Below are 112,621 nucleotides of genomic sequence, written 5' to 3' on the forward strand. Positions count from 1 at the left end.
GGCGTTGAGCTAACCGGTACTAATGGCCCGTGAGGCTTGACCATATAACACCCAAGGGGTCTGTGATGACCCACGACGCCGGATACGCAAGAGACGTGTCGTGTCAGCATGAATCACCGTTTTTCGCCTGACGACCATAGCGAGCGTGAACCACCTGATCCCATGCCGAACTCAGCAGTGAAACCGCTCAGCGCCGATGGTAGTGTGGGGTCTCCCCATGTGAGAGTAGGTCATCGTCAGGCACTTATTCAGAAACCCCAGCCCATGGCTGGGGTTTCGTCGTTCCAGGGGTCTCCCCATGGAGAGTAGCGGAGCGCCGCCCGGATCATCGTCAGGCACTTATTGAGAAAAGCCCCGAGCATCGTGAGATGGTCGGGGCTTTTTGCGTTCGGGGTGTCATGCGGCGGCCTGGTGGGGCTGGTAGAATCAGCGCTCGTTTCACGTCGCAGCAGGTCGTCATGCAAGCCACTTCTCGCCGCATCGTCACCAACCAGGCGGGTCCGCACCAGGGGCTCGAGGCGCGCGTGGCGCGGGCCCTGCAGCACCCGTGGCGCAAGCCGGTCGCCGAGCACACCCATGAGGCCTTCGCCTCCGCTGCGCGCTGGCGAGAGGCGCGCAGCGACATGCCGCTGATCCTGGATGCCGGCTGCGGAGTGGGCATTTCCACTCGCCGGCTGGCGGAGGCCTTTCCCGACCATGCGGTGATCGGCGTCGATCGCAGCGACAGTCGGCTGACTCGGGAGCACGGTCCACTGCCCGACAATGCGCTGCTGGTACGCGCCGATCTGGTGGATTTCTGGCGACTCGCCTTCCGGGCAGGCTGGCGGCCGGCTCGTCACTACCTGCTCTATCCGAATCCCTATCCCAAGGCGTCGCTTCTCAAGCTGCGCTGGCATGGCCACCCGGTGTTGCCCTTCATCCTGGCTCTGGGCGGTCGCCTGGAGCTGCGCTCGAACTGGCGGCTCTATCTGGAGGAGTTCTGCCTGGCGCTGCAGCAGGCCACCGGGGTGGAGGCGGCCGTGGAGCCTCACATTCCCGGCGAGACTTACCTGACGCCCTTCGAGAGGAAGTACCACGTCAGCGGTCAGCCGCTGTGGCGGCTGGTGGCCGAGCTTTCGCCCGATCCCGCACTGGTTCCCGCAGAGCAAGGAGAGCATTGATGGCATTCGTCTACCTGGCCCTGGCGATCGTCGCCGAGGTGGTGGGTACCACCGCCCTGAAGGCCTCGGAGGGCTTCACCAAGCTGTGGCCGAGCGTGACCGTGGTGGTGGGTTATGCTCTGGCCTTCTATCTGTTGGCTCTGGTGTTACGCACCATCCCGGTGGGCATCGCCTATGCGATCTGGGCGGGCCTCGGCATCGTGCTGGTGACCGTGGCGGGCGTCGTGCTCTATGGCGAGAAGCCGGACCTGCCGGCACTCCTGGGGATCGCCATGATCATCGGTGGCGTTGCAGTGATTCAGCTGTTCTCTTCCGTCTCGGCCCACTGACGCCCACGACACAACACAACCTCCTTGAACGAGCCCTGCCATGCGCCGCCTTTTTCGCCTTGCTGCCCTCATCCTGCCGCTGACTCTCGCCATGCCCGTACAGGCAGCCGGCTTCGATAGCGTCTCTAGTCTGACCGACAAGGGGTTTCATCTCAGTGCCGAGGCGCGGCTGCTGGATGATGATAGCGTCCTGGCGGCCATCGAGCCGGAGCGACAGCTATCCCCCGCCTCGGTGAGCAAGAGCTACCTGGCCGCGGCGGCTCTTGATCGCTGGGGCCCGCAGCACCGTTTCACCACGCGGCTGGTCAGCGAGGCGCGTCCGGATGCCGAGGGTGTCCTGCATGGCGACCTGATCCTCGATGGCGGTGGCGAACCGGCGTTGACCACCGAAGATCTGTGGCGCCTGGTGCAGCGGCTGTACCAGGCGGGGGTGCGTGAGGTGAGCGGCAGGCTGCTGGTCAGCCAGTGGCGCTTCGGGCCGGTGGAGTGCATCACCACCGACCGCTGCGAGGCCCGCGAGCGTACCCGTCACGCCTATAGTGCGCTGCTCTCCTCGGCCGGGGTCAATTATGGCAACTGGTGCGTCAACGTGGCTCCGGCGGAGGCGCCCGGCGAACCGGCGAATGTCATCGGCTGCGATAGCCAGGCGGCCATCCTGGCCATCGACAACCGCGTGGTGACTCGCCCGGACAACAGCGGCACCCAGATCAGCGCCGAGCGCGTGACCCGCGACGGGCGTGACGTGATGCTGCTCAGCGGCCAGATCTCTACCAATGCCCACCCGCGTGATATCTACCGGGCCAGCTCCGATCCTGCCGACCAGATGGCGTTGACGCTGCTGGCGATGCTCGACCAGTCGGGGATCACTGTCACCGACGGGGCGGATACCACCCAGGCGTCTCCGCCACCCGCTGCGGCAACACTGGCCGCCGTGGATGGCAAGCCGCTGCAGGAGCTGCTGCTGCGCGCCATGCACTACTCCAACAACTACATGGCCGACATGCTGACCCTGAACCTGGTGGAGACGCCCCGCGCCGACCTGCGCTCAGGCGGAGCCGCCATCGAGGCCTTCGTGGCCGGCATCCCGGACCACGGGCCGGTGACCCTGCTCAGCGGCAGTGGACTGACACCGGAGAACCGCACCTCGGCCCGCGGTGCCAATGCGCTGCTGGATAGCCTCTACCACCGTCCCTCCCTGTTCCCCAGTTTCGCGGCGACCCTGCAGTCCCCGGCCAATGGCGTCATGCGCTTCATCCGGCGAGGCTCCGATACCTTCCAGCGCCATGTGATGCTCAAGACCGGCACCCTCAACCAGCCGGTGACGGTGCGTGCCGTGAGCGGCTACTTCCGCACCGCCAGCGGGCGCTGGGGGGCCTTCAGCGTGCTGGTCAACGGCACGGGCAGCACCCCCTACCTGAGCTGGCCGGAGGTGCTGGATCCCCTGGCGCTGGACCTCGAGCAGATGATCGACAACCATTGAGCGGCCTGGCCAATACTCCAAGGAATCGACGATGAAACCCGGACATACCGGCTGGCGTCACCTCGTGCACTCCACCCGTTACTCGCTGAAGGGGCTGAAGGCCGCCTGGCGCCACGAGTCGGCGTTTCGACAGGAGCTGACCCTCTGCCTGCTGCTGCTGCCGCTGGTCTGGTGGGTCGGCGATGGGCCGGTGGAGTGGATCCTGCTGCTCGGCAGCTGCGCGATCGTGCTGATCGTGGAGCTGCTCAACAGCGCCATCGAGAGTGTCGTGGACCGTATCGGTCCCGAACGTCACGAGCTCTCCGGGCGCGCCAAGGACCTCGGCTCCGCCGCCGTCATGTTGTCGCTGTTGCTGGCCGGCCTGACCTGGCTGTTGCTGCTGGGACAGAAATTCTTCGGCTGATACGCCGTCATGGCGGATGCCAGCAGGGGCCCCGCTTCGCTATGCTGGGGGTATTCGCCAATTCGGATGCGAGACGCCCATGCCCCTGCCCGATGACTTTCTGCCGCTGATCGATATTCCAGAGCCCCTCAAGGCGCCGCTGGAGCGAACCCGGGTGCGGTTGGCCGAGGCGCTGGGCCAGGCCGAGAACCTGGCGGAGATGACCGACCGTGACTCTCCGCTGGAAGACTGGCTGGGCCTCGCCGAGCCGCGTCGTGAGCAGCTGGCCCGGGTCCTGGCGGTATCGGACTTCGTGACCGAGACGCTGGTGCGCTATCCCGACTGGCTCCTGCACCTGGACGCCAATGGTGAGCTGGATGCCGTGCCGGATGCCGAGGTCATGCGCGGCTGGCTCGATGAACGCCTCGAGGAGGCCGAGGACGAGGCGGCCATGCACGCCGCCATCCGTCGCTTCCGACGGGCGCGCATGGTCGGCATCGTGTGGCGTGATCTGACTCGCCCGGAAGGCATCGACATGTGGGCCACCTCGGCGGCGGTATCGCGGCTGGCCGAGACCTGCCTGGAGGCGGCACTGGCCTGGCTGGAACGCTTCCTCGAGCCGCGCTGGGGGCGCCCCGCGCCGCGTCGCGATGGCAGCGAGCAGCGCCTGGTGGTGCTGGGCATGGGCAAGCTCGGCGCCGGTGAGCTCAACCTCTCCTCGGATATCGATCTGATCTTCGCCTTCCCCGAGAACGGCGAGACCGAGGGTGGCCGCAAGTCCCTCGAGCACCAGGAGTACTTCACCAAGCTGGGGCAGCGGTTGATCGGTGCCCTGGATGCGGTCACCGCCGACGGCTTCGCGTTCCGCGTCGACATGCGCCTGCGCCCGCTTGGCGACGGCGGCCCGCTGGTCGGCAGCTTCAACTCGCTCTCGGGCTACTATCAGGATCAGGGGCGCGAGTGGGAGCGCTACGCCATGCTCAAGGCGCGCCCGGTGGCCGGCGACCTGGATGCCGGCGCCGAGCTGCTCGCCGGGCTGCGCCCCTTCGTCTATCGCAAGTACCTCGACTTCGGTGCCATCGAGTCGCTGCGCGAGCTCAAGGGCATGATCAACCGCGAGGTGCGTCGCAAGGGCATGGAGGGCAATATCAAGCTCGGTCCCGGTGGTATCCGCGAGGTGGAGTTCGTGGTCCAGGCCTTCCAGCTGATCCGCGGGGGGCGCGATACCGAGCTGCAGGTGACTTCCCTGAAGAGCGCCCTGGAGCGCCTGCCCGAACTCGGCCTGCTGCCCGCCGAAGTGGTCGATGAGCTGCTCCCCGACTACGTCTTCCTGCGCGACCTGGAGCACGCCCTGCAGGCCCTGGAGGACCGCCAGACCCAGAGCCTGCCCGCTGACGAGCTTGACCGTGAACGGGTCGCCCTGGCACTGGACATGGAGGACTGGCCGGCCCTGATGGCCTGCCTCGACGAGGCCCGCACCCGCGTACGCCGCCACTTCGACGCGGTGATCGCCGAGCCCGAGGAGGAGGTGGAGGAGGTCGCCGAGGCAACCGCCGGGGGTATTCCCCTGGAGCAGTGGCGGGCGCTGTGGCGCGGCGAGCTCGACGAGGAGGAGGGGACGGCGCTGCTGGAGGAGGCCGGCTTCGCCGATCCCGCCGCCGCGGCGCGTCGGTTGGCTACGCTCTATCACTCCCGGCAGGTACAGGGCATGCAGCGCATCGGCTTCGAGCGGCTGGAGGCCCTGCTGCCGCTGCTGCTGGATGCCGTCGCGGCCAGCGACACCCCGGATACCGCCCTGGAGCGAGTGCTGCCGCTGATCGAGTCGGTACTGCGGCGTACCGCCTACCTGGCCTTGCTGCGCGAGAATCCCGACGCCCTTGGCCACCTGATGACGCTTTGTGCGGCGAGCCCATGGATCGCCGAACACATCGCGCGCTACCCGATCCTGCTCGATGAACTGCTCACCCCCGAGACCCTCTACACTCCCGCCGACAAGTCGCGACTCGCCGATGAGCTGCGCCAGGCCCTGGCGCGGATCCCCGAGGAGGACGAGGAGGCCCAGCTCGAGGCCCTGCGGGTCTTCAAGCACGCCCAGACGCTGCACGTGGCCGCCTCGGATATCGCCGGCACCCGCCACCTGATGAAGGTGAGCGACTATCTCACCTATATCGCCGAGGTGATCCTCGAGGCTGTGCTGGCCATGGCCTGGAAGCACCTGACCCGCAAGCACGGCTTCCCCGAACTGGCCGACGGCGGACGCGCCGACCGTGAACCCGCCTTCCTGATCGTCGGCTACGGCAAGCTGGGGGGCATCGAGCTGGGCTACGGCTCCGACCTGGACCTGGTGTTCATCCACGATGGCGCCACCCAGGGCGAGACCGATGGCAAGCGGGTGCTGGACAACGGCGTCTTCTATACCCGCCTGGGGCAGCGCATCATCCACCTGCTCACCGCGGTGACGCCGGCCGGCACCCTCTATGACGTGGACATGCGACTGCGTCCCTCGGGCAACTCCGGGCTGCTGGTCACCTCGCTCAGTGCCTATGCCGACTATCAGCGCCGCGAGGCCTGGACCTGGGAGCACCAGGCGCTGGTGAGGGCCCGGGTGGTGGCGGGGCATCCGCGGCTGGCCCAGGGCTTCGCTGACGTGCGTCGCGAGATCCTCGGCCGTGAGCGCGATGTCGAGGCACTGCGCGAGGAGGTGGTGAAGATGCGCCAAAAGATGCGCGACCACCTGGCTGGCAAGAGCGGGGAGGGGGAGTTCGATCTCAAGCACGACCCCGGCGGCATGGTGGACCTCGAGTTCCTCTGCCAGTATGCCGTGCTGGCCATGGGCCACGAGACCCCGGAGCTGCTGGCCTTCAGCGACAACATGCGCATCCTCGAGACCCTGGAAACCACCGAGCGGCTGCCGGCCCGGGAGTGCCAGCGCCTGCGCGAGGCCTACCTGGCCCTGCGCAGCGCCGCCCACCGCGCCTCGCTCACCCGCGAGCCGGCCCTCGGCCGCAACGAGGCCTTCCAGGAGCATCGCCGGGTGGTCATCGAGGCCTGGCAGCGGCTGCTGGAACCGGCGGAACAGGACGTAAATCCCAAGGATTGATCAAAAAGGAATCTTGCATCGCATGAACAAGGTACTGGTACTCCACGGCCCCAACCTCAACCTGCTGGGTACCCGCCAGCCGGAGATCTACGGCCACGAGACCCTGGAAGACGTCAACAACAGCCTGTACGAGCAGGCAGCGCTGGGGGGCTGGGAGATCACCTGCCGCCAGAGCAACCATGAGGGCGAGCTGATCGACCTTATCCAGGCGGCGCGCCTCGACGGTACCGCGGCGATAATCATCAATCCGGCGGCCTTCACCCACACCTCGGTGGCGATCCTCGATGCCCTCAACGCCTTCGAGGGCCGCGTCATCGAGGTACACCTCTCCAACGTGCACAAGCGCGAGAGCTTCCGCCACCACTCCTACGTCTCGCTGCGTGCCGACGGGGTGATCGCCGGCCTCGGCAGCCAGGGCTATCGTGCCGCCCTGGAGGCGGTGATGCAGGCGGCCGCCTAGAGAGGCAGCAGGCCGAACAGGGTCAGCAGCCAGATCATCAGGCTGATGGTGAGGAAGGAGGCCAGGGTGCCGACCATCAGTGCCGCGGCGCTGGTGTCGCCCTGGCCGAACTGCTTGCCGAACAGCGGGTAGACGCTGATCATCGGCGCGCAGGCGAACAGCAGGCCGGCGGCGATCATGAGTGGATCCGCATCGGGCAGCAGCAGGAAGAAGGCCAGTACCGCCAGGGGGTGAAGCAGCAGCTTGCCGATCACGACCTGCCCCATGTCGGCCGCCATGCCGCGTACCTTGAGGCCATGCAGCATGCCGCCGATGGTGAACAGTGCGGCCGGCCCGGCGGCCTCGGCAAGCATGTCGACGGACTGGCTCACTGGGCCAGGCAGTTGCCAGCCGGTCAGGGCCAGGGTCACGCCGATCAGCAGGCCGATCAGCACCGGGTTGCGCGAGAGCCTGGCGAGTGTCTTGCGGACGACCCGGGAAAACCCACCGCCATTGTGACGACTGGCCTCGGCCAGGGTGAGCGCCACGGGGATGATCAGCATGGTCTCCACCACCATGTTCAGCGCCATGAAGATCGCCGCCGGTGCGCCGATGACCATCACCGCCACCGGATAGCCGATAAAGCCGCTGTTGGCCGCCGACATGCCCAGGGCATGGATGGCCGCGGCATCCAGTGAATGACCGCGCCAGCGCGACAGGGTCAGTCCCACGGCGAATACCAGAACCGAGCCCAGCCCATAGGCCAGCAGGTAGCCGACATTCAGGGCTTCCTCGAGCGGGGTGGCGGTCAGGGCGCGGATCAGCAGCGAGGGCAGGGCGAAGTACATCACGAAGGTCGCGATGCCTTGCATGTTGTCGCGACTCACCAACCCGGAAAACGCCGCCAGGAAGCCGGCACCGATCAGCAGGAAGATCGGCAGCGTGATCGTCAGTATCTCCAGCACGAGGCTTTCCTTGGCATATCAGCTGATGGTGGTGCGAATGTCGCGTGCCTTCTGCTGCAGCAGCGGCAGGTACTCCTGCATCAGGGTATCGTGATCGATCCGGGCGGCATTGGTGCTGATATTGATGGCACCCAGCAGGTGACCGTTGGCATCGAAGGCGGGTACCGCGATGGAACGCAGGCCGGAGTCGAGCTCCTGGTCGGCGATGGCATAGCCCTGGCGACGAACCTCGAGGATGCAGGCCTTCAGCTCGTCCTTGTCGGTGATGGTCTTGTCGGTATGTCTCTGCAGCACCGCATGCTCCAGCCAGGCGTCCAGCTTTTCATCCGGCAGCTGGGCCAGCAGTACCCGGCCCATGGAAGTATGCGCCGCGGGCAGGCGGGTACCCACCGACAGGGTGATGGCCATCAGCCGGTGGCGTGAGGAGGAGCGGGCCACGTAGGTCACCTCCTCGCCGTCGAGCACGCCCAGCGAGGAGGACTCGCCGCACTGCCGGGTGATATCTTCCAGAACCTGCTGGATCACGCTGCGGTAGTTGTTGCTGGACAGGAAGGCATAGCCGAGCTGCAGCACCTTGGGGGCCAGCTCGAAGACGCGCTGCTGCTTGCGCACATAGCCCAGGGCATGGAGGGTCAGCAGGAAGCGCCGGGCGCGGGCCCGGTTCATGCCGGTGCGTGCGGCGACCTCGCTGAGCGTCATCCGCGGATGCGCCTCGTCGAAGGCCAGGATCACCTCCAGCCCGCTGGCCAGGGCGGTGACGAAGTCACGATCATCGGGACTGAGAACCTCTTCCTCGGGTGTCATCGGCGTTCCATCAAGGGCTTGCTGAGTTGCTCATGGTGTGTCTCCAATCTAGCATAGCGTTCGAATCGCGAACACTTGTACGGTATTGGGCTTTCGTCGGTTGGCCCAGCTCTCAGCCCCCTGAAACCGGGAGATCACCATGCCTGCCTCCTTGCTGCAGCACCCCTTCATGAGCCAGTCGGCACTCGCCGAGACCGATTCAGAGAGTATGGTCCAGGCCATGCTGACCTTCGAGCTGGGCCTGGCGGAGGTTCAGGAGGCGCGCGGTGCCGTGCCCGCCGGGGCCAGTCGTCAGATGCGCGATATCCTCGCCGCGCACGCCTTCGATGTGGAGGCCATCGCCGCGGGCATCGCCAGCGGCGGTAACGCGGCGATCCCCTTCGTCAAGCAGGGGCGGGCGGCATTGCCCGATGAGCTCAAGCGCTACTTCCACCAGGGTGCCACCAGCCAGGACGTGGTGGACTCGGCGCTGATGCTGCTTTTGAAACCGCGCCTGGCGGCACTGGATCTCCTGCTGGTGCGTTGCCGCATCGCCGCCATCACGCTGATGGAGGCCCATGCCGGCACGGCGATGGTGGGGCGCACGCTGATGCAGCAGGCGCTGCCCATCACCTTCGGTGTCAAGGTGGCCCACTGGGCCATCGGCCTGGAGCAGGCCCGGCGGCGCCTGGCCGGCGTCGAGTTGCCTGTGCAGTTCGGCGGTGCCGTGGGGGTGCACTCCGGCTGGGAAGTCCACGGGGTCGATCCCATGACACCCCTGGTTGTCGGCAATGGTGTGAAGCGTGATCTCGAGCGGGTTTGCAGTCTATGCCCCCACAAGACGCGCTGCGCCCGGGTGCTCGCGGATGGGCCGGAGCCCGAGGCCTGCGACTTCTGTCCCAATGCCGGTACTTTGGAGGCGTTGGGCAGCCATTGAGTTTGCAAGGTTTCATCTACCCTGAAGGCCCGCCGTGTTGGCGGGCCTTTTCGTTCAGGTGCGGTCGGGATCCTTGTGCTCTCCTTCCCGGGACTCACCGCTCTTGACTTCATAATCCCCCTCCAGTACCTGCTGCTCGCGATGGCTGCCGCTGGAGGTGTGCGTCTCCCGATAACGGGTTTCCTGATAGTGGAAGCTGCCGCCGTCCACGTCCTCGGCCTGTTCGGCGCGCATCTGTTCCATGCGCTTCTTCAGCCGGTGGCGCAGCAGCGGCATCAGTGCCCAGCCCAGTAGCAGGAAGATCAGGCCGAACACCATGGCCACGATCATCAGGGTGCTGAACAGCAGCCAGGCGAGCAGCATCTTGAGGCTGTCGAGCAGGCCGCCACCCTGACTCTGGCGGGCGCGCTGCTGCCATGCCTGGGCGGCGCGCCAGGCGGGATTCTGGCGGGGGTCGCGGTGGGGACCTTGGGAATCGGGCATCTGACTCTCCTGAGGGGCGGCGTCGGTGCGCCGCGAAATGTGCTGCCTCTTGGAAGGCCAGAAGGCAGGTTCGTTCCTTTCAGGCTAGCCCTTCCACACCTCGGCCACGATCTCGTAGCTTCTCAGGCGGTCCTCCAGGGCATAGACGTCGGTATTGAGCATCAGCTCGTCGGCGCCGGTCTGCTCGAGGAAGCTCTCCAACCCCTGGCGCACGGTCTCGGGGCCGCCGACGATGGCGGCACCGAGGAACTGCTGCAGCTGCGCCTCCTCCATGGGCGTCATCTCCAGGTGCTCCACCGGCGGTCTGGCGCAGGTGCGCCGGCCGCGGATCATGCCCAGGAACTTCTGCTGAGAGGTGGTGGCCAGGTACTCGGCGTGGGCGTCGGTCTCGGCGGCGACCACCGGCAGGCCGACCATGGCATGGGGGCGCTCGAGTACCTCGGAGGGGCGGAAGTTGTCGCGGTAGAGGCGCAGCGCCTCGAACAGGTAGCCAGGCGCGAACTGGGCGGCGAAGGCGAAGGGCAGGCCGAGGCGCGCCGCCAGCTGGGCGCTGTAGCCGCTGGAGCCGAGCAGCCAGATCGGCACCTGGGTGCCCTGGCCGGGCACCGCCCGCACCCGCTGGCCGGGCTGTTCGTCGCCGAGGAAGCCCTGCAACTCCTCAAGGCGTTGGGGGAAGTCTTCCACTCCCGCATAGGGGTCGCGGCGCAGCGCCGCCATGGTGGCGCCATCGGAGCCCGGGGCACGGCCCAGGCCCAGGTCGATGCGCCCGGGATAGAGCGTCTCCAGGGTGCCGAACTGTTCGGCGATCACCAGCGGCGGGTGGTTGGGCAGCATGATGCCGCCGCTGCCCACGCGGATGCGCTGGGTGGCCCCGGCCACATGGCCGATAAGCACCGCGGTGGCGGCACTGGCGATGCCCTCGATGCCGTGATGCTCGGCGAGCCAGAAGCGGGTAAAGCCGAGCCGCTCGGTCTGCTGGGCCAGGGCCACGCTCTCCCGGAAGCTGTCGGCGGCGCTGCCACCCTCGCGGATCGGGGCCAGGTCGAGAACGGAAAGGGGAGTATCGGCGAGACGAGACATGACGGCTCCGATTGGGACGGGTGAATAGTTAGCCTGCTGAGAGATGTTGATGGGGGCGTTCCCCGCCGGATGCAATGCCCCTTGCACCGTCTGGCACTATCTCTCGTCTTGCATCTCTCTGTCTCGCCCTCTGCAGTGGTGTGTCAACGTGCGTACAAGTGTGCTGCAGCGCCAATGCCACCTGTCTGGCTTGCTTCAGGCTGGTATCATTCTTGTACAAATTCTGGACAGCAGGAACCATTAGATGGCAGATCATGGAGGCAAGACGGTCTTTACCGTCTCGACGATCATCATACTCGCCCTGGTGGCGGTGGGCGCCGCCTTCCCGGAGGGGTTCGGCAACATTGCCACCACCGCTCTCGGCAGCGTGACCCGAATGTTCGGCTGGTTCTACCTTTTCTCGGTGTTCGGCTTCGTCATCTTCCTGCTGGTGCTGGCCTTCAGCAAGTACGGCAAGATTCGCCTCGGGCCTCAGGACAGCACGCCGAGCTTCAGTTTCTTCTCCTGGATCAGCATGCTGCTGGCCGCGGGCTTCGGCGTGGGGCTGGTGTTCTACGGCATGGCCGAGCCGATGTTTCACTACATCGAGCCACCCTACGGCGACGTGCCTGCGCAGACGGAGGCCTCGGCTCGCTACGCCATCCAGTACAGCTACTTCAACTGGGGCATCCATCAGTGGGCAGCCTTCTCGGTGGTGGGCCTGATCATCGCCTACTTCCAGTTCCGCAAGGGGCAGGCCGGCCTGGTCTCCTCGGTGCTCTCCTCGGTCACCGCCAAGCATCCCGGGGCGCGCCGCTACGCGCCGGCACTGGACATCTTCGCCGTGGTCGCCACGGTGATGGGGGTGGCCACCTCGCTGGGGCTCGGCGTGCTGCAGATGAACGGCGGCCTCAACGCCGTGTTCGGCCTGCCCGAGTCGGTACTGTGGCAGTTCATCATCCTCTTCGTGATGTTCCTGGCCTACATGGCCTCCACCTGGTCGGGCCTGGACAAGGGCATCAAGCGGCTCTCCAACCTCAACATGATCCTCTGCATCGGCCTGATGCTGTGGGTGCTGTTCACCGGTCCGACGCTGGCGATACTGGAGACCATCACCCTGGGGATCGGCGATTACCTGCAGAACTTCATCGGCATGAGCCTGCGCATCTCGCCCTACAGCGACAACACCTGGGCGAGCAGCTGGACGATCTTCTACTGGGCCTGGGTCATCGCCTGGTCGCCCTTCGTGGGCACCTTCGTGGCGCGTGTCTCCCGTGGTCGTACCATCAAGGAGTACGTGTTCGGCGTGCTGGTCGTGCCGCCGCTGCTGGCCTGCCTGTGGATCGGCGTGTTCGGCGGTGCGGCGCTCAACATGGAGCTGGGCGGTGACGTGGGCCTTGCCGCGGCCACCCAGGCCAATATCACCGTGGCGCTGTTCGAGATGTTCGACCTGATGCCCTTCTCGGGGGTGCTCTCGGTGGTGGCGATGATGCTGATCTTCGTCTTCCTGGTGACCTCGGCGGACTCCGCCTCCTATATCGTCGCCCAGATGACCGACAACGGCTCCATCAACCCGCCGCTCTACAAGCGAGTTACCTGGGGCGTGCTGATCGCGGCGATCTGTCTGACGCTGATCGCCGCCGGGGGCCTCTCCGGGCTGCAGGCGGCCTCGGTACTCTCGGCGCTGCCCTTTACCTTCATCCTCTACGGCATGGTGATCGTGCTGGTGCGCGAGCTGCGCGCCGATCGCCGCGCGATGCTCACCCAGCTCTATCGCCGCCATGGCGAGACCCCGGTGGGTGCCGATGCCTTCGAGGCGGATCAGCTGGCCGAGGAGGAGCGGCTGCGCCGGGCTCCCAGCGTGGTCAATCGGCGTATCAATCGTCGCGACGGCATCTAGGCGCTGGCCCGACGGCGGCGGAGGTCGTAAGCTTTGGGGATAAATGGTGAAATCGGACTTCCGCCATGTCTCTCTTTCCCATCGCAGGTGACCGTCGCCGTCGGGGGGCTACCCGACGGCGCGTGCCCGCTGCCCGCGGCGCCCGCTTCGATCGCTGGCTCGATCGCCTGGTGGATGCCGCCGTGATCATCGCCTTGCTGGTGGGAGGCATCGCCCTGGTGCTCACGCTGCTGCGCTAGCGTCATCTCGCTCGATCGGGGGCGGGCTGCTATGGTGAGGGGCCGCTATCCACAGGGACGTTGCGATGAGCTCGACCGACAGCCTGCTGCCCGCCAGGAGCCGTGCCTCGCGCCGCGAGATCGTCGGCTGGGCGATGTTCGATTTCGCCAACCAGGCCTATACCCTGCTGATCATCACCGTAGTGTTCGGCGAGCTGTTCACCACGGTGATCGTCGGCGAGCGCGGCGGCGACTACCGGCTGGCCAACTTCCTGTGGAGCCTGGCGCTGGCGGTGAGCTACCTGCTGGTGGTTGTCACCGGCCCGCTGTGCGGGGCGGTGATGGACTATCGGGCGGAGAAGAAGCGCTTCCTGTTCGCCAGCTACCTGGCCACCGTGGCCGCCACCGCCATGCTCTATTTTGTGGCGCCGGGCTATGTGGTGCTCGGCCTGCTGCTGATCGTGGTCTCCAACTACGCCTACTCCATGGGCGAGTCCTTCATCGCCGCCTTCCTGCCCGACCTCGGGCCGCCGGAGGACCTGGGCAAGATCTCCGGCTTCGGCTGGGCTCTGGGTTACGTCGGCGGGCTCTTCGCCGCGGGCTTCACCCTGGTGGTGCTGGGCGAGGCCACGGCGGAGAACTTCGAACGAATCCGCTGGGTGGGGCCCTTCGCCGCCGGCTTCTTCCTGATCACCGCCATCCCCACCTTCCTGTGGGTGAAGGAACGCGGCACGCCCCAGCCGGCCGGCAAGCCCTATCGCGAGATCGCCATCGAGCGTGTCTCGACGACCCTCCATGAGCTCAAGCGCTTCCGTGACCTGGCCACCTTCCTGGTGTCGCTGCTGTTCTCCATGGCCGGGGTCTACATCATCATCGCCTTCGCCTTCATCTACGGCGCCCAGGTGATCGGCTGGGACGAGCCGATCCGCAACCTGATGTTCATCATCGTGCAGATCACCGCGGCGGCAGGGGCGCTGGGCTTCGGCTTCATCCAGGACCGCATCGGCACCAAGCTTACCTACCAGTTCACCCTGGTGCTGTGGGTGGCGGCGATCCTTGCTATCTGGGCCACCCCGGAGGTCACCACGCTGCTCAATGCACGCTTCGGCCTCGACTGGGAGGCCCAGCACCTGTTCCTCTTCGTCGGCTGCCTGGCGGGGCTCTCGCTGGGCTCCAGCCAGTCTGCCAGCCGTGCCCTGGTCGGGCTCTTCTCGCCGACACGCAAGGCCGCCGAATTCTTCGGCTTCTGGGGACTGGCCAACAAGCTTGCCGGGGTGTTCGGCATCATTGCCCTGGGGCTGCTGCAGACGGTGGTGGGGCTGCAGGCCTCGATCCTGCTCTGTGCGGCGCTGTTCATCGTCGCCATGCTGATCTGCCTGTTCGTCGACCAGGCCCGCGGCCAGCGCGCCGCCGCGGCCTGGGAGGCGCGCAACGGCCGCGTCATCTGAGCTCGCCAAGTCCTCACGGTTGGGCGATGCTCACTACATGGATGATGCCGCCGAGTGCGGCGAGGATGACGCAGATGCCTGACGCCTACCCACCCGGCCGTCATGTGAGCCAGATGCCGCTGCGGCTGCGCACCATCGAGCCAGTCGCCACCGGTCGTACCGCCTTCCTCGGTCGTTGGGAGGGTGACGTCGAGCGTCCTCCGCAGACGCTGCGGGGTTACTCGGCTCTCGCTGCATGGCTTGCGGATGTGCCCCCGTCGGTGGCGGCCGCTGAGCTGTGCGCCTCGCTACGCCTGTTCTTCGACAATGGCGGTCAGGAGGCGTGCGCCCTGCCGCTGGGCAGCGCCTCCCGCCCGCCCACCCATGCCGACTACCTGGCGGCCCTGGCCTCCATCGAGGCGCCGGGCAGTGTCTCGACCCTCTGTCTGCCCGGACAGACCTGGGTGGCCCCCGGCAACCCGGTGGTCCAGGCGGCCATCGACCAGGCGGAGCGCCTCGGCGATCGCATGGTACTGGTCGATCCCCCCGTCAGTCTGGCGCTCACCGATGCCGCGGGCGTGGCGGCGCTGGAGCTGCCGGCTTCGCCATATGCGGCCTGCTACTATCCCTGGGTGGAGGTGGCCGATCCTCGGGCGACCGCAGGGGCCTCGGCCCCACGCCTGTCACTGCCGCCCAGCGGCGCCATGGCCGGCCTCTGGGCGCGCAGCGATGCCAGCCGCGGTGTCTGGAAGGCGCCCGCCGGCCTGGAGGCCCGGGTCAGGGGGATCACGGGCCTGGTGCATCCGGTCACCCGCGTCAATCTCCAGGTGCTCAACCCCCGCGGAGTGAATGCCATCGTCGACTTCCCGGGACGCGCCTGCCTGGCCTGGGGAGCGCGCACCCTGGCTCCGCCCGACGACCACGAGCGGCGCTACCTGCCGGTGCAGCGCCTGGCGCTGTTCCTGCGCGAGAGCCTGCGCCAGGGGCTCGCCTGGGTCGCGGGGTCCGCCAACGACGCCGCCCTGTGGGCCTCGCTGCGCCTCTCGGTGGCGACCTTCCTGGATGGCCTCCACCGGGCTGGTGCCCTCCAGGGTGCCTCGCCCCGCCAGGCTTACTTCGTGCGCTGCGGTCTCGGCGATACCATGACGCCCGACGACCTGGCGCGGCATCGGGTCGTGATCCAGCTAGGGGTGGCCGTGATGAAGCCGGAGGAGTTCATGGTGCTGCGCCTGGTGCTGGCGGCCGGACCGGGCTGAGCCGAGAGGAGAGGAGGACGCGATGAGCGATGAGGGCAGGGCGGTGCGACGCACCGGGATCGGCATGATGCTGCTGTTCTGGATGCTGTTCATCGCCGCGGGGACCTGGTGGTTCCACGGCTATGTGGAACGCCAGCGCAATCCCAACAGCCACCTGGTCAGCGCCGTGGCGGAGGGAGCGCCGGTGGTGCTCGAGCGCAATCGCGGCGGCCACTTCGTGGCCACGGGGCGCATCAACGGCGAGCCGGTGGAGTTCCTGGTGGATACCGGCGCCACCTACGTGGCGCTGCCACGGGAGATGGCCGAGCGGCTGGGTCTCGAGCCCTCCGGCAGCGCCTGGTTCAACACCGCCAATGGCCGGGTGCGCGGAGAGCTCACCACCCTCGACGAGGTCAGCCTGGGTGGCCATGTGGCCCGCGATGTGCGCGGCTCCATCAGCGCCGGGCTGGAGGGTGATACCGCCCTGCTGGGCATGAGCTTTCTGGGCCATTTCGATATCCGCATCCGCGACGCACAGATGGTGCTGGAGCCTGCCGACGGCTGAGACACCCGTTTCCTGGAGCAGCCCCGCTGTGCTGGAAGCCCGGCGCTCGCGCCGCACTCCCCCAATGTCGACTTGTCGTGGACGGGGAGGGCAGGCAGGCTCCAGGATCCCTCCGGAGTCCGTCATGAGCCAGTCGCCAGCCCTCCATCAGCGTCTCGGTATCGCGCTGCCCATCCTCCAGGCACCCATGGCCGGTGCCCAGGGCAGTGCCCTGGCCATCGCCGTGGCGCGTGCCGGTGGGCTGGGGGCACTGCCCTGCGCCATGCTCTCCCCGGAAGCCATGGCCGAGGAGTTTGCGGCGTTCCGCGCCGCCACGCCGGCACCCCTCAATGTCAACTTCTTCTGTCACGTCCCGCCCGAGCCGGACCCTGCGGCCCAGGCACGCTGGCACGCGGCCCTCGCCCCCTTCTTCGCCGAGTTCGGCCTGGATATCGATGCCGTGCCGGAGGGCCCGGGGCGACGCCCCTTCGATCGCGAGACGTGTGACGCCCTGGAGCCTTTGCGTCCCGAGGTGGTGAGCTTCCATTTCGGCCTGCCCGAGGCCGCGCTGCTCGAGCGGGTCAAGGCCTGGGGGGCCACGGTGCTGGCCTCGGCGACTACCGTGGCCGAGGCAGAGTGGCTCGAGGCCCGGGGGGCCGATGCGGTGATCGTGCAGGGGCTGGAGGCGGGCGGACACCGCGGCATGTTCCTCGACGGGGAGGTCACCACCCAGGTCGGCACCTTCGCCCTGTTGCCCCAGGTGCGCGAGGCGATCGGTCTGCCGCTGATCGCCGCGGGCGGCATCGCCGATGCCCGCGGTGTGGCGGCCGCCCGGGCGCTGGGTGCCGATGGCGTCCAGGTAGGTACGGCGCTGCTGTGCTGTCCGGAGGCGACGATCTCGGCGATCCATCGCCGAGCGCTGCAGTCCGAGGCGGCACGCCATACCGCGCTGACCAACCTCTACAGCGGTCGGCCGGCCCGGGGTATCGTCACCCGGCTGATGCGCGAGCTGGGCCCCATGGCCGAGGTGGCGCCGGCCTTCCCCCTGGCCACCGCGGCCATCGCCCCGCTGCGCACCGCCGCCGAGGCCAGCGGCAGCGGCGACTTCTCTCCGCTGTGGGCCGGGCAGAACGCCAGCCGCTGTCGCGAGGTGTCCGCCGCCGAGGTGATCGAGTCACTCGCCGCGGGGCTGTGAGTCCGGTGGGCAGGGCTGATATCATGGATGCATGAACAGTGCCGCGGCGGTCGCCGCCCCCCTCGATGATCCCTTCTACTACCTGACGAACTTCGAGTTCGTGCTGGCCTGGGTAACCGAACGCCACGGCGACCTGCTGGGCGAGGCGGAGTGGGGCTTCCATGTCGCCTTCGCGGCCCTGCCCCGGGCCTCCCGTGCGCTGCTGGTGCGCATGGTGATGCGCAAGGGCGAGCATTTCCGCCCCTCGCGGCTCGCCTACCCCGAGATCGACGCCGAGGCCGGTGACACCGAGGCGGCACTGGCGCCGCTGGTGGCGGCTGGCCTGGTGGAGGCGGCCCCCGCGCTGGAACTCGCGACCCTCTTCGCCCAGCTGCGCCTCCCCGAGCTGCGCCAGGCCCTGGCCGAGGAGATCCGCGCCGCCGGCCTGCCCCCCGCTGCCGGCAAGTCGGTGCTGCGCGAGGCGCTGCTGGCCCGGGACGCGTCGCCGCGGCCGCTGGCCGCCTGGTGGCCCGATGCCCCGGAGGAGGTGGTGCGCCTGACAGTGATGGCCACTTGCGACCGCCTGCGCCTGATGTTCTTCGGCAACCTGCGCCAGGACTGGTCGGAGTTCGTGCTCGCCGAGCTGGGCCACCAGCGCTTCGAGGCGGTGCCCTTCGGCGTCGACGCCCGCGCCTTCTGCCATCGCGAGGAGGTGGATGCCTACCTGGCGCTGCACGCGCTGCGTGGCCGCCTGGAGGAGGGCGAGGCGCCTGTCGAGCTGGCCGCGGCAGTCCCGGCCCGGCCCGCCAACCCCTGGCTGGCGTCGCGTCACGCGCGGCTCTGCCTGGCCCTGGGGCGTCAGGCGGAGCGCCAGGGCGAGGGGGGCCTGGCACTGTCGCTCTACGGCCGCGCCGGCTGGCCGGCCCCCGCGGCGAGCGGCGAGGGGCGTATCCGCCTGCTGCGCCTGGCCGAGCGGCGTGGCGAGACGCGCAAGGCGCTGGCCCTGGCGGAGCCGCTGGCCCGGCTCTCCCACGACGAGGCCGAGGCCCAGGCGCTCGAGCGGTTGCTGCCGCGGCTGCGCCGTCGGCTGGGCCTGTCGCCCCGGGCGATCTCCACCGAGCCGGTCCCCGAACGCTTCACCCTGCGCCTGCCCGGTCCCGCCTGGGTCGAGGGCGCGGTGCGCGACCACCTGCACCATGAGGCGGCGCCGGTCCACTACGTCGAGAACACCCTGATCACCGGGCTCTTCGGCCTGCTCTGCTGGGAGGCGCTCTTCGCTGCGCTGCCCGGGGCCTTCTTTCACCCCTTCCAGTCCGGCCCCGCGGATCTCTATCGCGAGGACTTCTTGGCACGCCGCCGTGAGTATTTCGATGACTGCCTGGCGCGCCTGGAAGATGGCCGGTATCGCCAGACGATCCGTGACAACTGGCGGATGAAGGTCGGTATTGCCAACCCCTTCGTCCACTGGGGTGCACTCTCCGAGGAGCTGCTCGAGCAGGCCCTGGAGTGTATTCCCCCCGAGCACCTTCGCGCCTGCTTCGAGCGCCTGCTGGGCGACCTGCGCACCAATCGTGCCGGCCTGCCGGACCTGGTCCAGTTCCTCCCCGAGGCACCGGCGGGGGAGCCCCGCTACCGGCTGATTGAGGTCAAGGGGCCGGGCGATCGCCTGCAGGACAACCAGCGCCGCTGGCTGGCCTTCTTCCGACGCCATGGCATTCCTGCGGCGGTATGCCAGCTGAACTGGGAGGAGACCGCGTGAGCGATGCCCCCAGGCTGCGGGTGGCGGTGCGCACCCTGTGCGACGTCACCGCCCGGGAGGGCGACCTGGACCACCGATTCACCCCCTCGCCCAGCGCCCGGGAGGGCCTCGAGGGGCATCGCGAGGTGGCACGCCGCCGCGGCGCCGGCTACCTGGCCGAGCTGCCGCTCACCGGCGAGGTGGCGGGGCTTCTGGTGAGCGGGCGCGCCGACGGCTACGATCCGGCGGCCAACTGCCTGGAGGAGGTCAAGACCCATCGCGGCGAGCTTTCGCGGCTGGCGGCCAACCAGCGCGCCCTGCATCGTGCCCAGCTGCGCAGCTACGGCGCCCTGCTGTGCGCCGAGCGCGGGCTCGACGCGGTGGAGCTGGTGCTGGTCTACCTGGAGGTGGGCAGCGGCCGCGAGACGCGGGTGAGCGAGCAGGCCACGGCGTCGGCGCTGATGGCAGAGCTCACCGAGCGCTGTGTGCGCTATCGCGACTGGGCCGAGCGTGAGGCGCATCACCGCGCCGCCCGCGACGCGGCCCTCGAGGCCCTCGCCTTCCCCTTCGATGACTTCCGCCCCGGCCAGCGCCCCCTGGCGGAGGCGTGCTACCAGGCCGCGGCCACCGGCCGGGTGCTGCTGGCCCAGGCGCCCACCGGCATCGGCAAGACCCTGGGCACCCTCTTCCCGCTGCTCAAGGCGATGCCGCGCCACGGCCTGGACCGCCTCGCCTTCCTGACCATGAAGACCCCCGGGCGGCGCCTGGCGCTGGAGGCCCTGGCGCGGCTCGGCGCCGTCTCCCCTTCCCGGCAGGGCGACTTGCCGCTGCGGGTGCTGGAGCTGACCGCCCGCGACAAGGCCTGCGAGTACCCCGGGCGCGCCTGCCACGGCGAGGCCTGCGCCCTGGCCGCGGGCTTCTACGACCGGCTGCCGGCGGCGCGCGAGGAAGCCGCCGAGCGGCGCTGGCTCGACCGCGAGGGGCTGCGGGCGCTGGCCGCCGAGCATGGCGTCTGCCCCTACTACCTGGGCCAGGAGATGGCACGCTGGAGCGACGTGACGGTGGGCGACGTCAACCACTGGTTCGACGACCACGCCCTGCTGCATGGCCTGGCCCGGGAGAACGGCTGGCGGGTTGGTCTGCTGGTGGATGAGGCCCACAACCTGGTGGGCCGAGCGCGCGGCATGTACAGCGTTACCCTGCGCCAGCGCGATCTGGTGCGGCTGCGCCGCGCTGCACCGGCCGCGCTCAAGGCACCGCTGGGGCGCTTGCAGCGCCACTGGCAGGCGCTGGTGCGCGAGGAGGGGCTGGCGGATGCCGGCGAGCCGGGGCGGCCCGCCTGGCGGCAACTGGAGGAGCTGCCAGGCGGCCTTCTCGGCGTGCTGCAGGGGCTCGCCGGAGCGCTCACCGAGGCGCTGGGCGAGCATCCCGAGCTGGGGGTCGAGTGGCAGGAGTTGCTGTTCGAGACGCTGGCCTTCACGCGCCTGGCGGAGCGCTTCGGCGACCACACCCTGTGCGAGCTGACCCGCGAAGGACGGGGCAGGGCGCGGCTGGCGCTGCGCAACCTGATCCCGGCGGACTTCCTCGCCCCGCGCTTCGCCGCGGCAAGGAGCGCGGTGCTGTTCTCCGCCACCCTGGGGCCGCCGGACTACCAGCGCGACCTGCTGGGCCTGCCTGCCGACAGCGTCTGGCGCGAGGTGCCATCCCCCTTCGCCGCCGACCAGCTCGAGCTGCGCATCCGCGCCGACCTCTCCACCCGGTTGCGCGATCGCGAGGCCTCGCTTGGTCCCATCGCCGAGGAGATCGCGGCCCAGTACACGCGCCGTCCGGGCCACTACCTGGCCTTCTTCAGCAGCTTTGCCTACCTGGAGGCGGCGTTGACGCGCTTCGGCGCAACGCACCCGGAAATTCCCGTCTGGGCCCAGCACCGCGGCATGGCCGAGGCCGAGCGCGACGCCTTCCTGGCGCGCTTCACGGCGGATGGCCGTGGCATCGGCTTCGCCGTGCTGGGTGGGGCCTTTGCCGAGGGCATCGACCTGCCCGGCGAGCGCCTGGTGGGTGCCTTCATCGCCACCCTGGGGCTGCCGCCGGTGGACCCCTTCAACGAGGTGCTGAGGGAGCGCCTCCAGGCCCGCTTCGGTCGCGGCGACGAGTACGCCTATCGGGTGCCGGGGCTGGTCAAGGTGGTGCAGGCCGCTGGGCGGGTCATACGTGGTCCCGAGGACCGCGGCGTGGTGGTGTTGCTGGACGATCGCTTCGCCCGGCCCGAGGTGCGCCGGCGGCTGCCGGGGTGGTGGGGCGAGCCGGTGATGCCTGGTTGCCGCTGAGAGTGGGGAGGGCAGAGCGAGTCGCCCCAGGTTGTACCCTTGGTCAGGGCTATGCTACCCATAGAGGAGTGGCAATTCGCCCGAGGAAAAGTGACAAGGAGGTACTGGATGGGTATCGAAGTGACCGGCCTGCTGAGCCTGATCTGGCTGATCATCGTGATCTGGGCCATCGTCAAGGTAGCCAAGAGTTCGGCCAGCGGCCTGGCCAAGCTGATCTGGATCGTCGTTTTGCTGATCTTCCCGCTGGTGGGACTGATCGTCTGGTTCCTGTTCGGCCCCAAGGGATAGCCGAACCTGGGGGAGGGGAGTGCCATCGGGCCGCCTGCGGGCGGCCCGATGTGTCAGGCGTGATGGATCAGGCGTCGAGGGTATTGTCGCGGGGCTCGCCACGGTCGCATTTGACGCACTCGAGGGCGAGGCCCAGGCGTGAGCGTCGCCCCGCTTCGCTGGTGACCCACGGGCGCTCCACCCAGGGCGGCTGATGGCGCACATGCTGGTTGTGGCCACAGGCCAGCTCGGCGACCCAGTGCCCCTCCTCGTCGCGGTGGTAGCCGACGATGGGCTGTCGCATGGCGCTAGCGGCGTTCCGGTGGGGCCTTGTAGTGGCCGGGCACCGTGATCCGCTCGCCGTTGGGCAGGGTGCGTACATGGGTGGGGACGTAGATTCGCTTGATGACACTCTTGTCCATGATGGGTCTCCGGAAGCATGGCCTCGCACCGGCGAGGCCTGACCAGTGTGGGCCGCGTTGGCCGGGACTGGCAATACCTCGACCGGGCTATCCCTCGCGGCCGACCTGCGCCAGTCCTCCTCGCCGCCATGCCTTGCCCATGCCGGTAGCGCAGGCGCATGCCTTGCCCATGCCGGTAGCGCAGGCGGATGTCCTGTTTTCAGGTACACTTTAGTGAAAGGCGGCAGGCCCCTTCACGGCAGCCGTCATCCAATGACCCATGGAGTTGACACGAGGATGGACGATAGCCTGCAGCCCCGTGAGCAGGACCACGTACTGATCGTCGAGGATGACGAGCGCCTGGCCGGCCTGACCCGCGACTACCTCGAGGCCAACGGCTTCCGCGTCACCCTGGAGGCCGACGGTGCCCGCGGCGTCGACAGGATCCTCTCCCTGCAGCCGGACTTGGTGATCCTCGACCTGATGCTGCCCGGTGAGGACGGGCTGTCCATTTGCCGCCGGGTGCGCAGCGACTACCCCGGGCCGATCCTGATGCTCACCGCGCGCACCGATGACATGGACCAGGTGCTGGGCCTTGAGATGGGCGCCGACGACTATGTAGCCAAGCCGGTACAGCCGCGGGTGCTGCTGGCGCGCATGCGCGCCCTGCTGCGCCGTTCCGAGGTCGTCGAGGCCAGCGGCGAGACGCGACTCGCCTTCGGCGACCTGGAAATCGACAACGCGACCCGCGAGGCGTGGCTTTCGGGCGAGCGTATCGAACTCACCAGCGCCGAGTTCGACCTGCTCTGGCTGCTGGCCAGCAACGCCGGTAGGGTGCTGACCCGCGAAGAGATCTTCTCCCAGCTGCGCGGCATCAAGTACGACGGCCAGGACCGCTCCATCGACGTGCGCGTCTCGCGCATCCGCCCCAAGGTCGGTGACGACCCCAATCAGCCGCACCGCATCAAGACGGTGCGCAGCAAGGGCTACCTGTTCGTCAAGGACGCCTGAACCATGCGTCGGGTCCTGGCCGACAGCACCTTCCTGCGCGTCTACCTCCTGTTGGCGCTGGCCCTGTTGCTGACCTTCGGGCTCGGTCTGTTGGGCGTGGCGCTGGTCGACCAGGTGCGTCGCGAGGCGCATCGCGAGCAGCTGGCCGAGGCGCCGATGCGGCTGCTGGCCGAGCGGCTCTCGGCGCTGCCGCCCGCGGCTCATGGCACCTGGCTCGATGCCCAGGCACAGCGCCTGGACATGCGGGCCAGCGTGGGGCTGCTGGAGGAGGCCTCGCTGGGCTACTTCTCCCGGCAGCGCCTGGCCCGTGGCAAGGTGTTGGTGGAACCTCGTGACGACCAGGGCTGGCGGCTGCTGTCGCTGCTGCCAGACAGCAAACGTCTGCTGCGGGTCGAGCTCACCAATCTCAGCGAGCACCAGCTGCGGGGCCTGACCGTGCTGCTCGGTGAGTGGCTGGCTGCGGTGCCGCCTCCTGCGCGTCACGCCAGGCTCGAGCGCATGGCGGGCGGGCACCTGCCGGTCACCCTGGAGGAAGCCCCGCCCAGCGGCCTGGATGACTACCAGCTGCGCCGGCTTACCGCCGGTGAGGTGGTCATCCAGCTGCTTCCCGGGCGCTGGTCGGTGGCGATCTACCTCGCGCTTCAGGAGCGCAGTGGCGACGCCAGCTGGCTGGTAATCGGTCCGGTTCAGGCCTTCGAACCGATGCCCGGGTCGTTGCAGCTGTTGCTGGTGCTGATCATGCTGGTCGTGCTGGGGGTGACGATCTATCTGATCGTGCGCGGCGTGGAGGCACGCATGATACGCCTGGAACTGGCGGCATCGCGCATCGCCGCCGGACGGCTCGATACCCGGGTCAAGGTGGAGAGCGCCGACTTCGTCGGCCGCCTGGGCATGGCGCTCAACGGCATGGCCGCCCAGGTGCAGTCGCTGCTGCGTGCCCAGCAGGACATGATCCGCGCCGTCTCTCATGAGTTGCGTACGCCGGTGGCGCGAATCCGTTTTGCCGTGCAGATGGTCGAGGACATGACCGACGAACCGGCGGTCCGCCGGCAGCTCCAGGGGGTCGATGGTGACATCCAGGAACTCGACGGCCTGATCGACGAAATCCTCACCTATGCCCGACTGGGCAGCGATGCCATCAACGGGCGCGAGATGGATGCCGTGCTGGTGGACTGCCGAGCCATGGCGGAGCGGGTGATCGAGGCGTTGAGCCCGCTGCATGAGCGGCTGGCCCTGGAGCTTGCCGAGGGAGCCGAGGTGGAGGTGCTGGCCGAGCCTCGCTACCTGCAGCGTGCCGTGCAGAACCTGGTGGCCAATGCCTGTCGGCATGCCAGTTCCCGGGTGCTGATCCGTGTGCGCCGCGAGCATGCCCTGGTCCGCATCGACGTGGAGGACGATGGCCCCGGTGTGCCACTGGCCGAACGCCAGGCGATCTTCAAGCCCTTCGCGCGGCTGGATGACAGTCGCACGCGAAGTGCCGGGGGCTACGGGCTGGGGCTCTCCATCGTGCACAAGGTGATGAGCTGGCATGGCGGCAGCGTGAGCGTGGACGACAGCGCCGAGCTCGGCGGGGCACGCTTCACCCTGCTGCTGCCGCAGCGCAACGAGCTCGGCTAGCCTCAGGCCGGCTTGATGCCGTCGAGGACCGCGAAGGAGGTCTCCCGGGCGGTGCGCAGGAAATCCTCCATCCACGGCGCGCTGCGGGTCTCCTCGCGAATCGCCGCGAACAGCGTGCTCCACACCCCCTTCTCGCCGAGTGCCACGGCCTTCACGTAGTCGCGCTCCAGGTATTCGGTGAGCGCCCAGTTGGGCAGCGCGCAGACCCCGCGGCCGCTGGCCACCAGCTGCATCATCATGATGGTCAGCTCGGCGGTACGCACCTCCCTTGGCTGTACCCCCGCCGGGTCGAGGAACTGGGTGAAGACGTCCAGCCGCGAGTGCTCCACCGGGTAGGTGATCAGGGTCTCCTCGGCCAGCGCCTCCGGGGTGACGAAGCCCTTGCCGGCCAGGTGGTGCTGGCGGGCCACCGCCAGTAACCCCTCATAGCGGAACAGCGGCTCATAGTGCACCCCAGGAAGCGGCTGGGGGTCGGCGGTGATCACCAGGTCGAGCTGTTCCCGGGCCAGCGCCGGCAGCGGGTCGAAGTGGTGGCCGCCGGGAATGTCGATCTCCACCTCCGGCCAGTGGTCACGGAAATGGTCGATGGTGGGCATCAGCCACTGGAAGCAGCTGTGGCACTCGATGGCCATATGCAGTCGTCCCTGCTCGTTGCCGGCCAGCCGTGCCAGGTCGCGCTCGGCCATGCGTACCTGAGGCAGCACCTGCTCGGCCAGGGTCAGCAGTCGCTGGCCGGCCCGGGTGAACTCCACCGGCCGGGTCTTGCGCACGAACAGCGGGCTGCCCAGGCGTTCCTCCAGGTCCTTGATCTGGTGGGAGAGGGCCGATTGGGTCAGGTGGACCCGTTCGGCCGCCTCAACCAGGGAGCCGGCGTCGCGCAGGGCGATCAGGGTACGGAGGTGTCGCAGCTCGAGCATGAGTGAGTCACTTTCATTTTAAAGATTAGGAAGTTTAGTTTGATTCACATCCCATGGCCAGCCAGAATCCGCCGTATCCTTCATGCAAACAGGTGGAAACATGACCAGGGCTCATATTGCCGGCTACCCCCGCATCGGTGCGGATCGTGAACTCAAGAAAGCCGTGGAGGGCTACTGGCAGGGTGACCTCGACCGCGAGGGACTGGAGGGCGTGGGACGCGAGCTGCGTGCCCGCCACTGGGAGGAGCAGCGCCGGGCGGGCCTCGACCTGGTCACGGTGGGCGACTTCGCCTTCTACGACCAGGTGCTCGACCTCTCGGTGACCCTGGGCGCCGTGCCGGGGCGCTTCGCCGCCGAGGAGGAGGTGGCTCGTGGTGAGGTCGACCTGGACACCGCCTTCCGCATGGCCCGTGGTCGCGCGCCCAGCGGCGAACCCGCTGCGGCCTGCGAGATGACCAAGTACTTCGATACCAACTACCACTACCTGGTGCCCGAGCTGCACGTCGACCAGACCTTTCGCCTGGCCAGCTCACGGCTGTTCGACCAGGTGGACGAGGCCCGGGCGCTCGGTCACCCGGTGAAGGTGACCCTGCTCGGCCCCCTGACCTGGCTATGGCTGGGCAAGGAGAAGGGCGAGGTCGCCTTCGACCGCCTGGCGCTGCTCGACGCCCTGCTGCCGGTCTATGCCGAACTGCTGGCACGCCTGGCCGAGCAGGGCGTGGAGTGGGTCCAGCTCGACGAGCCGGCGCTGGTCCAGGAGCTTCCGCAAGCCTGGCAGCAGGCCTATGAGGCCGCCTACAGCGTGCTCGCCCGGGCCCCGGTCAAGCTGCTGCTGGCCAGCTACTTCGGTGGGCTGGGCGACAACCTGAACCTGGCCGTCGGCCTGCCCACCGACGGGCTGCATATCGATGCCGTACGCGACCCAGAGCAACTCGAGAGGGTGCTCGATCGGCTACCCGCCTACAAGGTGCTGTCGGTGGGCGCCATCGATGGCCGCAACGTCTGGCGCGCTGACCTGGCACTGCTGCGTGAACGCCTGGCGTCGGCCCGCATGCGACTGGGCAGGCGGCTGTGGATCGCCCCCTCCTGTTCGCTGCTGCATGTGCCGATGGACCTCGAGCGCGAGGGCGAGCTGGATCCCGAGCTCAAGAGCTGGCTGGCCTTCGCCCGCCAGAAGCTCGACGAGACGGTGACCCTGGCGCGCCTGCTCGATGGCAATGCCACCGAGGTCGACCATGAGCGCCTGGAGTCGGCCACCAAGGCGCTGCAGGCTCGCCGCGAGTCGCCACGCCTGCATCGCCCTGCGGTGGCCGACCGCCTGGCCGGGGTAGAGCCGACGGATCATGAGCGCCGGAGCCCCTATCCGCGGCGCGCCCTGGCCCAGCGTCGGGCGCTGGACCTGCCGCTGTTCCCCACCACCACCATCGGCTCCTTCCCCCAGACCGATGCCATCCGCGCCGCGCGGCGTGCCGCCAAGGCCGGCGAGCTCTCCCGGGAGGCCTACGAGGCGCGCATGGAGGAGGAGATCGCCCAGGCGGTGGCCCGCCAGGAGGCGCTGGGCATCGACATGCCGGTGCACGGCGAGCCGGAGCGCAACGATATGGTGGAGTACTTCGGGGAGCGGCTCGATGGCTACGCCTTCACCCGTTTCGGCTGGGTGCAGAGCTATGGCTCGCGCTGCGTCAAGCCGCCGATCATCGTCGGAGACGTCAGCCGTCCGGGCCCCATCACGGTGTGCTGGAGCGAGTTTGCCCAGTCGCTCACCGACAGGCCCATGAAGGGCATGCTGACCGGGCCGGTGACCCTGCTGCAGTGGGCCTTTGTGCGCGATGACCAGCCCCGCGAGACCACCTGCCGGCAGATCGCCCTGGCCCTGCGCGACGAGGTGCTCGACCTGGAGAGGGCCGGCATACGCGCCATCCAGATCGACGAGCCGGCGCTGCGCGAGGGGCTGCCGCTGCGCCGCTCCCGATGGCAGGGCTACCTGTCCTGGGCAGTGGAGTGCTTCCGGCTGGCCGCCTCGGGCGTCGCCGACGAGACGCAGATCCACACCCATATGTGCTATGCGGAGTTCAACGACATCATCGAGTCCATCGCCGCCCTCGATGCCGATGTCATCACCATCGAGACCTCGCGTTCGGACATGGAGCTGCTCGATGCCTTCCACGACTTCGCCTATCCCAACGAGATCGGGCCCGGCGTCTACGATATCCACTCGCCCAACGTCCCCGAGGTGGAGGCCATGGTGGCGCTGATCGAGAAGGCCGCCGAGCGCATCCCAGCCGAGCGACTGTGGGTCAATCCCGACTGCGGCCTCAAGACGCGCCGCTGGGAGGAGGTGGCGCCGGCCCTGGCCAATATGGTGGAGGCCGCGCAGCGGCTGCGGCGACGCTACGGCTGAGTGCTTGGCCCGGCGGTGCGGCAGCCGTGAGCCGTGAATGGAGGTCGGGTGTCGCGGGGGCTGTTATGCTCGACCCATCATGGAACTGCAACCCCCGCAAGGAGATGCCATGCCTCGCCCACTCGTCCCCGCCGTCCTCGGCCTGTCGCTGCTGCTGGGTGGCTGTGCCACCGCTCCCGCGCCGATCACCTCGGGCGATCACGCCCCGCTGCTGCCCTCGGTGTTGTTCTCCGGCGGCGCCGAGGCCTTCACCGCCTGGCGCTGCACCCCGGACCAGGGGCTGGTGACTGCCGACCCTGCCCCCGAAGGTGAGCTGCGACTGTGGTCGACCCATGGTGCCTGGCGCCTGGCGCCAGCCGTGGTGGCCAGCGGTGCGCGCTTCGAGCGTGACGGGATCAGCTTCTGGAACAAGGGCGACGAGGCGGTTGTGGAGACGCCCCGTGGCCGGCTGGAGTGCCGGGCGAGCATGCGGCGCCAGGCACTGACACGCGAGCAGCGTCCCGGTGTGATGTTCCATGCCCGGGGCAACGAGCCGGGTTGGATGGCGAGCCTCGCCCACGACCGGCCCGAGGTGCATCTCAGCCTCGATTACGGCAGCCGCGAGCAGACGTTGCCCTACCGGGTCACCACCATGGACAACGAGGCAGGTCGGGTGATCCTGGCCAGCGGCCGCGGTGACACCCCCTTCGAGCTGCGTATCGAGGCCCGGGCCTGCTTCGATGACATGAGCGGCGAGCCCTTCCCGGCACGGGTCACCCTGAGCGTGGACGGTGAGCAGTATCGCGGCTGCGGCCAGGGCATCGCCCCCTGACCGGGGCTCGGTGCTTTTCACGCGGCCTGGCGATTCGAGCGAATTTTTCGTTTTTGTCGAACGTGGACTGCGGTTTTTTGCGCTTTTCGTTGCAATGGATTCATCTATCATGGCGATCATATTCCTGATTCCCGCTGGAGGAGATCGCCATGACTACCCGAGCACTCGTGATTACCGCGTCCATTCTCGCCGAGAACGGCCAGTCCAAGGGCCTCGCCGAGCACTTCATCGCCCAGGCGGAGGGGCGCGATGACCTCGCGGTGACCCACCGTGATCTGGTGGCCGATGAGCTGCCCCATCTTGGCCTGGCCGAGCTGGGCAGCTGGCAGGTCGCCGCGGAGGAGCGCAGCGCCGAGCAGCGCGAGCTGGCCGCGCGCTCCGACGCCCTGATCGACGAGCTTCGCGACCATGACGTGGTGGTGCTGGCGGTGCCCATGTACAACCTGGGCATCCCCAGCCAGCTCAAGTCCTGGTTCGACCGCGTGATGCGTGCCGGCGAGACCTTCCGCTACACCGAGAACGGCCCCCAGGGCCTGGTGGAGGGCAAGCGGGCGGTGATCCTGGCGGCCCGCGGTGGCCAGTATGCCGGCACCGAGAAGGACACCCAGACCCCGCACCTCAAGCTGATGCTGGGCATGATGGGCATCACCGAGGTGGACACCGTGTTCGCCGAGGGGCTCAACATGGGCGAGAACCATCGCGAGGCGGCGCTCAAGGAGGCCCGTCAGGCCATCGACGGCCTGGTCGAGCGCCTGTAAGGCGACGCAGGGCGAGCACAGAGTTCACGCAGCGGGGCGGCCAACTGGTCGCCCCGCTGCGTTATGCTGCGTGCCCCCATGTCCTACTTGACTTCAGGCCCGGACCCAGCGCGGCCCGGCGGCAAGGATGCGCGCCTGCACCGGGCAGTCGTCGCGGTGGGCGCCGGGCAGGTAGCCGGTGCTCATCAGGAACTCCCCGGTGATCTCCGGCCCGGTGAACTTGAAGGTGCGCTTGAATAGCCTGACCCAGTCGGCGTGGGGCAGAGGATGGTGATGGTCGAGCCAGCCGCGGAAGCTGCCGTGGGCGTCGCGCAGGGTCTGGAGCACACCGGCGTTGTGGATCACCGCCTCGACCTTCAGACGATTGCGGATGATGCCGGGGTCGGCGAGCAGACGGGCGCGCTCGGCCTCGCCGTAGGCGGCCACCCGGTCGATATCGAAGCCCTCGAAGGCGTGCTGGAACGCCTCCCGCTTCTTCAGCACGGTGAGCCAGGAGAGCCCCGCCTGGTTGATCTCGAGTGTCAGGCGCTCGAACAGGGAGTCGTCATCGTCCACCGGAAAGCCGTACTCATGGTCGTGGTAGGGGCCGTGAAACGGATGTCCCGGCGCCATGTCACAGTAGTCGCTCATGCTTGGATCTTCCCATTACGCGCCGCTCCCATCGGGTTTACACTGCCCATTCACGCTACACGACTCACGCCACACGACAAGGAGTCCGATATGCAGTACCTGCACACCATGGTGCGCGTCAGTGACCTGGACGCCTCGCTGCACTTCTACTGCGACCTGCTGGGCCTCAGGGAGGTGCGCCGCAAGGAGAACGAGAAGGGCCGCTTCACCCTGGTCTTCCTCGCCGCGCCCGATGATGAGGCGCGCTCCAGCGAACTCCAGGCCCCGGAGCTGGAGCTGACCTGGAACTGGGATCCGGAGGAGTACGGCGGCGGGCGCAACTTCGGCCACCTGGCCTTCCGGGTGGAGGACATCTACGCCCTGTGCGAGAAGTTGCAGAGCGCTGGCGTGACCATCAATCGCCCGCCCCGTGACGGCCATATGGCCTTCGTCAGGAGCCCCGACGGCATCTCGGTGGAGCTGCTGCAGAAGGGCGAGGCACAGCCGCCCCGCGAACCCTGGGCCTCCATGGAGAACACCGGCACATGGTAACGGCACAACCTATGCGCAAGGCCCGCCCGCTGTTGGTGCTGGCTGCCGCCGCCCTGCTGGCCGCCTGCGGCAGTCGCTCCCCGGCCCCCGCCGAGGACTCTTCCGGCGCCCTGGAGGGGCCGCTGGTGGAGCAGCGCTGGAACCTGCTGCTGGTGGGCACAAGCGAGCGGCTCTCGATGCCCGAGACCCCCTGGTTCGAGCTCGACCGCGAGGGTCGCCTGGTGGGCAGCGACGGCTGCAACGAGATGCGTGGCCGGGTGCGCCTCGGCGACAGCCAGCGTATCGAGGTCACCGAGCTCGCCACCACGCGGCGCGGCTGCCCCCAGCTGGAGGATGCCGCCCGGGTGACGGCGATGCTGGAGACCGCCTACCGCTACCTGATCGACCACGATCGGCTGGTGTTCTTCGGCCCCGACCAGCGGGTGCTGGGTGGCTGGCGCCAGGCCAACTGAGCTGAGCCCCAGGCAACCAGCCTCCTGAAACGACAGCGCCCCCGCCGATGACTCGGCGGGGGCGCTGTCGTTCGGCCCGGCAGGCCTGCCGCTCAGGGCAGCTCCTCGGCCTCGGGGTCCTCCTTCCTTGCCGGAATCAGGTCCTCGCGGCTGAGTCCCAGCGGCAGCAGCAGGGCGCCCGAGACATAGATGGAGGAGTAGGTACCCACCACCACGCCGAGGATAAGGGCGATGGCGAAGCCCTCGATCATGTCTCCGCCCAGCGCCAGCAGCGCCACCAGCACCAGCAGGGTGGTACCGGAGGTGGCCAGGGTGCGCGACAGGGTCTGGTTGAGCGATTCGTTGAAGATCGCCGGCATGTCGTCGATGCGTGACTTGCGGATATTCTCGCGAATGCGGTCGTAGACCACGATGGTGTCGTTGAGCGAGTAGCCGATCACCGCCAGTACCGCGGCCAGCACCGTGAGGTCGAACTCCCACTGGAACAGTGCGAAGGCGCCCACCACGATGATCACGTCATGCAGCAGTGCCAGCAGTGCGCCGATGGCGAACTTGTACTGGAAGCGGAAGGCCACGTAGAGCATCACGATGCCCAGCGCGACCAGCAGGCCCAGCCCGCTCTGGTCGCGGAGCTGGTCGCCCACCTGGGCGCCGACGAACTCGGCGCGCACCAGGTCGACCTCCTCGCCACTGCGGCGCAGCAGCTCCACCACGCGGTCGCCCACGTCGGCATCGAAGGCCTGCTGCAGGCGGATCAGCACCTCGTTGGCGGCGCCGAAGGTCTGCACCGAGACATCGCGGAACTCCGCGGCCTCCAGGGCCTGGCGCACCGCGTCCAGGGAGGGCGCCACGGCGTAGCGCACCTCCACCAGGGTTCCGCCGGTGAAGTCCAGGCCCAGGTTGAGCTGCTGGAGCAGCAGCGCGACGATCGACGCCAGGATCAGCAGGCCGGAGACCGCGAAGGCGGCCTTCCGCTTGCCCATGAAGTCGAGCTGTCTATTGACCAGGGTTTTCATGATTACCTCTCAGATCCAGAGCTTCTTGACCGGCTTGCCGCCGTAGGCGAGGTTCACCATGGCGCGGGTCACCACGAGAGCGGTGAACAACGAGGTGAGGATGCCCAGCGACAGGGTCACGGCGAAGCCCTTGACCGGTCCGGTGCCGATCGAGAACAGGATCACCGCCACCAGCAGGGTGGTGATGTTGGCGTCGACGATGGAGGTGAAGGCGCGCTCGTAGCCGGCGTGTATCGCTTGCTGTACCGAGAGCCCCGTGCGCAGTTCCTCGCGTATCCGCTCGAAGATCAGCACGTTGGCGTCCACCGCCATGCCCAGCGTCAGCACGATGCCGGCGATGCCGGGCAGCGTGAGGGTGGCACCGAGCAGCGACATCGCCGCCACCAGCAGGGTCAGGTTGAGCGCCAGGGCGAGGTTGGCGAAGATGCCGAACACCTTGTAGCGAATCAGCATGAACAGCACCACCAGCAGCAGGCCGATCTGCACCGACATCACGCCACGCTCGATGTTCTCGGCGCCCAGGCTCGGGCCGATGGTGCGCTCCTGCACGAAGTAGATCGGTGCGGCCAGCGAGCCCGAGCGCAGCAGCAGGGAGAGCTCCGCCGCCTCGGTGGGCGAGTCGAGCCCGGTGATGCGGAAGCTGTTGCCCAGTGCGCTCTGGATGGTGGCCAGACTGATGATGCCGCGTTCGGTATAGGCATCGCGGACCACCGTCTCCTCGCCATCGACCATCTCCACGCTGTCGCGGGTCTTGTGCTCGATGTAGACGACCGCCATGTTGCGGCCGATGTTGGTGCGGGTGGCACGGTTCATCAGGGTGCCGCCGGTGCCGTCGAGGTCGATGTTGACCTGGGGGCGACCGTTCTCGTCGAAGCTGCGGTTGGCGTTGGAGACCTGGTCACCGGTGATGATCACGTCGCGCATCAGGTCGGCACTGCGCGACGGCTGATTGCGGAACGGGAAGCTCTCGGTCTCGCTGTCGGGTGTGTCGGGGCGTGCCTCGAGACGGAACTCCAGATTGGCGGTGGCACCGACGATGCGCTTGGCCTCGGCGGTATCCTGTACGCCGGGCAGTTCCACCACGATGCGATCCGGTCCCTGGCGCTGTACCAGCGGCTCCGCCACGCCCAGCTCGTTCACCCGGTTGCGCAGGGTGGTGAGGTTCTGGTTGATGGCGTAGTCCTGGATCTCGTTGACCGCCTGGTCGGTGAGCGTCATGGCCAGGGCAGCACCACGACCATCCCCTTGGTTCTCGTACTGGAAGTCGGGGAACTCACGGCTGATCAGGCTTCGCGCGGTATCGCGATCCTCGGCATCGGTGAAGCTCAGCGTCAGGGTGCGGTCGTCGATCTCGGTGTCGCGGTAGCGGATGCGCTCGTCGCGCAGCAGCTCGCGCATGGCACTGGCGTTGACCTCCAGGCGCTGGCTGACGGCTGCCGCCATGTCCACTTCCAGCAGGAAGTGCACGCCGCCGCGCAGGTCGAGGCCCAGGGTCATCGGCGAGGCGGAGAGCGACTGCAGCCACTCGGGGGTCGACTCGGCCAGGTTGAGCGCGACCACATACTCCTCGCCGAGCATGGCGGCGACCCTGTCGCGGGCGGCGAGCTGAGCGTCGGGGGTGCGCAGGCGCAGCAGGGTGCTGGTCTGGCTGCGTTCGATGTTCTTGATCTCGATGCCGGCATCGTTCAGGGACGCCTGGATACTCTCGAGCTGGCGTTCATCGACAGTGGCGTCGCCGCGTTCGCTGCTGATCTGGATCGCCGGATCTTCCGGGAAGAGATTGGGCAACGAGTAGACCAGGCCGACGAGCAGGACGATGAGTATCAGCAGATACTTCCACAGGGGATAACGGTTGAGCATGCGGGCCCTGTCCTAGGTAGCTGACGATAGGTTGCTGAAAAGCAGGGGAGCTGACGCGATCACGCCACGACCGCCGCCGGCACTGCCGGCGGCGGTCGAAGGGCGGCCCGACGGCGTGAAGCAGCCGGGGCCGGACAGGACACGGGTCAGATGGACTTGATGGTGCCCTTGGGCAGCACGGCGGCCACGGCGCTCTTCTGCACGTTGACCTGGGTGCCCTCGGCGATCTCCATGGCCAGGAACTCGCTGTCGTCGCTGACCTTGGTGATGCGCCCCAGCATGCCGCCGCCGATGACGACCTCGTCACCCTTGGAGAGGCCGGCGATCAGCTGCTTGTGCTGCTTGGCACGCTTGGCCTGGGGCCGCCACAGCAGGAAATAGAAGATGGCAACGAAACCGACCAGCATGACAATCTGGGCGATGCCGCCACCGGCGGGAGCGTCCTGGGCGTAGGCCGGCGCGATAAAGAAATCCAGCATGGATGTGGGTCTCCTGGTTGGGATGGGTAAGGGGGTCTGCCACGCCATCGCGGGGCAGTGGCAACCGGTGCCCGGCCCTCAGGGCGCGCACCGGTGGCTGTCAATTCGGGGCGGGAGGCACCGGCAGGCCGCGCCGGGCATAGAAGCCTTCCACGAAGTGGGTCAATGTACCCGCTTCAATGGCACCGCGCAAACCGGCCATCAGTCGCTGGTAGTGGCGCAGATTGTGGATCGTATTGAGCATCGAGCCGAGCATCTCGCCGCAGCGATCGAGGTGGTGCAGGTAGGCCCGGGAGAAGTGCTGGCAGGTGTAACAGTCGCACTCTGCCTCCAGCGGGCCGGTGTCGTGGCGGTGCTTGGCGTTGCGGATCTTCACCGTGCCCTCGGCCGTGAACAGGTGGCCGTTGCGCGCGTTGCGGGTCGGCATCACGCAGTCGAACATGTCGATGCCACGGCGCACGCCCTCCACCAGGTCCTCGGGCTTGCCCACGCCCATCAGGTAGCGGGGCTTGTCTTCCGGCATCCAGGTGGGAAGGTAGTCGAGGACCTTGATCATCTCCTCCTTGGGCTCGCCCACCGAGAGGCCGCCGATGGCCAGGCCGTCGAAGCCGATCTCCTGAAGTCCCGCGAGGGAGCGCTCGCGCAGCTCCGGGTACATGCCACCCTGGACGATGCCGAACAGCGCCGAGGGGGAGCTGCCGTGGGCCTCCCGCGATCGGCTTGCCCAGCGCAGCGAGCGCTCCATTGAGAGGCGCGCCTCCTTCTCGGTGGCGGGGTAGGGGGTGCACTCGTCGAAGATCATCACCACGTCGGAGCCCAGTGAGCGCTGCACCGCCATGGACTCCTCCGGGCCCATGAAGACCTTGGCGCCGTCCACCGGCGAGCGGAAGTGCACGCCCTGTTCGGTGATCTTGCGCATGGCGCCCAGCGAGAAGACCTGGAAGCCGCCGGAGTCGGTGAGGATCGGTTTCTGCCACTGGGCGAAGTCATGCAGGTCGCCGTGGGCCTCGATCACCTCCATGCCGGGGCGCAGCCACAGGTGGAAGGTGTTGCCGAGGATGATCTCGGCGCCGATCTCGGCAACCGACTCCGGCGTCATCCCCTTGACGGTGCCGTAGGTGCCCACCGGCATGAAGGCGGGTGTCTCGACGCTGCCCCGGGGAAAGGTGAGGCGGCCGCGGCGCGCCCGGCCATCGCTGGCCAGGCGCTCGAAGGTCATGAAGCATTCATCACGCATGATCGGTCTCGGGTCAGGAACGCTGGCGGGTCAGGAACATGGCATCGCCATAGCTGAAGAAGGCGTAGCGCTCGGCCACCGCCTCGCGATAGGCGGCCAGAGTGGTGTCGTAGCCGGCGAAGGAGGCCACCAGCATCAGCAGGGTGGACTCCGGCAGGTGGAAGTTGGTGATCAGGGCGTCCACGCAGCGCCACTCGTAGCCGGGATAGATGAAGATGTCGGTCTCGCCGCGGTAGGGAGCGATCTCGCCTGCCGCGTCGGTGGCGCTCTCCAGGCAGCGCACGCTGGTGGTGCCCACGGCGATCACGCGGCGGCCCGCGGCCCGCGCGGCCCGCACCTGCTCGCAGGTGGCCTCGTCCACCTCCAGCCACTCGCTGTGCATCTGGTGCTCGCGGATATCGTCGACGCGCACCGGCTGGAAGGTGCCGGCGCCCACGTGCAGGGTGACGAAGGCGCGCTCGATGCCCTTCTCGGCAAGTGCCGCGAGCAGCGGCTCGTCGAAGTGCAGCCCGGCGGTGGGGGCGGCCACCGCACCGTCGCGACGCGCATAGACGGTCTGGTAGCGCTCGCGGTCGCTGCGCTCGTCATCGCGGTCGATATAGGGTGGCAGCGGCATATGGCCGTGGCGCTCGAGGAGCTCGATCAGCGGGGTGTCGCCGAGGAAGTGCAGCTCGAACAGGGCGTCGCGGCGTCCCTCCACCACGGCACGCACATCGCCCTCGAAGACCAGCTCGGTGCCGGGCCTGGGCGACTTGCTGGAGCGCAGGTGGGCCAGGCCGCGGTGGGCATCCAGGGGGCGCTCGAGCAGCATCTCCACCTTGCCGCCGCTGGCCTTGTGGCCGTGCAGCCGCGCCGGGATCACCCGGGTATCGTTGAACACCAGCAGATCGCCGGGTTCGAGGAGCTTGAGCAGGTCCGGGAAGCGGCGGTGGGTCAGCGTGCCGCTCGTGCCGTCCACGCACAGCAGCCGGCAGTCTGTGCGCTGCTCGGAGGGATAGCGGGCGATCAGCTCGTCGGGAAGCTCGAAATGGAAGTCGGCGCGCTGCATGCGGTTCGGGGTCCGGTGGTTTCTGGCAAGCCGCCTAGGATACCGGCTCGCTGGCGCGAAGTCAGGCCCGAGATTGACCTGCCGGGCGGCCCACGTATAATACTCGCGGCGTTGCCGGCGTGGCGGAATTGGTAGACGCAGCGGATTCAAAATCCGCCGGGTGCAAGCCCTTGTCGGTTCGAGTCCGACCGCCGGTACCACTTTGAAAACAGTCGCTTACGAGCGGCTGTTTGTGCTTCTTCCCTCCCCATTTCTAGTGCTTGGTCGCAGTTTGGTCGCAGAAGGCCGCGCTCAAGCTCGGCAGGCGTGAGCCAATATCGTCCAGGCCCGCATCGAACATGTGCGAGTAGCGGCTGGTGACGATCAGGCTGGAATGCCCCAGCAGGTCGCGCACCGTGGTCATGCTCTCGCCAGCCTGGGCCAGCATGCTGGCATAGCTGTGGCGCAGGTCGTGGAAGCGCAGGTCGGGCCGCCCTACAGCCTGGCGAGCATGCTCCCACACCGTTCGCAGGCGAGAGTAGGTCGTAGCGAACGGTAGATCCTCCAACCATGCCCGGGCGTCCTCCGGTACCGGCACCACTCGAGCTTTGCCGCTCTTCGTCTGGTCTGGTCGCAGCAGGATGCGACCACCGTGGACGTTCTGCGGATCCAGAGCCAGCAACTCGCCCTGGCGCAGCCCGGTGAGCGCTGCCAAGGCGATCACCCGTTTCTCGACAATCGACTGATCGGGGATGGCTTGTAGCAGTTGACTCACCTGCTCGATGGTCAGGTAAACGTGACGCTCGTTCTTTGGCATCTTTTTGCGGATCTTGTCGCCCAAGGGGCGATCCAGCCACCCCCATTCCCGATAGGCAAGGTTCAGAACCCGCTTTACCACCTGCAGATGGTTGTTGATGGTGCTCTGCGCACGCCCTTGCTTGCGAAGGTCTCGGGCCATTTCGCGAGCTTTGTCGACAGCGTCCATGCCGAGCAGCACCCGGTCGCCCATGTAGTGGGCGACTGGGCGTATGGCCTTCACCTGGCTGGCCACGTCGTATTCGTCGATCCATCGCTCGAGCCCCTCGATGAAGGTGCGCCGCGGCTGGCGTCCCATAACCTCGCCGTGAAAAACGGCCTCATTCAGCTCGGATTCGCGCTTCGCGGCGTACTCCCGCGCCTGCCGCTCCCCTTCTCGATCCCCCGCAAACGTTTGTTGATGTCGGTGACCGTTGTACGTTTCCGTGACAACCCACCGGTTCCTCTTTTCCCTGTATCTGACTGTGATTCCCATGTGTCGCGTTCCTCAGGCTGAGGGCCGCGCTTGCAGCTCTCAGCGTACCTCTCCACTGCGCTCTGCTCAAAGCGCACTGCGGTTCCAAACTGGACGAACCCGATCTTGTGCTTGTTGCCATAGACCCAACTGAGGCTCATGCCCAGCTGTTCAGCGACCTGCTCGGGGCGTAGTAGTGCTCCTGCCATTGCAGTTTCCCTAATTCGCTGTCTTGATGGCCCAATCTTGGCGACCCGCCTTCGCCTGCGAATCGGCACTCCTTAAGCTTCTCGGAATTTTAGGGACCGCCATTGACATTGCTGCATTGATGTGGTTTCGGGTGGGTCAGGGTGGCTGCAGCCAGAAGCGGGTGCTATATAAGGGTAACTGGATTGAGCAGGGAGGCATGAGTGACGTGACGACAACAGACCCTTGGCAGATGATCTTTGATAAAGCCGGTGACCTAGCCGACTCTCTTTTACACGAACTGCCGAAAAGTAAGGTCGACGCTGTGGATATGGAGGGGCAAGTCGTCAGCACGATTGAGAAAATCGCGACTGGTGAAGTCGACCCAAGAAAGGATTGGTCGGTGATTATACGGCCGGTCAGTAAGGAGAGTATGATTGATGAGCGAATTGACGAACACTTTGATATTGCATTGAGACAGGCGGTGTATGTTCGTATTATTTTCGAGTATCACATGCAGAAGATAAAAGGCTATTTTTCCGAGGCGTCGCAGGCGGGGATGCTGATGAAAGTTGGCGAAGAAATGCTTGACGCCTTTGGTTGCGCTCAGCAGCACGCGACAGCGTGGCGCTTGCTGAAAGCGGTCCGCGATAAAAGTTTGCGGTCTCAAAATGGAAACCAGATAAAGGCCGATAAGAAAGAAGAGAGGGCGGTCTCAATGACCAATTGCAACACGTGACCCATCAGGTACGGTGTAGCTACGACCTACTGCTACAGCCATCTCACTGCTGAAGAGCGAGCCGCCATCATGATGATGCGAGCCACGCACTCGATCAGGACCATCGCTACTTATATGGGCCGGATACCAAGTACCGTGTCGCGGGAGCTGATACGCCATATAGTTGTCCCCGTCAAGGGCCACGATGCCAGCCTAGTGGGCTACCGGACCGGCTTGACGCGTCATCGGTCTCGACGTTCCCCCAAGCTGCATCCTGATGGAGAGCACGTCGGGGTGGTGGTTTACCATCCTCGCAAGAATTGGTTACCGCGACAAATAACCCGCTCACTGAAGCGAGTGTTTCCGGGCAATTTATGTCGCCAGGTATCGCATGAGACCACTTACAACCCGCTCTATGTGATCCCCTGCGGCAGCCTCAAGAAAGAACCCATTGCCTACCTCCGGCAGGGCAACGGCAAGCGTCGGCCACTTAGTCGCGACAAGGATCGACGTCAGCATATTCCTGAGCTGGTGAGTCTCCACACTCGAACCCCTGAGGTCGGAGACCGCCTGATGCTTGGCCACTGGGAAGGAGACCTCGTCATCGGCGCTAACCACCGTGCCGCCTTAGGTATGTCGGTGGAGTGCACCACACGCTTTGTGATCCAGGAGAAAGTGGATGGCACCACGGCCACGTTGGCGACCGTTGGCTTCTGCGACAAGCTCAATGAGGTTCTGCGTGCCCTGCGTCTGTCTATGACCTATGACCAGGGCAGAGAGATGATGAAGCATCCCGAGATCGCTCAAAAGACTGGGACAGCGATGTACTTCGCTGACCCACACAGCCCATGGCAACAGGGCTACAACGAGAATACCAATGGGCTGTTGAGGGCAGTACCTGCCGAAGGGAACAGACCTCTCAGTCTTCAGCCAGAAAGAGGTCGACGACTCAATGAGCACACCGCCGCGCAAGACACTGCACCGGCCACGCCACTGGAAGTTTACCGTGAGGTGCATAGGAATTGTTCGCTAGCCCGAGCACGCTTCAATAGCGTTGCACTCGCAAGTTGAGACCGCCCAACATGACCAATTAAAGACGATTACAGAAGATCATGCATTTACTTACAGACATAGAGTGGGCCGGAGTCTATCGTTCGGGAGATCAAAATCTCTTCAAAGAACTCTATACGCCGGCATTAAGAGCCGCAGTGCAGTATGATCGTGCAGTAGGATTCTTTAGCTCCCAGGCGCTTGTTGCAAATCTTCAGGGGATCTCTAGTCTAATCAAAAACAATGGTGAGATGCGTTTGATTATTGGCCACCCCTTAGATGAGAGCGAGTTTGAGGCTGTAAAGCAGGGGTATCGAATTAAAAGCCTATTAATTAAATTCGAGGAGAAGCTAGATTCAATTCTTGAAAATATAGATGGCTATGAATCTAAACGGCTTTCTTTGCTCTCTTATCTTATTGCTTCAGATAAGTTAAGGATAAAGTACGCTTTTAGAAAGCGTGGAATGTACCACGAGAAAATAGGTGTAATATATGACTCAGAAGGCAATGTTTTAGTTTTTCATGGGTCTGCGAACGAGACGATATATGCTTTAGACGCAAAATATAATGCTGAGTCAATATCCGTATACAAAAGCTGGGATGAACATAGTTTTAAATTATATGGCGAACCTTACGTTGATGGGTTTGAAAAGCTATGGGAAAACCGTCAGACTAATACTGCTACATTTGACGTGCCATCAACTTTCTATGAAAAAATAAAAAAAATATCACCCCCCCCAGAAAGCAGCCTGCTTGAAATTGATTCTGAGCCGGATTCATATGATGAATTTTTTGGTTTTAATGTGACGTTTAACAAGCCAAAAATACCCGAAAGGTTAGGAGGAAAGGAATTTGAAATCCGAAATCATCAGAAGCGGGCTATTAAGTCATGGGCTCAGAACAAATATAAAGGCATACTAAAGCTTTCAACAGGTTCGGGGAAGACGATAACAGCTATATATGCAGCAACAAAAGTATATGAAGCGCGGTCGAAGAAAGGCCTAAGAACCATGCTGATTGTTTCCGTTCCATACCAAGAACTTGCGAGGCAGTGGATTGAAAATCTTGAATTATTTAACATCAGGGCCATCAAGTGTTGGCAATCTAAGTCCACATGGTACGACGATTTAAAACAAGAAATACTAGATTTTAACATGGGCGTAATAGATTTTGTCTCTATAGTGGTTGTAAATAGAACCATGGAGGGGCGGGATTTTCAGGATGTTCTTAAAGATACATCTCCTGAAGAAATAATGCTCATCGGTGATGAATGCCACAACCACGGGTCTAAAAAAACAAGTGCATCACTCCCATCTTGCTATTATCGTCTAGGTTTGTCAGCAACGCCGTATCGCTCTGACGAAGATGAGTTAGATTCACCTTTTCCAGACTTTGCAAAAGAAAATATTAATAATTATTACGGAGAAATTGTAAGCGAGTATTCATTGGGCGACGCAATAAACGATGGAGTACTGTGTGAATACGAGTATCATGTTGTGCCAGTGTATTTAACTCAGGAGGAACAGGATGAATACGAATATCTGTCAAACGAGATAGCTAAGTTAGTGATGTATGATAGAGGCTCAAAGCAATCGAATGAAAATAATGAGCTCACTCGTTTGTGTGGACAAAGGAGTCGCCTATTAGGTGCTGCGCAGAATAAGTTAATAGCACTTAATAGGCTCGCACGATCTATACCTAAACAGCAACGAAGTTATTCACTATTTTACTGTGGAGAAGGGCGAGCCTCATACAGTGACTCAGGCGATGAAAAAGAAACGTCAAAGGTCATTGAGGAGGTCTCAAAAGTTCTCGATGAATCAGGTTGGCACACATCGAGGTTCACTAGCCAGGAATCTAAAAGAGATCGTGCTTCGATAATGGAGAATTTTAAAAATGGGACGATAGATGCTTTAGTTTCCATGAAAGTTCTTGATGAAGGCGTTGATGTGCCCATATGCGATAAGGCCTTCATCATTGCAAGCACGAGAAACCCAAGACAATATATTCAGCGCCGTGGGCGTGTTTTAAGGAAGCATAGCACTAAAGACAGTGCGGCAATCTATGATTTCGTCGTGCTTCCAATTGATTATACTTCAGCATCGCAGAAGTTAAAAGAGGCAGAGTTAGAAAGGGTAGATGATTTCGCCCTGTTAGCCATAAATAGATTTGAAGTAGAGAAAGAAATTGAAGCGTTAGGGATTAGGAGTGAGCAATGATGGAAGAAAGCAATAAAGGAAAAGTTGCTTCGGCAGCTAGGGATCTTATTAAAATTGAAAAAAAATGCTTTTATGGCCAAGAGCAAGAGCGCGATCGGTTAAGAAAAATGCGGGAATTAATTGATAAAGTGACAAAGGAGATGTCTAATGATAATTAAATCGTTGATAGTCGAGAATTTCAGGTCTTTTTATGGTGAGCAAGAAATTAAGTTCGCTACGGATCGAGATAAAAATACCACGTTGATATATGCAATGAATGGGGTGGGGAAGACTAATCTCTTGAATGCCCTGCTCTGGTGTTTACATGGTGAATTCTCGCCGAGCTTTAAGAATAGGAATGATATTTTAAATTGGGAAGCAAAGCGCAGAGGTCGCAAGAGCTATCATGTCACAGTTGTTTTTGATGAGAATGATAGTGAATTCATAGTAAAAAGGTCAGGTGGTGAAATTGATAACTTTCGGGTATTCGAAAATCAAGAAGGTAATCTCGTAGAAATACGTCAAGATCCACGGTTATTTATTAATAGTATTATCCCTTGGGATATGGCTGGTTATTTCATAAGCGATGGAGAGGGAAGTGATCTTGCTGTAGACTCAGAGGGTATGATTTCAGTTCGACGATCCATTAGGGATATTCTAGGTTTTAATGTTGCAGAAAAGGCCAGTGAAGATTTAGGGAAAATTAGGTCTGAGATTAGAGCGGATTTAAAAAAGGTTGATAAGGATAAAGAGCTTTCTGACATAGAAGCTAAGGTCCAGTTGTACGACGAAAGAATTTTAAAGACCCGGCGCAGTCTTGAAGATAACAAGGGTTCGCTAGAAAAATATCAACTTCAAATAGGGCAAGTTGATAAAAAGCTCGGGGGTTCTAGCTCCGCTGTCGTTAAACAACTCCAAGCGGAAAGAACTCGGATGGAGGGAGAGAGGGTTTCTCTAAAAAAAGAACTTAGGAGTGAAGAAGTAAAAAAAATAAGCTTAATAAGAGAGTATTCTTGGGTTGCGTTTGCGCACCGCCTGATGGACGAAGGTTTAGAATTTATAGACGAGTCGGAGCTAAAAGGTAGAATACCGGCACCGTATAATATTCAACTTGTTCAAGATATCTTGTCGCAATCAGAGTGTATATGTGGAGCCTCTATTTCTCCCGGAAGTGAGGCTTATGAGAGAATTGAAAAACTTCTCGGAAAGGCAGCGGATCCCGGTTTGTTAAATAGATTGCAGAGGGCGAGAAGTAGTTTAACATCTGTGAAAACTCTTTCAGGCCAAGGGAGAGGGCGGTTAGAAGAGAATTTTAAGCGCTGCTCAAACATTAGGAGAAGAATAAACGAGCTCGACATAAGTATTGAGGAACACTCACAGCGCATAGGGCAGATTGATGACAAATTCATCAACGATTTGGAAAAAAATCGAAAGGTTCTTGAAGGAAAGATTTACGAGACTACACGCTCCATCGGTCGCCTTGAACAAAAACTGGAAGAAGCTGTAACTTCAAAGAAAGAATATCAGGATAAAGCTAGCAGAATTGTAGGTTTGTCGAGTCGTGCAAAAAGTATCAAGCATAAGCTTGATATTGTTGACCAAATGGATGAAGTGATTTTAACCGCACTCGAAGAAGCTGAAGACTCAATTCATGCTGTACTAAAATCGAAAATTGACGGTTTCCTTGAGAGATACCTGAGGCAAGATTATCAGGTTAAGGTGACTTCAGACTTCAAGATCGGGCTTATGGATCGGAACGGTTTTCTTGTGCCGCCGAGTGGAGGTCAAGGTGCGATCCTCAGTTTTATATACATTTCCTCTTTGATCTCTATAGCGAGGGAAAGAAGAGATTCAGAAAGCTCAATCTTGACTCCGGGTGCTATAGCTCCCCTGATATTTGATGCCCCATTCTCAAAATTAGATTCAAAGTATGCCCCTAACATTGCGAAAGAATTACCGAAGCTCGTGGACCAGTTGATTATCCTTATGTATCAAGATAATGACAAAAAGGTAGACAGTACATTGAAAGAGGAAGGTAAACTTGGAAAAGTTTACTACTTCACAGAGGAAACGGCAGCTGATCAAGGAAGCAAGTTGACTCAAGAACTTGTGATTGATGGTGAGGCGATCCCGGTGACTGTTTATGGAGCGCGGATGGATAAAATTGTGATCACGGAGGCAAATATTCATGACTGATAACTCAGGTGTCGCGATAAATTGGAGAAATATTGGCGTTAAACGAGAACGAAATCATGAAGCATTAATTTCAAGGTTAACGCTTGAAAACCGAAGTGTCTTTCAGTACTTGAAGGATCTTATGGTCTTTGCTGCAATGGTGGGTTACAGCCATGATGAACGAAGGGAGATATCCGGTGAGACAATTGAAATAATCCTCGACACATATGCCAGTGACGAAAAGGATGGTTTTATTTATTTGCTAGGGCTTTTAGAGCATAAGGATGGCCAAGTTCTCAAAGACGAGAAATTAAAAGAGTGCGTTGTCGTGTTTGAAGAGTATTGCAATGCTGGTCTGTATATCATAGAGGATTGGCTTAATGAAAATCCAGGCGATCCTTCCGGGGTCGATACGCTTTTGGATAAAATTTATCAAAGACTGTCAGAGAACGAGAAATTAAAAGATATAAATAATGACGAAATTGAGATAGATATTGATTGAGGATTTATAAAAGGAGTGAAGAGAATTCACTGCTCGTCGATGTAGTTGTCAGTATGTATCGTAGGCTGAGCACAAGGATGGTGTCAGCCATGCTGTACCTGTGATTAGAGAAGGCTGGCGGTCTCAATGACCAAGCGCAACACGTGATCCATCAGGTACGGTGTTGCCATGAACCACTGCTATCGCCATCTTTCTGCTGAAGACCGGCGGAGCCTGTCAACATAGATGACACATGAAATGGTTCTGGCTCTTTAAAATCCTGCTGCCTGCGACACCGGATCCCTCTCGGGATTCAGGTGCACCACCCCAGGCAGGCTGAGGTCTCGGATGTCGCCCGACCAGCGCTCTGGATGACGCTGCTTCGCCGCCTCGAAGACCTCCCGGCGCTGCGCCAGGAGGTCTTCGGCTTCGCCGCTATGCCGTTGGCTTGGCGTGACGTAGCGAAGCGCGCTGTGCCGGTGCTCATGGTTGTACCACTCGATGAATCGCTGGACCCAGTCCTGCGCCTCGGTCAGGGTGGCAAAGCCGTCGACGGGGAAGCCCGGCCGGTACTTCAGCGTCTTGAAGGCCGACTCGGCGAAGGCGTTGTCGTTGCTGACCCTTGGTCGGCTGTACGACGGGGTGATGCCCAGGTCGTACAGCTTCTCCAGGAAGGTCGCCGCCTTCATCGGGCTGCCGTTATCTGAATGCAAAATCAATGGCTTATACCGATCCGTCAGGTGCTCTCGCCAGCAGGCCTTCTGGATCAGCTCGGCCGCCAGCTCGCCGGTCTCCGTCTCGTATACCTCGTGCCCAACGATCTTTCGGCTGAAGACGTCCATGATCAGATACAGGTACCACCAGGTGCCTCGTGCTGGACCGGGCAACCACGAAATGTCCCAGCACCACAAGCGGTTAGGCGCCGTGGCCTGGTGCGTGGTCGGCGTTCGCTTGCGCTGTGGGGCCTGCTGTCGGCCCCGGTGGTGTTGCTGGTCATATTCATGAAGCACTCGGTACATCGTCGACTCAGAGGCCAGGTAGCGGCCCTTGTCCGCCTGATCGGCCACGATGAAGGCCGGAGGGCGGCTCCGATACTCTGGGGCGTTGCACAGCGCCACGATCGCCTCTCGCTCTTCGGGAGACAGCTTGTTGGCCGGCTCCGGGCGGTCGGCGTCGGGGCGGCGATCCGCCGTCACCCCGCCCTCAGCGACCCAGCGATAGTAGGTCCGCACATTGATGCCCATCACCTGACAGGCCTTGGCCAGCCGAGCACCGTCACGCTGGGCGTCTTGCACCAGGGTCACGATGCGCTGGCGATCCGGGAGGCTGGTCAGTCGTCCTCGTCGTTGGTCGTGCCCCAGATCGCCTCGGCTTTTTTTGATAGGGCCAGCAGTGCCGCCGTTTCAGCCAGGGCCTTGTCCTTGCGGTGCAGTTCGCGCTCCAGCTTGCGGAGCCGCTTCTGCTCCGCTTTGCGCGCCTGACGGTGCTGCTTGGCCTGCGCTGCCGCGTCCTCGTTGGCGTTCATGCAGGCATCCCGCCAGGCCTCCACCTGCTCGGGGTAGAGCCCACGCTCGCGGCAGTAGGTGCTGAGTTCAGCCTCGTTCATCGGGGCCGTCTCCAGGACGATCTGGAACTTCTCCTGGCTGGTCCACTGATCGGGCTTGGTGGAACGTGATGGCAAAACCTGTCCTCGTGATCTGGCCTGTTTCCGCCAATTGTAGCGGGTTGTCGCTGTGATGCCTTCCTGCTCGGCCAGTTCCGGGATGGTCAGATTCATGGGCGGCGCCATCTTCTTGAGGATGGCTTCCTTACGCTCTGCGGGGTAACGCACGTTGATCACCTCTCAATCCGTTTGGGTGACAACTACGTTGACGTATAGGGCATGCGCTTCAGTGTGCGGGCTATCTGTTGCGGTGACCAGTACTTGCGCAGCAGGTGGACCACCACCTCGAAGAGCTCTCCGTCTGGGTGCAGCTTGGGACGCTGTCGTGGCCGATGTCGCGTCAGACGAGCCCGATAGCCCGCGAGACCGGCATCGTAGCCCTTCTTGGGGTTGACCGTATGGCGAGCAATTTCTCTCGACACGGTGCTCGGCGCACGACCCAGGTGATTGGCAATGGCCCGGATCGAATGCGTGGCTCGCATCATCATGATGGCGGCCCGGTCTTCAGCAGAAAGATGGCGATAGCAGTGGTTCATGGCAACACCGTACCTGATGGATCACGTGTTGCGCTTGGTCATTGAGACCGCCCAGGTAAGGGCCGGCCTGCCCCGCTTCTTCTTCCCTTTTTTAAGAGATTTAGTGATTAATTTTCGCTGTGTTTATTTATAAAAATACCCGAAACTTATCTTGGCGCTGTTATATTTGGCCTGTTAAAGATGACAGATAGCGCAACCATCGACTTCGTCTGGTGCCTTCACGTCATACTGACGGGGATCTTTTTCAAGATCCTCAAGAGTGCGTCCTTCGACCCAGGTGAATTGCGCACCGTTAACAGGATTCTCATACATCTTGGCGCGAGCGAAGAGATCGGGGTGGTTGCGCTTAAGCGCCTGCCACTCGCCTTTTTGCTGGTAGAAACAAAAGTAACAGCCAGAACGCGAGCGCCAGTTGTAGTACTTTGGCAGACCGAGCCCTGATTCTTCCAACAGACGCTGGATGTCTGTCAGTCCCATCTTGTGCTCTTTGAATGGATAGATAGGCAAAATGTTAGGTTTGTCAGAGAGAGCAGGCGGTTTCTTCGACTGCTGTGTGTAGCCTTCACGATTCTCGTCGTGGCGAATGCCGATGTAACTATATGCGGTATTGGCCCCAACATAGTCCTCGAATGGCTGGATCTTGAGTACGCGGGTGCACCAGCGCGAGCGGGGGCTCGGGAGGTAGCCACCATAGACTTCGAGCCAAAGGTCAAAAGGGTTACGGTTACCTTTTTTCTTTGCGCCGAGCTTGTCAAGTGCATTGAGTCGGACAATCTCGGTGCCGAGTACTGCCTCAAGTCGCTCGAGGTATTCGTCTGTTTCCGGTAGTTCGACGCCGGTATCACAAAATACGTATTCGACGGGAAGCTCAGGGTAATGCTCACGCATAAAGAGCGCGAGTGCTGTTGAGTCTTTACCACCGGATAGGCTGACGATATGTTTGACGCTTGTATCGTTAGCTTTGGCTAAGGCTTCTTCCAGAGTCGCCATTTTCAGCCTCCTCAGTTTGATCTAGTAGATTGCGTAGCTGTGCTTGGGCATCAGAATGACCGATCAGCTGTGAAAGGTTGCCAATCAAGGTTTCTATGCGATAAGTGTACAGCTTTGCGATGGCAGCACGACCCTCTGCGCTCGGGGGATGATCGGAGTCGAGTGCGAGCGCGTGGGTTTCGATCTGGCCTACCAAAGCTGCGAAGTTGTTACGGAAGCGGACGAGGTCGCTGTCGGTCCAACGCTGCGGTTTTTTCTCAGCAACGATGGCAGCTAGCGCGTCGGCAAATGCGTAATCATTTGAGAACCGGGCCAGGGGCAGTGAGAGTAGCGCCTTTGCGAGACCTGAAAGCTGCTTACGAACATACGGCGGTAGGGTTTGGCGCCAGCGCTCAAATCTCGCCATTGTGCTGCTGTCTGGCGCGGCATCCGTTATAAGCCGGAGGTTGTCATCGACCGAAGCGAGGACGCTTTCACGATAGCGGTCGACGACGCTAGCCAGTCTACTTGTGGCAGAAGCAGCCCAACGAACTATACCGTCATAGTCCTTGCTATCAACTCCGGCGAGCTGCGGTAAACGGTGGAAGAATAATTGTACAGGACTGACCTCGCCGGTCAGCGAATGCTGTAGTCCGCGAACGTCGGCTGGTACCTCAGAGGTGTCCAAGGCGCCGGGGGGGAGCATCACCCGCCAAGCCTCGACACCGTCATATACCGCACGAATCAAGTCACTTGCGCTAAAAATGTCGGCACCGAAGACTTCGCCAAGATTGATAAGATAGCGGCGTGTTTCCGAGTCGAGCATCATGACCCTCAGCGTGAAAGCACTCGGCTGGCGGCAAATGCTTTCGATATGCGTAGGAAGCAGATCCTCGAGATAGTCGCCTTTCTCATCGCTGATAGAGAGCGCAGAGGGGAAAGCCTTGAGCGCTGCCGCAAATAAAATTGGCATGACGCCATCGCGCATTCCATAGGGGGGCGCTGCTAGCTCAGAGAAGAAACCGGAAAGATCCTTAGGCTGCTCATCCGGGATAGTTAGAAGATCCTTGAACTTCTGCCAGACTTCGGCAAGCGCCGGGTCTGTTAGGTCTGTCGGCTGTTTATAGACGTAGACGTCCTCGCCATCGGTTGCTTTTTTATATAAACCAGTATTGGAGAGTACCGTTCGAAAGATAGAGGCATCCGCGAACTCCCCGGCGATGCCGAGTCGTTCCTCACCATGGCGCTCCAGAATCCCCATTATCACTTTGCGCCGTGCATTGACGAGTTGTGGCGACGGTTTGTGGCGTACGATCATCTCATTCTTGATGACTGGAGTACATCTGAAGAGGTTCTCGCAGATATCGGATAGTGTGGTTAACAGATCTGCGCGATCTGCGATATGAAGCGCTTCACCACCATTAAACCAAAGAGCCTCAAATCCTGGTTGGGTGAGCCGGGTGAGCTGGTTGTGCAGATGGATCTGAGTCTCATCAAGCATCTGCTGTAGTTCTGTGCTGATGAGTGGGTCTTCGGCGAGAAGTGCCTCATCATCCTGCATTCGGGTCAAGCAAATCAGTTCCGCCGCTGCGACACGGATATCGATCATCTCGTTTGGTACCACGATGACCGTCAGAGGATCATGATAATTTAATGCCGCCTGGCAAGCTGCATCGTAATCTTTCTCGTTCTGTGGCACGACGTAAAGAACACGACCATCGGCCTGCGCACCGTTTTGCGTCAAGCCATTTTTGCTGCTGATCAGATCTTGCGCAGGGATGAACTCACACTCGAAGTAGCGGCGGATACTGTACTTGTCATTGTAACGAACCGGCCGCCATACAGAAGGGCGAAACTCCTTGTTGAGCAGCGTGAGGATGTCGAAGTCGCCCTCAAGGCGCGCGAGCTCTTCCTCAAGGCGGCTGCGGAGATCGACATCGGTGCCGTGCCAGAGAGAGACTTGATCGCTGCGGCGACGATGTAGTAGTAGCTTACGTTCGATTAGTTGTTCGATAGTGCGCTTAGCTGCTGGAGTATCACCGAGCGCGAACTCTAACAATGCGCGACTGACACGGCTGCGCTCGCCCGAGAGACCGAGTTCGAGGATGCTTGCTGTCTTTAGGGCGCGGGCCTCGAGCTTGTCGTCGACTTTAGAGAGCGCGCTTTCGGTTTCGAGCCACTTACGATACGTACCGCCGACGCCAGTATCGGCCTGCATTGCGACCGCGAAGTAGTCATATAAATGTTCAGGCGTAACTGATTGTTCTAAATCCGCTGAGAGCACAAAACCAAAGAGAGTGCGCTCATGCTGTGCGGCACGGGCGGCAAGGCGTGGCAAGATATGGAGCGCAGCCGGATGAAGGGGGTACGCGCGTGAAAGCAGGTCTGGAAGTTCGCCTTCAAGGTCAGTCAGTAAACCCACTTCTAGGGCCCGGTCGGCGATGTGCTCGTCGGAGTGTGAAAGTGACAGCTCGCGCGGTTTTTGCGAGTCGACAATATTGCCTATCAGACGGTACAGTTCGCGGCTGTCATCAACGTACTGGATGGGCTCGAAGCGGCCTTCGATCTTGCGCCATTCGCCCAGCATGGATTGGCTGAGGCCCGTCGCGTATTGCAGCAGTCCTTGATGCATGAGGAGGCCGAGCGTGACCGGTAATTTCTGAGTGCGTGCTGCGTACTCGGCCAAAGTCTGAATATCAGCCAGACGCTGGGGGTGGCCACTGCGGATGAGCTGTTCGACATGGCGGCCAAACTCATCCCATAGGATGACCACACGATCAATTAGGCATGGCTCGGAGTTTGAGAGTGTGCTTTTGTCCTTGAGATAATCCAAGACCGCAAGCGCTCCGGCGATACCGCTGGCATCCATCTGCTTGAGTGGTTGGGCAATCTCTTGCATCCCCAAGCGCTGCAGTGAAGCGCACGCAGCATCGCGTATGGCGAGGCCAACGTCTTGTATGGCACCTTCGAGCGCAATCACAACACCATGGGTATTTCCATGAGCCAGCCGCTTCTGAGCAAAGTCGCCGAGCTGTGGCTCAACCCGTTGCAGGCGCTGGCCCACCGCCTCGAGTGTCGTCCAGGCGTGCTTGCGATTTTCCACTAACTGTAGGAGGTAGGTGGCGCTGATGGATTTTCCCGAACCGTACGGGGCGATAACGAAAAAAGCGCGACTATCACTATGGCCGCTGACGCCTCGCAGGAAGGCAATGGCCTTGGACGTGGGCTCGTAGTGGCCGATACGCTCAGGTTCGCTAGCGTCGAAGACGACGTTGATGGAACGCAGAAATGGGGTTTCTTGTTGCATGGCTATGCTGCGACTCCCTGAGCTTGGGTTCGGTGGTAATAGGCTTCGAGCCACTCAATGGGAGCGTGTGCGGCAACATGTAGCTTGCGCTCTCCGGCTGAGCTGATCACCCTTACGGTGCCCTCTGAAAGTTCCGCCTCTGCCTTTTCGACGACATCGATAAAAGCATCGAGACCGAGCTGTAGACAACGGCCAAGCCCACCTTCAACGAAACAAGCCTCCCGCAACGGTAAGCCTCCTTCCTTTAGCGCACCGCTTACGCATAATGCATAGCCGAGCATTTCCACAGGAATTGTGGCGACTTCTAGCTCATTACGCCGATACATGTGCGAGTCACGGAAGTAGGTCAGGAGACCCAGGCGCCGGAAGGGGGAGTCGGAGGCATCTTCTGGATCAGCGTGTTCATTCGGAACAGGCACAGCGTAGGTAGAGAGCAAGCAGGCGACATCGCGTTGCAAAGTTTTCAGGACCGGCGAGCGCTGCTGTGAGGCATCTAGATGACGCTTCAGGGCCTCTGAACAGGCAATCCGATCGAAGCGTTGAGCACTGTAACGAGAGAAAAACCAGTGCCAACTCTGGGCCTCATCCGGATTGTTCACGAGATTGATATGTAGTGCGATCCAGGTGCCGATCTGCAGGAAGTATCTGTCATGTTTCAAAATCAGCCTGCCAAGCTCGGTGGGCACCAAAATCTTGCTCTTCTTTCCCTTTTGTCCAGGTTGCGTCTTAGCTAGCCCGGTAGCAATGAGCCAATGGCGAATTGATTTAGCCATATTACGGCCTACCCCTAGAGTGTCAGCAACATAGGGGTCGCTGAACGCTTCTTCTTTGTCCTCGATCAGAGTTAGGCCCTTATGGAGCCAACCTTCGCGGACGGGAAACGTCTCGTGTCCGCCAAATCTCATGCGAAAATCCTCTTCAGATGCTCGGCTTCGGCAGCGACAATGGTCGCGGCGAGCTCCGCTTCTTGATGTGTATTAGTAACTCCGAACGAAAAGCGAACGCTAGCGTATGCCTGGGCCTCACTCAGGCCCATTGCACGCAGAACGTGGGAAGGCTCTGGTCGGCCGGTTGTACAGGCAGAGCTTTGCGAACAGTAGATGCCTAACGTATCAAGGCGGCCAACTAATGCTTGCCCGTCGATGCCCTCGAAGCAAAGATTCGATGTGTTACAGACTCGCTTATCGCGGTTCCCATTGATGCGCACCCATGAGCATCGGTCCAGCACTGTCTTCTCAAAGATGTCACGAAGTTCAGCCATATGAGCAATTGCTTCATGGTGTTTGTTGTAACGAAGCTCGAGTGCACGCTGCATCCCGGCGATACCGGCCGTATTTTCGGTGCCGGCATGCCAACCGTCTTGTTGGCCACCTCCGATACAAAGAGGATCGATTAGCGCTGTTTGCCGTGCGTAGAGGGCGCCAACGCCGGCTGGACCATTGAACTTATGGGCAGTCAGACTTAGGAAGTCGGGGTCTAGATCCCCTATAACATTTGTATCGATTTTTCCTATTGCTTGAGCCGCGTCGATATGCAAGAGCGCACCATGCTCGCGCGCTAGAGCGGTAATCTCTCGGATCGGTTGAATAACACCGGTTTCATTATTGATCCATTGAATGGAGACAGCCGCATGGCGGTGGGCCAACAGTTGCTGACGCAGTACGCACAAATCTACCTCACCCTCTGAGGTGGCCGTGATGACTTTTGTAGGTAACCCCTCATCTTGTAGACGCGTTGCACAGCTTAAGATTGATGAATGCTCGATCGCGTTCGTGATGATGCAACTACCATGACGAGCGAGAGAGCGTAGGGCGAGGTTGTTCGCCTCCGTGCCACTTCCAGTAAAAATGAATTGCTCATCAGGGGTGCCGAGATACCCTTGTAGCCTCTCGCGTGCGCGCCGCAGGAGACGACGTGCCGGCTCGCCCTGCCGATGTCCGCTCGACGGGTTGCCGTAGGCGGTACGGAGAGCCTCGCACACCGCTTCGACCACCTCCGGTAGAGGAGGGGTCGTGGCGTTGTGGTCCAAGTAGATTTGCTGTGCGGGCTTTTTCATAGCTACAAAGGTATACGTTCTTTTTCTCCTGGACAAGGTCTTCCACATGCATCCAGCAGTCACCGTTGACGGGCATACCTACTGATTATGTTCTTGATCTGTCGAGGTATCCTGTAGTTAAGTTATTGAAATAACAGGTATTAATTGCCTGATCCGGTTTTGACATCTGACGGAAGCCCTTCCTAGGCCTTCTGACGTCAGCTCTCGGCTCGTGGTGTCGTCATCTGCTCACCGGGTAAACTCGGGTTATGTTCGTAATGCCTCCGGTAGTGTGCCGTCACCTGCGCAGCGGACGCTCGTCCGTTGCAGTGGCTGGCGTAAGGTGGTGGTAGTTTGGTTGCAGACTTCAGCGATTCTACCATGTGCGTGCAATCAGTATAAGTGTGCAAGTACCTGATATATCTATAAAAAACTTCGTAAAAAGTGCGGCCTTGAGTCGTCGTAAAACGGATTTTTCTCGCCGTGTCAGCGGCCAGCCGACCTCGTAGGGCTCCCTCTGCATAACGTTCTCGGTCTGCAGTGTTTAGATCAGCAGACTGTCGTCACGGCGGCTCTCGGCCAGGATGCGATGATGCTGCCGGCATCGTGATGCTGCCAGCTTACGAACATCTCCCGGTTCACTCCCCAGCCCTCGGTCAAGGTGAAGTGAACTCCGAATCTGGCTGGCAACGGCCGCTAGCCGTTAGGTGCGCCGGGCAGCAGCGCCTCCACGGTAGGTATCGATAAATAGGGCTTCTCCAAGGTGGTCCGGATCTCGTCATCCGTGATCTACCGCCGTCACCTAGCCTTTCGGAACCGCTCAATCAGGCCATTGGTGATGGACTCCAGGTCCTTGTATTTGGGGATCGGTCATCCAGGCGACCAGAGGTACGGCTTTGGTGCACTAGTGGGGGCATCCGCATCGACGGCCCACAGCATCCAAGTGCTGTGATCTGTGGACCAGCCGCGCAAGACGTGGCACGCCATGCAGAGTTCGCGCATCTCCGGATTCAACCCCAGCGAGCTGGGGAGAACGCTCTGCAGACCCTCAACCATCCCCATGGCGCGGTGGCCTGATGTTGTCGGCGTTCAGCATCGCAGCCTCCCTGGGAAAGTCTGGCCCGCCAACGTCCGTGATGGGCCGATCATCAGTAACGGGATTGCCACCACTCGGCCATCTCTTCGGAGACCCCGTCTGGCTGGCGGGCCTCGAGTACCATTCGGGTCAGGCTCTGTTGGTCCGGCGTCGGTCGACGTGCCACGCCCGCCGCGTCCTGTAGCTGGCGGATCTGCGGCGTCTCTTCCCAGGGTAGCCGGATGTCCTCCTTACCCGAAGTGGCCATAGGTGGCGGTGTCGTAGTAGGGCTGAAACTGAAGCCCGAGGTTGTTGAGGATGCCGGCAATCGAAAGTTCGAAGGTCGGCAGTCTCGCGCTCGGTGCGCTCCGGCGTCTCATCGGGCACCGTGTCGGTGCCGTGGGTATAACCCCAGCAGTGAGACGGGGCCGGGGCGCCCGATGGCATAGGACAGCTGCAGAGTGGCAAGCTGGGCCACCCCCGCCACCACTACTGCGATCACGCAACTTTAGCACCTGCACGCTGACATCCTCGACCCCGGTCTGAACTGTCCACTCGGGCAGAAAGCCGTTGCGGACCACGGCTTGGCACCCATCATCGAGCCGTTGCTCGGCATACTGTGCCAGGAAGGTGGCAGGTTCAGCCTCGAGGGTCTTGGCGATCACGTCACGGCCCCTTGGCGCAGCAGCTCGTGCAGCGGGTCAGCGACCTGGGGTTTTGGTTGCGAAAGAGCCCGGAGGGCAGAATTGGTCATGGCGTATCCGTTCGTGTTGATTGAGATCTTGGTCGCGATCAGTCAACAGGATATGCCACTCTTCCGACCTCCTCCCGTACACCAGAAATCACCATGGCTCGAATTCATCGGAAACCGACGTCGAGTCTTATTGGTAATTCAGACCGCACTCCTTTGCTGCCAGCGGAGGATAACTCCTATAGCTCATTTGATCACTCGGGATCGTACAGTTAGTCAAGCCATGGCCATACATAGTCCCAGCAAAGCGAGGCAATGTTCTTGCCACGAGCAATGACCATATCGACGCTCCATTCATCTACTGTTCGCAATGGTTCCAGTAGCGATAGACGCGCGCCGTCTTGGAGGATCTTTTCTGTTGTATTAGAGAATCTGATGCCAGCGGCCTTGGCTTCCTCGATACGCTTAGCCTGCTCGGCTACGGAAGTTGCAGTGAGCGCCAAATAGAATTTACGTTTTTTTTGCCAGCTATCGTTACCGATGGCAGAATTTTCTTTCGGCGGCAATAGAACCAGATTGCCGAGTGAGTGCCGAAGTATATTATCCTGATAAAGTCCGGCGATATCCCAGCCCTGCTTAGGGACGTTTTCGGGAGCGATATGTTCAACTGTCGCATAATGGGCGCTGCGCCAAGTTTTAAAATCCAGGAAAGCGTTCATATGTGAACTTGGTCTCACGCCTTCCTTAGTCCATAACCCAGGAGATTCGGTGTCGGGCATCGCCTGATGCGCTGCAGTAAAGATCATAAAGCGAACAAGCTCTCGGGACTGATTGTAGAGTGGATTGGCCGCGGCCTGATCGACCCATCTTTTCTTTTCCAAAGTCTTAATCTTGCGTTCCAAGAGCGCTTTTAGAGCGCTCTTTAAATCGTCAGTCGATAGCAAGCGGTTTGTGTGATCCACACCCGCGCAGAGGCCGAACTTCCAGCTCGATCCGCGGCCAGCGCTCGGTGCCATTATTGCTCGGAAATCGCTATCGATCCCGGCTGTACCACCTGTGGCAGCACGGCGGAGCACGAGAAAAGCAGCGACAGCCTTGAGTGCCTCGATAAATTGGGTTTCACCGCGATGTTTGAGATTAGATGCCCAGTATCGGGAGAGGATAGGAAGCGCGAGACTCGTCTTCATAGCATTAATGAGGGACATGAGAAGCTGCACTTCATCGACGGTTTCGCTACCATGGAATCGTGCAAGCTCCTCGATGCCGTCAGGTTCCCAATAGAACCTGCGAAATTTTGCGGAGTCGGCAATAGCTTGTACAAAAAGGCGCGCAGGTTCTATGCCATTTTTCGCAGCGCCGTCATAACTTTGCCGGAGGAAATTTCGCTGTGCTGCAAGGTCCTTTGAGAGCTTCTTGCCTTCGAGATAGAGCGCGAATGTCACAATCAGATCTTTGGTCTCTGCCTGCTTCTTGGACGTGTCTGAAAAACGTTGATCAAGGTTCTCATCAATCGTTTCAAATGCGATTTCTGACTGCGAGCCCGCATACCCGCTCTTTTTGTTCTCACAATTTATGACTCGGGGTTTTAGGGTTTCAAGCGCGGTTAGTGGTTCTCCAGTCGTATTAAGGGCATCAAAGATGTCGAACGCCGCGGATTCGTCTTCGGTTGTGACTCGGGTAAGCACGATGCATCTGCAAAAGTAGGAAGCGAACAGAAGCGTTCTGACGAGTGCATGGACCTCCTGGCATTTTGCCAAATCCTCTATAGCCCGATTCCGGTCACCTTCATCCTTCATGTAGTCGGAAAGTCGTTGAAAAAGATTTCTGCATTGCGTGCGCCTCACCCATGCAATCTCAAATTGCTCACATTCCGTATCTTCGTACCAATCCGCATCATTTAAATTCCCTATAAGTTCGCGAACAAGCTGGTAGTTATCTGCCAGCTTTACGGCATCGGTACCAGTTCCAAGTGCGGGTGGCACATATTCGATTGTATCGCTATCAAAATAATCAGCGAAACCTTCTAGAAATCGGCCTATAGGAGATCTGTAATCCGAGTTCGCTTTGCTTCGACCACGTGTATCGCCTCTTCGAACGATGCGGGGGAACGGAAAAGCCTCTTTAGGCGAAACCCTTTGCGACCCAATAGCGCACTCATAAAGTTCATACAGCTTCTCCTCAACTTCCTCATTGAGCCACTTTTTGACATTGGCATCGATAGACGAGAAAGATTCTATTGCAGCTAGTTCGCGACGCAAAGCCTCGCTGAGAGCGCAAGCAAAAAGGGTGAGCGTTGTCAGGCGCTGCTGCCCGTCGACTACGGCGACGGAAACGCCAGAGAATTCTTCTTCTTTCGTTTCTTCTTCGACAAGAATTAATGTGCCAAGGAAAGTGAAAGCATTGGCATCGGCGCTATCGGAAAGGCGACGAAAACCGTTCAGCGTGTCATAGAAGAGCCTTGTGATATTGTCTTCCGACCAATCATATTGGCGCTGATATTCCGGTATTGTGAATCCGACTCGTCCGTCATAAAGCATGGAAGTTTCAAGCGGGCTTGATGCGCGTGCTTTAAAAAGATCCTCAACTTTTTTCATGTATCCTCTCATCTCTATCTTGTTCTATATCATGTGCTTTAGAATTTGTCCGAAAGCTGGTTGCACTCAGCGTAAGTCATTTTAATCGAATTAATTGCTCGTTTGTATCCCGTAAACCTCATCTTCTCGCCGAATTTTGTCCTGCCTGGCCTCTGCTAGACGACTTTAAGACAAAGCCTAGATAAACCCCTTAATACTGGAGAAAATATCGCATGCGCTTATGAACGTCTCTGTTTTAGCGACTAAGCCCCCTCCCCATATAGACAATTTTATACTTAATAAGCATTTTAACATAGATCGATTCCGTATCGAACCCTTCAGGCAGTCTGATCTTATCATTAGCGATGAACATCCCTTTAACGCAGTACACTGCGACGAGGTGTCCCATGGCGAAGCAAGCCACCCTGATGAAGAAGGCCCGTGCCCGCTACTCCGATGCCTACCGCCAAGAGGCTCTGGCCCTTGCTGATCGCGTCGGTGTCAAAGCCGCCGTCCGAGATCTAGGCCTTCAGCCCAGCCAGCTTTCCCAGGTTCGCCCGTACTGACACAGATGGTGACCACCCGGTTGACCGAGCAGCTGCGTAATCGGGTCAAGGAAAGGCACACCGTGAGTGGGGTCGCAGGCTCACCGGGACCTGGACACTCTTCAGAGCCGCGTCATGGAGGTGCTGACTGATAAGCAGGCCCAGTTGGAAGAGAAGCTTGGCTGCCTGCCCGATAGCCGGGTGGGGAGCTACCTGGGCTGGCGACTCGAGGATGACCACGCCTTCTGCGGCGAGTGCCAGCAGCGGCTGAGTCTTCTTGGTGCTTCGGCTCGGCCGTATCCGGAGCAGCGGTTGGCCGACACCCTGCGAGTGATGGCCATGTGCGGTGTCCATCCGGCGATCTATCAGGCGGAACTGCACGCCGTAAACGACAGGCTCAAGGCACGTCCTGGCATTACCGAGTGGTTGGACAAGCAGCGGCTTGGGGAGGCCGCTACCAAAGGGCGAGGTCTTGCCGAAGGAGCATGGCAGTCTGCCAGAGACCTGGCTGAGGAGCACGACCTGCGTGGAAAGGTGCAGGGGATTGCGGTTGGATTGTCGGAGCGCCAGCGCAGCGGGAGAAAGTCGCGGGACGAGTAGGTGGCAGTGATGAAGCATCTGGCATGAACGCCGCTACTTACCTGCTACGGCAAGTGCGCCCTTCATGCACCATACTCCCATGACATCCACGATCTCAGGGAGGAGAGCCGATGTTGACCCATGCCCAGCTCAAGGCTCGCCAGCGGACTGAACGCCACGCCCACGCCGAGGGCATTGCACTACGCATCCACCGGGCGCTGAGCTGGCTGGCTCGCGCCGAGCTTTGCGACGACGAGGATGGCCGCTTCATCTTCCTGTGGATCGCCTTCAATGCCGCCTACGCCAACGACCTGGGCGACATGCGCATCGCCGAAAGCCGTCTGCTAGGAGAGTTCCTGCAGCGGCTGAGTCGACTTGATGATCAGGATCGCCTTTCCGAGATGGCCTGGCGTCGCTATCCATCCGCCATCCGCTTACTGCTCAACAACCGCTACGTCTACCAGCCCTACTGGGATCACCAGAATGGCCTGAGCGGAAGCGACGACTGGGAAGAGCGCTTCGCCGCAGCCAGGCGTGCGGCGAATATCGCCTTGGCGAACCATGATACTGGCACCGTGTTGAGTATCGTCTTCCAGCGGCTCTATACACTGCGCAACCAGTTGATTCATGGCGGAGCAACCTGGGACAGCTCTGTGAACCGCGAGCAGCTGCGTGATGCCAATGGGATTCTGGGTGATGTGGTGCCGGCCATCATCGAGATCATGCTGGACAATGTGGGCGAGCATTGGGGCGATGCTTGCTATCCGGTACGCTCAGAGTGAGACACGACCGCTCCAGGAGGTCTTATGCGAGCAAGTGCCTGGCGGGGAGGATCCCGCGACAACCCGATCTATGGCATTCGGGTTGGCCGTCCAAACCGCGACGCCTACTTCATGCGCAGCTGGACCAGCATTGAAGTGGAGATGGGTGGTCAGTGGGAGACATTCACATTAACGCCCGGCTTCTGGAATCAGTGCACAGAGTTCCGCGACAGTGGCACGCCCAAGATTAGGCGCTGGCTGGAGTGTCATTTCACCACCGACTGGCCCAAGGGGCACCCACCTCAGTTCGAGCTGGTTCCGGTTGGTGAAGGCAGGTTTCGGCTCGAACCCACTGGCGCGTCGAGGTGACGTAATGGAAGGGTAGCTAGGCAGACACATTCTCGGTGAGAGCGACGAAACTATCAGGAGTGACGAGAGAGCCGCTTAAATCATCGCTGGTCCGCTCATGGACTGCCTCGACTACTTCATGTTCATCGCCAACGATAACACCGCCGGACTGTTCTGCTCGCTTAGAGAAGATGTGAAGTGACCCCCGCAGGCTCGATCCTCGCCCACGGTCGGGGTGCTCCGGGCTTCGACCCTTCGGGCTGGTTGCGCCACCCTGCGCATCCCTGGCGCTCTTCCACCCCGCGCGCCGACGGCTCCGCCTGTTCGTTCCGCACACACATCGCCTCGACGGGGCCGGCTCGTGCCTCGCCCGCCCCTCACCCCGCAGTGCCGGCTGACGCCCGGATGGCCATGAGTCCTACACCTACCTGAAGGAAGTGCTGGAGCGGCTCCTAATTCACAAGCAAAGCCATTTCCATGAACTCTTACCGCAGTACTGGCAAAAACGCCTAACTATGCGCCGGCGGTGTTCGGCGGACGCTAATGTTGGTTGCCGGTTGGTTGCTGATTGCGCAGAATCGGTGTGGTCAGTGTAAGCAGTGGAAATTCTCAACTATTTGATTTTATGAGATAACCGCATGGCAGGCGCGGTCTTCAATATTAACAAAATTGCACTCATAATCCCTGGGCCCTGATGAATAGCTAATGGTCTGGTGGCTAATTGAGACTCACTCTCGTCGGAAGCAGGCCGAGAAGCGCAGTTCTTGTATTGGATATGCCCACGATAAAGAACTTTCGCCTGTGCAGCGGACGGTCATCCGCTGCGGTAGACGGCGCAATGTGGTCGCAGTTTGGTCGCAGATCACAGCGAATCCATGTGGTGTGTGTAATCAGTGCAAATCTGCAACCGGTTGATCTATATACAAATGCCCGTAGCAAGCGCGGCGCTTGTATTATCGAAAAACGGATTCAAAATCCGCCGGGTGCAAGCCCTTGTCGGTTCGAGTCCGACCGCCGGTACCAGCCCCCCTATCATGACGACGGCCGCCTGCCTCCCCCGCAGGCGGCCGTCGGCGTTTTCACCATTACCTCTCGCCTCCACGTTACTCAGGGGGCAGAGGGAGGGCGTCGTCAGCGCCTTCTTGAGGCTGTCTCCTTGCATGCTTTTGTAGTTTTTAAGCTACAATGCGCCCGATGATGGAGCTTACGCATTACCTCACCGCTGACGGCCACGATCCGTTTCAAGCCTGGCTGGATGCCACCAAGGGCAAGGATCGTCAGGCAGCCATGCGCGTGCTGACTCGTCTCAACCGTTTGGCCGCCGGCAATGCCGGCGACACCAAGGCCGTTGGAGATGGAGTGCTGGAGCTTCGAATCGACTACGGCCCTGGCTACCGCGTGTATTACGCCAAGGTGGGCAGACGCCTGGTGATGTTGTTGATCGGTGGCACCAAGAAGCGCCAGCAGGCTGACATCGAGCAGGCGAAGGCGTTTCTGAAAGACCACCGGAGGAGAGCGCGAACATGAAAAGCCACGACACCGCTGTTATCGAGATGCTGCGTGATGACCCTGGCATGGCGGTCGATTACCTGCGCACCGCCTTCGATGAGCTGGACGAGGAGGGGGGAGAGTCTGCCTTTCTGCTGGCGCTGCGACATGTGGTGGAGGCCCAGGGCGGCATGGCTGCCGTGGCTGAGCGTGCCAAGGTCTCACGCGAGAGTCTGTACCGGGCATTGTCACCCAGGGGAAACCCGACCCTGCGCACCATGACCGCCGTCATCAAGGCGACCGGCATTCACTTCCACGACCTGACCCGCGCCGCCTCCTGACCGCCGCGTTACCCCATCACGCTTACCACCACGATGGCCAGGGTGCCCCCGGTCAGCAGGTAGCCCGCCAGGGCGAAGAGGCCGTCGTCGGCGAGCAGCGCCAGGCCGAACAGGGTCAGGGCGAGGCCGGCGCCGTTGGCGCTGAACGGGATGAACTCCATGGGCGGCATGGCCAGTGCGATCACCAGGCAGATCACTGCCACGGCGAAGTGAGCCGGCGGGCGAGTGAGCACCGTCAGGCGTTGATGCAGCAGGCGGTCCGTCCAGGCCGCCGGTCGTTCCAGCCAGGCCAGCACGCGATGGAAGCGCGGTCGTGACACCCGGCGACGCAGCAGCCAGTGCGGCAGCCAGATGCTGCGTCGCCCGGCCAGCAGCTGGCTGCTCGCGAGCAGCACCAGGCTGGCCATCAGCGTCGGCACGCCCGGCACGTCGCCGACCAGCGGTGCCAGGGTCACCAGCCCGGCGAGCAGCAGGAAGGGGGCGAAGCTGCGTCGGCCGACGGCCTCCAGGATGGCGCCGAGGCTGACGCTGGCTTCTCGAGATCCGGCTTGCCTGACCCGCTCCAGCAGGGCGCTCAGGCTGGTGGGCCCCCGCTCAGTGGCCACGTTGGCGACGCGTGACCAGCAGCAGGATCCCCAGCAGTACCAGCACGGGGCCGACGAAGCCCACCGGGCTGGCCGCTTGCCAGCCCACAAAGGGCAGCAGCACGCCGAGGCCGATCATCAACCAGGCGAAGAGTCGAACCGACATGGGGCACTCCATAGCGAAAGGGGCTCCAGTCTAGCCGCTGGTGAAGAGGGCTGCAGCCCGGAGCAGGGCGACAGGACTGTTGAACCGTCGCAGGATGTCGTATGGTGGTGGTTCACAGTCCTTCGCCCGCTTGCGGGTGGAGGGCTGTTTTCGTTGGATACCACGATAAGCGTACAAACAGCGTTTATCAGCGTTCAGGAGGTGCCATGCAGTCCCGTCCCCCGCTCATCATCAACCGGCTCGATGCCGATCGTCTGCAGCGCCTGATCGATGAGGCCAGCGACAAGGATCTCTTCGTGGCAGATGCCCTCGAGCAGGAGCTCGAGCGCGGCGAGGTGGTCGATCCCGAGGAAATTCCCGAGGATGTGGTCAGCATGAACAGCCGCGTCCAGTTCACCGACCTGGCCCGCGGGCGCCAGATGATTCGCACCCTGGTCTACCCTCGCTCGCTGGCCGATGTGGAAGATGCCATCTCGGTGATGGCGCCGGTGGGCGCCGGCCTGATCGGCATGCGGGTCGGCGACACCATCGACTGGCCGCTGCCCGATGGCGGCCAGGTCCACCTGCGCGTGGATGCCATCCTGTGGCAGCCCGAGCGCGAGAAGCAGTACCACCGCTGAGGACACCGACATGCCCCTTTCCCTGTGGCTCTCCCTGGCAGCGGTGTGTGCCATGGGCGCCATGTCGCCGGGCCCCAGCCTGGCCATGGTGCTGCGCCACACCCTGGGTGGCGGGCGTGTCCCGGGTGTCGTGGCGGGGCTCTCCCACGCCCTGGGTGTCGGCTTCTATGCGCTGCTGACCGTGTGGGGGCTGGGGGCGCTGATCGTTCGCCAGCCCATGCTGTTTAACGCCATCTCCTGGGTCGGCGCCGCCTATCTGGCCTGGCTGGGCATCAGGGCGCTGCGTGCCGGGCGTGCCGGCCCGCTGGAGGCGGTGGGAGTGCCCACCACACGGCGTCAGGCGGCCCGCGACGGTGTGCTGGTGGCTCTGGGTAACCCCAAGCTGATCCTGTTCTTCATTGCCCTTCTCAGCCAGTTCGTCACGCCCGGCATGAGCCTGATGGCACAGGTGCTGATCGTGCTCACTGCCATGCTGATCGACGCCGGCTGGTATGTGCTGGTGGCCCTTGGGCTCTCTCACTCCCGGGTACTGCCCTGGCTGCAGGCTCACGCCCACTGGATCAACCGCGCCACCGGGGTGCTGCTGCTGGCGTTGGCGGCACGGGTGATCAGTGGCCCGCTGATCGTCTGACCGGCAGGTGCCAGCGTTGACGAAGGATCGTCGGGGCGTGTGTGAGGGGCCTGGGGGAGTGGTAGGCTCAGTGATGAATTCGCTGCGCAGATCCTGCCGATGAACGAGACGTCACAAGCGTCCCAGGCTCTTGCCCTGGTGCTGGAAGCGGACATGGAGGTGGCCGCGGTGCTCTCCCTGCAGCTGGAGGTACTGGGCCTGGAGAGCCGCTACTATCGCCACTCCGCGCACCTGCTGGATGAGGTGGTCAGGCGTCCCCCGCAGCTGGTGGTCATGGGTCTGGAGGTGGGCAGCGAGGATGGCATCGCGCTGCTGCGCCGCCTGGCGGCGACCGGCTACCGGGGGTGGGTGCTGCTGCTCTCCGGCGTGGAGCGCAAGATAGCGCGCATCGCCGAGCGTGTGGGGCAGACCCTGGGCTTGCATATGCTGGGCTGCCTCGACAAGCCCATGCGCCTGGCCGACCTGCGCCGCTGCCTGGGCAGCCTGCGGGTGGGACGCGAACCGCCCGCCGAGGTGACTGGCGACCCGGTATTCTCCAGTGAGGAGCTTGAGCTGGCGCTACTGCGCCAGGAGCTGACCCTCCACTACCAGCCCCAGTTCGAGCTCTCCTCCGGGCGCCTGAGTGGCGTGGAGGCGCTGGTGCGCTGGGCGCATCCCGAGCTGGGCCTGATTGGTCCCGCGGGCTTCCTGCCCCTGCTCTCACCGGAGCAGGGCAAGCGACTGACGCGCCACGTGCTGGAGATGGCCCTGAGTGATGCGGCGATCTGGCATCGACAGGGCGTCATGCCGTCGCTATCGGTCAACGTGACTCCCGATGACCTGATGTGCCCCGACCTGCTGGCGCTGACCCGGCACCGGCGACCCGGTGACCCGCCGCTGGTGCTGGAGGTGACCGAGACCGCCGCAATGCACGATGACCTGCTGGGCAGCGAGGTGGCGGCACGCCTCTGCCTGGGTGGGCTGGAGGTCTCGGTGGACGACTTCGGCGTCGGCTTCTCGTCGCTGTCGCGGCTGCAGCTGCTGCCGATCAGCGAGCTCAAGGTCGACCGCAGCTTCGTCCGTCACCTGCATGAAGAGTCCCAGGATGCCGCCATCGTCGAGGCGGTGGCACTGTTGGGTCGCAGACTCGGTATCCGAGTGGTGGCCGAGGGGGTCGAGGACCCGGGAGTGCTGGCGCTGCTCGACCGCTTCGGCTGCACCCATGTCCAGGGCTTCGGGCTCGCTCGACCGATGCCAGCCGGGGATATCCTGGAGCTGGGGGCCACTCAGGACGCGATGCGTTTCAGTACCTCCGCCACGGGTGAGCCGCTGGGCAGCACGCCGTAGGCGGGGCCCGCCTCGCTACCCAGCCGTGCCCGGCAGAAGGTCTCGCCGATCGCATTCGGTGCATGGCGCAGCAGCAGCGCTCCCTGCAGGCACTGGGCCAGCCGCTGGGTGAGCCAGCGCGCCCGAGGCTCGAGTTCCTGCGGAGGCGCCTCCAGCAGGTGCTCCAGGCCACCCAGGGCGTCATCCAGTTCCCGGACCTGTCCCCGCGCCGGCGCCAGCTCCTGCCATAGCGCCTCCAGTGCCTCGGGATGGCGGGCCAGTACCCGCAGCACATCCAGGCAGATCACGTTGCCCGAGCCCTCCCAGATCGAGTTGACCGGCGCCTCGCGGTAGAGGCGTGCCAGTGGCGGCTCCTCCACATAGCCGATGCCCCCCAGGCACTCCATGGCCTCGGCCATGAAGCCCGGCCCGCGCTTGTTGTGCCAGTACTTGGCCAGCGCCGGCAGCAGCCGGGCCAGGGCGCGTTCGGCCGCGTCACCGCGGGCCGCGCCGTCGAAGGCGCGTGCCGCGCGCAGCGAGAGGACCACCCCGGCCTCCACCTCCAGCGCCAGGTCGGCGATCACCGCACGCATCAGCGGCTGCTCGGCGAGTGGCCGGCCGAAGGCATGGCGCGCCTGCACGTGGCGCCACGCCTCGCCGAGGGCCTGGCGCATCATGCCCACCGGGGCGCTGGCGGCATCCAGACGCGTCTGCTGCACCATCTCGAGGAGGGTGGCGATGCCACGGTCGGGCGGACCGATGGGCTCGGCCCAGGCGCCGCGGTACTCGATCTCCGCCGAGGCGTTGGCGCGGTTGCCGCACTTCTCCTTGAGTCGCTGCAGTTCGATGGCGTTGCGCTCGCCATCGGGGGTGAAGCGCGGCACCAGGAAACACCCCAGCCCCGCCTCGGTCTGCGCCAGGGTCAGGAAGGCGTCGGACATGGGGGCGCTGCAGAACCACTTGTGGCCGGTCAGTCGCCAGCCGTCGTCGGTCGCCTCCGCCCGCGTCGTGGCGAGGGGGGCGGTTTGCGTGGCGGCGAGTGGGTCGGCTCGCGTGGAATTGCTACGCACATCGCTGCCGCCCTGTTTCTCGGTCATGGCCATGCCGAAGGTGAGCCCCCGCTTGTGCGCCGCCGGCAGTGCCCGCGGGTCATAGTGGCTGGCCAGCAGGCCGGGCGCCCAGTGGGTCTCCACATGGGGGGAGTGACGCAGTACCGGCATCGCGGCGTGGGTCATGGTCACCGGGCAGCAGAAGCCCGGTTCGGCCTGGGTCAGCAGGTAGAGAGCGGCGACATGGGCCTGGTGGCCGCCGTGCCCCTCCTCATGCCAGGCCACGGCGTGCCAGCCGCCCTCCATGGCCAGGCGCATCAGCTGGTGATAGGCAGGGTGGTAGTTCACCTCGTCCAGGCGCCGGCCGTGGCGGTCGAAGAGGCGCAGCTCCGGTGGATGGCGGTTGGCCGCCTCACCCAGCGCCTGGACGCCCTCGCTGCCGGTCTCGCGGCCCAGCGCGGCGAGCCGTTCGGCGACCCACGCCGGGGCCTCCCGGGCCAGGGCCTCGCGCAGCGGAAGGTCCTCGGCGAGCAGGTCGCGGTCGCCGGCCGGGAGCGGCTGGTTGGCCACCTCATGGGTGGCCAGGCGGTGACGGGGTGCATAATCGGGCATGGCGGGTCTCCGCATCGGCGGCCTTGACTGAGCATGGAAGTCGCGACGCCCACGGTCAACGTGACGCCACGTCACCGACTGGTTAGGCTTGGGGCATTTCTCGGGGAGACGCCCATGTTCGAAGATCCGCACTTGCCAACGCCGCATGTCGCCCGCGAGCGTATCCAGCTGGTGGACGCCCGCAATCGCCCCTGTGGCAGCGCCTGGCGGTCCGAGATGCGCCGCTTCCGCTTCTGGCACCGTGCCACCTACGTGGTGGTGGTCAACGCCCGTGGTGAGCTCTGCGTGCAGCGCCGCACCCTGACCAAGGAGGTCTTCCCCGGTGGGCTCGACCTGGCCGCCGGCGGTGTGGTGGGGGCCGGCGAGGCGGTTCACCTGGCGGCCCGCCGCGAGCTCGAGGAGGAGCTGGGCATCCGCGGCGCGACGTTGGTGCCGGCAGGTGGCTTCGTGCATGCCCGGGGCGGCAACCATATCTTCGGCAGCCTCTATCGGGTCGAGCATGACGGGCCGCTGACGCTCCAGGCCGAGGAGGTGGCCGAGGCGTTCTGGCTGCCGCCTGCCGAGGCGCTGGCGCTGGCGGAGGTAACCCCGGACACCCGCCAGGCGGTGGAGGTGCTGCGTGACGCCGGATTGCTGGGGGCGGCGTCATGAATCGGCCGGCCAGCCTCAACGAACTGGACGCCGTGCTGGCGGCCCTCGAGGGAGTGGTGCTGGGCAAGTCCCGGGAGGTGCGCCTGGCGCTCTGCTGCCTGCTGAGCCGTGGCCACCTGCTGATCGAGGACCTGCCGGGGCTGGGCAAGACCACCCTGGCCCAGTCGCTGTCGCGGGTCACCGGCCTGGACATGCAGCGGCTGCAGTTCACCAGCGACCTGCTGCCCGCCGATGTACTGGGTGTCTCGGTGTTCGATCCGCGCGAGGCGCGCTTCACCTTCCATCCCGGGCCGATCTTCCATGGCGTGGTACTGGCCGACGAGATCAACCGCGCCACCCCCAAGACCCAGAGTGCGCTGCTCGAGGCGATGGAGGAGGGGCGGGTGACCGTGGAAGGCGAGACCCGCTCGCTGCCTGACCCCTTCTTCGTCATCGCCACCCAGAACCCCCAGGAGCAGGCCGGTACCTTTGCGCTGCCGGAGTCCCAGCTCGACCGTTTCCTGATGCGCCTCTCGCTGGGTTACCCCGACGCCCGCGCCGAACGCGAGATCCTGCGCGGCCGCGCAGGCCGCGAGCGCCTGGCCGAGCTGCCGGCGCTGCTCGATGCCGAACGGCTGCGCGCCTGGCAGGCGCGGCTGGGCTCCATCCATGTGGCCGAGGCGCTGCTCGACTATGTGCAGGCGCTGGTCACCGCCAGCCGCGAGCACCCGGAGCTTGCCTGGGGACTCTCCACCCGGGGTGCCCTGGCGCTGCTCCAGGCGGCCCGCGGCTGGGCGCTCCTCGAGGGACGCGACCACGTGCTGCCCGAGGACGTCCAGGCGGTGTGGGTACCGGTGGTGGGGCATCGCCTGAGCAGCGGCCGGCGCGAGGAGGGCGAGGCGCTGGCCCGCCACCTGCTGGCCCGCGTGCCGGTGATGGGCTAGCCGTGCTGTCCCGGGCGTCTCGCCAGCGCTGGTGGCGGCGGGCGGCGATCGCGCCCGGTACGCCGCTGCCCCAGCGCCGGCTGTTCCTGCTGCCCACCCGCTTCGGCCTGGGCTGGGCGGTGCTGGTCCTGCTCCTGCTGCTGTTCGGCATCAACTACCAGAACAGCCTCGCCTACGGGCTCTCCTTCTGGCTGTTTGCGGTGGCGGCGGTGGCCCTGCTGCGAACCTGGCGCAACCTGCTCGGCGTGCGTGCCAGCCTGCGCCTGCCCGCCGAGACCTTTGCCGGGGGCGAGGCGCGCCTGGGAGTGATGCTGGATGGCGGGCGTGCACGCCACGCCATCGAGGTCCACGCCCCTGAGGCGTCCGCCTCGGTCTCGCTGCCCGAGGGGCACGGCGAGGCGGACCTGGCCTTGCCGGCCGGCGCGCGCGGCGAGCATCCGCTGCCGCTGTTGCGCCTGGAGAGCGCCTGGCCGCTGGGCCTGGTGCGCGCCGTAGCCTGGCTGGCGAGTGACGAGACGCTGCTGGTCTATCCCCGGCCGCTGGCCGACGAGATTCCCGAGCACCGCCAGGCCGGGGCGGGACTCGAGGCCACCGACTTCGCGGGCCTGCGGCGGGCCGAGCCCGGCGACAGTCCGGCACGACTGGCCTGGAAGCAGTGGAGCCGCACCGGCGTGCTGGCGGCCAAGGCCTTCAGCGTACCGCCTCGCCAGCAGCTGTGGCTGGACTACGATGCCTGTCGCGGTGCCCCGGAGACGCGCCTGTCGATCCTCTGCGCGCGGGTGCTGGCCCACCACCAGGCCGGCGATCGCTACGGGCTGCGCCTGCCGGGCGTGACCCTGGCCCAGGGCGAGGGAGCCGCCCAGCGCCGTCAGGCGCTGACGGCGCTGGCGCGCTTTCGCCCCGCTGGCACGCCGGGAGGTGTGCGTTGAGCCGGCATGTGGCACCGCCGGCGGTACTGGCCGACGGCCGCGCCCTGAGTGCGGCCATGCTGCGTCGGCTGTTCGTCGGCCAGTGCCTGGTGCTGGCCCTGCACCTGGCCTTCATGCCGGCCTGGCTGGCCGGTCTCGCCGCCCTGGTGGCCGGCTACCGCTACCTGCAGCTGCGCCGTCGCCTGCCCCGGGCCGGGGTCGTGCTGCGCCTGGCCGGCGTAGCGGCGCTGACCGGCGGCCTGTGGTTGCACTACGGCACCCTGGGGCGCATGGAGTCGATGATCGGCCTGCTGCTCGGGGTCTACCTGCTCAAGTTGCTCGAGACCCATAACCGCCGCGATGCCCGGGTGGTGGTGCTGATCGGTATGGTCGCCACTACCGTGGCCTTCCTTCACGACCAGGGCATTCCCATGGCCGCCGGGGCCCTGCTGGCGGTGGCCTGGCTGATGCACTCGCTGGTATGGCTGGCCGGCGCCACCAGTGCCCGCCAGGCATGGCGCGAGAGCGCCTGGCTGCTGGGGCTGGCGGCGCCGCTGATGGTGCTGCTGTTCCTGGTCTTCCCGCGGATCGGGCCGTTGTGGAACCTGCCCCAGGCCGAGCGAGCCGCCACCGGGCTGAGCGACGAGATCGCCCCGGGGGACATCGCCGAGCTGTCGCGCAGTGACCGGCGCGCCTTCCGGGTGCGCTTCGAGGGCGCCGAACCGGCCTCCGATGAGCGCTACTGGCGGGTCTATACCCTCTCCGAGTTCGATGGCGAGCGCTGGCGCCGGGTCTCGCCGGAGCGTCTCGCCGCCGGCCTGGGGCGGGAGCTGCGCGACCTGGTGGCCGAGGGGCCCCGCTCGCCCTGGCCGGACGACGCCGAGCCACGCTTCACGGCAGAACTGCTGCTGGAGCCCGACAGCCGCCCCTGGCGCCCCGCGCTGGGGACGCCGCTGGAAAGCGACGAGCGCCTGCGCTGGCTGGCCGATGGCACCGTGGAGGGACTCGTGCCGCTCGCCTCGCGCAGCCTGCTGCGCCTGTCGAGCAGTGGCCTGGCGCCGAGCTGGCCCGAGCCCCTGGGGGAGCGTTGGCACACCCGGCTGCCGGACGATACGAACCCGCGCAGTCGCGCGCTGGCCGAGCGGCTGTGGCGCGAGGCCGAGGGCGAGCCTCGCGCCTTCCTGGCGGCACTCATGGCACGCTTCGGCGAGGCGCCATTCCGCTATACCCTGTCGCCGCCGCGGCTGACCTCCCGCGACCGGGTCGACGAGTTCCTGTTCGAGAGCCGTGCCGGCTACTGCACCCACTACGCCTCGGCCATGGCGGTGCTGGCCCGGTCGGTGGGGCTGCCGGCACGTATCGTTGCCGGCTTCCTGGGCGGCGAGCGCCATCCCGACGGCCACTTCACGGTGCGTGACTACGATGCCCACGCCTGGGTGGAGGTGTGGCTGGACGGTGCCTGGCAGCGCCTCGACCCCACCGCCGCCATCGCCCCGGAGCGCATCGAACAGGGGGCCGAGGCGGTGGAGGACGGTGGCGACGCCTTCCTGGCCGACTCCCCCTTCTCGCCGCTGCGCATGCGCGAGCTGGGGTGGGTCAATCGACTGCGTCTGGACTGGGAGCGTCTGGAGTATCGCTGGCAGCGCGGGGTGATCGGCTATCGCGACGAATCGCGCAGCGCCTTCCTGGTCCGGGTGGTCGAGGAACTGCACGCCTTGTGGGGCGCCCTGCTGGGCCTGCTTCCCGGGCGCGGCCTCCTGGCGTGGCTGGTGGGCCTGGCACTGGCCCTCGGGGCGCTGGGTGGAGTCGCAGCTGGCCTGGGCCTCGCCTGGCGCCGCCATCGGGAGGGACGCGACGAGGCGCTGCGAATCCGCCGGCTGCAGGCCTGGCTTGCGCAGCGCGGTATGCCGCCCCACGACGGCGAGTCGCCGGCCGCCCACCTGCGTCGCCTGGCCGACTCCACCGGTGCCGCCGGACCGGCGCTGCGTGACTGCGCCCACCAGCTCGAGCGGCTGCGCTATGCTCGTCTGGGGCCGGCGGAGCGTCGCACCCGGCGCCGGGTCCTCTCCCGCCGCGTCGCCGAGGTCCGCCGCCGGCTGGCCAGGCAGGGCGTCACGGGGTAGCGCCGCCGCGGGTGGCGTGGCATCGTGAAGGTCATCGACCATCAAGGCCCGCGCATGTCTATCCACGACCATCAATGTCGCACCGCCCAGGGCGAGTCCTTCAACTTCGGCGCGCTGCGTGGCCAGGTGCTGCTTATCGTCAACGTCGCCAGCCGCTGCGGCTTCACCCCCCAGCTGCGCGAACTCGAGCGCCTCTATCGTCGCTACCGCCATCGTGGCTTTATGGTGATCGGCTTTCCCTGCAACCAGTTCGGTCGCCAGTCGCCGGAGTCTGCTCAGGAGTTCTGCGCCCTGAGCGCCCGGGACTACCAGGTCAGTTTTCCGCTGATGGAGAAGGTGAGGGTCAACGGCAGCGACGCCCATCCGCTGTTCGTCGAGCTCAAGCGTGAAGCACCCGGTTTGCTGGGCACCGGCCTGGTCAAGTGGAACTTCACCAAGTTCCTGGTGGGGCGCGATGGCCGGGTAATCCGTCGCTTCTCGCCGCGCGACGGCGAGGACGAACTTCGCATCGCGCTGGAGCTGGCGCTGGATGAGGCTTGAGGGGAGTGGCGTCCGATCAGCTCGTTCCAGCCTGATGTTGCGTGAGTCGGGTCATCATGGGGGTGTCTCGCCGCGCTCCACCATCAGGCGGCCGATCAGTTCGTTCCAGCGATGCCGGGTCATCATCGTGGTCAGCCCCGAGAACAGCGCCCAGCTCTTGCGCCGCCAGCCCTTGAGGCGCAGGTTGTGGGCCACCAGCTGCTTCATCAGCTTGTAGTCGTCGAACGACCGCCATTCGCCGACCATCGACATCTGGTAGCGAGCCAATACCGGCGCCAGCTCGATGCGGAACACCCACTCCAGCTCGTTTACCGTGAGCGTGTGGCGCTCGATGACTTCGAGCATCTGGGCGTAGTCGCGCTCGCCCGGTTCGCGCTCCAGCCACAGCGGCGCCAGCGCCAGCCACAGTTCGCCGCGTTCGTCGACCAGGGTCTGGGCATCCATCGTTCGCTCCCGGGTATCTTCGCTAGGGTAACCGCCGTCAGGCTGGCATCCTGCCCCAGGCGCCGGCCGGGCTCAAGGGCGGACAGCGGCGGACGTGACCGCTAGAATAGCTCGATTACCACTCCATGACAGGGCGGCAGCGTCCGCTCACGATACCAACAGCGAGGTCTGACGTGATCATCAAGCCCAAGGTACGCGGTTTCATCTGCACCACCACCCACCCCGTCGGCTGCGAGAAGAACGTGCTCGAGCAGATCGAGGCGACCCGCGCCCGCGGTCTCGACAAGACGAACGGGCCGAAGAAGGTGCTGGTGATCGGCGCCTCCAGCGGCTACGGCCTGGCGGCGCGCATCACCGCGGCCTTCGGCTACGGCGCCGACACCCTGGGGGTATTCTTCGAGAAGCCGGGGAGCGAGAAGAAGCCCGGCACCGCCGGCTGGTATAATAGTGCCGCCTTCGACCGCTTCGCCAAGCAGGAAGGCCTCTACAGCAAGTCGATCAACGGTGACGCCTTCTCCCACGAGGCTCGCGAGAAGGCCATCGAGCTGATCCAGCAGGACCTGGGCCAGGTCGACCTGGTGGTCTACTCGCTGGCCTCGCCGGTGCGCAAGCTGCCGGACTCCGGCGAGCTCAAGCGTTCCAGCCTCAAGCCGATCGGCGAGACCTACCGTGCCACCGCCATCGATACCAACAAGGACACTATCATCGAGGCCGAGGTGGAGCCCGCCACCGAGCAGGAGATCGAGGATACCCGTGCGGTGATGGGCGGCGAGGACTGGGAGTTGTGGATCGACGCCCTGGACCGCGCCGGCGTGCTGGCGCCTGGCGCCCGCAGCGTGGCCTTCAGCTACATCGGCACCGAGATTACCTGGCCGATCTACTGGCACGGCGCCCTGGGCAAGGCCAAGGAGGACCTGGATCGCGCCGCCGGCGAGATCGACAAGCGCCTCTCGGCCACCGGCGGTGGCGCCAATGTGGCGGTGCTCAAGTCGGTGGTGACCCAGGCCAGTGCGGCCATCCCGGTGATGCCGCTCTACATCGCCATGGTCTACAAGGTGATGAAGGAGAAGGGGCTGCACGAAGGCACCATCGACCAGCTCAACCGCCTGTTCGGCGAGCGGCTGTATCTTGGTGAAGGGCAGGGCGGCGCCGATACCGACGAGTCCGGCCGTCTGCGCCTGGACGACTGGGAGCTGCGTGACGATGTCCAGCAGGCCTGCAAGGAGCTGTGGCCAAGGGTGACCACCGAGAACCTCTTCGAGATCACCGACTATGCTGGGTACAAGCACGAGTTCCTGAAGCTGTTCGGCTTCGAGCGGGATGATGTCGACTACGATGCCGACGTGGATCCCGTGGCGGAATTCGATGTCGTAACCCTGTAAGGGCAGGGCGTCCACTGCGTCCTGCCGGTTTTCCCGCAGACCCGGAGGGCGCCATGGATACCCGCGAGAGCCAGACCCCCGAAGAGGAGCTTCAGCACCTCAAGGAAGTCAGCCAGCCCGAGGACTATGAGCATCCCGAGCCCGACGAGACACAGCCCGAGGCCCGGGAGCCATCCCGTGGCCTGCCTTGGGTTCTGCCGCTTGTTGTCGTGGTAGCGGTTGCCTTGGTGGGCTTCATGCTGCTGACCGGCCTCTAGGGGTGGGGCGATAGCCTTGCCGAAGCGGCCTTGGAGGCTGTCTCGGGCAGAGGCTTTGGCTACAATGGGCGACCCTGTCGTTCCGAGAGCCCCGCATGCCCGACGTAACAACCACCAGCACCGCACCTGTCCGGCGTCGGGTCGGTGTGGTGGTGCTGCCGGGGTTTTCGCTGCTGGCCGAGGCCTGCGCCACCGAGCCGCTGGCGGTGGCCAATCGCCTGGCCGGTACCCCCCTCTATTCGCTGGTCACCTTGGGGCTGGACGGTCGTCCGGTCCCCAGCGGCTCCTCTCAGGTGCTCAACCCCGACCGTGCGATTGCCGATGACGACGCCTTCGACCTGCTGCTGGTGTGCGCACCCTGGGGTGAGCCGCCGAAGGCGGCGCTGGTTGCCTGGCTGCGCCGGCTGGTCGCCCAGGGACGAAGCCTGGCGGGAGTCGGTGGCGGCGCCGAGCTGCTGGCCAACGCGGGCTTGCTCGACGGCTACCGCGCCACGGTGCCCTGGCCGCGCTTCGAGGCGGTGGCCGGCGCCCACCCGGGGATCCGCCTCTCCCGCCAGCTCTTCGAGATCGATCGCGACCGCCTGACCTGCGGTGGTGGCACCGCGGCCATGGACATGATGATGACCCTGATCGCCAGCCATCACGGCAGCGAGCTTGCCGAGCGAGTCTCGGCCCACTTCGTGCTGGAGCGGGTGCGCATGGCCGACGAGCCCCAGCCGGATTCGCCGCTGGCCGGTGCCCCCCAGAGCTTGGTCGATGCCGTGGCACTGATGGAGGCCAACATCGAGGAGCCGCTGACGACCCATGAGTTGGCCGAGCACCTGGGGGTCTCCCGGCGCCAGCTGGAGCGACTTTTCAAGAAGCACCTTCGGGCGGTGCCCAGCCGCTACTACATGGGCCTGCGCCTGCAGCGTGCCCGGCGGCTGCTGCGTGAGAGCGAGCAGCCGGCCGGCGAGATCGCCCTGCTCACCGGCTTCTCTTCGGCGGCACACTTCTCCACCGCCTATCGCAATCACTTCGGCGTGACACCCCGAGAGGAGCGACTCGGCTGATCAGGCTGGCCTGGCCAGCAGTGCCCGGAACAGCGAGCCCATCATCACCGGGGTGTCCTGCTCGATGACGAAGCCGCCGGTTTCGAGCAGCGGACGAGCCTGGCGGGTGATATCGGTAGCGATGGCCGAGGTCAGGGCGTTCAAGGCTCGGCGCCCCATGCCGGCCGGGTGGTCATCGGGCTGGAACTTGTCCATCACGCAGAGCTGGCCCTCGGGGGCGAGCACCCGGTGCGCCTCGGCAAGGCCGCGGGCGGGGTCGGGCATCACCGCCAGGATCAGGTGCATCACCACGACGTCGAAGTGGTCGTCGGGATACGCCAGCTGCTCGGCATCCATCACCTCCGCCTGCACGTCCATGCCAAGCGCTTCGGCGCGGTGTTCCAGGCGCCGCACCATGGCCGGCGACAGGTCGGTGGCGTGCAGCTCGATATCTCTGGGCAAAAAGGGGAGGTCGAGCCCGGTGCCGGCGCCCACCAGAAGCACGCGCATGCCGGGGTGCCAGAGTACCTGGCTGAGGGAGGCGCGCCGCGCGCGCCGGAAGCCCCGCTCGGCCACGGCGTCATAGATCGGTGCGTAGAGGCTGTAGCGGCGGCGATTCCAGCCGGTAGTGTTGAACATGCCTGGCTCCTTGCGGGGGAACGATTCCAGACTAGCGCAGCCGGCCGAAGCGGGGGGGCTTTTTCACAAGTTGCCGTCCCATCGGTGAAAGCGTCATGCCGCTTGCCTCCCTATACTCGAAGGCTGGCGCATCCCGGATGCGCCTTCCCGACTTCACAGGAGGATGTCATGAGCCAGACCCCGACCCGCGCCGACTTCGATCGCTACATGGTGCCGAACTACGCCCCCCAGCAGGTCATTCCGGTGCGCGGCGAGGGCAGCCGCCTGTGGGACCAGCAGGGCCGAGAATATATCGACTTCGCCGGCGGCATCGCCGTCAACGGCCTGGGTCACTGCCACCCGGTGCTGGTCGATGCCCTGAAGGAGCAGGCCGAGCGGGTCTGGCACCTCTCCAACGTCTATACCAACGAACCGGCGCTGGCCCTGGCCCGGGCCCTGGTGGAACGCACCTTCGCCGACAAGGTATTCCTGTGCTCGTCCGGCGGCGAGGCCAACGAGGCGGCGCTCAAGCTGGCGCGGCGCTGGGCCTTCGACCAGGACGGCGAGCACAAGCACCGCATCGTCTCCTTCGGCCAGGCGTTCCATGGGCGTACCTTCTTCACCGTCAGCGTGGGCGGCCAGCCCAAGTACGCCCAGGGCTTCGGTCCGGTGCCCGGTGGCATCGTCCACGGCGAGTACAACAACCTCGACAGCGTGCGCGACCTGATCAACGACGACACCTGTGCGGTGATGGTGGAGCCGATGCAGGGCGAGGGCGGCGTGCTGCCCGGCCAGCGTGAGTTCCTGCAGGGGCTGCGTGACCTGTGCGACGCCCACGACGCCCTGCTGATCTTCGACGAGGTGCAGACCGGCGTGGGCCGCACCGGCTCGCTCTACGCCTACCAGCAGCTCGGCGTGATCCCGGATATCCTGACCAGCGCCAAGGCGCTGGGCGGCGGTTTCCCGGTGGGCGCCATGCTGACCACCGACCGCGTCGCCCCGGCCTTCACCATGGGCACCCACGGCTCCACCTACGGCGGCAACCCGCTGGCCTCGGCGGTGGCCCTGGCGGCGGTGGAGTACATCGACACCCCCGAGGTGCTGGAGGGTGTCCAGCGCCGTCACGACCTCTTCCGCGAGCACCTGGAGGCGATCAATGCCCGCCACGGGGTGTTCAAGGAGATCCGCGGCATGGGCCTGCTGGTCGGCGCCGAGATGAGCGAGGCCTGGCGCGACCGCGCCAAGGACATCCTGCCGCTGGCCATCGAGGAGGGCCTGATGGCGCTGATCGCCGGTCCCAACGTGCTGCGCATGGCGCCCTCGCTGGTGATTCCCGAGGCCGATATCGCCGAAGGCATGGCGCGCCTGGAGCGCGCCGTGGCACGCCTGGTCGCCGCGTCATGAACGGCAGGGGCGACGCCGCCATGCTCGTCGTGCGACCCATCGCGCCGGCCGACCTGCCCGCCCTGGAGCGGCTCGCGGGGGAGGCCGTGCCGCGGCTCACCAACCTGCCGGCCCATCGTGACCGCCTCGAGGAGCGCATCGCCCGTTCACGTCAGGCCTTCTCCGCGGCGGTAGAGTGTCCCGGGGATGAGCACTACACCTTCGTGCTCGAGGATCTGGCCCGTGGTGAGGTGGCGGGTACCGCCACGGTGCGTGCCCAGGCCGGGGCTCTGGACGCCTACTACACCTATCGCCAGGAGACGCTGATCCACGCCTCCCAGCAGCTCAACGTGCGCCGCGAGGTGCAGACCCTGGCGCTCTCCCACGAGGTCTCCGAGGCGAGCCTGCTGTGCGCCTACTCCCTGGCACCGCGCTATCGCGGCACCAGCGCCGAGAGCCTGCTGCGCCGGGCGCGACTGATGCTGATCGCCCAGTACCCCGAGCGCTTCGCCGCGGTGCTGGCGTTGGCCTTCCCCGGTTTCCTGGACGAGGCCGGCGAGTCGCCATTCTGGAACAGCGTGGGGCGCCACTTCTTCGTGCGCGACTTCGAGGAGATCAACTACCTGGCCGGCGTACGCTCGAAGAGTTTCATCGCCGAGGTGATGCCGCAGTTCCCGCTCTACCTGCCGCTGCTCACTCCCCAGGCGCGGGCCGCCATCGGTCGCGAGCACCCGGACCACGAGGAGGCCCTGGCGGAGATGCTGGCCGAGGGCTTCCAGCGTTCGCGCCACGTCGACATCTTCGACGCCGGCCCGGTGATCAAGGCCGAGCGCGAGCGGCTGCAGAGCTTCCGCCGCGCGGCCTGGCATCCGGTGCGCATCCGTCCGTCCCACGCCTTGCCCGATGCCGAACCGGCCATGGTCGCCAACCAGCGCCTGGCCGACTTCCGCTGTGTGGTGGCGCGCTATGCGCTGTCGCCCACCGGCCAGCTGATGCTGTCGGAAGAGCATGCCGAGGTGCTCGGCGTGGAGGAGGGCAGGGCGGTGCTGGCCGCGCCGCTGGCCCTGCCCGGTGGAGACGGTGAGAGCGCCGAGGCATATGACCCGGGCTATGACGAGGGGGAGCTGTGATGCGTATCCGACCCATCGCCGAGGGCGACCTCGAGGAGCTGCAGGCCCTGGCCCGGGAAACCGGTGTGGGCTTTACCTCGCTGCCCGACAATCGCGACTTCCTGGCCGCCAAGATCACCGCTACCGAGGAGGCCTTCCTCGAGCGCACTCCGCCGGGGCTGCGCAACTATTTTTTCGTGCTCGAGGACGAGGCCAGCGGCCACCTGGCCGGCTGTTGTGCCATCGAGGGCGAGGTAGGGCGCGAGGTGCCCTTCTATCACTACCGCCTGGGGACCCTGGCCCACTCCTCGGTGCAGCTCGACCTGCATCGCACCATCGACACCCTCTTCCTGTGCTCGGACCATACCGGCGACGCCGAAGTGGCCTCACTGTTCCTGCGCCCGGCCTACCGCGGCGGCGATCGCCGCCACCAGCGCAACGGCGCGCTGCTCTCCATGGTGCGCTGGCTGTTCATGGCCGAGTTTCGTGACCGCTTCCCCGACAAGGTGCTGGCGGAGATGCGCGGGGTGTTCAACGGTGAGGGCAAGAGCCCCTTCTGGCAATGCCTGGGCAGCCACTTCTTCCCGCTGGACTTCGATGAGGCCGACCGCCTGACCGGGCTGGGCCAGAAGAGCTTCATCGGCGAACTGATGCCCAAGTTTCCCATCTATACTCCCTTCCTCTCCGAGACGGCGAGAGCCTGCATCGGCCAGGTGCACGAACAGACCCGACCAGCCCTGGCCATGCTCAAGAAGGAGGGGCTGCGCTGGGAGGGCTACATCGACATCTTCGACGGCGGGCCCACCGTGGAGGCCTATGTCGACGACGTGCGTGGCGTGCGCCTGTCGCGACGCGCCACCGTCACCGTCGATCCCGCGCTTGGCGAGGCAGGCGAGCGCCCGCGTTGGCTGGCCGCCACCACCGAGATGGCGCACTTTCGCGCCGCCTGGGTGGGGCGCGGCCCCGATACCGAGGGTTGCCTGCGCCTGAGCCCCCCGGAGGCGGCGCGCCTGGAGGTCGAGGCGGGCGCCACCCTGCGCATCCTGGATACCGAGGAGGAAGCCTGATGAAGCCGACACACTCCCTGCTGATCGGCGGGCACTGGCGCGACGGCGCCGGCGAACGCTTCGCCAAGCATGACGGCGTTTCCGGCGAGCGACTGTGGCAGGGGACTGGCGCCGACGCCGAGGACGTCACCGCCGCGGTGGCCGCGGCCCGCGAGGCGTTCCCCGCCTGGGCGAAGACACCATTCGCCGAGCGCCAGGCACTGGTGGAGCGCTTCCGCGAGGTGCTTGAGGGACATCGCGAGGACCTCGCCGCCGCCATCGCCCACGAGACAGGCAAGCCGCTATGGGAGGCACGCACCGAGGTGGGCGCCATGATCGGCAAGGTGGCACTCTCGCTGCGCGCCTACCGGGAGCGCACCGGCGAGCGCGAGCGCGACCTGGGCGAGGCGCGCGCCGTGCTGCGCCATCGTCCCCACGGCGTGATGGCGGTATTCGGCCCCTACAACTTCCCCGGCCATCTGCCCAACGGCCATATGGTGCCGGCGCTGCTGGCCGGCAACAGCGTGGTATTCAAGCCCAGCGAGCAGTCGCCGCTCACTGCCGACCTGACCCTGCAGTGCTGGCAGGAGGCGGGCCTGCCGGCCGGCGTGATCAACCTGGTACAGGGCGGGGCCGAGACCGGCCAGGCGCTGGCTGCGAATCCCGGCATCGATGGCCTGCTGTTTACCGGCAGCGCCAAGGTGGGTGGCATCCTGCATCGCCAGTTCGCCGGCCAGCCCGGCAAGATCCTGGCCCTGGAGCTCGGCGGCAACAACCCGCTGGTGATCAAGGACGTGCCCGACCAGGACGCCGCGGTGCTGACCATCCTGCAGTCCGCCTTCCTCTCCGGCGGCCAGCGCTGCACCTGCGCGCGCCGCCTGATTGTCCCCGAGGGCCAGGTGGGGGATCACCTGCTCGACGCCCTGGCGGACGCCATCTCGCGGCTGCGGGTGGCCGCGCCCTTCGCCGAGCCGGCCCCCTTTTACGGCGGCCTGGTGAGCGTGGCCGCCGCCGACGGCCTGCTCGAGGCCCAGGCGGCGCTGGAGGCCCAGGGCGGCACGGTGCTCGCGCGCATGGAGCGCCTCGAGGCGGCCACCAGCCTGCTCAGCCCGGCGCTGATCGATGTCACCGGCCTTGCGGTGCCCGACGAGGAGCACTTCGGCCCGCTGCTCAAGGTGTATCGCTACCGCCACTGGGACGAGGCGATCGCGCTCGCCAATGACACCCGCTACGGCCTCTCCGCGGGGCTGATCGGCGGTGAACGCGCCGACTGGGACGACTTCCTGCTGCGCATCCGCGCCGGCATCGTCAACTGGAACCGCCAGACCACCGGCGCCTCCGGTGATGCCCCCTTCGGTGGGGTGGGCGAGAGCGGCAACCATCGCCCCAGTGCCTATTATGCGGCGGATTACTGCGCCTACCCGGTGGCCTCCATGGAGAGCGAGGAGCTGCACCTGCCCGATCAGCTGCCGCCGGGGGTGAGCCTGTGAGCCAGCACGCCGGCGGCGATGTCCGCGAGGTCAACTTCGACGGCCTGGTGGGGCCGACCCACAACTACGCCGGTTTGGCGCTGGGTAACGTCGCCTCCATGCGCCACGGCGGCCTCGAGGCCAACCCCCGCGAGGCCGCCCTGCAGGGGCTGGCCAAGATGAAGTCGCTGATGGACGCCGGCTACGCCCAGGGGGTGCTGCCGCCCCAGCAGCGCCCGGACCTCGGCGCCCTGCGCGCCCTGGGCTTCACCGGCAGCGACGAGCGGGTGCTGGCGCGGGCCGCCGGCGATGCGCCGCAGGTCCTGCGCGCGGTGTGCTCCGCCTCCAGCATGTGGACCGCCAACGCCGCCACGGTGACGCCGAGCCTGGATGCCCCGGATGGTCGGGTGCACTTCACCCCGGCCAACCTGCAGTCGAGCTTTCACCGTTTCCTGGAGCCCGCCGCCACCGGGCGGGTGCTTGCGGCGATCTTCCGCGACCCGGCTCGCTTCGCCCACCATCCGGCGCTGCCCGCCACCCCGGCGTTCTCCGACGAGGGCGCGGCCAACCATACCCGCCTGGCCGGCGACCACGGCGAGCCTGGGGTACACCTCTACGTTTACGGCCGGGAGGCCTTCGGCTGGGGCACCGAGGAGCGCCCGGCGCCGCGACGCTTCCCTGCGCGCCAGACCCTGGAGGCGAGCCAGGCGGTGGCCCGCCAGCACGGCCTTGCCGAGTCGCAGGTGGTGTTCGCCCAGCAGCACCCCGAGGCCATCGACGCCGGGGTCTTCCACAACGACGTGATCAGCGTGGGCAACGGCCCGGTGCTGCTCTACCACGAGATGGCCTTCCTCGACGAGGCGGGTACCCTGGAGGCTCTACGCCAGCGCATGAACGCGCCGCTGATCCCGGTGCGCATCCCCGCCGAGGCGGTGAGCCTGGCGGATGCGGTCTCCTCCTACCTCTTCAACTCCCAGCTGCTCAGCAACCCGGACGGCAGCATGACCCTGGTGGTGCCCGGGGAGTGCCAGGAGAACGAGGCGGTTTGGCGCACCCTGCAGGACCACCTGCTGGCCGGGGCCAATCCCATCGGCGAGGTGGTGGTGAAGGACGTCAAGCAGAGCATGCGCAACGGCGGCGGGCCCGCCTGCCTGCGCCTGCGGGTGGTGCTTTCCGCCGAGGAGCGCACCGCGCTCTCCGGCCGGGTACTGCTCGACGATGCCCTCTATGCGGAGCTTGTGGCATGGGTGGAGCGCCATTACCGCGACCGTCTCAGCCCGGAAGATCTTGCCGACCCGGCGCTGGCCAGGGAGTCGTTGACGGCTCTGGATGAGCTGAGCCAGCTGCTCGGTATCGGCAGCGTCTATCCCTTCCAGCTGGAGGGGGCGTGACACGCCAGGGCAACGATGAAGAGGTCAGCCACCAGCCCGTGCTGTCCTCGCCCCTGGCCGCCTACCGCGAGGCCCTGGTTCACCAGGGGTTCGTCGCCGACGAGTCCCAGCGGTGTGCCGCCGAGGCCCTCGAGGCCTGCTTCGACGCCTTGCACGGCGCGGCGCCGGCCGCCCAGGCCACCGGCGTCTATCTGTGGGGGCCGGTGGGACGCGGCAAGACCTGGCTGATGGATGCCTTTTATCATGGCCTGCGCGTGCCCGCCCGCCGTCAGCACTTCCACCACTTCATGCGCTGGGTGCATCGTCGCCAGTTCCAGCTCGGCGGCACGCCTGATCCCTTGCTGGCCCTGGCTCGCGAGCTGGCCGCCGAGGTCCGGGTTCTCTGCCTCGACGAGCTGTTCGTCAGCGACATTGCCGATGCCATGCTGCTCGGCCGCCTGCTGACGGCGCTCTTCGACCAGGGTGTGGCACTGGTCTGCACTTCCAACCAGGCGCCTCGTCAGCTATATGCCGACGGTTTCAACCGCGAACGCTTCCTGCCGGCTATCGAGTCCATCGAGCGACATATGCACGAGGTCGAGCTCGACGGCGGCCAGGATCATCGCCTGCATCCCGGACGGGCCCGACAGCGCTACTGGGTCGCCGTACCCGGTCAGTCGGGTGCCCTGTCGGGGCTCTTCGATGCGCTGAGCGAGGGCCAGGAGAGCGTGGCGACGCCCATCGTGCTGGGCCATCGTGACATTGTGGTGCGTGCGCGCAGCGACTCGGTGGTGTGGTGCGGCTATACGGAGCTCTGCGAGCAGCCCCTGGCGGCGCTGGATTTCATCGAGCTGGTCGACCGTTTCGAGCATATCCTGCTGGAGGGGGTGCCCTGCCTGAGCGATACCCGCCTGGCGGGAGGCATCGCCCGGGGCACCGAGGATGGGGTCAGCCGGGTCGAGGCGGGGGATCGCGAGCTGCCGCCGCTGTCGCGGCGCGATGACGGCGTGAGACGCTTCATCGCGTTGGTGGATGAGTGTTACGACAGGCGCACGCCGCTGTATGTGGAGGCCGAGGTGGCCATGGAGCAGCTCTACCCCCATGGCCACCTGGCCTTTCCCTTCCGGCGTACCTTGAGCCGCCTGCGCGAGATGCAACTGGCTCGGTTCGGCACAGGCAGGTACTGACCCTCTTCCGCGCAGCGCGAATTGGTCTATGCTGTGCGGCCATTCGAAGCCGGTTGGCGGGAGGAACACGACATTGAACGCTCTGATCTACTGGTTGGACATGGCGGGGGTGATCATCTTCGCGCTGTCCGGGGTGGTGCTCGCCTGCCGAACGCGCATGGATCCCTTCGGCATGCTGGTGCTGGCCGCGGTGACCGGGATCGGCGGCGGTACCCTGCGCGACATGGTACTCGGCGTGGGGCCGGTATTCTGGGTCACCGACCCGACCTACCTGTGGGTCATCCTGGTGACGGTGGGGCTGGCCATCCTGGGGTTCCACTACATCCATCGCCTGTCGCGGGGCTTCCTGCCGGTGGCCGACGCCTTCGGGCTGGCGCTGTTCGTGGTGATCGGGGCGCACAAGGCGCTCCAGCTCGGCACGTCCGGCCTGGTCGCTGTACTGATGGGGATGATGACCGGCGTGGCCGGCGGCATGGTGCGCGATATGCTGGCGCGCCGTGTGCCCATGGTGCTGCGTGAGGAGATCTACGCCACCGCGGCCATCGCCGGCGGCATCGTCTATGTCGGCCTGGATGCCCTGGGAGCCCCCGGCCCTCTGGCCATTGCCCTGTCGCTGATCACTACCCTCGGCCTGCGCCTGGCCGCCATCCACTGGCATCTGGCGCTGCCTACCTTCGCGTGGGTGGTGATCCCGTCATCGTCCGAGGCCTCTCCACCGGTCGATGAGGAGGTGACGCCGCCACCAACGCCAGCCGAGCCGCCACGGCCCAAGGTTCGGGTGCGCATGATCCGCCCCGAGCAGTCACGGCGCAGGAAGAACCGCTCATGAGCCGGCCTTGCTGCCACCTGCGGCTGCTGTCATGGATTGCCCTGTGTGCGCTGGCGTTGTCGCTCTCCGCCTGCAGCGTGCAGCCTACCGAGGTCGGCCCGGCCGAACCTCACCGGCTGGCGGCCGAGCGAATCCGGGCTACCTATGAGGCGGTGCTGCCCGAGCTCTCCACCGGCAAGCGCCGCCACTACGCCCAGCGCCTCTACCGGGTGACCGGCGATACGCGCTACCTGCCGGCCAATCGCGAATACATGGCGCATCTGAGGGAGCGCCTCGAGGTCGAGATCGCCGAGTTGGCCATGCCGGGGCAGGTCGAACGGCTCTCCCGGCAGAGTATCGAGGGCTACCCGCGGCGCACCGAGAAGCAGCGGGCCCGGGCCGAGATGTTTACCGAGTGGGGGGAGATCGCCTATGCCAAGGGCCTTCTGTTCCGGCTGGTGCAGGCCCACTACCACGGCATGCTGGACGAGATCCCCAGCCATGAACAGGCACTGGAATATCTCGGCGATCTGCCCTGGGCGGCGTTCCTGACCGACCCCGAGGTACTGGGAGTGTATGCCGCCCAGGTCGCCAACCAGGCGCACTTCCTCCACCAGCTCGGGGTGATGGACCTGCGCCGTGAGGTGGAGGCCGCCTTCCGGCGGCGCTATCCACCCGACACGCTGGAGACCCTGTCCACCGCGGAGTACCGCAACTGGCTCTACGGGCTGACACATTTCGTCATTGCCGCCAGCCGTTACTACCAACGTGAAGTGGATGCCGAGGCGTATGCCTGGGTGCTTGAATCATTCGAGGCGCAGGCCGAGCGGATCATGCGCGAAGCCACCGAGGATATCCAGGCGGAGGTGGCGCTGAGCTTCCTGCTGGCGAGGCGTGAGGATCACCCGCTGGTCGGGCGGGTTCGCGATGCGCTGGTCGCAGCGGTAGACCCCGCCAGCGGCATGATTCCCTCGCCAGGCGGCAGCACCGATCTGGAGAGGGGAGAGCATCGCAACGTGCTGGCGATCATGGTGCTGGGGTGGCAGGGGCGGCTCTATCCGGGCCCTTGCGGGGGAAGTGACTCACGCCTTCTCGACACGCAGCGGTGTCGCTGAAGTCAAGCCTGATACCTGCCCCGCCAGTTCGTCCTTGATGCCGAGATAGAGGGGGATCAGGTTTTCATGGATCTCCTTCTCGGCTTGTGCGTGGTCGATATAGTGGGCGCTTCTCTGGCCGTGCATCTCGATGGGTTCCCCCACCCTCTGGAAATTGAAGCCCGACATCGCCAGTAGCCTTGGCAGCCGTGACTCCATCATTGCAAAGACATGTCGCCGGCCGGTGAGCCCCACCAGCGAGTAGGCGGCCAGGAAAAGCGAAATGATGATCCAGGGAAAGGTCTTCCTGTCTTCATCGGAGAAGAGGTGTTGAGACTCTGGCTGGAGTGTCTCGTTGTTGATCGCCTTGTTCCTGAAGGCGCGCGCAATGGCGAAGCGCGATATCTCGCAGATTTCATTCTTGGGGAGTAGCGAAGGCCGCAGTCTCGAATGGTTGAGGCTGCGGCCCCCATATTCCTGAAGAGGCAGTAGCTGGTCGCCGTCACTTGCAGCAGGGTCGGGCAGAACAAGGCGCAGACAGCCTGCTGCCAGCCCCGATGAGCGATGTTCCAGGTAGCAGTGAATCGAATGTCGGTCGTGGGCATCCAGTTCAAGGCTTTTCTGGCAGAAGGACTCGGGGCGGTAGCCGATCTCCTGACAGTAGACATCGTATCTGAGGCGATAAACTCGTTCCTTCTCTTCCTGTGTCGTGGCCACCTTCAGCAGGTAGGTATCGAGAAATGCCTCGTGGGCCTTCAGCATGGGCATGACATTGCTTTCATGAAAGAGCGGATTCTTCATCGTTATCCCTAGCCCCTGGTCAAGTGTGCGGGTTCCGTTACTGATTCAGGCCATGCATGATCAATGCGTCTTCGATCGGTTGGGGTTTACCGAGATGGAAGCCCTGACCGTAGGTAATGCCATATTGCCTCAATATCGGGATCAGCTCCTGGCGCTCCACGAATTCGGCGATCGCTTGCTTGCCGAATCCATTGGCGATATCGGCGATCGCCTTGACGATGACGCGGCTGTCAGTATCGCTTGGCAGATTGCGGATGAAGCTGCCATCGATCTTGATGTAGTCCACCGGTAATTGTCCGAGATAGTGGAAGCTGCTGAAGCCCACCCCGAAGTCATCCAGGGCGGTGCGGCATCCCAGCTCACGCAGTGACTGCAGGACACCCCGGGCCGTCGAGAAGTCGGTGACCGCGGCAGTCTCGGTCACCTCGAGGATCAGGTGCCTAGGAGCAGCGCCGCTGGAGCAGAGTTCGCTGGCCAGATACTGCGTCAGGCCATCATCGTGGAGTGACTGTCCCGAGAGGTTGATCGCCAGGCTGACGTCGCTGGCGTTGATGCGTGCCAGAGCCCGAAGAGCATGACGAATCACCCAGCGGTCGATCTGCAGGATCTGGCCGCTGCGCTCGGCCACCGGGATGAAGGCCCCGGGGGAGATCAGCTGGCCGGCCTCGTCGCGCATCCTCAGCAGCACCTCGTAGTGGCGGATATCGCGATCCTCCAGGCGCACGATAGGCTGCACCATCAGCTCGAAGCCATCCTCCTCCAGGGCGTGGTGGATGCGCTCCTCCCAGTAGACACGTTCCTGCAGTTCGCCTCGCGCCGCGGCCAGGGTCGAGAGCAGGTGCCAGCGGTGGCTGCTGGAAGCCTTCGCCTTGTACATCGCCATGTCGGCGCTGGCCATCAGGTCGATGGCGTTGTCACCATGGATCGGAAAGAGTGCGATGCCAATGCTGGCGCCGGCGCGGTGGCGACGATCGCCCACGTCGAGCATTACGGTGGCCAGGATCTGATTGACCTGCTGGGCGATGCGGGTGGCCAGGGTCTCGCCGGCCCCCACCAGGAGCAGGGCGAACTCGTCGCCGCCAAGCCTGGCCAGTGTGCCGCGGTGGCCGAGCTCCTCGCCCAGCACAGCGGCCACCTTGCGCAGCAACTGGTCCCCCGCCTGGTGGCCACTGAGTTCATTGACGTCCTTGAACTGGTCCAGGTCCAGCAGCAGCAGGGCACCGGCGTGTCCCTGGGTGATGGCGCCGTCGAGGGCTTCCTTGAGGAAGCGACGGTTGTAGAGCCCGGTTAGCGGGTCGCGCTCGGCGAGCCAGGTCAGGCGCGCCTCGGCGGCCTTGCGCTCGGTAATGTCCAGGCCGACGGAGATACGGCCGTCGGGCTCCCCGGGATTGCCTGGAAGCGAGGCATGGTACCAGGCGATGGTGTGCCGCTTGCCATCGGCGGTGGTGAGGTTGCGCTCCTCCTGCCCCCGGCCATCGCTGCTTGCCAGCGACTGGCGTGGGCCACCGAAGACGTCGTCGAAGAGACGCTTGAGCAGCAACTTCTCGCTCACCCCCATGACCGACAGCGCATAGTCGTTGACCAGCGTGATCCGGCCATCCGGATCCTGGGTCACGATGAACACGCGCGCCGTATCCAGCAGGCTGCCGATGAAGTCGCGCTCGTGGGCCAGCTCGTCCACCCGCTGGGCCAGCTGTTCGCCGCGGGAGCGAACTTCACCCTCGAGGGTCTCCAGCTGGTCGGCCAGGCGCAGGGTGGCACCCTCGAGGATATCGATCTCGTCGGCCAGTCGTGGATTGGGTGGGGGAACCGCTGCGCGGGCCTGTGAGAACTCGCCCTTGGCCAGGTTCGGCAGGATGCCGGAGATGCGTCGCAGGCGAGCCATCGGGCTGAGCAGGATAGCCAGCAGCAGCAGCTCGGCGGCCACCCAACCGCCGAGGCCGATCATCGCCAGGGTGCGCGTATCCTGGCGAATGGCCTGAATCTGGTCGGTGATATCGTTGGTGAAGAGGACATAGCCGGTGCTGCGGCGGTCGCCGTCATCCTCCATGCGCACCGCGCTGAGTTCCATGTCACGCCCCGAGAGCCTGAAGCGGCTAGGGCTTGCGGTGATCTCGCCGAGGGTCGTCACTTGTGCCGCACGTTGCAGCACCGGCAGGCTCTTCTCCTGTCCGGTCAGGGCGACCAGCTGCCCCTGCCACCGCGGAAGCTGGCGTTCGGGGGGGATCTGGGAGTCCCGCAGGTTGCCGGCAACCAGTAGGGCTACGTTGCCCTCCGCGATCTGGTGGGCCTGGCGCATCACGTCTGCTAGCGCGCGCGACAGGATCACTACGCCGGCGCTGCTGCCCTCCATGAGGACCGGCACAGCGGCGTACTGGCGGCAGTCGCTGGAGCAGCGCAGAGCAGTCAGTGGGGTTTCGGTCTCGATGACCCGGCGCACCCACTGCTGGACGGGGCGACCGTTCTCCGCCTGGGGCGTGCCCCACTCCGCGGCAAGGCGGCCTGCGTTATCGAACAGCAGGATCTCGTCGACCCCCGACTCCAGCTGCAGAGTCGGCCACTGCGGTCCCAGACTCTCCAGGAGTTCCTCGCCGGTGCGGCGGGTGAGGGCGGCGCCCAGCCCCTGGGTGGCGGCCACCAGCGAGGCCAACTGGCGAACCCCCTCCGCGGAGCGCTCCATGGCCAGCCGTATCTCGCCGGCCTGGCGGCTTGCACTCTCGTCGCGGCTCTCCTCGAACTGGCGGGTGAGGTTGGCATGGCCGATCCAGGAGAAGGCCAGCACCAGGCCCAACACCAGCAGGCTGCTCAGCGCGATGACGCGCCAGGTCAGGCTGAGGCGGGGGCGGGGGGAGAGGCGGCTGGAGGGGCTCATGGTGGCGTGATCTCTCTTTCGGCTTTGAAGGTTCAGAAGCGCAGGGAGAGTTGGAAGAGCAGCATGTTCCAGCGGCGCTCGGTCTCGGAAGGGTCAGGGTTGTCCTGGATCGGCAGCCAGCCGGTGCCATCCACGTGGTGATATTCGGCCGCCAGCATCAGGCGTGGGTTCACGCTCCACTGCAGCCCCAAGGTGATGTCATCGGCGAACTGGCTGTGGGCGGGCCCTGCACCGCTGGCCTCGTAGGCTGCTCCAGAGCGATCGTCACGGTTACTGGTCAGGCTGTCGTAACGCACCAGCCACTGCCAGTTGTCGTTGAAACGCCGAGCGTACTGGATGTACCAGCTCTCGCCGGTTACATCGAAGTTCAGGAAGGGGTTGTCGAAGCCCTCTAGTCTGGAGCTGCGGATGGCGTACTCGCCGGTGAGGCTCCAGTGCTCGGCGTTGTACTGAAGCGAGAGTACCCAAGGCACGAATTCGAAGTCGCCATCGTTGAGGGTCGGGGCATGGGACTCGAACTTCGCCTTGGCTGTCGCCGCGCTGAGTGCCGCGACGATGCGGCCCCCATCGTGTTCGTACTTTATTTGGGCAATGGCCGAATCGCGGGGCTCGAGATCTCCCGGGGCATCTTCCAGGCGCATGGTTCGGCGCAGGTCGTCACCGGCCTGAGCCTGGCCGATGCCTATCTGGGTCCTCAAGGTGCCGCTGGGTACCATCTCTTCGTAATAAAGGCTCAGACCGTCACCCGACAGGCCGAGCGAGCGCGTGCGGTCGAAGTAGATGGACTGCGGCAGCAGGATACTGGGCCGCGTGAAGGCGACATCGCGGGTCTGGTTGTAGAAGCCGAAAGGGTTCTTGAAGCGGCCTACCTGGATGCCTAGCGTGCGCTGCTGGTTGGATATCATCTGATAATCGATCAGGCCGTAATCCAGGCTCGGTGCGGCATCCTCACCGTCTCCCCCGGCTCGTCGGCTGAGTATCTGCGCCGCCAGCAGCACGTTCTCGTGTGGACGGATAGAGGCGTTGGCCCCGATCTCGGTGTACTTCAGGCTGCCGTTGCCCTCGCTGCTGGGGCCGAAGAAGTTGTTGTCGTCGGTGATCACCAGCGCCTGGCTGAGGAAGCCATGCATCTGCAGGGTATCCAGTACCTTCTCGCTGGCGAGTGCCGGTGCCGACAGGCTCGTCAGCGTTGTCGCCAGGACGAGCGCACGACGCCCTTCAATCCATTGAAATGACTTGGATACGGTCATCCAGGTACTCCCTCTCCAGATAGCCCATTGCGCCGGGGGTGGTGGCAATACGCTCGAGCATCTCGGCTTGGTGTCTCACGCGGTCCGGCGCCTGGCCGGTGCCGGAGAAGACCATGCGGTCCCATGCCAGCTGCAGTTGATGGGGATAGACGGCCAGGCGCTCCTTGACGAAGCGCTCGTGCACCGGGTTGTCGTTGGGCAGCACAAAGACCCGGGCGGCCTGGCCATCCGGCCAGGTGCGCTGGCGCATGGCGAAGATGGCTCGAGTGGTATCGCGTGTGAGGCGTTGGGTGGTGACGTCAGCATGGGCTACCAGCAGCACGGCCTGTCCCTCGGCAACGGCATGGCTACCCCCCAGGGGCAACAGCCAGAGCAGCAAGGCGGCTCTCAGCCACGCCATGTCTCGACCTCGAGCAGAGATGTGCCGCGAGATGGCAGCGAGGCGGGTTGGCGGCGTGTCGTCATGGCGTATCGGCTTCCCTATATGGTGTCACGGGTACAGGTCTCGCGCTGACCGAGGTCGCGCCGACACGCAGCGGTGTGCCGTGACGGGCTTCTGCTCATACGCTACATGAAGGGATGGGAATGTAAAGCTGGCGCTTCAACGGGGACTGCCCGGCGGCACCGCCGCCGGGCAAGCTTGCTCAGCCGAAGACCTGGAAGGTGCCGGCGTTGAGCCACAGGTGGGTGGCGATGCTGGCCGCATAGCCCAGGGCGATCACCGGGGCCCAGCGCAGGTGACCCATGAAGGTGTAGTTGCCGCGGGCCTGGCCCATCAGTGCCACACCGGCGGCGGAGCCGATGGAGAGCAGGCTGCCGCCGACGCCGGCGGTGAGGGTAATCAGCAGCCAGTGGCCGTGGGACATGTCGGGTTCCATGGTCAGTACCGCGAACATCACCGGGATGTTGTCGACCACCGCCGAGATCAGGCCCAGGGCGATGTTGGCGTTGGTGGCTCCCCAGCCGCTATAGAGCGCCTCGGAGAGCATCGCCAGATAGCCCATGTAGCCCAGGCCACCCACGCACATCACCACCCCGTAGAAGAACAGCAGGGTGTCCCACTCCGCGCGCGCCACGCGGTTGAAGACGTCGAAGGGCACCACGCTACCCAGCTGGGCCAGCTTCTTGTCGTCGCCGCGGCGGGCATAGCGGGTGCGCTTCTTCTCCAGCGAGCGGGGCAGGGTGCGGCGCAGGTAGTAGCCGAAGAACTGCAGGTAGCCAAGGCCCGTCATCATGCCCAGCACCGGCGGCAGGTGCAGGAAGGTGTGGCAGGCCACGGCGGTGGCCACGGTGAGCAGGAACAGCGCCACGATGCGGCGTGCACCGCGCTTGAGCCAGACTTCTTCCTCGAGGCTGTCCGGCTTGCGGTTCTTGATGAACAGGGTCATCGCCACCGCCGGGATCAGGAAGTTGACCAGCGAGGGCAGCAGCAGGACGAAGAACTCCTGGAACTCGATCATGCCGGCCTGCCACACCATCAGGGTGGTGATGTCGCCGAAGGGGCTGAAGGCACCGCCGGCGTTGGCCGCCACCACGATGTTGACGCAGGCCAGGTTGATGAAGCGCTTGTCACCCTCGGCGACCTTGGTCACCACCGCGCACATCAGCAGGGCGGTGGTCAGGTTGTCGGCAATGGGGGAAATCACGAAGGCCAAACCGCCGGTGATCCAGAACAGCTGGCGGTAGGTGAAGCCCTTGCGCACCATCCAGCTGCGCAGCACGTCGAAGGCGCGGCGCTCGTCCAGGGCGTTGATGTAGGTCATCGCCACCAGCAGGAAGAGCATCAGCTCGGTGAATTCGAGCAGGGTGGCGCGGAAGGCGTGCTCGGCCTCGGCAGGCATGCCGGCTTGCACATAGACCCAGCCGATCAGCGCCCAGATGATGCCCGCGGCGACCAGTACCGGCTTGGACTTGCGCATGTGCAGCTTCTCCTCGCCCATGACGAGCGCATAGGCGAGGACGAAGATACTCACGGCGACAAGGCCGACCACGGAGTTGGTGAGGTCCAGCTCGCCCGTCACGGCAAAGGCCGCGGGGCTGAACAGCAGGCAGACAAGCACGAGGCATCCCGACCACCAGGCGGTATGCCGGGGCCGTAGGGTTGGGTATCCGAAGGATGGCATGGCGTTGAGTCCCGAAAACGAGGTTCGTGGGAAGGGTGAGAAAGCGCGCCTATTCTACCACCGCTAGTGCAGCGCAATATAGGCGCAAAGCCTTACCACCAAAGGAGTAGTGGGGTGAGCAGGGGCCTCCCGTCTCCCCCGGAGGCCGTTTTGTGGCATCATCAGCGCTCCGGCAGACGCCGGCCGTTTTCGGATCGCCAACGACGCAGGCAAGTCACGCATGTTTCTCGATGAATTTCATACGCTGGCAGGGGACCGCATCACCATCTCGGCGGAGCAGGCCAGTCGATTCGCCAAGGGAGTCGCCGGCGACTACAACCCCATCCACAATCCGGATGCACGGCGCTTCTGCGTGCCCGGCGACCTGCTGTTTGCCCTGGTACTGGCGCGCTTCGGCCTCTCACAGCGCATGGAGTTCCGGTTTCTCAGCATGGTCGGCGATGGCACTCCGCTGTGTTTCCAGGAGCATGCCGACGGGCGGATTCGCGTCTGCGATGACGCCGGCAAGTGTTACCTGGAAGTGTCTCGCGGTGGCGAGACCACTCATGACGAGGCAGTGGTGGAGGCCTTCACGCGCTGCTATGTCTCGTTCTCGGGCAAGAACTTCCCGCACTACCTCAAGCCGCTGATGGAAGAGAAGGGGGTGATGTTCAATCCCCGCAGGCCGCTGGTGATCTACGACAGCATGGGGTTTTCCCTGGAACGTCTCGAGGGACTCACCCCCGCGCTGGAGCTGCTCGACTCCTCCCTGGAGGTCAACGGCAAGCGTGGTGACACCCTGCTCGAGTTCCGCATCCAGTCGGGCGGCGAGCAGGTGGGTACCGGCTCCAAGAAGCTGGTGGTCAGTGGCCTGTGCGACTACGACGCCGAGGCCATGAACGAGATCGTCGACGAGTTCTATCGCCTCAAGGCCGCCTACGAGGCCCGGAGCCTGTCAATCTGAGTCGGATCCGCGACCAGCAGGGGGCATGGCAATGATTCGAGCGATACTGGTTGAGGGTGACGGCACTGCCACCCACGGCGATGTCTCGCTGGTCGAGCGCTGGCGTAAGAGCACGGATAGCTACCTTTGGCTCGACCTGCAGGGCGAGCCACAGGCCCGCGAGCGGGAGCTGCTGGAGGCCTTCGACTGCCACCCGCTGGCGATCGACGACGCCCATCGCGATCGGCATCCGCCCAAGATCGAGGAGTTCGAGGGCCACACGCTGATCATCTACCGCGGGATCGGCTCCTTCGATGCCGAACTCAACTTCGTGCCCCAGCGCGTCGCCTTCTTCGTCGGCGAGCGCTTCCTGCTCAGCCTGCATCCCGACACGGCGCTCAGCCTCGATCGCCTCTACGGTGCCGAGGGCGAGCGCTTGCTGCGACGCTCACCGGAGCATGTGGCACTCAGGGCCATGTACCTCTCGGCAGGCTTCTACCTGGACAGCCTGCTGCAGTTCGAGAACCAGCTGAGCGACCTGGAGGATGGCCTGGTCGAGGGCGGCGATGATGCCCTGATGCGTCTGCTGATCGGCTATCGCTCGCGACTGGTGAAGATGCGCCGGGTGTTCAACTACCACGTGGGGATCACCCAGGAGCTCACCGCCTACGACTACGCCCACCTGCCGCGGGATGTCGACGAGACCCTCCATGCCATCAACGACGTCCACGAACGCTTCGAGCGCCTGCACAGCCTGACCCAGATGTACTACGACATCTGCGGCGACCTGATCGACGGCTATATCTCGCTCTCCTCGCACCAGCTCAATATCACCATGCGCCTGCTCACGGTGATCACCGCCATCTTCGTGCCGCTGACCTTCCTGGCCGGCATCTACGGGATGAACTTCGCCCATATGCCCGAGCTCGGCTATCGCTACGGCTACTTCGTGCTGCTCGGCGTGATGCTGTCGATCGCCGTCGGCTTGGTCTGGCTGTTCCGACGCATCCGCTGGCTCTGAGTCCGGACGGGGCGAGTTGACGCAGGCACTTGGCGGCAGCCGTCCACGGACTTAGTCTCGAGGGCTTCCCCTTTCGAGACATGACCATGCACCCACAGCGCGAGCGACTGCACAACGAGCTGCACGCCCGGCCCTCGATCTACTTCGATGAGCCGGCCACCCTTCACCACTATGCCCTGCTCGACGAGGCCGGCGCCTGCGAGGCCGTGCTGGCACGGCTGGGCGAGCTGAGCGGCACGCCGCCGGACCGCGAGGCGGTTCAGCAGATCCTCGAGGTCGAGGGCCTGACCCTGAAGTGGGAGCGTCACACCGAGTTCCTGACCCTCACGCTGCTGGTGCCGCGGGCGCCGGAAGAGGAGGCCTGGCCGGCTCCTCCGGCGCTGCTCGACACCCTGGTGGGCCCGAATCACGCCCAGCTGATCAGTGCCACCCAGGTCCTGGTGGAATCCGCCCACCGCTGGGCCGGCAGGCCCTCCGACTACGGCTTTCGCGACCCTTCCGGCTCGCGGGTGGGGGATGGCGATGCCATCGTGTGGAGCGATTTCCGTCTGACCGACAGCGGCGTCAATCGCCTGCTGCTGGTCAACCAGGGGCTGGATGCCTTCCGGCTGGGGCGCATGACGCGCCGCCTGCTGGAGATCGAGACCTACCGCATGATGGCCAGCCTGGCACTGCCGCTGGCCAAGGAGCTGGAGCGCGAGCTGCAGGCCCACGAGCAGGAGCTCGGCGAGCTCTCCGAGCGCAATGCCGAGCGTGAGGCGGAAAGCTCGCGGCCGCTGCTGGGGGCGATCTCCGAGCTCTCGGCGCGACTGGAGCGCTCCGGGGCGCGGTCACGCCGGCGCTTCAGCGCCACCGAGGCGTATTCGCGCATCGTCTTCACCCGCATCGAGGAGTTGCGCGAGAGCCGGATCGGCGAGAGCCCCAGGCTGGGCACCTTCATCCTGCGCCGCTTCCGGCCCACGGTGCACTTCTGCGACTCGATCCACCGTCGCCAGCAGGACCTCGCCGAGAGCGTGGCACGGCTAAATGACCTGCTGCGGACCCGCGCCCAGGTGGAGATCGAGGAGCAGAACGCCGAGATGCTCGCGAGCCTCAACGAGCGCACCAGCAGCCAGCTGAAGATCCAGAAGGCGGTCGAGGGGCTGTCGATCATCGTGATCAGCTATTACCTGTTTAGCCTCTTCAAGCTAGGCCTGCAGAGCCTCGACGCCCTGGGGGTGAGCATCGTGCCGGCGGTGGCCGCGGCCGTGTTGGCGCCGCTGGGGCTGGGCATCATCGGGGTACTGGCCTGGCGGATCCAGCGCGTCAAGCGGCACTGAGAGGGCAGCCGCACCGGCGGGTCAGGCCGGGTCGCTGCCGCTGACCGGCCAGCCTTCGGCCTCCAGGCGTTGCCAGACGGCCTCTCGGCCGTCCTCGTCGAGGCGTGACCAGGCGGTGATCTCGTCGAGGGTGCGGCCGCAACCCTCGCAGAGGCTGTCCGCGGGGCGTACGCGGCAGATCTGCACGCAGGGCGAGGCCGGGCGCTGCCGGCGGACGTCGCTCATGGCTTCACCTTTCCGCGCAGTGCCTTGGTCTTGCCCTTGCGGGTCTTGGCGTCGACCCGGCGGCGCTGGGAGCCGCGGGTCGGCCGGGTGGGCTTGCGCACCTTGCGCTGCTTCACCGCCTCGCGGATCAGTTCGCGCAGCCGCTCCAGGGCATCCTCGCGGTTCTGCTCCTGGGTGCGGAAGCGCTGGGCCTTGATGATCACCACGCCGTCCTGGCTGATGCGCTGGTCACCGAGCGCCAGCAGCCGCTCCTTGTAGAAGGGCGGCAGGCTGGAGCGCTGGATATCGAAGCGCAGGTGGATGGCGCTGGCCACCTTGTTGACGTTCTGGCCGCCGGCGCCCTGGGCACGGATCGGGTTCAGCTCGATCTCCCAGTCGCCGAGCTCAACGCTGTTGGAAATTTTCAGCATCATGGTTCCCTGGCGGTCAGGATCGGCGCAGCGGCTCGAGCAAGCCGCCCAGGCCGTTGTGGTCGATCTCGTGCATCAGCGCGAGCAGGCGGCCCAGCTCGCTATCGGGAAAGCCCTCGCGGGCGAACCACGCCAGGTAGGGGCCCGGCAGGTCGGCGAGCAGCCATCCCTGGTACTTGCCGAAGGGCATGCGCATCCTCACCAGCGTCAGCAGGTCCTCGGGGTTCACGTTGCATCCTCGCGGGTGATGGAATTGGCGGAGCCATGCTACCCGGATCAGGTCGCCTTGCCCATGGCCGGCAGCTCCACCAGCAGCGACTGCCCCGAGAGCCCCTGGGTCACACGGCTGGCGAGGATCTCCAGGATGCCGTCATGCTCGCCCACCAGCCGCGTGGTGGTGACGGTGAGCCCGGGTGACGCCGCCATCGCCTGCTCGCAGATCTCGGCGATGTCGCCGCCCTCGCCGGCGTGGCGGCCGGGGGAGAGGAACAGCATGGCCAGGATCACCTCGCGACCGGCCAGCGCCCGCGAGGCCAGCAGGTCGGCCAGCAGCGGCTCGTTGAAGCGATACTCGTCGCCCTCGCGTCGCTCCATGGAGGCAAAGGTGACGCAGCCGGCCTCTTCACTCAGCAGCGCGCCGAGCTGCCCGGCCACATAATTGCGCACCGCGGCGACCTCGGGGATCGGGCTGCCGTGATCGACCAGCACCACCGTCGGCCGCTCGAGACCGCCAGCTTGCTCCATGACCTGGCGGACATTGTCGGCCAGCAGCCGGGCCAGGCGCAGGTCGAGCTCCGCGAGGGTGTCCACCAGCGGCGCCGCCACCCTGATGGAGAGCCGCGGGTACTCTGCCTGCACCTCCGCCAGGCGCTCCGGCAGGTAGCGGGTCAGCGCCTGGCTGGGGCCGAAGAAGAAGGGCACGATGACCAGCTCGGTCACACCCTCCGCCGCCAGGCGCTCGGCCAGCGGGCCCAGTGTCACCGCCTTCTCCCCCTCCAGCTGCTCGGCGGGGATCTTGTGGGAGTGCAGCAGCGAGGCGGCCTCCACCGGCTCCCCGGTTGCCTGGGCCAGGGCTCCGGCCAGGCGACGCAGGTTGAGCGTGGCCTGGGGGCGCAGGGAGCCGTTGTCGACGAGCAGGATGCGTTTCATGTAAGCCTCGGAGGATGGGGCAGAGGGTGGGTGACGGGGCACCGTGGCGGCGCGCGGGCAACCGGGCGGGAAGGGCTTCACACTACCCAGCCGCGGCGTCGCTGAAAAGTCCGCCGGCAAAAGGCGGTGCAAGGGGAGGACGAGGCGTGGAACAATGAGTCTGTTAAGCAACCATCAGACGCGATGCGACATCAACCGAGCGAGGTCCCATGAATCCCACCATCGAACTGCTCAAGTCCCACCGCTCCGTGCGCAAGTTCACCGACCAGCCTGTCTCCCGGGAGCTGCTGGAGGAGCTGGTCAGTGCCGGCCAGGCCGCCGCCACCTCCAGCCACGTGCAGGCCTACAGTGTCATCCACGTGAAGAACCCGGCGAACCGCGAGGCGATCGCCGAGCTGGCCGGAGGGCAGGGCTACGTGGCCACCTGCGGCGCCTTCCTGGTGTTCTGTGCCGACATGAAGCGCCCCACCGAGGCGGCCGAGCGCACCGGTGCGCGGGTGGTGCGCGGCATGACCGAGCAACTGCTGGTGGCCAGCGTGGATACCGCCCTGATGGCCCAGAACGTGGCGATTGCCGCGGAATCGGAAGGGCTGGGCATCTGCTATATCGGCGGCATTCGCAATAATCCCCAGCAGATCAGCGACCTGCTGGGCCTGCCGGACCATGTCTACCCGGTGTTCGGCATGTGCCTGGGCTATCCGGCCCACGATCCCGACGTGAAGCCGCGCCTGCCGGTCGAGGCGATCCTCAAGGAGGACACCTACAGCGACGACAGCGAGCTGGTGGCGGCCTATGACGATGCCATGCACGCCTATTACCAGTCGCGCAAGGGCGGCCCCAAGGACACCACCTGGTCACAGAACCTCACCCCGCTGTTCGACACCAAGCTGCGTCCGCATATGCGCGAGTTCCTGGTCAAGCGCGGCTTCGAGATGAAGTGAGGGCCACGCCCCGGGTTCAGACGTCGCTACTCTCGAACACCTCGGGGTAGCGCCGCCGGGCGCGCAGCAGGCGCCAGATGGTGATGGCGTTGGTGACCACCACCAGCGCCTCGGCCAGGGTGCCGCCCACGGCGCCTGCCAGCAGGTGGCTGAGCATCCAGGCCACGGCCGCCAGTCCCAGCATCACGCGCATGGGAATGCCACGCAGCAAGAACATGCCCACCGTGCCCAGCACCATCGCCACCACGGCGGGCAGGTCCGCCCAGCCCTGCCAGGTCGCCAGCGCCGCCAAGCCGCTGGCGCCCAGCACCCCGGCCATCACCTTGCCGCTGCCCGGGTAGCGGCGGGCCAGGGCGATGCGCACGATTACCAGCAGGGTCAGCGCCGCCGCGGTCCAGCTCTCCAGGAACAGGAACTGCAGGGCGAAGGCCACGTTGGCCGAGATCAGCAGCACCAGCAGGCGCTCATCCTGCTTGCTGGCGAAGGCTAGGATGCACAGCAGCAGTGCGACAAGGCCGAAGAACTGGCCCGCCATGGCGGTGGTGCCTTCCAGCATGGTGGTCTCTCTCCCCAATGATCAGGCGCCCAGCATAGCGGTTGAGGGCGCGGTTGACGCAAGGCGCCTGCGCCACGCATCTTGGCAGGGTCGCAAATCGCTGGAGCCGTCATGGAAACGCTGCTCAATGCCCGCTCGGATGTTAGCCAGGCGGCGCTCGCCGCCATCGCCCATATGCCTACCACCAGCCTGCCGGTGCTGATGGATGATGACTTCGCCCGCCGGCTCACCGACGCCGACTTCATGCGCATCGCGGTGGTGCTGGCGCAGAAGAGCTTCGATGAGGGCGGCTGCCCCATCGGCGCACTGATCATCGACAACGCCACCCGGCGCATCGTCGGCAAGGGGCACAACACCCTGGTGCAGGAGAATCATCCCTATCACCACGGCGAGACCTCCGCCATCCGCGATGCCGGGCGCATCGACTTCAGCCGCACTACGCTCTTCACCTCGCTGAGCCCCTGCGAGATCTGCGCCACCCTGCTCACCATGCGCGGCTTCTCCCGGGTGGTGGTGGGCGATGTCACCAACGCCTCGGGCACCGAGCCGCTGCTGCAGAGCCGGGGCGTGCTGGTCGAGATCCTCGAGGACCCGCGTGGCGTCGAGCTCTACGCGCGCTTCCGCGCCGAGAAGCCCGAGCTGGACCTCGAGGACTGGAAGGGGCTCTGCGCCACGCGCTGACCCGGCGGGCGTCGCCCACCCTGTTCATGCCGGCCCCCGGTCGGTGAGCGGCGCGCGCGGTGTTCCAGGGCAGGATCAGTCCAGCACGACCAAATGATTGGGCAACTCGTTGCGCTCGTGGGTGGCCGGCACCTGCTCCTTGAGATGCTCGCCGCAGGCCTCGATGCACTCGAGGAAGCCCTGCAGGGTCTCCCCCTCCTTCACCCGCCGAGTGAAGGCCGCCACGATGGACTGCCAGGTCTCGTCGCTGATGCGGGCCGAGATGCCCCGGTCGACCAGGATCTCCACGTAGCGCTCGGCCTCGGAAACGAAGATCAGCATCCCCGTTCCCCCCTCGGTATGGTGAAGCTCCTGCTCCAGGAACTGTCGCCGGGCGAGGTTGCCTGCGCGCCAGTGGCGAACCGCTCGCGGGATCAGCCGGGTGGTGATGGCGGGGCGGCGGAACACCAGGCCCACCACGATGAAGGTCGCCCATTGCACCAGCGTCAGTTCCCAGGCCGAGAACCAGCCGGGGAAGTAGTTGATCGCACCGGGCACCACCAGGGCCAGCAGGCCCGCCCAGAGCAGCGGGATATAGGCGTAGTCGTCCGCCCGCGGTGCCAGCACGGTGACCAGCTCGGCATCGGTGTCGCGCTCGACCCGATGAATCGCCTCGCTGACCTGGCGCTGCTCGTCTTCGCTCAATAAAGCCATGGGGGTCGTGATCTCCGAATCCTGAATGTCATGTCGGTGTCGCCACCGGAAGGGGGAGGCCGGATTACCAGCCGCCGGACGCACCGCCGCCACCGAAGCCGCCGCCGCCTCCGCCGAAACCACCCCCGCCGCCGAAGCCGCCGCCACCGCGCGACCCGCCGCCCAGGGCTCCGCCCAGCAGCATGCCGCCCAGCAGGCCGCCGCGACCACCGCGAACCAGGCTCATGACGATCACGAACAGCACGAAGAAGAGGATCGATGCCGGCCCCCTGGGGCCCTGCTCTCCGGCCGTGGCGCCGGAAGTGGCGCTGGTATCCATGGGCTCGCCACCCAGGACCCGGATCATCGCCGCCACGCCCTCGCTGATGCCGCGGGCATAGTCACCCTCGTGGAAGGCCGGCGTCAGGGTCTGGTTGATGATCGCCGAGGACTGGGCGTCGGTCAGGCGGCCCTCGAGGCCGTAGCCGACCTCGATGCGCACCTTGCGCTCGTTGGGCGCGACGATCAGCAGGGCGCCGTTGTCCTCCTCCGCCTGGCCGATGCCCCAGTGGCGTCCCAGCTGATAGCCATACTCCTCGATGGTGACGCCCTGCAGCTCCGGTAGGGTGGCGACCACCAGCTGCTCGGTAGTGGCCTCCTCGTGGGCCGCCAGCTGCGCGCTCAGGCGTGACTCGGTGGCCGGGTCCAGCAGTTCGGCCTGGTCCACCACGCGGCCGGTCAGTTCGGGAAAGTCGAGCTCCTGTCCTTCACTCTCCCGGGCCTGGAGGCCGAGGGCGGTCGACAGCAGCAATGCGAGTAGCGGAATGCGCAGAAGGTCGCTCATTCAAACTCCACCTGGGGGGCCTGGTCCGCGTTCTCGGTCGTGGCCTCGAAGCTCTCGCGAAGCGCCATGTCGCTGTAGAGGATGGTGTGCCACAGGAGACCGGGGAAGGTGCGGATCTCGGTGTTGTAGCGCTCGACCGCGGTGATGTAATCGCGCCGCGCCACGGCGATGCGGTTCTCGGTGCCCTCCAGTTGCGACTGCAGGGCCAGGAAGTTCTGGTTCGATTTAAGCTCGGGATAGCGCTCCGATACCGCCATCAGCCGGCTCAGCGCGCCGGTCAGCTGCTGCTGGGCCTGCTCGAACTGGCGCATCTTCTGCGGGTCGTCCAGCGACTCGGCATCGATCTGGATCGAGGTGGCCTTGGCCCGTGCCTCCACCACGGCGGTCAGGGTCTCCTGCTCCTGACGGGCGAATCCCTTGACCGTCTCGACCAGGTTGGGCACCAGGTCCGCGCGCCGCTGGTACTGGTTCTCCACCTGCGCCCAGGCCGACTTCACCTGTTCGTCATAGGTGGGGATGTTGTTGACGCCGCAACCCGTCAGCAGCACCGCCATGATCAGCACAAGGGCGAACCGCCAGACGCGAGGGTCGGGTAGCGTGGAGTGTCTCGTCGGCATGGGGGCAGTCATCCTGTCGATGTGAGTCGATGTGAAGAGAAGACCCCCAAGGTACAGCTCGGGTCGATGTGAAGGAAGCGACGTCATGCAGACACGCCGCCAGCCGACATATCAAGGACCGATGCTGACCATCATCGCCGACCAGGCTCTGCCCGGTTACGCCAGCTCGAGCTCCTCCAGCACGGCGGCCAGCGCCTGCCGGCTCTCTCCCTCAAGCGTCTTCAGGGGCAGCGGCAGACAGGGCGACTCGGCGAGCCCCAGCAGCTCCGCCGCGGTGGCGACCACCCGCAGGCTGCCGCCGTGCCGACGGAACAGCGCCCACAGTGGCTCGAGCCGAGTCGACAAGCGTTGGGCCTCCTCGGCATCGCCGGCCCGGGCGGCGCGGGTTATGGCCAGGGCGGTCTCGGGGAACAGGCCGCCGATCACCGAGTACCAGGCCTCGCAGCCGGCATTCAGCACGGTGGCGGCAAAGGCGTCGCCACTGACGCCGATCGTCACCTCGGGCGGCACCAGGGCGCGTAGCCGCTCGACCCGCTCGCGAGCGGCCGCCGGCTCGGCGGGTACACCCGGAATCTTGATGGAGGCGACATTGGGCAGTGCCGCGATGCGCCCATGCAGCTCGTCGCTGAAGGTGAAGTGGGTGGTGCCGGGGTTGTCGTAGACGCACAGCGGCACCGAGAGCCGGGTGGTGACGGCCTGATAGAGGCCGAAGACCTCCGCATCGGTCAGCGGCTGATAGGACATCGGTGCCAGCAGCACCGCGCTGGCGCCCGTCGCTTCGGCGTCTTCGGCCAGGGCCAGCACATCGCGGGTACGCAGGGCACTGATGCCCACGATCACCGGCACATTGCCGGCACTCTGCACGGCCAGCCTGGCGATGCGTGCGCGTTCGGCGTGGCCGAGGTAGGCATAGCTGCCCGTGGAGCCGAGCACCCCGATGGAGTCGACACCCGCAGCCACCAGCCTCTCGACCAGGTGGACGAATGCCGCCTCGTCGATGGCGTCCTTGTTAAGGGGCGTCAATGGAAAGGCACTCAGGCCGGTGAGCATGGGCTGTCTCCTGGTTCGGAAATCCGCTGGTGGACTTGCTCGGGAGTATGCCACGGCGGAGACTCGGTACAGCGCATCCGGTCCACCTGCCGGAGAATGACAGCCATTTCGAGGAGGAGTCTTGCATGGAGAGCCAGGTCGAGGCGGGAATTGCCCCGCGGCTGCGGGAACTGCTGGAGCAGCTGCCCGACGCGGCGCTGCCGATCAGCTACCGGCAGGCCGCCGAGGCGCTGGGGCTCTCGCCGCCGCGCACCATCCAGCGCGTCGCCCAGGCCCTGGAGACGCTGATGCGCGAGGACGTCGCCGCAGATCGGCCGATGATCGCCGCCCTGGTGGTCAGCCGCCGCGGCGACCTGCCCCGGCAGGGCTTCTTCGACCTGGCGGTGGCGCTCGGCCGCTTCCCCGCCGACCCGGCCGAGCATGAAGCGGCCTATCGACAGGAGCTGGAGCGCGTCATGGCGCTGCGGACGTGACCGGCAGGCGAGGGTATGGCTGGCTCAGTCGTAGCGGTGCTGCCAGCCCTTCACCGCGATCTGCTCCTTGAGCAGCTCCAGCATGTCCACCAGCACCTGCTCGGTGACCTGTTCGGTGTGCGGGTCGGTGCGCAGCCAGGCGTCGAAACCGCTCTCGGCGAGGTGTTCCACCAGGGCGGTGAACTCCGGCGACTGCAGCCCCGCCAGCGCTTCGTTGACCAGGCGGCAGGCCAGGTCGGAGAGCGAGGCCTCGAGCCCGCGGGTCAGCTGGCCGCCCAGCGGCAGGCGCTCCAGGCGGCGGACCTCCGGACTCTCCGCCAGGGTGCGGCCCACCAGGCCGCGCACGTAGCGCAGGATGTCCTCGCGGTTGTGGGTGTAGGCGCTGCCGGCCATCGCCTCCAGGCGCTGGCTGATCTCGTGGATCAGCGCCTGCTGGCGCGGGCGCACCACCTGCTCCACCACGCCGCGGGAGAGCGAGTCACTGGCGCGGATCTCCGCCTGGACGTTATCCAGCAGGCGGATGGCGATGCGGTCGGTGAGCTCCTCCAGCAGGATGTCGTAGTACTTGGTGAGCACACCGAAGAGGTACCAGCGGCGCACGTCGATCAGCCCCATGCGCTGCAGGCGGTGCAGCAGCGAGATCACGCGCAGGATGCGCAGCAACCGGAAGCCGCCCACCGGGATGCAGCCCAGCACGTCGTACCAGTGCACGAAGGGGTAGAAGAACCAGCGGTGGTAGCGCCGTTCGGCGATGGCCACCGCCCAGCCCAGCAGCACGTCGAGCACGAAGACGGCCACGAAGGCCAGGTCGATGGCCAGGAAGTTGGCGTGGACATGGCGCTCGTAGACGCCATGCAGGCCAGGCGCCGTGGCCTCGAAGGCGGCGTTGAGCGGCGCCAGCAGGAAGAGGCTGTCGAACAGCAGCAGCGCCAGGTTGGCGACCACCAGGGCGATGACCAGCAGGTCCCACGCCAGGTGAAGCCGCTCCAGGGCGGGATGCAGGCGTTTCTCGCGGCTCTCGCTCATGCTGGCGCCTCCCAGGGCTCGGCGACAGGCGTGGCTACTTGAAGCGTGAGCGGGCCTTCTCGAAGGCGTCGCTCATCGACTCCCAGGCACGCTCCGCCCCGGCGCGGATGTCGTCCCAGGCATCGTCTCCGGCCTCGCGTAGCTCTTCCAGCTTCCGGCGCACCTCCTCGCGCCTCTCCTCCAGGCGCTCGGCCTCCTTCTCCCGCTCGATGCGGGCATCGGCGTCGGCGCCGCGGGCCTGGGCCTTCAGCTTGTCGATCTCCGCCTGCCACTCGTCCAGCTTGGCGCGCAGCTTCTGCTCATAGGCTTCTCGATTGCTCATGCGTCACTCTCCTCGTTGTCGACGGTCTGGATGACCTCGAACCCCTCGAAGCTCGGTGGGCCCAGGTAGAGCCCCTCGCGCTTGCTCTGGCCGGCGTTGGCGTGGGCTTGGCGGAAGGCCTCGGAGCGGGTCCAGGCCTCGAAGTCCTCCCGCGAGCGCCACACGGTATGGGAAGCATAGAGCACATGGTCGTCGCGCTCCGGTCCGCGCAGCATGTGGAAGGCCTCGAAGCCGGGCAGCCCCTGCAGGTGGGTCTCCCGCTCCAGCCAGATCTGCTCGAACTCCTCCGTGCGCTCGGGGTTGACCCGGAAACGGTTCATGGCGATATACACGGCGTGATCTCCCTGTCTGGTGATACTGCCCCCGACCATGACAGCTCGCCCCGGGTGGGACAAGGTCGCATCCGCCGGTCGCGGCCTTTGTCGATACCGCCGTGCTGCTCCACGCTGGGAGGGTGCCATCGCGCTTCCATGCCGTGGCAGGCGCGATCCACCATTTCGAGCGGTCTGGCGGAGGACGCATGATGAGGCTTAACAGCACGGGGTTCGCCATCCTCGGGGCCGGGCTGATCGCGATCAGCTTCGGGCTCGCCCGCTTCGCCTTCGGGCTCTTCGTCCCTCCCATCCGCGACGAGCTGGGCCTCTCCTCCTACGTGATCGGCATCTCTCCTTCGCCGTCATGGCCGTGCTCGGGGTGATCGCCGCCTGGCTCCTGCTGCCCTCGGTCACGCGTATCGTGCCGGCGGACGCCGCGGACCCGCCGCCCCTCAACGAGCTGCCCTGGTCGCGGCTGGTCCGGCTTACCCTATTCGCCTACGTGATGGGCTTCGTCTCCGCCGCCTACTGGATCTTCGCCCCCGACCTGGTGGGTGACCCTCGGCGAGCTGCCGGAAAGCGCCACCGCCTGGCTGTGGTTCGCGGTGGGCCTGGCGGGCCTGGGCGGCGCTGTGGTGGCCGACCTGGCCGATCGCAACAACCCGCCCATCACCCAGGCCCTGATGCTGATGATGCTCTCCGCGAGCCTGGCGCTGCTCGCCGTGAGCCCCGACCAGCCGCTGCTCACCGCCTTCTCCGCGCTGGTCTTCGGCCTGGCCTACATGAGCCTGACCGGGCTCTACCTGATGACCGGCATCCGCCTGCTGCCCGGCCGCCTCTCCGTCGGCCCGGTGCTGCCCTTCATGGCGGTATCGCTCGGCCAGGCCACCGGCTCGCCGGCGGTCGGTGCCCTGGTGGGCGCCGTCGGCTACGCCGACGCCTTCGCCATGTTCGCCGCGCTGGGCATCCTGGTGGCCGTGCTCTCGCCCTTCTACCCGGGTGCCCCGGCCATGCCATGGCGTACTCGACGTTGGTTGTAAGAGATCTGCCGTCGGCGGCGGCTTCCCTGACTGTTACGCTCCGTAAACAGAAAACGAAAAGAACACACAGGGAACCGCCATGATTAAGGCCTCCGAGCCGCGCATCACGCTGCACCCGCATTCACGCCGGGTGCGCGTCGTCATCGACGGCACCGAGCTTGCCGACACCACCCGCGCCATCGAGCTTCGCGAACGCGGCTACCCGCCACGTCAGTACCTTCCCCGCGATGACGTGCGTATGGACCTGCTGACCCCCTCCGACACCGTGACCCACTGCCCCTTCAAGGGTGATGCCTCGTACTACTCCTTTGGAGAGCACAAGGATGTGGCGTGGAGCTATCAGCAGCCCATGGAAGGGATGGAGGCGATTGAGGGATGGGTGGTGTTTTTATGTAGTGTTGAAGCACCTGAGGAATGAGAGCCTATCTCATACGGCTGGCGGTTCTATGTATGCGATCTATCTGCTGAGAAATTTGAAATGGATGCACTCAATACTTTGAAAGAACCTTTTCCGACAGAAGTCCTTCCTCTCCTTGACTTTGGCTCAGCTGATGGTCGTAAAGATGGGTTTTTGGAAGAAACATTTGTTCAGACGACATTTGTTAAGCAGTTTTTACAAGATAGGCATTCGATAATAGTTGGCCAGATTGGCTCAGGTAAGAGTGCGCTTTTTGAACTTCTTAAAAATAAGAGTAAAAAGCTTTCCGTGTATAGGGGGAGGTTTATTGTTCCTGTTGAAGAGGCTATTTCGTTCCAGTTGCTAAGAAGGTTTATTCATGACGAGTTCGCAGATCATGATAGGAAACTGATTTATAAGCTCATCTGGAAGTTTCAGATTTTATATAGATTGTGTGAGGAGGTTAGCAAACTTCCTGGCTTTCCTGGCGATAAAGGCGAAAAGCAGATACGTGCTTTTTTAAGAGATGTTAAGTCTAAAGAATTTGATGAATCAGTTATTGGGAAGATCAAGGGGCTGTTGCGGAATGCCTCTGTAGAGATAAAAACAAAAGTTTCTGAGGCGCCTATATCGATTAAGGCTAGTTTTTCAGGTGGCCATGAAGGTCAAAGCAAGCAGGAGATTAATTTAGATCGCATCTTTCGCCATGTTGTTGATTCTTTAGAAAATCGGCCTTCTGGTAGGCCTTTGGTTATAATAGATCGTATAGATACTTTTGTTGCAGGAGAAGATTATGATACGCAGCGTGAATTCATTGAGGCTTTGATTGAGGTGGACGATGACTTGGATGTGTCTCACTCATTTATTGGGCGTAAGATATTTTTAAGAGCTGATCTTTTTTCTAGATTGGATTACGAAGCTCTAGGTTACGACAAGGTCAATGATAATACTCTCAGAATAGGTTGGACTGATATCGAGCTTCTTTATTTCTTTGCTAACCGAATTTTGGTTGCATTCAAAAAGCATAATATTCTGACTGAGGGTGATGTGCTTTTATCAACTGATTTAAGTAAATATCACTTGTCAGGCATTAGTATAGTTAGGATGATTAAGATTATCCCGCTTAGTGTTAGGAAGAAGTTTTTTAATTTTAACAGCATAAATCAGGAGCGCGATGCTAGCTTGCATGAGAAATTAAATAAATCGATTATAACCAAGGCTTTTCCGAGGAGGATATTCCATAAGGACTCATCTTTAAATGAGGTGGATATAGATATATTTGACTTCTTGCTTACACACTTTAAGGATGGGCATGGTAAAGTAACGCCCAGAAATCTGCTTACTTTTTTGAAGCAGGTGGTAGTGGTTTCTGCAACTTATTATGAGGAAAATCCAGACCAAGAAGTGCATGTTAAAAACATTGGGGGAGATTGGGAGTGGGAGTTGTTTAAGGCTAGATGTGTTTATGGAGCATATTGCAAAGCAAAAGAAGAGTATATTAGGAATATATCAAAAGTTGGTGATGAGTGGACAAAGTACTTTGCAACATTTATTGGCAGGCGGGCCAATAAAAAAACAATCGACTTTGGGTGGATGAAGTCAATAACAGGCCTGGATGATGAAAGGGTTATTGCTTTTATTGCCTATCTTGATCATATCGGTTTCTTGTATGTTATTGAGACGCATCCAGATGTTAAGAAAAGAAAATATCGTGTCCCTATAATTTATATGCCGTCGCCTAAGGGGTAGTTTTGCTGTTTCGATATGCAGTTTGTACAGCGATGGTGGGGTAATCGGGAATAGCCCCATTTTCCTGCCATTTTCTGCACTACCCGGTCCGGCGGCTGTCGTTCATAACCTCCGCCAGTCTGGCCTTGATCAGCGATTGATAGGGCATATCCCGCTTGTTGGCCTCGATCTTGATCCGGTCGAGTAACCATTCCGGAAGACGAAGCGAGATGGTTTTCGTGGAAGGCTTGAGTTTCGGAAACGAGGCGTGTTCTGCCTGGCTCCAGTCCAGGTAGTCAGAGGAATCGTGGTGCTTCCAGAACTCCCGTTCCTCGGCTTCGTTCTTGAACTCAGGCACCTTTCTTTGCTTGGTCATGACTGGTCCTCTCCTTGCAGTGCATGTCCCGGGCGGAGATCACCCGAATCAGCGTACCGTCCAGCCTCAACCCGGGCAATCCTGAGGAGTGCAGGTGATGGCGGTAACGACCGGCACCAGGTCAAGCCCGGGTGAGGCTTGGCGCTCACGCCCCGCCCTCCACTTCCTGACTCACCACCACTCGGTTCCTGCCGCCGTATAGGGCGCGGTCGGCCTGGTGGATCAGGGCGTCCAGGTCGGCGTCCTCGTCGACGCCTCTGGCGATGCCGACGGTGACGGTGAGGCGGTGGTCAGGCATCTTCCATCACCGCATATGCCTGACGGTACGAGACCACGCTCGTCCTCGTCATTCCCTTCGGTTACCCTCGGCCGGTGGCCAGGGGTATGAGCAATGAATGAAGTGGTGAAGATCGTCGTACTGACTCTGATCGCCGGCCTGGCGATGCCGCTGGGGGCGACGCTGGCGGCGGTCGAACGGATACGGCCATTCTGGCTGGAAAATGAGCTGCGCCACGCCGTGATCGCCTTCGGGGGAGGGGCGTTGCTCGCCGCCGTGGCCCTGGTGCTGGTGCCGGAGGGCATGCATGGCCTGCCGCCGTGGGCGGTGGTGGCGTCCTTCGTCAGCGGCAGCCTGCTGTTCATGTTGCTGGACATGCGGCTGGCGGCGAACGACACCCAGCTCAGCCAGCTGGTCGCCATGCTCTCCGATTTCGTGCCGGAGGCCCTGGCGCTGGGCGCGGCGTTCACCTTCTCGGAGAGCGCGGGGCTCCTGATGGCCGGCATCATCGCCCTCCAGAACATGCCGGAAGGCTTCAATGCCTATCGGGAGATCATGGCGTCAACCGACTATCGGCGCCTGCCCATCATCGGTGCCTTTGTCCTGATGGCCTTGCTGGGGCCCATCGCCGGGCTCACCGGCTATGCCTTCCTGGCCGAGTATCCTCGAGTGATCTCCTGCATCATGCTGTTTGCGGCCGGCGGTATCCTGTACATCATCTTCCAGGACATCGCGCCCCAGGCCAGGCTGAAGAACCACTGGGCGCCTCCCCTGGGTGCTTCCGCCGGCTTCCTGCTTGGCGTGGTGGGCAAGATGCTGACGGGGGCATGACCGGCAGCCGACGACTTCTCCATTGATGTCGCCGATGGCCTGGCTCTGGGCTAGCGCTCCCTGTGGTGGCAGTCCTGCCTGCCCCGTCACGCCTCGTCTCTCACCTCCTGGCTCACCACGACCCGATTCCTGCCGGCGTGCTTGCCGGCGTAGAGGGCCTGGTCGGCCTGCTGGATCAGGGCGTCCAGGTCGGCGTTCTCATCGCGGAACCCGGCGATGCCGATGGTGACGGTGAGGCGGTGGCCTGGCATCGCTTCCATCACCTCAAGGTCGCTGATCCTCTGCTGCAGGCGTTCTGCCACCATCAGCGCGTCCCTGGGGTGAGTGTCCGGCAGGGCGACGATGAACTCCTCGCCGCCGAAGCGGCCGATCACGTCCTGGGGCCGCAGGGAGCGCCGGCAGGTCTCCGCGAGCGCCGCCAGCACACGGTCGCCCTGGCCGTGTCCCCAGGTGTCGTTGATGGCCTTGAAGTGATCCACGTCGATCATGAACAGGCTGAAGGGAGCCTTCTCGTGCCGGGCGCGCTTGAGCAGTGCCTCGGCGCGGGCCATGAAGTGGCGGCGACTGTCCAGGCCGGTCAGTTCATCGCGCTCGGCGACCATGCGCAGCTGGGCCTCGAGCGACTTGCGGCGGGCGATCTCCTCGACCAGCTGGCGGTTCTGTACCCGCTCTTCCTCGAGCAGCGCGAACTGCGTGCGCTGCAGCCGTTCCAGGCGCAACAGGGCGAAGAACCCCACCACGTTGGCCATGACGATCAGCAGCGTGATGCGCAGGGTGACCACCACGGGGATGTCGGCCACCAGGACCGCCGCCGTCAGGAAACCCACACTCAGGTAGAGGCTGGCGATGGTCACCACCGGCAGCAGGTTGGGGATCAGCAGGTAGAAGGCGGTGATGGCCACCAGCAACGACGTGACCTGGGTGGATAGGCTCTCGGGGTCGGGGCGCAGGAGCACGATCAGGATGATGCCCGTCGCCAGTATCCACAGGGGCAGGGCGTGCAGCCATAGCCGGCGGTTATAGTCGCCGAGGCGCCCGATTACCAGTGCCAGGACCAGGCAGGAGAGTGTCACTACCAGGCGCATGGCGAGCAGCAGGGTCAGCGCCAGGCTCGGCTCGAGGTAGTGATAGTCGGAGATGGAGAACATGCCGAAGACCAGCGCCGCCACGCAGAGCGCCAGGCTGGATTCGAGTCGCACCCGGGGTGCGATCTCGTGGCGATAGCTCGCCTCCCTGGTCGGCTCCAGGAACTGGCCGGTGAGCCGGTGCAGCGGATAGCGTGGGGTGGGTGATGACAAGGGCCGCTCTCCCGGTCCTGGGGTGGTCGATGACGTGACCAGGGGCGTTGGTGGCGCCGCCGGCCCGCTGCAATATAAGCGTTACCGGGTTACGGGAAAACGGCTGGTCGCCAACGCTCAGCCGCCGCCCAGCCCGCTGACCCGCATCACGCGCCGCTCCACCGCGTCCAGCAGCTGGCCGCGCCCGGTCTCCACCAGGGTGAGCCAGTGCCTGGCACGGGTGATGCCGGTGTAGACCAGTTCCCGAGTGAGGATCGGGTTGGGGGCGTCGGGGAGCAGCAGGGCGGTGTGGGTGAACTCCGAGCCCTGGGACTTGTGCACCGTCATGGCGAACACCGTCTCCACCGCCTGCAGGCGGCTGGGAAGCACCCACTTGACCTGGCCGCTGCCGTCACCGGCGGGGAAGGCGACGCGCAGTGCCGGGCCACGCCCGGCGCCCGCGGCGGAGGCCACCCCGGGCAGCGCCAGGGTGATGCCGATATCGCCGTTCATCAGCCCCAGGCCGTAGTCGTTGCTGGTCACCAGCACCGGGCGCCCGGGGTACCAGAGCCGGCGGCCGTCGCCGCTGTCGATCAGGCCTTCCTTCTCGAGGGCGACGCGGATGCGCTCGTTCAGGCCCTCCACCCCCCAGGGGCCGCGGCGCAGGGCGCAGAGCAGCTGGAACTGGCCATGGGCGGCCAGCACCTTGCGTGCCCAGTCGTCCAGGGCCTCGCGGTCGACCTCGTCATGCGAGTTGGCCTGGGGTGCGGCGGCCTTCATGACCTCGAGGTAGTGGCGATAGCCCACCGGCGGCGGTAGCGGCTGGCCGTTCACCACGCGGCCCTCGCCGGCGCTCTTTCCTCGATCAGGGAAGCCCGCGGCGTTCCCCGAGACCACCAGACGCTCCAGGCCGCGATCATGGTCGGTCTCCAGCCTGAGGTGCGAGAGGTCGGCGTAGCCGTGGCCCAGCACCTCGCGGATGGCGGCGCGCTTCTCGCGTCCCGGGGCGTCGCGATTCACCGCACCGGCGAGCCGGCCGATGCCGCTCGCCGCATCGAAGCGGTGGCTGACCCGCAGCATGGCGATGGCCTGGTCCAGCGCCGTGCCCTCGGCGTCGAGCATCTCGGCGGGCAGCGCCTGGCCGATGGCCTCGGCGAGCCAGTCGGCGGTCTCGGGGGTGTAGTGGCCGCCCTCGGCCCGGGCGCAGAGGTCGCCCAGCACCGAGCCGGCTTCCACCGAGGCGAGCTGGTCCTTGTCGCCGAGCAGCACCAGGCGGGCGCGGGGCGGCAGGGCGTCGAGCAGAGCGGCCATCATCTCCACGTCGACCATGGAGGCCTCGTCCACCACCAGCACGTCCAGCGGCAGCGGATGGCGGGCGTCATGGCGGAAGTGGCGGGTATCGGGGCGTGAGCCCAGCAGCCGGTGGAGGGTGGTGACCTCTGTCGGAATCGCCTGGCGAAGCCGGGAGGACTCGTCTTCGGCACCGCCAAGCAGCGGCGCAAGCGCCGTCAGGTCCAGTCCCGAGACCTGCCCGGCGATGGATTCGTTGAGCCGCGCGGCGGCCTTGCCGGTGGGGGCGGCCAGGCGGATGCGCAGCGCGCGGCTGCCTTCGCCCAGCGCCAGGGTCTGCAGCAGGGCGAGCAGCTTGACCACGGTGGTGGTCTTGCCGGTGCCGGGGCCGCCGGTGATCACCGCGAAGGGCGAGCGGGCGGC

108 protein-coding genes, 1 tRNA gene, 1 rRNA gene and 5 pseudogenes (1 of these 115 only partly in view) are annotated in these 112,621 nt (G+C 64.5%); 67 read left to right on the forward strand and 48 right to left on the reverse strand.

What is annotated here, in order from left to right:
- Positions 1-126: 126 nt before the first annotated feature.
- The 7 genes from rrf to aroQ all read left to right on the forward strand — a co-directional run bounded on the left by rrf (position 127) and on the right by aroQ (position 6,911).
- A 5S ribosomal RNA gene (gene rrf, locus GRB96_RS03345) occupies positions 127-242 on the forward strand.
- A 216-nt stretch (positions 243-458) separates the two neighbouring features.
- A complete protein-coding gene (gene trmB, locus GRB96_RS03350; RefSeq protein ID WP_161430496.1) occupies positions 459-1,160 on the forward strand; it encodes a tRNA (guanine(46)-N(7))-methyltransferase TrmB in 702 nt (233 codons plus the stop codon).
- Positions 1,157-1,489: a DMT family transporter gene (locus GRB96_RS03355; RefSeq protein ID WP_205743475.1), complete on the forward strand. Its 333-nt coding sequence runs from the start codon at positions 1,157-1,159 to the stop codon at positions 1,487-1,489. The genes trmB and GRB96_RS03355 overlap by 4 nt, the downstream gene beginning before the upstream one ends.
- Before the next feature lie 40 nt (positions 1,490-1,529).
- Entirely contained in the window at positions 1,530-2,969 is a 1,440-nt protein-coding gene (gene dacB, locus GRB96_RS03360) for a D-alanyl-D-alanine carboxypeptidase/D-alanyl-D-alanine endopeptidase (protein ID WP_161430500.1), read from the forward strand.
- Positions 2,970-3,000: 31 nt separating this feature from the next.
- Positions 3,001-3,372 carry a diacylglycerol kinase gene (locus GRB96_RS03365; RefSeq protein ID WP_161430502.1) on the forward strand — a complete coding sequence of 124 codons (372 nt, stop codon included), beginning with the start codon at positions 3,001-3,003 and terminating at the stop codon, positions 3,370-3,372.
- Between the two features lie 79 nt (positions 3,373-3,451).
- Positions 3,452-6,451, forward strand: coding sequence for a bifunctional [glutamate--ammonia ligase]-adenylyl-L-tyrosine phosphorylase/[glutamate--ammonia-ligase] adenylyltransferase (gene glnE, locus GRB96_RS03370; RefSeq protein ID WP_161430505.1), 3,000 nt, complete (start codon positions 3,452-3,454; stop codon positions 6,449-6,451).
- Between the two features lie 22 nt (positions 6,452-6,473).
- Complete coding sequence (aroQ, locus tag GRB96_RS03375; RefSeq protein WP_161430507.1) at positions 6,474-6,911, forward strand: type II 3-dehydroquinate dehydratase; 438 nt, start codon at positions 6,474-6,476, stop codon at positions 6,909-6,911.
- Here aroQ and GRB96_RS03380 read toward each other — a convergent pair.
- Together GRB96_RS03380 and GRB96_RS03385 are read right to left on the reverse strand one after the other, a co-directional pair.
- Positions 6,908-7,855, reverse strand: coding sequence for an AEC family transporter (locus GRB96_RS03380; RefSeq protein ID WP_161430509.1), 948 nt, complete (start codon positions 7,853-7,855; stop codon positions 6,908-6,910). The genes aroQ and GRB96_RS03380 overlap by 4 nt on opposite strands.
- A gap of 18 nt (positions 7,856-7,873) precedes the next feature.
- Positions 7,874-8,659 carry an IclR family transcriptional regulator domain-containing protein gene (locus tag GRB96_RS03385; protein WP_161430511.1) on the reverse strand — a complete coding sequence of 262 codons (786 nt, stop codon included), beginning with the start codon at positions 8,657-8,659 and terminating at the stop codon, positions 7,874-7,876.
- A gap of 139 nt (positions 8,660-8,798) precedes the next feature.
- On the opposite strand from GRB96_RS03385, the gene GRB96_RS03390 reads away from it, so the two are divergent.
- Entirely contained in the window at positions 8,799-9,575 is a 777-nt protein-coding gene (locus GRB96_RS03390; protein ID WP_161430512.1) for a lyase family protein, read from the forward strand.
- Between the two features lie 54 nt (positions 9,576-9,629).
- Here the strand turns inward: GRB96_RS03390 and GRB96_RS03395 are convergent, their stop codons facing one another.
- A complete protein-coding gene (locus GRB96_RS03395; protein ID WP_161430514.1) occupies positions 9,630-10,058 on the reverse strand; it encodes a hypothetical protein in 429 nt (142 codons plus the stop codon).
- Between the two features lie 84 nt (positions 10,059-10,142).
- Positions 10,143-11,138 (reverse strand): LLM class flavin-dependent oxidoreductase, encoded by a 996-nt coding sequence (locus tag GRB96_RS03400; RefSeq protein ID WP_161430516.1) that lies wholly within the window; start codon positions 11,136-11,138, stop codon positions 10,143-10,145.
- 244 nt (positions 11,139-11,382) lie between these two features.
- Between GRB96_RS03400 and GRB96_RS03405 the strand changes: the two genes are divergently transcribed.
- The 9 genes from GRB96_RS03405 to GRB96_RS03440 all read left to right on the forward strand — a co-directional run bounded on the left by GRB96_RS03405 (position 11,383) and on the right by GRB96_RS03440 (position 21,968).
- Complete coding sequence (locus GRB96_RS03405; protein WP_161430518.1) at positions 11,383-13,017, forward strand: BCCT family transporter; 1,635 nt, start codon at positions 11,383-11,385, stop codon at positions 13,015-13,017.
- Between the two features lie 65 nt (positions 13,018-13,082).
- Entirely contained in the window at positions 13,083-13,256 is a 174-nt protein-coding gene (locus tag GRB96_RS15520; protein ID WP_170293766.1) for a hypothetical protein, read from the forward strand.
- A 65-nt stretch (positions 13,257-13,321) separates the two neighbouring features.
- Positions 13,322-14,683, forward strand: coding sequence for an MFS transporter (locus GRB96_RS03410; RefSeq protein WP_161430520.1), 1,362 nt, complete (start codon positions 13,322-13,324; stop codon positions 14,681-14,683).
- A gap of 74 nt (positions 14,684-14,757) precedes the next feature.
- Positions 14,758-15,918, forward strand: a complete 1,161-nt coding sequence (locus GRB96_RS03415; protein WP_161430522.1) for a phage tail sheath family protein — start codon at positions 14,758-14,760, stop codon at positions 15,916-15,918.
- A 22-nt stretch (positions 15,919-15,940) separates the two neighbouring features.
- Positions 15,941-16,462 (forward strand): retropepsin-like aspartic protease family protein, encoded by a 522-nt coding sequence (locus tag GRB96_RS03420; RefSeq protein ID WP_161430524.1) that lies wholly within the window; start codon positions 15,941-15,943, stop codon positions 16,460-16,462.
- A gap of 64 nt (positions 16,463-16,526) precedes the next feature.
- The gene (locus GRB96_RS03425) at positions 16,527-17,636 is read left to right on the forward strand and encodes an NAD(P)H-dependent flavin oxidoreductase (RefSeq protein ID WP_161430526.1); all 1,110 of its coding nucleotides are present in this window, start codon (positions 16,527-16,529) and stop codon (positions 17,634-17,636) included.
- A 31-nt stretch (positions 17,637-17,667) separates the two neighbouring features.
- On the forward strand, positions 17,668-19,374 hold the full coding sequence (locus GRB96_RS03430) for a VRR-NUC domain-containing protein (protein ID WP_161430528.1): 1,707 nt from the start codon (positions 17,668-17,670) through the stop codon (positions 19,372-19,374).
- Complete coding sequence (locus tag GRB96_RS03435) at positions 19,371-21,680, forward strand: ATP-dependent DNA helicase (RefSeq protein WP_338074001.1); 2,310 nt, start codon at positions 19,371-19,373, stop codon at positions 21,678-21,680. Before GRB96_RS03430 ends, GRB96_RS03435 begins: the two co-directional genes overlap by 4 nt.
- 108 nt (positions 21,681-21,788) lie before the next feature.
- Positions 21,789-21,968: a PLDc N-terminal domain-containing protein gene (locus GRB96_RS03440; RefSeq protein ID WP_161430531.1), complete on the forward strand. Its 180-nt coding sequence runs from the start codon at positions 21,789-21,791 to the stop codon at positions 21,966-21,968.
- A gap of 67 nt (positions 21,969-22,035) precedes the next feature.
- Here GRB96_RS03440 and GRB96_RS03445 read toward each other — a convergent pair whose 3' ends face one another.
- Complete coding sequence (locus tag GRB96_RS03445) at positions 22,036-22,251, reverse strand: DUF3565 domain-containing protein (RefSeq protein WP_161430533.1); 216 nt, start codon at positions 22,249-22,251, stop codon at positions 22,036-22,038.
- A gap of 394 nt (positions 22,252-22,645) precedes the next feature.
- Between GRB96_RS03445 and GRB96_RS03450 the strand changes: the two genes are divergently transcribed.
- Positions 22,646-23,359, forward strand: a complete 714-nt coding sequence (locus GRB96_RS03450; RefSeq protein WP_205743476.1) for a winged helix-turn-helix domain-containing protein — start codon at positions 22,646-22,648, stop codon at positions 23,357-23,359.
- Between the two features lie 3 nt (positions 23,360-23,362).
- On the forward strand, positions 23,363-24,976 hold the full coding sequence (locus tag GRB96_RS03455; RefSeq protein ID WP_161430537.1) for an ATP-binding protein: 1,614 nt from the start codon (positions 23,363-23,365) through the stop codon (positions 24,974-24,976).
- A 2-nt stretch (positions 24,977-24,978) separates the two neighbouring features.
- Here GRB96_RS03455 and GRB96_RS03460 read toward each other — a convergent pair whose 3' ends face one another.
- Positions 24,979-25,893: a LysR family transcriptional regulator gene (locus tag GRB96_RS03460; RefSeq protein ID WP_161430539.1), complete on the reverse strand. Its 915-nt coding sequence runs from the start codon at positions 25,891-25,893 to the stop codon at positions 24,979-24,981.
- 100 nt (positions 25,894-25,993) lie between these two features.
- Between GRB96_RS03460 and metE the strand changes: the two genes are divergently transcribed.
- From metE to GRB96_RS03475, 3 genes are all read left to right on the forward strand, one after another.
- Entirely contained in the window at positions 25,994-28,294 is a 2,301-nt protein-coding gene (gene metE, locus GRB96_RS03465; protein ID WP_161430541.1) for a 5-methyltetrahydropteroyltriglutamate--homocysteine S-methyltransferase, read from the forward strand.
- Between the two features lie 109 nt (positions 28,295-28,403).
- Positions 28,404-29,105 (forward strand): COG3650 family protein, encoded by a 702-nt coding sequence (locus GRB96_RS03470; protein WP_161430543.1) that lies wholly within the window; start codon positions 28,404-28,406, stop codon positions 29,103-29,105.
- A gap of 149 nt (positions 29,106-29,254) precedes the next feature.
- A complete protein-coding gene (locus GRB96_RS03475) occupies positions 29,255-29,863 on the forward strand; it encodes an FMN-dependent NADH-azoreductase (protein ID WP_161430545.1) in 609 nt (202 codons plus the stop codon).
- Positions 29,864-29,956: 93 nt separating this feature from the next.
- Here GRB96_RS03475 and GRB96_RS03480 read toward each other — a convergent pair whose 3' ends face one another.
- Entirely contained in the window at positions 29,957-30,493 is a 537-nt protein-coding gene (locus GRB96_RS03480) for a DNA-3-methyladenine glycosylase I (RefSeq protein WP_161430547.1), read from the reverse strand.
- A 90-nt stretch (positions 30,494-30,583) separates the two neighbouring features.
- Between GRB96_RS03480 and gloA the strand changes: the two genes are divergently transcribed.
- Entirely contained in the window at positions 30,584-31,024 is a 441-nt protein-coding gene (gloA, locus tag GRB96_RS03485; RefSeq protein ID WP_161430549.1) for a lactoylglutathione lyase, read from the forward strand.
- A gap of 11 nt (positions 31,025-31,035) precedes the next feature.
- On the forward strand, positions 31,036-31,476 hold the full coding sequence (locus GRB96_RS03490; RefSeq protein ID WP_161432981.1) for an META domain-containing protein: 441 nt from the start codon (positions 31,036-31,038) through the stop codon (positions 31,474-31,476).
- A gap of 92 nt (positions 31,477-31,568) precedes the next feature.
- On the opposite strand, the gene secF is transcribed toward GRB96_RS03490, so the two are convergent.
- From secF to queA, 5 genes are all read right to left on the reverse strand, one after another.
- Positions 31,569-32,492 carry a protein translocase subunit SecF gene (secF, locus tag GRB96_RS03495; RefSeq protein ID WP_161430551.1) on the reverse strand — a complete coding sequence of 308 codons (924 nt, stop codon included), beginning with the start codon at positions 32,490-32,492 and terminating at the stop codon, positions 31,569-31,571.
- Between the two features lie 9 nt (positions 32,493-32,501).
- Positions 32,502-34,352 carry a protein translocase subunit SecD gene (gene secD, locus GRB96_RS03500; protein ID WP_161430553.1) on the reverse strand — a complete coding sequence of 617 codons (1,851 nt, stop codon included), beginning with the start codon at positions 34,350-34,352 and terminating at the stop codon, positions 32,502-32,504.
- 146 nt (positions 34,353-34,498) lie between these two features.
- Positions 34,499-34,831, reverse strand: coding sequence for a preprotein translocase subunit YajC (gene yajC / locus GRB96_RS03505; RefSeq protein WP_161430555.1), 333 nt, complete (start codon positions 34,829-34,831; stop codon positions 34,499-34,501).
- Positions 34,832-34,931: 100 nt separating this feature from the next.
- Positions 34,932-36,050, reverse strand: a complete 1,119-nt coding sequence (gene tgt / locus GRB96_RS03510) for a tRNA guanosine(34) transglycosylase Tgt (RefSeq protein ID WP_161432982.1) — start codon at positions 36,048-36,050, stop codon at positions 34,932-34,934.
- A 31-nt stretch (positions 36,051-36,081) separates the two neighbouring features.
- Positions 36,082-37,116 (reverse strand): tRNA preQ1(34) S-adenosylmethionine ribosyltransferase-isomerase QueA, encoded by a 1,035-nt coding sequence (gene queA, locus GRB96_RS03515; protein ID WP_161430557.1) that lies wholly within the window; start codon positions 37,114-37,116, stop codon positions 36,082-36,084.
- Between the two features lie 113 nt (positions 37,117-37,229).
- Here queA and GRB96_RS03520 point away from each other — a divergent pair.
- A tRNA-Leu gene (locus GRB96_RS03520) sits at positions 37,230-37,316 on the forward strand.
- Positions 37,317-37,369: 53 nt separating this feature from the next.
- On the opposite strand, the gene GRB96_RS03525 is transcribed toward GRB96_RS03520, so the two are convergent.
- Entirely contained in the window at positions 37,370-38,386 is a 1,017-nt protein-coding gene (locus tag GRB96_RS03525; RefSeq protein ID WP_161430559.1) for a tyrosine-type recombinase/integrase, read from the reverse strand.
- 385 nt (positions 38,387-38,771) lie between these two features.
- On the opposite strand from GRB96_RS03525, the gene GRB96_RS03530 reads away from it, so the two are divergent.
- From GRB96_RS03530 to GRB96_RS03555, 6 genes and pseudogenes are all read left to right on the forward strand, one after another.
- On the forward strand, positions 38,772-39,290 hold the full coding sequence (locus GRB96_RS03530; protein WP_161430568.1) for a hypothetical protein: 519 nt from the start codon (positions 38,772-38,774) through the stop codon (positions 39,288-39,290).
- Positions 39,291-39,359: 69 nt separating this feature from the next.
- Positions 39,360-40,321, forward strand: a pseudogene (locus GRB96_RS03535) (IS30 family transposase).
- A 60-nt stretch (positions 40,322-40,381) separates the two neighbouring features.
- Positions 40,382-42,538 (forward strand): DEAD/DEAH box helicase family protein, encoded by a 2,157-nt coding sequence (locus GRB96_RS03540; protein WP_161430570.1) that lies wholly within the window; start codon positions 40,382-40,384, stop codon positions 42,536-42,538.
- Positions 42,535-42,696, forward strand: coding sequence for a hypothetical protein (locus GRB96_RS03545; protein ID WP_161430572.1), 162 nt, complete (start codon positions 42,535-42,537; stop codon positions 42,694-42,696). The genes GRB96_RS03540 and GRB96_RS03545 overlap by 4 nt, the downstream gene beginning before the upstream one ends.
- Positions 42,686-44,713 (forward strand): AAA family ATPase, encoded by a 2,028-nt coding sequence (locus GRB96_RS03550; protein WP_161430574.1) that lies wholly within the window; start codon positions 42,686-42,688, stop codon positions 44,711-44,713. Before GRB96_RS03545 ends, GRB96_RS03550 begins: the two co-directional genes overlap by 11 nt.
- On the forward strand, positions 44,706-45,194 hold the full coding sequence (locus GRB96_RS03555) for a DNA phosphorothioation-associated protein 4 (RefSeq protein ID WP_161430576.1): 489 nt from the start codon (positions 44,706-44,708) through the stop codon (positions 45,192-45,194). The genes GRB96_RS03550 and GRB96_RS03555 overlap by 8 nt, the downstream gene beginning before the upstream one ends.
- Positions 45,195-45,445: 251 nt before the next feature.
- Here the strand turns inward: GRB96_RS03555 and GRB96_RS03560 are convergent.
- The 9 genes and pseudogenes from GRB96_RS03560 to GRB96_RS03595 form a co-directional block, all read right to left on the reverse strand.
- Positions 45,446-46,962, reverse strand: a protein-coding gene (locus GRB96_RS03560; RefSeq protein ID WP_240894207.1) for an IS3 family transposase whose coding sequence is annotated in 2 segments (ribosomal slippage) — positions 45,446-46,525 and positions 46,528-46,962 — 1,515 coding nt in all. Because the reading frame shifts where the segments join, the coding sequence is not laid out codon by codon here.
- Positions 46,963-47,054: 92 nt separating this feature from the next.
- Positions 47,055-47,372 (reverse strand): annotated as a pseudogene (locus GRB96_RS03565) (transposase); the annotation flags it as partial.
- A gap of 174 nt (positions 47,373-47,546) precedes the next feature.
- Positions 47,547-48,362: a phosphoadenosine phosphosulfate reductase family protein gene (locus GRB96_RS03570; RefSeq protein WP_161430578.1), complete on the reverse strand. Its 816-nt coding sequence runs from the start codon at positions 48,360-48,362 to the stop codon at positions 47,547-47,549.
- Positions 48,328-51,648, reverse strand: a complete 3,321-nt coding sequence (locus tag GRB96_RS03575) for a hypothetical protein (protein WP_161430580.1) — start codon at positions 51,646-51,648, stop codon at positions 48,328-48,330. Before GRB96_RS03575 ends, GRB96_RS03570 begins: the two co-directional genes overlap by 35 nt.
- Before the next feature lie 2 nt (positions 51,649-51,650).
- Positions 51,651-52,553 (reverse strand): DUF4007 family protein, encoded by a 903-nt coding sequence (locus GRB96_RS03580; protein WP_161430582.1) that lies wholly within the window; start codon positions 52,551-52,553, stop codon positions 51,651-51,653.
- Complete coding sequence (locus tag GRB96_RS03585) at positions 52,550-53,752, reverse strand: cysteine desulfurase family protein (RefSeq protein WP_205743478.1); 1,203 nt, start codon at positions 53,750-53,752, stop codon at positions 52,550-52,552. The genes GRB96_RS03580 and GRB96_RS03585 overlap by 4 nt, the downstream gene beginning before the upstream one ends.
- A gap of 1,079 nt (positions 53,753-54,831) precedes the next feature.
- Positions 54,832-55,026: a hypothetical protein gene (locus GRB96_RS03590; protein ID WP_161430585.1), complete on the reverse strand. Its 195-nt coding sequence runs from the start codon at positions 55,024-55,026 to the stop codon at positions 54,832-54,834.
- A gap of 187 nt (positions 55,027-55,213) precedes the next feature.
- A pseudogene (locus tag GRB96_RS15640) lies at positions 55,214-55,512 on the reverse strand (IS256 family transposase); the annotation flags it as partial.
- Positions 55,513-55,721: 209 nt separating this feature from the next.
- Positions 55,722-58,043 (reverse strand): GmrSD restriction endonuclease domain-containing protein, encoded by a 2,322-nt coding sequence (locus GRB96_RS03595; protein WP_161430587.1) that lies wholly within the window; start codon positions 58,041-58,043, stop codon positions 55,722-55,724.
- Between the two features lie 386 nt (positions 58,044-58,429).
- Here GRB96_RS03595 and GRB96_RS03600 point away from each other — a divergent pair.
- The 6 genes and pseudogenes from GRB96_RS03600 to GRB96_RS03620 all read left to right on the forward strand — a co-directional run.
- A pseudogene (locus GRB96_RS03600) lies at positions 58,430-58,567 on the forward strand (IS3 family transposase); the annotation flags it as partial.
- Positions 58,568-58,702: 135 nt separating this feature from the next.
- A complete protein-coding gene (locus tag GRB96_RS03605) occupies positions 58,703-59,167 on the forward strand; it encodes a hypothetical protein (protein WP_161430591.1) in 465 nt (154 codons plus the stop codon).
- A 113-nt stretch (positions 59,168-59,280) separates the two neighbouring features.
- Positions 59,281-59,928 (forward strand): HEPN domain-containing protein, encoded by a 648-nt coding sequence (locus GRB96_RS03610; protein WP_161430593.1) that lies wholly within the window; start codon positions 59,281-59,283, stop codon positions 59,926-59,928.
- Between the two features lie 746 nt (positions 59,929-60,674).
- Positions 60,675-60,851, forward strand: a pseudogene (locus GRB96_RS15825) (hypothetical protein); the annotation flags it as partial.
- Between the two features lie 598 nt (positions 60,852-61,449).
- Positions 61,450-61,782 carry a type II toxin-antitoxin system RelE/ParE family toxin gene (locus GRB96_RS03615; protein ID WP_161430595.1) on the forward strand — a complete coding sequence of 111 codons (333 nt, stop codon included), beginning with the start codon at positions 61,450-61,452 and terminating at the stop codon, positions 61,780-61,782.
- Positions 61,779-62,084: an addiction module antidote protein gene (locus tag GRB96_RS03620; protein ID WP_023006604.1), complete on the forward strand. Its 306-nt coding sequence runs from the start codon at positions 61,779-61,781 to the stop codon at positions 62,082-62,084. The genes GRB96_RS03615 and GRB96_RS03620 overlap by 4 nt, the downstream gene beginning before the upstream one ends.
- An 8-nt stretch (positions 62,085-62,092) precedes the next feature.
- Here the strand turns inward: GRB96_RS03620 and GRB96_RS03625 are convergent, their stop codons facing one another.
- A complete protein-coding gene (locus tag GRB96_RS03625) occupies positions 62,093-62,689 on the reverse strand; it encodes an exopolysaccharide biosynthesis protein (RefSeq protein ID WP_161430597.1) in 597 nt (198 codons plus the stop codon).
- Positions 62,679-62,834: a hypothetical protein gene (locus tag GRB96_RS03630; protein WP_161430598.1), complete on the reverse strand. Its 156-nt coding sequence runs from the start codon at positions 62,832-62,834 to the stop codon at positions 62,679-62,681. Before GRB96_RS03630 ends, GRB96_RS03625 begins: the two co-directional genes overlap by 11 nt.
- 206 nt (positions 62,835-63,040) lie before the next feature.
- Here GRB96_RS03630 and rnk point away from each other — a divergent pair, with 206 nt between their 5' ends.
- The 3 genes from rnk (at position 63,041) to GRB96_RS03645 (ending at position 65,411) form a co-directional block, all read left to right on the forward strand.
- Positions 63,041-63,454 carry a nucleoside diphosphate kinase regulator gene (gene rnk, locus GRB96_RS03635; RefSeq protein ID WP_161430600.1) on the forward strand — a complete coding sequence of 138 codons (414 nt, stop codon included), beginning with the start codon at positions 63,041-63,043 and terminating at the stop codon, positions 63,452-63,454.
- Between the two features lie 10 nt (positions 63,455-63,464).
- On the forward strand, positions 63,465-64,085 hold the full coding sequence (locus GRB96_RS03640; RefSeq protein ID WP_161430603.1) for a LysE family translocator: 621 nt from the start codon (positions 63,465-63,467) through the stop codon (positions 64,083-64,085).
- A gap of 99 nt (positions 64,086-64,184) precedes the next feature.
- Positions 64,185-65,411: an EAL domain-containing response regulator gene (locus GRB96_RS03645; RefSeq protein ID WP_161430605.1), complete on the forward strand. Its 1,227-nt coding sequence runs from the start codon at positions 64,185-64,187 to the stop codon at positions 65,409-65,411.
- On the opposite strand, the gene GRB96_RS03650 is transcribed toward GRB96_RS03645, so the two are convergent.
- A complete protein-coding gene (locus tag GRB96_RS03650; RefSeq protein WP_161430607.1) occupies positions 65,351-67,051 on the reverse strand; it encodes an acyl-CoA dehydrogenase family protein in 1,701 nt (566 codons plus the stop codon). The genes GRB96_RS03645 and GRB96_RS03650 overlap by 61 nt on opposite strands.
- Positions 67,052-67,165: 114 nt before the next feature.
- Here GRB96_RS03650 and GRB96_RS03655 point away from each other — a divergent pair, with 114 nt between their 5' ends.
- Genes GRB96_RS03655 through GRB96_RS03675 form a run of 5 tightly spaced genes read left to right on the forward strand, consistent with a single transcriptional unit; the run spans position 67,166 to position 72,196 of the window.
- Positions 67,166-67,702, forward strand: coding sequence for an NUDIX hydrolase (locus tag GRB96_RS03655; protein ID WP_161430609.1), 537 nt, complete (start codon positions 67,166-67,168; stop codon positions 67,700-67,702).
- Positions 67,699-68,625, forward strand: a complete 927-nt coding sequence (locus GRB96_RS03660) for an AAA family ATPase (RefSeq protein WP_161430611.1) — start codon at positions 67,699-67,701, stop codon at positions 68,623-68,625. The genes GRB96_RS03655 and GRB96_RS03660 overlap by 4 nt, the downstream gene beginning before the upstream one ends.
- A 2-nt stretch (positions 68,626-68,627) precedes the next feature.
- Positions 68,628-69,554: a DUF58 domain-containing protein gene (locus tag GRB96_RS03665; protein ID WP_161430612.1), complete on the forward strand. Its 927-nt coding sequence runs from the start codon at positions 68,628-68,630 to the stop codon at positions 69,552-69,554.
- A complete protein-coding gene (locus GRB96_RS03670) occupies positions 69,551-71,656 on the forward strand; it encodes a transglutaminase TgpA family protein (protein WP_161430614.1) in 2,106 nt (701 codons plus the stop codon). Before GRB96_RS03665 ends, GRB96_RS03670 begins: the two co-directional genes overlap by 4 nt.
- Before the next feature lie 54 nt (positions 71,657-71,710).
- Entirely contained in the window at positions 71,711-72,196 is a 486-nt protein-coding gene (locus GRB96_RS03675) for a glutathione peroxidase (RefSeq protein ID WP_161430615.1), read from the forward strand.
- A 54-nt stretch (positions 72,197-72,250) separates the two neighbouring features.
- Here the strand turns inward: GRB96_RS03675 and GRB96_RS03680 are convergent, their stop codons facing one another.
- The gene (locus GRB96_RS03680) at positions 72,251-72,640 is read right to left on the reverse strand and encodes a DUF7079 family protein (RefSeq protein ID WP_161430617.1); all 390 of its coding nucleotides are present in this window, start codon (positions 72,638-72,640) and stop codon (positions 72,251-72,253) included.
- Positions 72,641-72,813: 173 nt separating this feature from the next.
- Between GRB96_RS03680 and fabV the strand changes: the two genes are divergently transcribed.
- The 3 genes from fabV (at position 72,814) to GRB96_RS03695 (ending at position 75,331) form a co-directional block, all read left to right on the forward strand.
- Positions 72,814-74,022 carry an enoyl-ACP reductase FabV gene (fabV, locus tag GRB96_RS03685; protein WP_161430619.1) on the forward strand — a complete coding sequence of 403 codons (1,209 nt, stop codon included), beginning with the start codon at positions 72,814-72,816 and terminating at the stop codon, positions 74,020-74,022.
- Positions 74,023-74,075: 53 nt separating this feature from the next.
- Positions 74,076-74,279, forward strand: coding sequence for a hypothetical protein (locus tag GRB96_RS03690; protein ID WP_161430621.1), 204 nt, complete (start codon positions 74,076-74,078; stop codon positions 74,277-74,279).
- 95 nt (positions 74,280-74,374) lie between these two features.
- Entirely contained in the window at positions 74,375-75,331 is a 957-nt protein-coding gene (locus GRB96_RS03695) for a GlxA family transcriptional regulator (RefSeq protein ID WP_205743481.1), read from the forward strand.
- On the opposite strand, the gene GRB96_RS03700 is transcribed toward GRB96_RS03695, so the two are convergent.
- Positions 75,332-75,949: a class I SAM-dependent methyltransferase gene (locus GRB96_RS03700; RefSeq protein ID WP_161430623.1), complete on the reverse strand. Its 618-nt coding sequence runs from the start codon at positions 75,947-75,949 to the stop codon at positions 75,332-75,334.
- A gap of 168 nt (positions 75,950-76,117) precedes the next feature.
- On the opposite strand from GRB96_RS03700, the gene GRB96_RS03705 reads away from it, so the two are divergent.
- The 8 genes from GRB96_RS03705 (at position 76,118) to GRB96_RS03740 (ending at position 85,415) form a co-directional block, all read left to right on the forward strand.
- Positions 76,118-77,332: an aspartate aminotransferase family protein gene (locus GRB96_RS03705; RefSeq protein ID WP_161430625.1), complete on the forward strand. Its 1,215-nt coding sequence runs from the start codon at positions 76,118-76,120 to the stop codon at positions 77,330-77,332.
- 20 nt (positions 77,333-77,352) lie between these two features.
- Positions 77,353-78,441, forward strand: coding sequence for an arginine N-succinyltransferase (locus GRB96_RS03710; RefSeq protein WP_161430627.1), 1,089 nt, complete (start codon positions 77,353-77,355; stop codon positions 78,439-78,441).
- Positions 78,441-79,487, forward strand: a complete 1,047-nt coding sequence (gene astA / locus GRB96_RS03715; RefSeq protein WP_161430629.1) for an arginine N-succinyltransferase — start codon at positions 78,441-78,443, stop codon at positions 79,485-79,487. Before GRB96_RS03710 ends, astA begins: the two co-directional genes overlap by 1 nt.
- A complete protein-coding gene (gene astD / locus GRB96_RS03720; protein ID WP_161430631.1) occupies positions 79,487-80,956 on the forward strand; it encodes a succinylglutamate-semialdehyde dehydrogenase in 1,470 nt (489 codons plus the stop codon). Before astA ends, astD begins: the two co-directional genes overlap by 1 nt.
- Positions 80,953-82,326: an N-succinylarginine dihydrolase gene (gene astB, locus GRB96_RS03725; RefSeq protein WP_161430632.1), complete on the forward strand. Its 1,374-nt coding sequence runs from the start codon at positions 80,953-80,955 to the stop codon at positions 82,324-82,326. The genes astD and astB overlap by 4 nt, the downstream gene beginning before the upstream one ends.
- The gene (gene zapE / locus GRB96_RS03730; RefSeq protein WP_338074002.1) at positions 82,323-83,492 is read left to right on the forward strand and encodes a cell division protein ZapE; all 1,170 of its coding nucleotides are present in this window, start codon (positions 82,323-82,325) and stop codon (positions 83,490-83,492) included. Before astB ends, zapE begins: the two co-directional genes overlap by 4 nt.
- 73 nt (positions 83,493-83,565) lie before the next feature.
- Positions 83,566-84,321, forward strand: coding sequence for a trimeric intracellular cation channel family protein (locus GRB96_RS03735; protein ID WP_161430634.1), 756 nt, complete (start codon positions 83,566-83,568; stop codon positions 84,319-84,321).
- Positions 84,318-85,415 carry a DUF3541 domain-containing protein gene (locus GRB96_RS03740; RefSeq protein ID WP_161430636.1) on the forward strand — a complete coding sequence of 366 codons (1,098 nt, stop codon included), beginning with the start codon at positions 84,318-84,320 and terminating at the stop codon, positions 85,413-85,415. Before GRB96_RS03735 ends, GRB96_RS03740 begins: the two co-directional genes overlap by 4 nt.
- On the opposite strand, the gene GRB96_RS03745 is transcribed toward GRB96_RS03740, so the two are convergent.
- The 5 genes from GRB96_RS03745 to nhaD form a co-directional block, all read right to left on the reverse strand.
- Entirely contained in the window at positions 85,383-86,195 is an 813-nt protein-coding gene (locus GRB96_RS03745; RefSeq protein WP_161430638.1) for a PEP-CTERM/exosortase system-associated acyltransferase, read from the reverse strand. The two genes, GRB96_RS03740 and GRB96_RS03745, sit on opposite strands and share 33 nt — an antisense overlap.
- A gap of 37 nt (positions 86,196-86,232) precedes the next feature.
- Positions 86,233-89,067, reverse strand: a complete 2,835-nt coding sequence (locus GRB96_RS03750) for a bifunctional diguanylate cyclase/phosphodiesterase (RefSeq protein WP_161430640.1) — start codon at positions 89,065-89,067, stop codon at positions 86,233-86,235.
- 32 nt (positions 89,068-89,099) lie between these two features.
- Positions 89,100-90,317, reverse strand: a complete 1,218-nt coding sequence (locus tag GRB96_RS03755; protein ID WP_205743482.1) for a hypothetical protein — start codon at positions 90,315-90,317, stop codon at positions 89,100-89,102.
- Complete coding sequence (locus GRB96_RS03760; protein WP_205743483.1) at positions 90,286-90,717, reverse strand: hypothetical protein; 432 nt, start codon at positions 90,715-90,717, stop codon at positions 90,286-90,288. The genes GRB96_RS03755 and GRB96_RS03760 overlap by 32 nt, the downstream gene beginning before the upstream one ends.
- Positions 90,718-90,961: 244 nt before the next feature.
- Positions 90,962-92,377, reverse strand: coding sequence for a sodium:proton antiporter NhaD (gene nhaD, locus GRB96_RS03765; RefSeq protein ID WP_420841740.1), 1,416 nt, complete (start codon positions 92,375-92,377; stop codon positions 90,962-90,964).
- 283 nt (positions 92,378-92,660) lie between these two features.
- Between nhaD and GRB96_RS03770 the strand changes: the two genes are divergently transcribed.
- The 3 genes from GRB96_RS03770 to GRB96_RS03780 all read left to right on the forward strand — a co-directional run bounded on the left by GRB96_RS03770 (position 92,661) and on the right by GRB96_RS03780 (position 95,702).
- Complete coding sequence (locus GRB96_RS03770; RefSeq protein WP_161430644.1) at positions 92,661-93,383, forward strand: DUF3581 domain-containing protein; 723 nt, start codon at positions 92,661-92,663, stop codon at positions 93,381-93,383.
- Between the two features lie 31 nt (positions 93,384-93,414).
- On the forward strand, positions 93,415-94,383 hold the full coding sequence (locus GRB96_RS03775) for a magnesium transporter CorA family protein (protein ID WP_161432988.1): 969 nt from the start codon (positions 93,415-93,417) through the stop codon (positions 94,381-94,383).
- 86 nt (positions 94,384-94,469) lie between these two features.
- Positions 94,470-95,702: a DUF3422 domain-containing protein gene (locus GRB96_RS03780; RefSeq protein ID WP_161430646.1), complete on the forward strand. Its 1,233-nt coding sequence runs from the start codon at positions 94,470-94,472 to the stop codon at positions 95,700-95,702.
- 21 nt (positions 95,703-95,723) lie between these two features.
- Here GRB96_RS03780 and GRB96_RS03785 read toward each other — a convergent pair whose 3' ends face one another.
- Genes GRB96_RS03785 through GRB96_RS03800 form a run of 4 tightly spaced genes read right to left on the reverse strand, consistent with a single transcriptional unit; the run spans position 95,724 to position 97,486 of the window.
- A complete protein-coding gene (locus GRB96_RS03785; protein WP_161430648.1) occupies positions 95,724-95,927 on the reverse strand; it encodes a DUF1289 domain-containing protein in 204 nt (67 codons plus the stop codon).
- Entirely contained in the window at positions 95,924-96,337 is a 414-nt protein-coding gene (gene arfB, locus GRB96_RS03790) for an alternative ribosome rescue aminoacyl-tRNA hydrolase ArfB (protein ID WP_161430650.1), read from the reverse strand. Before arfB ends, GRB96_RS03785 begins: the two co-directional genes overlap by 4 nt.
- A 16-nt stretch (positions 96,338-96,353) precedes the next feature.
- A complete protein-coding gene (locus GRB96_RS03795; protein ID WP_023006568.1) occupies positions 96,354-96,566 on the reverse strand; it encodes a DUF3820 family protein in 213 nt (70 codons plus the stop codon).
- 47 nt (positions 96,567-96,613) lie between these two features.
- On the reverse strand, positions 96,614-97,486 hold the full coding sequence (locus GRB96_RS03800; RefSeq protein ID WP_161430651.1) for a sirohydrochlorin chelatase: 873 nt from the start codon (positions 97,484-97,486) through the stop codon (positions 96,614-96,616).
- A 209-nt stretch (positions 97,487-97,695) separates the two neighbouring features.
- Here GRB96_RS03800 and nfsA point away from each other — a divergent pair, with 209 nt between their 5' ends.
- A complete protein-coding gene (nfsA, locus tag GRB96_RS03805; RefSeq protein ID WP_161430653.1) occupies positions 97,696-98,427 on the forward strand; it encodes an oxygen-insensitive NADPH nitroreductase in 732 nt (243 codons plus the stop codon).
- Positions 98,428-98,443: 16 nt separating this feature from the next.
- Here nfsA and GRB96_RS03810 read toward each other — a convergent pair whose 3' ends face one another.
- Entirely contained in the window at positions 98,444-98,983 is a 540-nt protein-coding gene (locus GRB96_RS03810; protein WP_161430654.1) for a YgjV family protein, read from the reverse strand.
- Between the two features lie 111 nt (positions 98,984-99,094).
- Between GRB96_RS03810 and GRB96_RS03815 the strand changes: the two genes are divergently transcribed.
- Positions 99,095-99,664: a nucleoside deaminase gene (locus tag GRB96_RS03815; protein WP_161430656.1), complete on the forward strand. Its 570-nt coding sequence runs from the start codon at positions 99,095-99,097 to the stop codon at positions 99,662-99,664.
- 75 nt (positions 99,665-99,739) lie between these two features.
- Here the strand turns inward: GRB96_RS03815 and GRB96_RS03820 are convergent, their stop codons facing one another.
- The 4 genes from GRB96_RS03820 to GRB96_RS03835 all read right to left on the reverse strand — a co-directional run bounded on the left by GRB96_RS03820 (position 99,740) and on the right by GRB96_RS03835 (position 102,847).
- Positions 99,740-100,357, reverse strand: coding sequence for a TPM domain-containing protein (locus GRB96_RS03820; RefSeq protein ID WP_161430658.1), 618 nt, complete (start codon positions 100,355-100,357; stop codon positions 99,740-99,742).
- 64 nt (positions 100,358-100,421) lie between these two features.
- Positions 100,422-101,180: a TPM domain-containing protein gene (locus GRB96_RS03825; RefSeq protein ID WP_161430660.1), complete on the reverse strand. Its 759-nt coding sequence runs from the start codon at positions 101,178-101,180 to the stop codon at positions 100,422-100,424.
- Entirely contained in the window at positions 101,177-101,797 is a 621-nt protein-coding gene (locus GRB96_RS03830) for a LemA family protein (RefSeq protein ID WP_161430662.1), read from the reverse strand. The genes GRB96_RS03825 and GRB96_RS03830 overlap by 4 nt, the downstream gene beginning before the upstream one ends.
- Positions 101,798-101,953: 156 nt before the next feature.
- Positions 101,954-102,847, reverse strand: a complete 894-nt coding sequence (locus GRB96_RS03835; protein ID WP_161430664.1) for a dihydrodipicolinate synthase family protein — start codon at positions 102,845-102,847, stop codon at positions 101,954-101,956.
- A 125-nt stretch (positions 102,848-102,972) separates the two neighbouring features.
- Here GRB96_RS03835 and GRB96_RS03840 point away from each other — a divergent pair, with 125 nt between their 5' ends.
- Positions 102,973-103,320, forward strand: a complete 348-nt coding sequence (locus GRB96_RS03840) for a hypothetical protein (protein ID WP_161430666.1) — start codon at positions 102,973-102,975, stop codon at positions 103,318-103,320.
- 24 nt (positions 103,321-103,344) lie between these two features.
- Here GRB96_RS03840 and GRB96_RS03845 read toward each other — a convergent pair whose 3' ends face one another.
- From GRB96_RS03845 to hmuQ, 3 genes are read right to left on the reverse strand one after another with little or no spacing between them, the layout of a single operon-like run.
- On the reverse strand, positions 103,345-104,346 hold the full coding sequence (locus GRB96_RS03845) for an ion transporter (protein WP_161430667.1): 1,002 nt from the start codon (positions 104,344-104,346) through the stop codon (positions 103,345-103,347).
- 34 nt (positions 104,347-104,380) lie between these two features.
- The gene (locus GRB96_RS03850) at positions 104,381-104,668 is read right to left on the reverse strand and encodes a sll1863 family stress response protein (protein ID WP_023005695.1); all 288 of its coding nucleotides are present in this window, start codon (positions 104,666-104,668) and stop codon (positions 104,381-104,383) included.
- Positions 104,665-105,000 carry a heme-degrading protein HmuQ gene (gene hmuQ / locus GRB96_RS03855; protein WP_161430669.1) on the reverse strand — a complete coding sequence of 112 codons (336 nt, stop codon included), beginning with the start codon at positions 104,998-105,000 and terminating at the stop codon, positions 104,665-104,667. Before hmuQ ends, GRB96_RS03850 begins: the two co-directional genes overlap by 4 nt.
- A 188-nt stretch (positions 105,001-105,188) precedes the next feature.
- Between hmuQ and GRB96_RS15785 the strand changes: the two genes are divergently transcribed.
- The 4 genes from GRB96_RS15785 (at position 105,189) to GRB96_RS03870 (ending at position 108,168) form a co-directional block, all read left to right on the forward strand.
- Positions 105,189-105,365, forward strand: coding sequence for a hypothetical protein (locus tag GRB96_RS15785; RefSeq protein WP_338074003.1), 177 nt, complete (start codon positions 105,189-105,191; stop codon positions 105,363-105,365).
- A gap of 171 nt (positions 105,366-105,536) precedes the next feature.
- Positions 105,537-106,022, forward strand: a complete 486-nt coding sequence (locus GRB96_RS15790; RefSeq protein ID WP_338074004.1) for an MFS transporter — start codon at positions 105,537-105,539, stop codon at positions 106,020-106,022.
- Between the two features lie 79 nt (positions 106,023-106,101).
- A complete protein-coding gene (locus GRB96_RS03865) occupies positions 106,102-106,440 on the forward strand; it encodes a DUF427 domain-containing protein (protein WP_161430671.1) in 339 nt (112 codons plus the stop codon).
- A gap of 60 nt (positions 106,441-106,500) precedes the next feature.
- The gene (locus GRB96_RS03870; protein WP_161430673.1) at positions 106,501-108,168 is read left to right on the forward strand and encodes a P-loop ATPase, Sll1717 family; all 1,668 of its coding nucleotides are present in this window, start codon (positions 106,501-106,503) and stop codon (positions 108,166-108,168) included.
- Between the two features lie 79 nt (positions 108,169-108,247).
- On the opposite strand, the gene GRB96_RS03875 is transcribed toward GRB96_RS03870, so the two are convergent.
- Together GRB96_RS03875 and GRB96_RS03880 are read right to left on the reverse strand one after the other, a co-directional pair.
- Positions 108,248-108,523 (reverse strand): BrnA antitoxin family protein, encoded by a 276-nt coding sequence (locus GRB96_RS03875; protein ID WP_161430675.1) that lies wholly within the window; start codon positions 108,521-108,523, stop codon positions 108,248-108,250.
- A gap of 145 nt (positions 108,524-108,668) precedes the next feature.
- Entirely contained in the window at positions 108,669-108,821 is a 153-nt protein-coding gene (locus tag GRB96_RS03880) for a nucleotidyl cyclase domain-containing protein (protein ID WP_161430676.1), read from the reverse strand.
- A 105-nt stretch (positions 108,822-108,926) separates the two neighbouring features.
- Here GRB96_RS03880 and GRB96_RS03885 point away from each other — a divergent pair, with 105 nt between their 5' ends.
- A complete protein-coding gene (locus GRB96_RS03885; RefSeq protein WP_338074005.1) occupies positions 108,927-109,631 on the forward strand; it encodes a ZIP family metal transporter in 705 nt (234 codons plus the stop codon).
- A gap of 86 nt (positions 109,632-109,717) precedes the next feature.
- Here the strand turns inward: GRB96_RS03885 and GRB96_RS03890 are convergent, their stop codons facing one another.
- A complete protein-coding gene (locus tag GRB96_RS03890; protein ID WP_161430689.1) occupies positions 109,718-110,929 on the reverse strand; it encodes a GGDEF domain-containing protein in 1,212 nt (403 codons plus the stop codon).
- A 117-nt stretch (positions 110,930-111,046) separates the two neighbouring features.
- A protein-coding gene (gene recD, locus GRB96_RS03895; RefSeq protein ID WP_161430691.1) for an exodeoxyribonuclease V subunit alpha crosses the window boundary here: on the reverse strand, positions 111,047-112,621 show its 3' portion. The gene runs 594 nt beyond the window's last position; the window shows 1,575 of its 2,169 coding nt (coding positions 595-2,169); its start codon lies off the right edge, out of view; it ends in the stop codon at positions 111,047-111,049.

The sequence above is a fragment of the Halomonas alimentaria genome (genome assembly GCF_009902005.1).
GTDB lineage: Bacteria > Pseudomonadota > Gammaproteobacteria > Pseudomonadales > Halomonadaceae > Halomonas > Halomonas alimentaria.

Coding starts and splice junctions, on each gene's coding strand:
- trmB (WP_161430496.1), top strand. CDS start 459: ATGCAAGCCACTTCTCGCCGCATCGTCACCAACCAGGCGGGTCCGCAC.
- dacB (WP_161430500.1), top strand. CDS start 1,530: ATGCGCCGCCTTTTTCGCCTTGCTGCCCTCATCCTGCCGCTGACTCTC.
- GRB96_RS03365 (WP_161430502.1), top strand. CDS start 3,001: ATGAAACCCGGACATACCGGCTGGCGTCACCTCGTGCACTCCACCCGT.
- glnE (WP_161430505.1), top strand. CDS start 3,452: ATGCCCCTGCCCGATGACTTTCTGCCGCTGATCGATATTCCAGAGCCC.
- aroQ (WP_161430507.1), top strand. CDS start 6,474: ATGAACAAGGTACTGGTACTCCACGGCCCCAACCTCAACCTGCTGGGT.
- GRB96_RS03385 (WP_161430511.1), bottom strand. CDS start 8,659: ATGACACCCGAGGAAGAGGTTCTCAGTCCCGATGATCGTGACTTCGTC.
- GRB96_RS03390 (WP_161430512.1), top strand. CDS start 8,799: ATGCCTGCCTCCTTGCTGCAGCACCCCTTCATGAGCCAGTCGGCACTC.
- GRB96_RS03395 (WP_161430514.1), bottom strand. CDS start 10,058: ATGCCCGATTCCCAAGGTCCCCACCGCGACCCCCGCCAGAATCCCGCC.
- GRB96_RS03400 (WP_161430516.1), bottom strand. CDS start 11,138: ATGTCTCGTCTCGCCGATACTCCCCTTTCCGTTCTCGACCTGGCCCCG.
- GRB96_RS03405 (WP_161430518.1), top strand. CDS start 11,383: ATGGCAGATCATGGAGGCAAGACGGTCTTTACCGTCTCGACGATCATC.
- GRB96_RS15520 (WP_170293766.1), top strand. CDS start 13,083: ATGTCTCTCTTTCCCATCGCAGGTGACCGTCGCCGTCGGGGGGCTACC.
- GRB96_RS03410 (WP_161430520.1), top strand. CDS start 13,322: ATGAGCTCGACCGACAGCCTGCTGCCCGCCAGGAGCCGTGCCTCGCGC.
- GRB96_RS03415 (WP_161430522.1), top strand. CDS start 14,758: ATGCCTGACGCCTACCCACCCGGCCGTCATGTGAGCCAGATGCCGCTG.
- GRB96_RS03420 (WP_161430524.1), top strand. CDS start 15,941: ATGAGCGATGAGGGCAGGGCGGTGCGACGCACCGGGATCGGCATGATG.
- GRB96_RS03425 (WP_161430526.1), top strand. CDS start 16,527: ATGTCGACTTGTCGTGGACGGGGAGGGCAGGCAGGCTCCAGGATCCCT.
- GRB96_RS03430 (WP_161430528.1), top strand. CDS start 17,668: ATGAACAGTGCCGCGGCGGTCGCCGCCCCCCTCGATGATCCCTTCTAC.
- GRB96_RS03440 (WP_161430531.1), top strand. CDS start 21,789: ATGGGTATCGAAGTGACCGGCCTGCTGAGCCTGATCTGGCTGATCATC.
- GRB96_RS03445 (WP_161430533.1), bottom strand. CDS start 22,251: ATGCGACAGCCCATCGTCGGCTACCACCGCGACGAGGAGGGGCACTGG.
- GRB96_RS03450 (WP_205743476.1), top strand. CDS start 22,646: ATGGACGATAGCCTGCAGCCCCGTGAGCAGGACCACGTACTGATCGTC.
- GRB96_RS03455 (WP_161430537.1), top strand. CDS start 23,363: ATGCGTCGGGTCCTGGCCGACAGCACCTTCCTGCGCGTCTACCTCCTG.
- GRB96_RS03460 (WP_161430539.1), bottom strand. CDS start 25,893: ATGCTCGAGCTGCGACACCTCCGTACCCTGATCGCCCTGCGCGACGCC.
- metE (WP_161430541.1), top strand. CDS start 25,994: ATGACCAGGGCTCATATTGCCGGCTACCCCCGCATCGGTGCGGATCGT.
- GRB96_RS03470 (WP_161430543.1), top strand. CDS start 28,404: ATGCCTCGCCCACTCGTCCCCGCCGTCCTCGGCCTGTCGCTGCTGCTG.
- GRB96_RS03475 (WP_161430545.1), top strand. CDS start 29,255: ATGACTACCCGAGCACTCGTGATTACCGCGTCCATTCTCGCCGAGAAC.
- GRB96_RS03480 (WP_161430547.1), bottom strand. CDS start 30,493: ATGAGCGACTACTGTGACATGGCGCCGGGACATCCGTTTCACGGCCCC.
- gloA (WP_161430549.1), top strand. CDS start 30,584: ATGCAGTACCTGCACACCATGGTGCGCGTCAGTGACCTGGACGCCTCG.
- GRB96_RS03490 (WP_161432981.1), top strand. CDS start 31,036: ATGCGCAAGGCCCGCCCGCTGTTGGTGCTGGCTGCCGCCGCCCTGCTG.
- secF (WP_161430551.1), bottom strand. CDS start 32,492: ATGAAAACCCTGGTCAATAGACAGCTCGACTTCATGGGCAAGCGGAAG.
- secD (WP_161430553.1), bottom strand. CDS start 34,352: ATGCTCAACCGTTATCCCCTGTGGAAGTATCTGCTGATACTCATCGTC.
- yajC (WP_161430555.1), bottom strand. CDS start 34,831: ATGCTGGATTTCTTTATCGCGCCGGCCTACGCCCAGGACGCTCCCGCC.
- tgt (WP_161432982.1), bottom strand. CDS start 36,050: ATGACCTTCGAGCGCCTGGCCAGCGATGGCCGGGCGCGCCGCGGCCGC.
- queA (WP_161430557.1), bottom strand. CDS start 37,116: ATGCAGCGCGCCGACTTCCATTTCGAGCTTCCCGACGAGCTGATCGCC.
- GRB96_RS03525 (WP_161430559.1), bottom strand. CDS start 38,386: ATGGGAATCACAGTCAGATACAGGGAAAAGAGGAACCGGTGGGTTGTC.
- GRB96_RS03530 (WP_161430568.1), top strand. CDS start 38,772: ATGAGTGACGTGACGACAACAGACCCTTGGCAGATGATCTTTGATAAA.
- GRB96_RS03540 (WP_161430570.1), top strand. CDS start 40,382: ATGCATTTACTTACAGACATAGAGTGGGCCGGAGTCTATCGTTCGGGA.
- GRB96_RS03545 (WP_161430572.1), top strand. CDS start 42,535: ATGATGGAAGAAAGCAATAAAGGAAAAGTTGCTTCGGCAGCTAGGGAT.
- GRB96_RS03550 (WP_161430574.1), top strand. CDS start 42,686: ATGATAATTAAATCGTTGATAGTCGAGAATTTCAGGTCTTTTTATGGT.
- GRB96_RS03555 (WP_161430576.1), top strand. CDS start 44,706: ATGACTGATAACTCAGGTGTCGCGATAAATTGGAGAAATATTGGCGTT.
- GRB96_RS03570 (WP_161430578.1), bottom strand. CDS start 48,362: ATGGCGACTCTGGAAGAAGCCTTAGCCAAAGCTAACGATACAAGCGTC.
- GRB96_RS03575 (WP_161430580.1), bottom strand. CDS start 51,648: ATGCAACAAGAAACCCCATTTCTGCGTTCCATCAACGTCGTCTTCGAC.
- GRB96_RS03580 (WP_161430582.1), bottom strand. CDS start 52,553: ATGAGATTTGGCGGACACGAGACGTTTCCCGTCCGCGAAGGTTGGCTC.
- GRB96_RS03585 (WP_205743478.1), bottom strand. CDS start 53,752: ATGTGGAAGACCTTGTCCAGGAGAAAAAGAACGTATACCTTTGTAGCT.
- GRB96_RS03590 (WP_161430585.1), bottom strand. CDS start 55,026: ATGGCCACTTCGGGTAAGGAGGACATCCGGCTACCCTGGGAAGAGACG.
- GRB96_RS03595 (WP_161430587.1), bottom strand. CDS start 58,043: ATGAAAAAAGTTGAGGATCTTTTTAAAGCACGCGCATCAAGCCCGCTT.
- GRB96_RS03605 (WP_161430591.1), top strand. CDS start 58,703: ATGGAGGTGCTGACTGATAAGCAGGCCCAGTTGGAAGAGAAGCTTGGC.
- GRB96_RS03615 (WP_161430595.1), top strand. CDS start 61,450: ATGATGGAGCTTACGCATTACCTCACCGCTGACGGCCACGATCCGTTT.
- GRB96_RS03620 (WP_023006604.1), top strand. CDS start 61,779: ATGAAAAGCCACGACACCGCTGTTATCGAGATGCTGCGTGATGACCCT.
- GRB96_RS03630 (WP_161430598.1), bottom strand. CDS start 62,834: ATGTCGGTTCGACTCTTCGCCTGGTTGATGATCGGCCTCGGCGTGCTG.
- rnk (WP_161430600.1), top strand. CDS start 63,041: ATGCAGTCCCGTCCCCCGCTCATCATCAACCGGCTCGATGCCGATCGT.
- GRB96_RS03640 (WP_161430603.1), top strand. CDS start 63,465: ATGCCCCTTTCCCTGTGGCTCTCCCTGGCAGCGGTGTGTGCCATGGGC.
- GRB96_RS03645 (WP_161430605.1), top strand. CDS start 64,185: ATGAACGAGACGTCACAAGCGTCCCAGGCTCTTGCCCTGGTGCTGGAA.
- GRB96_RS03650 (WP_161430607.1), bottom strand. CDS start 67,051: ATGCCCGATTATGCACCCCGTCACCGCCTGGCCACCCATGAGGTGGCC.
- GRB96_RS03655 (WP_161430609.1), top strand. CDS start 67,166: ATGTTCGAAGATCCGCACTTGCCAACGCCGCATGTCGCCCGCGAGCGT.
- GRB96_RS03660 (WP_161430611.1), top strand. CDS start 67,699: ATGAATCGGCCGGCCAGCCTCAACGAACTGGACGCCGTGCTGGCGGCC.
- GRB96_RS03675 (WP_161430615.1), top strand. CDS start 71,711: ATGTCTATCCACGACCATCAATGTCGCACCGCCCAGGGCGAGTCCTTC.
- GRB96_RS03680 (WP_161430617.1), bottom strand. CDS start 72,640: ATGGATGCCCAGACCCTGGTCGACGAACGCGGCGAACTGTGGCTGGCG.
- GRB96_RS03690 (WP_161430621.1), top strand. CDS start 74,076: ATGGATACCCGCGAGAGCCAGACCCCCGAAGAGGAGCTTCAGCACCTC.
- GRB96_RS03695 (WP_205743481.1), top strand. CDS start 74,375: ATGCCCGACGTAACAACCACCAGCACCGCACCTGTCCGGCGTCGGGTC.
- GRB96_RS03700 (WP_161430623.1), bottom strand. CDS start 75,949: ATGTTCAACACTACCGGCTGGAATCGCCGCCGCTACAGCCTCTACGCA.
- GRB96_RS03705 (WP_161430625.1), top strand. CDS start 76,118: ATGAGCCAGACCCCGACCCGCGCCGACTTCGATCGCTACATGGTGCCG.
- GRB96_RS03710 (WP_161430627.1), top strand. CDS start 77,353: ATGCTCGTCGTGCGACCCATCGCGCCGGCCGACCTGCCCGCCCTGGAG.
- astA (WP_161430629.1), top strand. CDS start 78,441: ATGCGTATCCGACCCATCGCCGAGGGCGACCTCGAGGAGCTGCAGGCC.
- astD (WP_161430631.1), top strand. CDS start 79,487: ATGAAGCCGACACACTCCCTGCTGATCGGCGGGCACTGGCGCGACGGC.
- GRB96_RS03740 (WP_161430636.1), top strand. CDS start 84,318: ATGAGCCGGCCTTGCTGCCACCTGCGGCTGCTGTCATGGATTGCCCTG.
- GRB96_RS03745 (WP_161430638.1), bottom strand. CDS start 86,195: ATGAAGAATCCGCTCTTTCATGAAAGCAATGTCATGCCCATGCTGAAG.
- GRB96_RS03750 (WP_161430640.1), bottom strand. CDS start 89,067: ATGAGCCCCTCCAGCCGCCTCTCCCCCCGCCCCCGCCTCAGCCTGACC.
- GRB96_RS03755 (WP_205743482.1), bottom strand. CDS start 90,317: ATGACCGTATCCAAGTCATTTCAATGGATTGAAGGGCGTCGTGCGCTC.
- GRB96_RS03760 (WP_205743483.1), bottom strand. CDS start 90,717: ATGGCGTGGCTGAGAGCCGCCTTGCTGCTCTGGCTGTTGCCCCTGGGG.
- GRB96_RS03770 (WP_161430644.1), top strand. CDS start 92,661: ATGTTTCTCGATGAATTTCATACGCTGGCAGGGGACCGCATCACCATC.
- GRB96_RS03775 (WP_161432988.1), top strand. CDS start 93,415: ATGATTCGAGCGATACTGGTTGAGGGTGACGGCACTGCCACCCACGGC.
- GRB96_RS03780 (WP_161430646.1), top strand. CDS start 94,470: ATGCACCCACAGCGCGAGCGACTGCACAACGAGCTGCACGCCCGGCCC.
- GRB96_RS03785 (WP_161430648.1), bottom strand. CDS start 95,927: ATGAGCGACGTCCGCCGGCAGCGCCCGGCCTCGCCCTGCGTGCAGATC.
- arfB (WP_161430650.1), bottom strand. CDS start 96,337: ATGCTGAAAATTTCCAACAGCGTTGAGCTCGGCGACTGGGAGATCGAG.
- GRB96_RS03800 (WP_161430651.1), bottom strand. CDS start 97,486: ATGAAACGCATCCTGCTCGTCGACAACGGCTCCCTGCGCCCCCAGGCC.
- nfsA (WP_161430653.1), top strand. CDS start 97,696: ATGAATCCCACCATCGAACTGCTCAAGTCCCACCGCTCCGTGCGCAAG.
- GRB96_RS03810 (WP_161430654.1), bottom strand. CDS start 98,983: ATGCTGGAAGGCACCACCGCCATGGCGGGCCAGTTCTTCGGCCTTGTC.
- GRB96_RS03815 (WP_161430656.1), top strand. CDS start 99,095: ATGGAAACGCTGCTCAATGCCCGCTCGGATGTTAGCCAGGCGGCGCTC.
- GRB96_RS03820 (WP_161430658.1), bottom strand. CDS start 100,357: ATGGCTTTATTGAGCGAAGACGAGCAGCGCCAGGTCAGCGAGGCGATT.
- GRB96_RS03825 (WP_161430660.1), bottom strand. CDS start 101,180: ATGAGCGACCTTCTGCGCATTCCGCTACTCGCATTGCTGCTGTCGACC.
- GRB96_RS03830 (WP_161430662.1), bottom strand. CDS start 101,797: ATGCCGACGAGACACTCCACGCTACCCGACCCTCGCGTCTGGCGGTTC.
- GRB96_RS03835 (WP_161430664.1), bottom strand. CDS start 102,847: ATGCTCACCGGCCTGAGTGCCTTTCCATTGACGCCCCTTAACAAGGAC.
- GRB96_RS03840 (WP_161430666.1), top strand. CDS start 102,973: ATGGAGAGCCAGGTCGAGGCGGGAATTGCCCCGCGGCTGCGGGAACTG.
- GRB96_RS03845 (WP_161430667.1), bottom strand. CDS start 104,346: ATGAGCGAGAGCCGCGAGAAACGCCTGCATCCCGCCCTGGAGCGGCTT.
- GRB96_RS03850 (WP_023005695.1), bottom strand. CDS start 104,668: ATGAGCAATCGAGAAGCCTATGAGCAGAAGCTGCGCGCCAAGCTGGAC.
- GRB96_RS15785 (WP_338074003.1), top strand. CDS start 105,189: ATGATGAGGCTTAACAGCACGGGGTTCGCCATCCTCGGGGCCGGGCTG.
- GRB96_RS03865 (WP_161430671.1), top strand. CDS start 106,102: ATGATTAAGGCCTCCGAGCCGCGCATCACGCTGCACCCGCATTCACGC.
- GRB96_RS03870 (WP_161430673.1), top strand. CDS start 106,501: ATGGATGCACTCAATACTTTGAAAGAACCTTTTCCGACAGAAGTCCTT.
- GRB96_RS03875 (WP_161430675.1), bottom strand. CDS start 108,523: ATGACCAAGCAAAGAAAGGTGCCTGAGTTCAAGAACGAAGCCGAGGAA.
- GRB96_RS03880 (WP_161430676.1), bottom strand. CDS start 108,821: ATGCCTGACCACCGCCTCACCGTCACCGTCGGCATCGCCAGAGGCGTC.